General features: G+C 74.0%; 113 protein-coding genes (1 of these 113 running past the window's edge). 86 read left to right on the plus strand and 27 right to left on the minus strand.

The window, feature by feature from the left end:
- From rpsS to truA, 28 genes are all read left to right on the plus strand, one after another.
- Positions 1–81: the final stretch of a 30S ribosomal protein S19 gene (gene rpsS / locus ACI784_RS00860; protein ID WP_456922934.1), read on the plus strand. It extends 201 nt beyond the left edge of the window; only the last 81 of its 282 coding nucleotides appear in the window; its start codon lies beyond the left edge, outside the window; its stop codon occupies positions 79–81.
- 32 nt (positions 82–113) lie between these two features.
- Positions 114–569 carry a 50S ribosomal protein L22 gene (gene rplV, locus ACI784_RS00865; protein WP_457012259.1) on the plus strand — a complete coding sequence of 152 codons (456 nt, stop codon included), beginning with the start codon at positions 114–116 and terminating at the stop codon, positions 567–569.
- Positions 569–1,486, plus strand: a complete 918-nt coding sequence (gene rpsC / locus ACI784_RS00870; protein ID WP_456931572.1) for a 30S ribosomal protein S3 — start codon at positions 569–571, stop codon at positions 1,484–1,486. Before rplV ends, rpsC begins: the two co-directional genes overlap by 1 nt.
- Before the next feature lie 3 nt (positions 1,487–1,489).
- Positions 1,490–1,906 (plus strand): 50S ribosomal protein L16, encoded by a 417-nt coding sequence (rplP, locus tag ACI784_RS00875; protein WP_012950475.1) that lies wholly within the window; start codon positions 1,490–1,492, stop codon positions 1,904–1,906.
- A complete protein-coding gene (gene rpmC / locus ACI784_RS00880; RefSeq protein ID WP_014377985.1) occupies positions 1,906–2,139 on the plus strand; it encodes a 50S ribosomal protein L29 in 234 nt (77 codons plus the stop codon). The genes rplP and rpmC overlap by 1 nt, the downstream gene beginning before the upstream one ends.
- Positions 2,136–2,450 carry a 30S ribosomal protein S17 gene (gene rpsQ / locus ACI784_RS00885; RefSeq protein WP_456922937.1) on the plus strand — a complete coding sequence of 105 codons (315 nt, stop codon included), beginning with the start codon at positions 2,136–2,138 and terminating at the stop codon, positions 2,448–2,450. Before rpmC ends, rpsQ begins: the two co-directional genes overlap by 4 nt.
- A 225-nt stretch (positions 2,451–2,675) precedes the next feature.
- Complete coding sequence (gene rplN / locus ACI784_RS00890; protein WP_097205697.1) at positions 2,676–3,044, plus strand: 50S ribosomal protein L14; 369 nt, start codon at positions 2,676–2,678, stop codon at positions 3,042–3,044.
- A gap of 2 nt (positions 3,045–3,046) precedes the next feature.
- Positions 3,047–3,382 (plus strand): 50S ribosomal protein L24, encoded by a 336-nt coding sequence (gene rplX, locus ACI784_RS00895; RefSeq protein ID WP_456922938.1) that lies wholly within the window; start codon positions 3,047–3,049, stop codon positions 3,380–3,382.
- A 4-nt stretch (positions 3,383–3,386) separates the two neighbouring features.
- Positions 3,387–3,971, plus strand: coding sequence for a 50S ribosomal protein L5 (rplE, locus tag ACI784_RS00900; RefSeq protein WP_456922939.1), 585 nt, complete (start codon positions 3,387–3,389; stop codon positions 3,969–3,971).
- 22 nt (positions 3,972–3,993) lie between these two features.
- Positions 3,994–4,179: a type Z 30S ribosomal protein S14 gene (locus tag ACI784_RS00905; protein WP_012950469.1), complete on the plus strand. Its 186-nt coding sequence runs from the start codon at positions 3,994–3,996 to the stop codon at positions 4,177–4,179.
- Between the two features lie 154 nt (positions 4,180–4,333).
- The gene (gene rpsH, locus ACI784_RS00910) at positions 4,334–4,738 is read left to right on the plus strand and encodes a 30S ribosomal protein S8 (RefSeq protein ID WP_448617472.1); all 405 of its coding nucleotides are present in this window, start codon (positions 4,334–4,336) and stop codon (positions 4,736–4,738) included.
- A gap of 12 nt (positions 4,739–4,750) precedes the next feature.
- The gene (gene rplF, locus ACI784_RS00915) at positions 4,751–5,290 is read left to right on the plus strand and encodes a 50S ribosomal protein L6 (protein WP_456922940.1); all 540 of its coding nucleotides are present in this window, start codon (positions 4,751–4,753) and stop codon (positions 5,288–5,290) included.
- Complete coding sequence (gene rplR / locus ACI784_RS00920; protein WP_456847915.1) at positions 5,290–5,700, plus strand: 50S ribosomal protein L18; 411 nt, start codon at positions 5,290–5,292, stop codon at positions 5,698–5,700. The genes rplF and rplR overlap by 1 nt, the downstream gene beginning before the upstream one ends.
- A 40-nt stretch (positions 5,701–5,740) precedes the next feature.
- Positions 5,741–6,355, plus strand: coding sequence for a 30S ribosomal protein S5 (rpsE, locus tag ACI784_RS00925; protein ID WP_072919083.1), 615 nt, complete (start codon positions 5,741–5,743; stop codon positions 6,353–6,355).
- Position 6,356: 1 nt separating this feature from the next.
- Positions 6,357–6,539, plus strand: coding sequence for a 50S ribosomal protein L30 (rpmD, locus tag ACI784_RS00930; RefSeq protein ID WP_456922941.1), 183 nt, complete (start codon positions 6,357–6,359; stop codon positions 6,537–6,539).
- Between the two features lie 24 nt (positions 6,540–6,563).
- A complete protein-coding gene (gene rplO / locus ACI784_RS00935; protein WP_456922942.1) occupies positions 6,564–7,007 on the plus strand; it encodes a 50S ribosomal protein L15 in 444 nt (147 codons plus the stop codon).
- Between the two features lie 187 nt (positions 7,008–7,194).
- Positions 7,195–8,505, plus strand: a complete 1,311-nt coding sequence (gene secY / locus ACI784_RS00940; protein WP_456922943.1) for a preprotein translocase subunit SecY — start codon at positions 7,195–7,197, stop codon at positions 8,503–8,505.
- Positions 8,505–9,134 (plus strand): adenylate kinase, encoded by a 630-nt coding sequence (locus ACI784_RS00945; protein WP_457012260.1) that lies wholly within the window; start codon positions 8,505–8,507, stop codon positions 9,132–9,134. Before secY ends, ACI784_RS00945 begins: the two co-directional genes overlap by 1 nt.
- 14 nt (positions 9,135–9,148) lie before the next feature.
- Positions 9,149–10,009: a type I methionyl aminopeptidase gene (map, locus tag ACI784_RS00950; protein ID WP_456922945.1), complete on the plus strand. Its 861-nt coding sequence runs from the start codon at positions 9,149–9,151 to the stop codon at positions 10,007–10,009.
- Positions 10,010–10,262: 253 nt separating this feature from the next.
- Positions 10,263–10,484 (plus strand): translation initiation factor IF-1, encoded by a 222-nt coding sequence (infA, locus tag ACI784_RS00955; protein ID WP_012950459.1) that lies wholly within the window; start codon positions 10,263–10,265, stop codon positions 10,482–10,484.
- A gap of 73 nt (positions 10,485–10,557) precedes the next feature.
- On the plus strand, positions 10,558–10,671 hold the full coding sequence (gene rpmJ / locus ACI784_RS00960) for a 50S ribosomal protein L36 (RefSeq protein WP_012950458.1): 114 nt from the start codon (positions 10,558–10,560) through the stop codon (positions 10,669–10,671).
- A gap of 14 nt (positions 10,672–10,685) precedes the next feature.
- Complete coding sequence (rpsM, locus tag ACI784_RS00965) at positions 10,686–11,066, plus strand: 30S ribosomal protein S13 (protein WP_456922946.1); 381 nt, start codon at positions 10,686–10,688, stop codon at positions 11,064–11,066.
- A 97-nt stretch (positions 11,067–11,163) separates the two neighbouring features.
- Complete coding sequence (rpsK, locus tag ACI784_RS00970) at positions 11,164–11,571, plus strand: 30S ribosomal protein S11 (RefSeq protein ID WP_091380976.1); 408 nt, start codon at positions 11,164–11,166, stop codon at positions 11,569–11,571.
- Positions 11,572–11,603: 32 nt separating this feature from the next.
- The gene (gene rpsD, locus ACI784_RS00975) at positions 11,604–12,230 is read left to right on the plus strand and encodes a 30S ribosomal protein S4 (protein ID WP_091213385.1); all 627 of its coding nucleotides are present in this window, start codon (positions 11,604–11,606) and stop codon (positions 12,228–12,230) included.
- A gap of 147 nt (positions 12,231–12,377) precedes the next feature.
- Positions 12,378–13,442, plus strand: a complete 1,065-nt coding sequence (locus ACI784_RS00980; protein WP_456922948.1) for a DNA-directed RNA polymerase subunit alpha — start codon at positions 12,378–12,380, stop codon at positions 13,440–13,442.
- Between the two features lie 139 nt (positions 13,443–13,581).
- The gene (gene rplQ / locus ACI784_RS00985) at positions 13,582–14,232 is read left to right on the plus strand and encodes a 50S ribosomal protein L17 (RefSeq protein ID WP_457012261.1); all 651 of its coding nucleotides are present in this window, start codon (positions 13,582–13,584) and stop codon (positions 14,230–14,232) included.
- Positions 14,229–14,612 carry a hypothetical protein gene (locus ACI784_RS00990; protein WP_456922950.1) on the plus strand — a complete coding sequence of 128 codons (384 nt, stop codon included), beginning with the start codon at positions 14,229–14,231 and terminating at the stop codon, positions 14,610–14,612. Before rplQ ends, ACI784_RS00990 begins: the two co-directional genes overlap by 4 nt.
- Positions 14,613–14,652: 40 nt before the next feature.
- Positions 14,653–15,492 (plus strand): tRNA pseudouridine(38-40) synthase TruA, encoded by an 840-nt coding sequence (gene truA / locus ACI784_RS00995; RefSeq protein WP_457012262.1) that lies wholly within the window; start codon positions 14,653–14,655, stop codon positions 15,490–15,492.
- 2 nt (positions 15,493–15,494) lie between these two features.
- Here the strand turns inward: truA and ACI784_RS01000 are convergent, their stop codons facing one another.
- Positions 15,495–16,157 carry an NAD(P)-binding oxidoreductase gene (locus tag ACI784_RS01000; RefSeq protein ID WP_457012263.1) on the minus strand — a complete coding sequence of 221 codons (663 nt, stop codon included), beginning with the start codon at positions 16,155–16,157 and terminating at the stop codon, positions 15,495–15,497.
- A 9-nt stretch (positions 16,158–16,166) separates the two neighbouring features.
- Positions 16,167–16,778 carry a molybdenum cofactor guanylyltransferase gene (mobA, locus tag ACI784_RS01005; RefSeq protein ID WP_457012264.1) on the minus strand — a complete coding sequence of 204 codons (612 nt, stop codon included), beginning with the start codon at positions 16,776–16,778 and terminating at the stop codon, positions 16,167–16,169.
- A 42-nt stretch (positions 16,779–16,820) separates the two neighbouring features.
- Here mobA and fdhD point away from each other — a divergent pair, with 42 nt between their 5' ends.
- Positions 16,821–17,651 (plus strand): formate dehydrogenase accessory sulfurtransferase FdhD, encoded by an 831-nt coding sequence (gene fdhD / locus ACI784_RS01010; RefSeq protein ID WP_457012265.1) that lies wholly within the window; start codon positions 16,821–16,823, stop codon positions 17,649–17,651.
- Between the two features lie 143 nt (positions 17,652–17,794).
- On the opposite strand, the gene ACI784_RS01015 is transcribed toward fdhD, so the two are convergent.
- The 4 genes from ACI784_RS01015 to ACI784_RS01030 all read right to left on the minus strand — a co-directional run bounded on the left by ACI784_RS01015 (position 17,795) and on the right by ACI784_RS01030 (position 21,700).
- Complete coding sequence (locus tag ACI784_RS01015; RefSeq protein ID WP_456922955.1) at positions 17,795–18,286, minus strand: MogA/MoaB family molybdenum cofactor biosynthesis protein; 492 nt, start codon at positions 18,284–18,286, stop codon at positions 17,795–17,797.
- Positions 18,283–18,828 (minus strand): cyclic pyranopterin monophosphate synthase MoaC, encoded by a 546-nt coding sequence (gene moaC, locus ACI784_RS01020; protein WP_457012266.1) that lies wholly within the window; start codon positions 18,826–18,828, stop codon positions 18,283–18,285. The genes ACI784_RS01015 and moaC overlap by 4 nt, the downstream gene beginning before the upstream one ends.
- The gene (gene moeA, locus ACI784_RS01025) at positions 18,825–20,018 is read right to left on the minus strand and encodes a molybdopterin molybdotransferase MoeA (protein WP_457012267.1); all 1,194 of its coding nucleotides are present in this window, start codon (positions 20,016–20,018) and stop codon (positions 18,825–18,827) included. Before moeA ends, moaC begins: the two co-directional genes overlap by 4 nt.
- Before the next feature lie 230 nt (positions 20,019–20,248).
- Positions 20,249–21,700, minus strand: coding sequence for an FAD-binding oxidoreductase (locus ACI784_RS01030; protein ID WP_457012268.1), 1,452 nt, complete (start codon positions 21,698–21,700; stop codon positions 20,249–20,251).
- A gap of 247 nt (positions 21,701–21,947) precedes the next feature.
- On the opposite strand from ACI784_RS01030, the gene ACI784_RS01035 reads away from it, so the two are divergent.
- From ACI784_RS01035 to ACI784_RS01080, 10 genes are all read left to right on the plus strand, one after another.
- A complete protein-coding gene (locus ACI784_RS01035) occupies positions 21,948–22,412 on the plus strand; it encodes a hypothetical protein (RefSeq protein ID WP_457012269.1) in 465 nt (154 codons plus the stop codon).
- Between the two features lie 30 nt (positions 22,413–22,442).
- The gene (locus tag ACI784_RS01040) at positions 22,443–22,937 is read left to right on the plus strand and encodes a beta-class carbonic anhydrase (protein WP_456922960.1); all 495 of its coding nucleotides are present in this window, start codon (positions 22,443–22,445) and stop codon (positions 22,935–22,937) included.
- A 171-nt stretch (positions 22,938–23,108) separates the two neighbouring features.
- Positions 23,109–23,552, plus strand: coding sequence for a 50S ribosomal protein L13 (rplM, locus tag ACI784_RS01045; protein WP_457012270.1), 444 nt, complete (start codon positions 23,109–23,111; stop codon positions 23,550–23,552).
- Complete coding sequence (rpsI, locus tag ACI784_RS01050; protein ID WP_456922962.1) at positions 23,549–23,968, plus strand: 30S ribosomal protein S9; 420 nt, start codon at positions 23,549–23,551, stop codon at positions 23,966–23,968. Before rplM ends, rpsI begins: the two co-directional genes overlap by 4 nt.
- An 11-nt stretch (positions 23,969–23,979) precedes the next feature.
- Complete coding sequence (gene glmM, locus ACI784_RS01055) at positions 23,980–25,323, plus strand: phosphoglucosamine mutase (protein ID WP_457012271.1); 1,344 nt, start codon at positions 23,980–23,982, stop codon at positions 25,321–25,323.
- Positions 25,324–25,430: 107 nt separating this feature from the next.
- Complete coding sequence (glmS, locus tag ACI784_RS01060) at positions 25,431–27,293, plus strand: glutamine--fructose-6-phosphate transaminase (isomerizing) (protein ID WP_457012272.1); 1,863 nt, start codon at positions 25,431–25,433, stop codon at positions 27,291–27,293.
- Between the two features lie 97 nt (positions 27,294–27,390).
- Positions 27,391–27,786, plus strand: coding sequence for a holo-ACP synthase (locus ACI784_RS01065; protein WP_457012273.1), 396 nt, complete (start codon positions 27,391–27,393; stop codon positions 27,784–27,786).
- 76 nt (positions 27,787–27,862) lie between these two features.
- Complete coding sequence (locus ACI784_RS01070) at positions 27,863–29,326, plus strand: NAD(P)H-hydrate dehydratase (protein WP_457012274.1); 1,464 nt, start codon at positions 27,863–27,865, stop codon at positions 29,324–29,326.
- A complete protein-coding gene (gene alr / locus ACI784_RS01075) occupies positions 29,323–30,459 on the plus strand; it encodes an alanine racemase (protein ID WP_457012275.1) in 1,137 nt (378 codons plus the stop codon). The genes ACI784_RS01070 and alr overlap by 4 nt, the downstream gene beginning before the upstream one ends.
- Positions 30,459–31,682, plus strand: a complete 1,224-nt coding sequence (locus ACI784_RS01080; RefSeq protein WP_457012276.1) for an alpha/beta fold hydrolase — start codon at positions 30,459–30,461, stop codon at positions 31,680–31,682. The genes alr and ACI784_RS01080 overlap by 1 nt, the downstream gene beginning before the upstream one ends.
- A 15-nt stretch (positions 31,683–31,697) precedes the next feature.
- Here ACI784_RS01080 and ACI784_RS01085 read toward each other — a convergent pair whose 3' ends face one another.
- A complete protein-coding gene (locus tag ACI784_RS01085) occupies positions 31,698–33,059 on the minus strand; it encodes an alpha/beta fold hydrolase (protein WP_457012277.1) in 1,362 nt (453 codons plus the stop codon).
- Positions 33,060–33,100: 41 nt separating this feature from the next.
- On the opposite strand from ACI784_RS01085, the gene ACI784_RS01090 reads away from it, so the two are divergent.
- From ACI784_RS01090 to tsaD, 6 genes are read left to right on the plus strand one after another with little or no spacing between them, the layout of a single operon-like run.
- Complete coding sequence (locus ACI784_RS01090) at positions 33,101–33,727, plus strand: uracil-DNA glycosylase (protein WP_456922970.1); 627 nt, start codon at positions 33,101–33,103, stop codon at positions 33,725–33,727.
- Entirely contained in the window at positions 33,724–34,191 is a 468-nt protein-coding gene (gene tsaE, locus ACI784_RS01095; RefSeq protein ID WP_457012278.1) for a tRNA (adenosine(37)-N6)-threonylcarbamoyltransferase complex ATPase subunit type 1 TsaE, read from the plus strand. Before ACI784_RS01090 ends, tsaE begins: the two co-directional genes overlap by 4 nt.
- Positions 34,188–34,712 carry a GNAT family N-acetyltransferase gene (locus tag ACI784_RS01100; RefSeq protein ID WP_457012279.1) on the plus strand — a complete coding sequence of 175 codons (525 nt, stop codon included), beginning with the start codon at positions 34,188–34,190 and terminating at the stop codon, positions 34,710–34,712. Before tsaE ends, ACI784_RS01100 begins: the two co-directional genes overlap by 4 nt.
- Before the next feature lie 6 nt (positions 34,713–34,718).
- On the plus strand, positions 34,719–35,357 hold the full coding sequence (gene tsaB / locus ACI784_RS01105) for a tRNA (adenosine(37)-N6)-threonylcarbamoyltransferase complex dimerization subunit type 1 TsaB (protein ID WP_457012280.1): 639 nt from the start codon (positions 34,719–34,721) through the stop codon (positions 35,355–35,357).
- Positions 35,354–35,800 (plus strand): ribosomal protein S18-alanine N-acetyltransferase, encoded by a 447-nt coding sequence (gene rimI, locus ACI784_RS01110; protein WP_456922974.1) that lies wholly within the window; start codon positions 35,354–35,356, stop codon positions 35,798–35,800. The genes tsaB and rimI overlap by 4 nt, the downstream gene beginning before the upstream one ends.
- Before the next feature lie 43 nt (positions 35,801–35,843).
- Entirely contained in the window at positions 35,844–36,884 is a 1,041-nt protein-coding gene (tsaD, locus tag ACI784_RS01115; RefSeq protein WP_457012281.1) for a tRNA (adenosine(37)-N6)-threonylcarbamoyltransferase complex transferase subunit TsaD, read from the plus strand.
- A 24-nt stretch (positions 36,885–36,908) separates the two neighbouring features.
- On the opposite strand, the gene ACI784_RS01120 is transcribed toward tsaD, so the two are convergent.
- Complete coding sequence (locus ACI784_RS01120) at positions 36,909–38,132, minus strand: THUMP-like domain-containing protein (RefSeq protein WP_457012282.1); 1,224 nt, start codon at positions 38,130–38,132, stop codon at positions 36,909–36,911.
- Positions 38,133–38,319: 187 nt separating this feature from the next.
- On the opposite strand from ACI784_RS01120, the gene groES reads away from it, so the two are divergent.
- Entirely contained in the window at positions 38,320–38,628 is a 309-nt protein-coding gene (gene groES, locus ACI784_RS01125) for a co-chaperone GroES (protein WP_456922977.1), read from the plus strand.
- A gap of 174 nt (positions 38,629–38,802) precedes the next feature.
- Complete coding sequence (gene groL / locus ACI784_RS01130; protein WP_457012283.1) at positions 38,803–40,446, plus strand: chaperonin GroEL; 1,644 nt, start codon at positions 38,803–38,805, stop codon at positions 40,444–40,446.
- A gap of 159 nt (positions 40,447–40,605) precedes the next feature.
- Here the strand turns inward: groL and ACI784_RS01135 are convergent, their stop codons facing one another.
- On the minus strand, positions 40,606–40,905 hold the full coding sequence (locus ACI784_RS01135) for a WhiB family transcriptional regulator (RefSeq protein WP_456847850.1): 300 nt from the start codon (positions 40,903–40,905) through the stop codon (positions 40,606–40,608).
- Positions 40,906–41,244: 339 nt separating this feature from the next.
- Between ACI784_RS01135 and ACI784_RS01140 the strand changes: the two genes are divergently transcribed.
- The gene (locus ACI784_RS01140) at positions 41,245–41,994 is read left to right on the plus strand and encodes a response regulator transcription factor (RefSeq protein WP_456922979.1); all 750 of its coding nucleotides are present in this window, start codon (positions 41,245–41,247) and stop codon (positions 41,992–41,994) included.
- A 242-nt stretch (positions 41,995–42,236) separates the two neighbouring features.
- Here ACI784_RS01140 and ACI784_RS01145 read toward each other — a convergent pair whose 3' ends face one another.
- Positions 42,237–42,635 (minus strand): DUF5319 family protein, encoded by a 399-nt coding sequence (locus tag ACI784_RS01145; protein WP_456922980.1) that lies wholly within the window; start codon positions 42,633–42,635, stop codon positions 42,237–42,239.
- 121 nt (positions 42,636–42,756) lie between these two features.
- Between ACI784_RS01145 and guaB the strand changes: the two genes are divergently transcribed.
- The 4 genes from guaB (at position 42,757) to ACI784_RS01165 (ending at position 47,693) form a co-directional block, all read left to right on the plus strand.
- On the plus strand, positions 42,757–44,277 hold the full coding sequence (guaB, locus tag ACI784_RS01150; RefSeq protein ID WP_457012284.1) for an IMP dehydrogenase: 1,521 nt from the start codon (positions 42,757–42,759) through the stop codon (positions 44,275–44,277).
- Positions 44,278–44,283: 6 nt separating this feature from the next.
- On the plus strand, positions 44,284–45,435 hold the full coding sequence (locus ACI784_RS01155; RefSeq protein ID WP_457012285.1) for a GuaB3 family IMP dehydrogenase-related protein: 1,152 nt from the start codon (positions 44,284–44,286) through the stop codon (positions 45,433–45,435).
- Positions 45,435–46,997 carry a glutamine-hydrolyzing GMP synthase gene (gene guaA, locus ACI784_RS01160; RefSeq protein ID WP_456922983.1) on the plus strand — a complete coding sequence of 521 codons (1,563 nt, stop codon included), beginning with the start codon at positions 45,435–45,437 and terminating at the stop codon, positions 46,995–46,997. The genes ACI784_RS01155 and guaA overlap by 1 nt, the downstream gene beginning before the upstream one ends.
- 111 nt (positions 46,998–47,108) lie before the next feature.
- On the plus strand, positions 47,109–47,693 hold the full coding sequence (locus tag ACI784_RS01165; protein ID WP_457012286.1) for a dienelactone hydrolase family protein: 585 nt from the start codon (positions 47,109–47,111) through the stop codon (positions 47,691–47,693).
- A 68-nt stretch (positions 47,694–47,761) separates the two neighbouring features.
- Here the strand turns inward: ACI784_RS01165 and ACI784_RS01170 are convergent, their stop codons facing one another.
- Positions 47,762–48,061, minus strand: coding sequence for a hypothetical protein (locus ACI784_RS01170; protein WP_456922985.1), 300 nt, complete (start codon positions 48,059–48,061; stop codon positions 47,762–47,764).
- Positions 48,054–48,935 (minus strand): PspC domain-containing protein, encoded by an 882-nt coding sequence (locus ACI784_RS01175; RefSeq protein WP_457012287.1) that lies wholly within the window; start codon positions 48,933–48,935, stop codon positions 48,054–48,056. The genes ACI784_RS01170 and ACI784_RS01175 overlap by 8 nt, the downstream gene beginning before the upstream one ends.
- 183 nt (positions 48,936–49,118) lie before the next feature.
- Between ACI784_RS01175 and ACI784_RS01180 the strand changes: the two genes are divergently transcribed.
- A complete protein-coding gene (locus ACI784_RS01180) occupies positions 49,119–50,294 on the plus strand; it encodes an ATP-binding protein (protein ID WP_456922987.1) in 1,176 nt (391 codons plus the stop codon).
- Positions 50,291–50,962: a response regulator gene (locus ACI784_RS01185; protein WP_456922988.1), complete on the plus strand. Its 672-nt coding sequence runs from the start codon at positions 50,291–50,293 to the stop codon at positions 50,960–50,962. Before ACI784_RS01180 ends, ACI784_RS01185 begins: the two co-directional genes overlap by 4 nt.
- Positions 50,963–50,991: 29 nt before the next feature.
- Here ACI784_RS01185 and ACI784_RS01190 read toward each other — a convergent pair whose 3' ends face one another.
- Together ACI784_RS01190 and ACI784_RS01195 are read right to left on the minus strand one after the other, a co-directional pair.
- Positions 50,992–52,371, minus strand: a complete 1,380-nt coding sequence (locus tag ACI784_RS01190; RefSeq protein WP_457012288.1) for an acetamidase/formamidase family protein — start codon at positions 52,369–52,371, stop codon at positions 50,992–50,994.
- 111 nt (positions 52,372–52,482) lie between these two features.
- Entirely contained in the window at positions 52,483–53,217 is a 735-nt protein-coding gene (locus tag ACI784_RS01195) for a PIG-L deacetylase family protein (protein WP_457012289.1), read from the minus strand.
- A gap of 170 nt (positions 53,218–53,387) precedes the next feature.
- Here ACI784_RS01195 and ACI784_RS01200 point away from each other — a divergent pair, with 170 nt between their 5' ends.
- Positions 53,388–53,795: a YybH family protein gene (locus ACI784_RS01200; protein WP_456922991.1), complete on the plus strand. Its 408-nt coding sequence runs from the start codon at positions 53,388–53,390 to the stop codon at positions 53,793–53,795.
- 40 nt (positions 53,796–53,835) lie between these two features.
- Here the strand turns inward: ACI784_RS01200 and ACI784_RS01205 are convergent, their stop codons facing one another.
- Positions 53,836–54,108, minus strand: a complete 273-nt coding sequence (locus ACI784_RS01205) for a chorismate mutase (protein WP_456922992.1) — start codon at positions 54,106–54,108, stop codon at positions 53,836–53,838.
- Positions 54,109–54,439: 331 nt separating this feature from the next.
- On the opposite strand from ACI784_RS01205, the gene pcrA reads away from it, so the two are divergent.
- Complete coding sequence (gene pcrA / locus ACI784_RS01210; RefSeq protein WP_457012290.1) at positions 54,440–56,734, plus strand: DNA helicase PcrA; 2,295 nt, start codon at positions 54,440–54,442, stop codon at positions 56,732–56,734.
- A gap of 303 nt (positions 56,735–57,037) precedes the next feature.
- Here pcrA and ACI784_RS01215 read toward each other — a convergent pair whose 3' ends face one another.
- Positions 57,038–57,853: a M23 family metallopeptidase gene (locus tag ACI784_RS01215; RefSeq protein WP_457012291.1), complete on the minus strand. Its 816-nt coding sequence runs from the start codon at positions 57,851–57,853 to the stop codon at positions 57,038–57,040.
- 307 nt (positions 57,854–58,160) lie between these two features.
- Positions 58,161–59,060, minus strand: coding sequence for an esterase/lipase family protein (locus tag ACI784_RS01220; RefSeq protein WP_457012318.1), 900 nt, complete (start codon positions 59,058–59,060; stop codon positions 58,161–58,163).
- A 186-nt stretch (positions 59,061–59,246) separates the two neighbouring features.
- Here ACI784_RS01220 and ACI784_RS01225 point away from each other — a divergent pair, with 186 nt between their 5' ends.
- The 8 genes from ACI784_RS01225 (at position 59,247) to ACI784_RS01260 (ending at position 68,262) form a co-directional block, all read left to right on the plus strand.
- Positions 59,247–60,344 carry a hypothetical protein gene (locus ACI784_RS01225; RefSeq protein WP_457012292.1) on the plus strand — a complete coding sequence of 366 codons (1,098 nt, stop codon included), beginning with the start codon at positions 59,247–59,249 and terminating at the stop codon, positions 60,342–60,344.
- A 193-nt stretch (positions 60,345–60,537) separates the two neighbouring features.
- A complete protein-coding gene (gene sucC / locus ACI784_RS01230; RefSeq protein ID WP_456922997.1) occupies positions 60,538–61,701 on the plus strand; it encodes an ADP-forming succinate--CoA ligase subunit beta in 1,164 nt (387 codons plus the stop codon).
- A 29-nt stretch (positions 61,702–61,730) separates the two neighbouring features.
- Complete coding sequence (gene sucD / locus ACI784_RS01235) at positions 61,731–62,609, plus strand: succinate--CoA ligase subunit alpha (RefSeq protein ID WP_457012293.1); 879 nt, start codon at positions 61,731–61,733, stop codon at positions 62,607–62,609.
- 236 nt (positions 62,610–62,845) lie between these two features.
- The gene (locus ACI784_RS01240) at positions 62,846–64,096 is read left to right on the plus strand and encodes a hypothetical protein (RefSeq protein WP_457012294.1); all 1,251 of its coding nucleotides are present in this window, start codon (positions 62,846–62,848) and stop codon (positions 64,094–64,096) included.
- 125 nt (positions 64,097–64,221) lie between these two features.
- Positions 64,222–65,424: a cell division protein PerM gene (locus ACI784_RS01245; protein ID WP_457012295.1), complete on the plus strand. Its 1,203-nt coding sequence runs from the start codon at positions 64,222–64,224 to the stop codon at positions 65,422–65,424.
- Positions 65,425–65,480: 56 nt separating this feature from the next.
- On the plus strand, positions 65,481–66,083 hold the full coding sequence (gene purN, locus ACI784_RS01250; RefSeq protein ID WP_456923001.1) for a phosphoribosylglycinamide formyltransferase: 603 nt from the start codon (positions 65,481–65,483) through the stop codon (positions 66,081–66,083).
- Positions 66,080–67,630: a bifunctional phosphoribosylaminoimidazolecarboxamide formyltransferase/IMP cyclohydrolase gene (gene purH / locus ACI784_RS01255; RefSeq protein WP_457012296.1), complete on the plus strand. Its 1,551-nt coding sequence runs from the start codon at positions 66,080–66,082 to the stop codon at positions 67,628–67,630. Before purN ends, purH begins: the two co-directional genes overlap by 4 nt.
- Positions 67,630–68,262 carry a pentapeptide repeat-containing protein gene (locus ACI784_RS01260; RefSeq protein ID WP_457012297.1) on the plus strand — a complete coding sequence of 211 codons (633 nt, stop codon included), beginning with the start codon at positions 67,630–67,632 and terminating at the stop codon, positions 68,260–68,262. The genes purH and ACI784_RS01260 overlap by 1 nt, the downstream gene beginning before the upstream one ends.
- A 6-nt stretch (positions 68,263–68,268) precedes the next feature.
- Here the strand turns inward: ACI784_RS01260 and ACI784_RS01265 are convergent, their stop codons facing one another.
- A complete protein-coding gene (locus ACI784_RS01265) occupies positions 68,269–68,916 on the minus strand; it encodes a hypothetical protein (protein WP_456923004.1) in 648 nt (215 codons plus the stop codon).
- 98 nt (positions 68,917–69,014) lie between these two features.
- On the opposite strand from ACI784_RS01265, the gene ACI784_RS01270 reads away from it, so the two are divergent.
- The 5 genes from ACI784_RS01270 (at position 69,015) to ACI784_RS01290 (ending at position 72,911) form a co-directional block, all read left to right on the plus strand.
- Positions 69,015–69,884, plus strand: a complete 870-nt coding sequence (locus ACI784_RS01270) for a bifunctional methylenetetrahydrofolate dehydrogenase/methenyltetrahydrofolate cyclohydrolase (protein WP_456923005.1) — start codon at positions 69,015–69,017, stop codon at positions 69,882–69,884.
- Positions 69,884–70,183 (plus strand): DUF3017 domain-containing protein, encoded by a 300-nt coding sequence (locus ACI784_RS01275; RefSeq protein ID WP_456923006.1) that lies wholly within the window; start codon positions 69,884–69,886, stop codon positions 70,181–70,183. The genes ACI784_RS01270 and ACI784_RS01275 overlap by 1 nt, the downstream gene beginning before the upstream one ends.
- A gap of 56 nt (positions 70,184–70,239) precedes the next feature.
- The gene (mdh, locus tag ACI784_RS01280; protein WP_456923007.1) at positions 70,240–71,193 is read left to right on the plus strand and encodes a malate dehydrogenase; all 954 of its coding nucleotides are present in this window, start codon (positions 70,240–70,242) and stop codon (positions 71,191–71,193) included.
- Between the two features lie 36 nt (positions 71,194–71,229).
- Entirely contained in the window at positions 71,230–72,444 is a 1,215-nt protein-coding gene (locus ACI784_RS01285; protein WP_456923008.1) for an NADP-dependent isocitrate dehydrogenase, read from the plus strand.
- Between the two features lie 230 nt (positions 72,445–72,674).
- The gene (locus tag ACI784_RS01290) at positions 72,675–72,911 is read left to right on the plus strand and encodes a hypothetical protein (RefSeq protein ID WP_457012299.1); all 237 of its coding nucleotides are present in this window, start codon (positions 72,675–72,677) and stop codon (positions 72,909–72,911) included.
- A gap of 51 nt (positions 72,912–72,962) precedes the next feature.
- On the opposite strand, the gene ACI784_RS01295 is transcribed toward ACI784_RS01290, so the two are convergent.
- Positions 72,963–73,907, minus strand: coding sequence for a CAP domain-containing protein (locus ACI784_RS01295; protein WP_457012319.1), 945 nt, complete (start codon positions 73,905–73,907; stop codon positions 72,963–72,965).
- 202 nt (positions 73,908–74,109) lie between these two features.
- Between ACI784_RS01295 and ACI784_RS01300 the strand changes: the two genes are divergently transcribed.
- On the plus strand, positions 74,110–75,432 hold the full coding sequence (locus ACI784_RS01300) for a hemolysin family protein (protein ID WP_456923011.1): 1,323 nt from the start codon (positions 74,110–74,112) through the stop codon (positions 75,430–75,432).
- Here ACI784_RS01300 and galE read toward each other — a convergent pair.
- Positions 75,429–76,394, minus strand: a complete 966-nt coding sequence (galE, locus tag ACI784_RS01305; RefSeq protein ID WP_456923012.1) for a UDP-glucose 4-epimerase GalE — start codon at positions 76,392–76,394, stop codon at positions 75,429–75,431. The two genes, ACI784_RS01300 and galE, sit on opposite strands and share 4 nt — an antisense overlap.
- A gap of 51 nt (positions 76,395–76,445) precedes the next feature.
- Here galE and hisC point away from each other — a divergent pair, with 51 nt between their 5' ends.
- From hisC to ACI784_RS01325, 4 genes are all read left to right on the plus strand, one after another.
- A complete protein-coding gene (hisC, locus tag ACI784_RS01310) occupies positions 76,446–77,558 on the plus strand; it encodes a histidinol-phosphate transaminase (RefSeq protein WP_456923013.1) in 1,113 nt (370 codons plus the stop codon).
- Between the two features lie 72 nt (positions 77,559–77,630).
- Positions 77,631–78,644, plus strand: a complete 1,014-nt coding sequence (gene trpS / locus ACI784_RS01315) for a tryptophan--tRNA ligase (protein ID WP_457012300.1) — start codon at positions 77,631–77,633, stop codon at positions 78,642–78,644.
- Positions 78,641–79,207 (plus strand): 2'-5' RNA ligase family protein, encoded by a 567-nt coding sequence (locus tag ACI784_RS01320; RefSeq protein ID WP_457012301.1) that lies wholly within the window; start codon positions 78,641–78,643, stop codon positions 79,205–79,207. Before trpS ends, ACI784_RS01320 begins: the two co-directional genes overlap by 4 nt.
- A 233-nt stretch (positions 79,208–79,440) precedes the next feature.
- Entirely contained in the window at positions 79,441–80,259 is an 819-nt protein-coding gene (locus tag ACI784_RS01325) for a YihY/virulence factor BrkB family protein (RefSeq protein WP_457012302.1), read from the plus strand.
- Here the strand turns inward: ACI784_RS01325 and ACI784_RS01330 are convergent.
- Entirely contained in the window at positions 80,162–81,496 is a 1,335-nt protein-coding gene (locus ACI784_RS01330) for a D-alanyl-D-alanine carboxypeptidase family protein (protein WP_457012303.1), read from the minus strand. The two genes, ACI784_RS01325 and ACI784_RS01330, sit on opposite strands and share 98 nt — an antisense overlap.
- A gap of 257 nt (positions 81,497–81,753) precedes the next feature.
- Here ACI784_RS01330 and ACI784_RS01335 point away from each other — a divergent pair, with 257 nt between their 5' ends.
- The 10 genes from ACI784_RS01335 to ACI784_RS01380 all read left to right on the plus strand — a co-directional run bounded on the left by ACI784_RS01335 (position 81,754) and on the right by ACI784_RS01380 (position 93,623).
- On the plus strand, positions 81,754–82,821 hold the full coding sequence (locus ACI784_RS01335) for a BMP family lipoprotein (RefSeq protein ID WP_457012305.1): 1,068 nt from the start codon (positions 81,754–81,756) through the stop codon (positions 82,819–82,821).
- A gap of 238 nt (positions 82,822–83,059) precedes the next feature.
- Positions 83,060–84,655 carry an ABC transporter ATP-binding protein gene (locus ACI784_RS01340; protein WP_457012306.1) on the plus strand — a complete coding sequence of 532 codons (1,596 nt, stop codon included), beginning with the start codon at positions 83,060–83,062 and terminating at the stop codon, positions 84,653–84,655.
- Entirely contained in the window at positions 84,652–85,887 is a 1,236-nt protein-coding gene (locus ACI784_RS01345; RefSeq protein WP_457012307.1) for an ABC transporter permease, read from the plus strand. The genes ACI784_RS01340 and ACI784_RS01345 overlap by 4 nt, the downstream gene beginning before the upstream one ends.
- A complete protein-coding gene (locus ACI784_RS01350; protein WP_457012308.1) occupies positions 85,884–87,164 on the plus strand; it encodes an ABC transporter permease in 1,281 nt (426 codons plus the stop codon). Before ACI784_RS01345 ends, ACI784_RS01350 begins: the two co-directional genes overlap by 4 nt.
- Positions 87,164–87,574 (plus strand): cytidine deaminase, encoded by a 411-nt coding sequence (locus ACI784_RS01355; protein WP_456923022.1) that lies wholly within the window; start codon positions 87,164–87,166, stop codon positions 87,572–87,574. Before ACI784_RS01350 ends, ACI784_RS01355 begins: the two co-directional genes overlap by 1 nt.
- On the plus strand, positions 87,571–88,851 hold the full coding sequence (locus tag ACI784_RS01360) for a thymidine phosphorylase (RefSeq protein ID WP_456923023.1): 1,281 nt from the start codon (positions 87,571–87,573) through the stop codon (positions 88,849–88,851). The genes ACI784_RS01355 and ACI784_RS01360 overlap by 4 nt, the downstream gene beginning before the upstream one ends.
- Positions 88,852–89,035: 184 nt before the next feature.
- The gene (locus ACI784_RS01365) at positions 89,036–89,941 is read left to right on the plus strand and encodes an ABC transporter ATP-binding protein (protein WP_456923024.1); all 906 of its coding nucleotides are present in this window, start codon (positions 89,036–89,038) and stop codon (positions 89,939–89,941) included.
- Positions 89,938–90,756 carry an ABC transporter permease gene (locus ACI784_RS01370; protein WP_456923025.1) on the plus strand — a complete coding sequence of 273 codons (819 nt, stop codon included), beginning with the start codon at positions 89,938–89,940 and terminating at the stop codon, positions 90,754–90,756. The genes ACI784_RS01365 and ACI784_RS01370 overlap by 4 nt, the downstream gene beginning before the upstream one ends.
- A gap of 60 nt (positions 90,757–90,816) precedes the next feature.
- Positions 90,817–91,893: an adenosine deaminase gene (locus ACI784_RS01375; RefSeq protein ID WP_456923026.1), complete on the plus strand. Its 1,077-nt coding sequence runs from the start codon at positions 90,817–90,819 to the stop codon at positions 91,891–91,893.
- Between the two features lie 230 nt (positions 91,894–92,123).
- Positions 92,124–93,623, plus strand: a complete 1,500-nt coding sequence (locus ACI784_RS01380; RefSeq protein WP_457012311.1) for a DEAD/DEAH box helicase — start codon at positions 92,124–92,126, stop codon at positions 93,621–93,623.
- Between the two features lie 75 nt (positions 93,624–93,698).
- Here the strand turns inward: ACI784_RS01380 and ACI784_RS01385 are convergent, their stop codons facing one another.
- The 4 genes from ACI784_RS01385 to deoC all read right to left on the minus strand — a co-directional run bounded on the left by ACI784_RS01385 (position 93,699) and on the right by deoC (position 98,630).
- Positions 93,699–95,108, minus strand: a complete 1,410-nt coding sequence (locus ACI784_RS01385) for a hypothetical protein (protein ID WP_457012312.1) — start codon at positions 95,106–95,108, stop codon at positions 93,699–93,701.
- A gap of 128 nt (positions 95,109–95,236) precedes the next feature.
- Complete coding sequence (locus ACI784_RS01390; RefSeq protein WP_456923030.1) at positions 95,237–96,109, minus strand: aldehyde dehydrogenase family protein; 873 nt, start codon at positions 96,107–96,109, stop codon at positions 95,237–95,239.
- A 76-nt stretch (positions 96,110–96,185) separates the two neighbouring features.
- Complete coding sequence (locus ACI784_RS01395; protein ID WP_456923032.1) at positions 96,186–97,631, minus strand: aldehyde dehydrogenase family protein; 1,446 nt, start codon at positions 97,629–97,631, stop codon at positions 96,186–96,188.
- A 3-nt stretch (positions 97,632–97,634) separates the two neighbouring features.
- Positions 97,635–98,630 (minus strand): deoxyribose-phosphate aldolase, encoded by a 996-nt coding sequence (deoC, locus tag ACI784_RS01400; RefSeq protein ID WP_457012313.1) that lies wholly within the window; start codon positions 98,628–98,630, stop codon positions 97,635–97,637.
- A 74-nt stretch (positions 98,631–98,704) separates the two neighbouring features.
- Between deoC and upp the strand changes: the two genes are divergently transcribed.
- The gene (gene upp, locus ACI784_RS01405) at positions 98,705–99,328 is read left to right on the plus strand and encodes a uracil phosphoribosyltransferase (RefSeq protein WP_456923034.1); all 624 of its coding nucleotides are present in this window, start codon (positions 98,705–98,707) and stop codon (positions 99,326–99,328) included.
- 2 nt (positions 99,329–99,330) lie between these two features.
- Complete coding sequence (locus tag ACI784_RS01410; RefSeq protein WP_456923035.1) at positions 99,331–100,218, plus strand: Gfo/Idh/MocA family protein; 888 nt, start codon at positions 99,331–99,333, stop codon at positions 100,216–100,218.
- Positions 100,219–100,387: 169 nt separating this feature from the next.
- Here the strand turns inward: ACI784_RS01410 and ACI784_RS01415 are convergent, their stop codons facing one another.
- Positions 100,388–100,978 (minus strand): hypothetical protein, encoded by a 591-nt coding sequence (locus ACI784_RS01415; protein ID WP_457012314.1) that lies wholly within the window; start codon positions 100,976–100,978, stop codon positions 100,388–100,390.
- A gap of 305 nt (positions 100,979–101,283) precedes the next feature.
- Complete coding sequence (locus tag ACI784_RS01420; RefSeq protein WP_457012315.1) at positions 101,284–101,871, minus strand: DUF6318 family protein; 588 nt, start codon at positions 101,869–101,871, stop codon at positions 101,284–101,286.
- Between the last annotated feature and the right edge of the window lie 169 nt (positions 101,872–102,040).

Below are 102,040 nucleotides of genomic sequence, written 5' to 3' on the forward strand. Positions count from 1 at the left end.
GGGCACAAGCTCGGCGAGTTCGCTCCCACGCGCACGTTCCGTGGGCACGTCAAGGACGACCGCCGGTCCCGGCGCGGCTGACCAGGTAGAGAGAGATTCCAATGACTTCCCAGGTGGGACAGGAGACGCCGGTCGCCCGGGCCACGGCCCGGTTCGTCCGCGTCACCCCCATGAAGGCACGCCGGGTGGTGGACCTCATCCGCTACCTGCCGACCGACGAGGCGCTGGCGCTGCTGCGGTTCGCCCCGCAGGCCGCCAGTGAGCCGGTGCTCAAGGTGGTGGCCAGCGCCGTCGCGAACGCCGAGCACAACCTGCGGCTGGACCCGGCCGCCCTGGTCGTGAGCGCCGCGTACGTGGACGAGGGCCCGACGCTCAAGCGGATCCGTCCGCGTGCGCAGGGCCGCGCGTTCCGCATCAACAAGCGGACCTGCCACATCACCGTCGAGGTCGCGGAGGTGGGCGCCAGCGAGGAGCTCGCCGGCAAGTCCCGCACCGCGCGCCGCCGTACCGGCCAGTCCGGCCCGGCCACCCAGCAGCAGAAGAGCAACACGAGGGGAGGGACCCGCTAGTGGGTCAGAAGGTCAACCCGCACGGGTTCCGGCTCGGCATCACCACCGACTACAAGTCCCGGTGGTACGCCGACAAGCTCTACAAGGACTACGTCAAGGAAGACGTGGCCATCCGCAAGCTCATGAGCAAGGGGATGGAGCGGGCCGGGATCTCCAAGGTCGAGATCGAGCGCACCCGCGACCGCGTCCGCGTCGACATCCACACCGCCCGGCCGGGCATCGTCATCGGCCGTCGCGGCGCGGAGGCCGACCGCATCCGCGGCGAGCTGGAGAAGCTCACCGGCAAGCAGGTGCAGCTGAACATCCTCGAGGTCAAGAACCCCGAGTCCGACGCGCAGCTGGTCGCCCAGGGGGTCGCCGAGCAGCTCTCCAGCCGCGTGAGCTTCCGTCGCGCCATGCGCAAGGCCATGCAGTCGGCGCAGCGCAGCCCGCAGGTGAAGGGCATCCGGGTGCAGTGCTCCGGGCGCCTGGGCGGCACCGAGATGAGCCGGTCGGAGTTCTACCGCGAGGGGCGCGTGCCGCTGCACACCCTGCGCGCGAACATCGACTACGGCATCTACGAGGCCCGCACCACCTTCGGCCGCATCGGCGTGAAGGTCTGGATCTACAAGGGCGACGTGAGCGGCTCCCGGGCCGAGCGCGAGGCTCTCGAGGCCCTGGCCGCCCGTCAGCAGCGTCGCGAGCGGGCCCAGCGTCCGCAGCGCCGTTCCGGGTCCTCCGGCACCACCGCCGGTGGCACCGAGGCCGGCCGCGCCGCGGCCGAGTCCCCGACCGGCCCGGCCGTCGACACCACCGACAGCGCGGTGGCCGTGACCTCCGGCGAGGTGGCTCCCGAGCAGACCCTCGCCGAGGCCGCTGGTCCCGAGGCGACCGCTGCGGCCGAGACCACGGCCGCGCAGAACCCCACGGAGGGCTGACACGTGCTGATCCCACGGCGCGTCAAGCACCGCAAGCAGCACCACCCGAGCCGTTCGGGTCGTGCCAAGGGCGGCACCGAGATCAACTTCGGTGAGTACGCCATCCAGGCCCTCGAGCCGGCGTACGTGACCAACCGGCAGATCGAGTCCGCTCGTATCGCCATGACCCGGCACATCCGTCGTGGCGGGAAGGTCTGGATCTCGATCTACCCGGACCGTCCCCTCACCAAGAAGCCGGCCGAGACCCGCATGGGTTCCGGTAAGGGCTCGCCCGAGTGGTGGGTCGCCAACGTGAAGCCGGGCCGGATCATGTTCGAGCTGTCCGGCGTCGCCGAGCCCGTGGCCCGCGAGGCCATGCGCCGCGCGATCCACAAGCTGCCGATGAAGTGCCGCTTCATCACTCGTGAAGGAGAGGTGTGATGGCCGCCGGTCTGACCGCTCCCGAGCTGCGCGAGCTGTCTGCGGACGAGCTCGCCTCGCGGCTGCGCGAGTCGAAGGAAGAACTGTTCAACCTGCGGTTCCAGGTGGCCACCGGCCAGCTGGACAACAACCGGCGGCTGCAGACCGTCCGCCGCGACATCGCCCGGATCTACACGATCATGCGCGAGCGCGAGCTGGGCCTCTCGGTCGCCCCGAGTGAGGGTGTGGCATGAGCGAGCCCCAGTCGGCCACGACCGACAACACCGCCGCCGCGTCCGGGCCCGGCCTGGCCGGACGTGGCTACCGCAAGGTCCGCGAGGGCCTCGTGGTCAGCGACAAGATGGACAAGACGATCGTCGTCGAGGTCGAGGACCGCGTGAAGCACGGCCTCTACGGCAAGGTCATCCGTCGCACCAGCAAGCTGAAGGCGCACGACGAGCAGCAGGTCGCCGGCATCGGTGACCGCGTGCAGATCATGGAGACCCGGCCGACGTCGGCCACCAAGCGGTGGCGGCTGGTCGAGGTCCTCGAGAAGGCCAAGTAAGACCGCGGGGGCCTGCCGGCCTCCGTGTGCCAGGCGGCCCTCCGGGGCCGGTCCAGGAGCAGGTACTCTGGACGACTGGCGCGCCCCACGGGTGCGCGCCCATCCCGGTACTCGTGCTCGGACGCACCGGCGGCAGAAACGCTGCCGGTGCGTCCGCACGTGGGTGCCGGACAGCCGGTTCACCGTTCCGGCCCGGCTGTCACCACTGAGATTTGGGAGTAGGACGTGATCCAGCAGGAGTCGCGACTGCGGGTCGCCGACAACACCGGTGCAAAGGAGATCCTCTGCATCCGTGTGCTCGGCGGATCCGGGCGACGCTACGCGGGCATCGGCGACATCATCGTCGCCACCGTCAAGGACGCCCTGCCCGGCGCCGGCGTGAAGCGGGGTGACGTGGTCAAGGCCGTCGTCGTCCGCACCGTGAAGGAGCGTCGTCGTCCGGACGGCTCCTACATCCGCTTCGACGAGAACGCCGCGGTCATCATCCGCGACAGCGGCGACCCGCGCGGTACGCGCATCTTCGGCCCGGTGGGCCGTGAGCTCCGCGACAAGCGCTTCATGCGGATCATCTCGCTCGCTCCGGAGGTGCTGTGATCATGGCGGACAAGACGCCGTCGATGAAGGTCAAGAAGGGCGACACCGTCGTCGTGCTGTCCGGCAAGGACAAGGGCGCGAAGGGCCGGGTCATCGCCGCCTACCCGAAGGACCAGAAGGTCCTCGTGGAGGGCGTGGGCCGGGTCAAGAAGCACACCCGGATCAGCTCCAACCAGCGCGGTGCCCAGTCGGGCGGGATCGTCACGCAGGAGGCTCGCATCCACGTGAGCAACGTGATGGTGCTCGACTCCGAGGAGAAGCCGACCCGGGTCGGTTACCGCAAGGACGAGGAAGGCCGCAGCATCCGGGTCTCGCGGCGCACCGGTAAGGACCTCTGACCCCATGAGTGCACCCACCCGTGAGCTGCCCCGCATGCTCGCCCACTACCGCGAGCAGATCGCCCCGGCGCTGCAGTCGCAGTTCAACTTCGACAACGTCATGCAGATCCCGCGGCTGACGAAGATCGTGGTCAACATGGGCGTCGGCGAGGCGACCCGTGACGCGAAGCTGATGGACGGCGCGGTCCGCGACCTCACCGCCATCACCGGTCAGAAGCCGGCCGTCGTCCGCGCCCGCAAGTCCATCGCGCAGTTCAAGCTCCGCGAGGGCATGCCGATCGGCGCCAAGGTCACCCTCCGTGGCGACCGCATGTGGGAGTTCCTGGACCGGCTGCTGTCGCTGGCCCTGCCCCGCATCCGTGACTTCCGCGGGCTCAACGCCAAGCAGTTCGACGGTCACGGCAACTACACGTTCGGCCTGACCGAGCAGTCGATGTTCCGCGAGATCGACGTCGACAAGATCGACCGTCCGCGCGGCATGGACATCACGCTGGTCACCACCGCCACGAACGACGAGGAGGGTCGCGAGCTCCTCCGCCTGCTGGGCTTCCCGTTCGCCGGCCAGCCCGTCGTGACCACCACCCGCTGAGCCGGGGCGAGGAGACACTCAGATGGCCAAGAAGGCGCTGATCAACAAGGCGGCCCGCAAGCCCAAGTTCGCGGTCCGCGGGTACACCCGGTGCCAGCGGTGCGGTCGCCCGCACTCGGTGTTCCGCAAGTTCGGCCTGTGCCGGATCTGCCTCCGGGAGATGGCCCACGCCGGCGAGCTCCCGGGCGTCAGCAAGTCCAGCTGGTGAAGGCTCCCGCTGCCCCCACGCCTCGCAAGCTCGGCGCGGGACCCGGCAGCGGGGCCGTTCCAGCACCTCACCAACAGAGCACCACCGATCGCCGAGAGGCCCACGCGCGAGCGCGTGAGGAACCGCGGCGAGAGAGGCACCACACCCCATGACGATGACCGACCCGATCGCGGACATGCTCACGCGGATCCGGAACGCCAACCAGGCGTACCACGACTCCACGACCATGCCGTCGTCGAAGCTGAAGACGCACATCGCCGAGATCCTCCAGCAGGAGGGCTACATCGCCGGCTGGACCGTCAACGAGGTCGAGAAGGACGGCACCACCCGCAAGGAGCTGGTCGTCGACCTCAAGTACGGCCCCAACCGTGAGCGGAGCATCGCCGGCGTCCGGCGCGTCTCCAAGCCCGGTCTGCGGGTGTACGCCAAGTCCAACGCGCTGCCCAAGGTGCTCGGCGGCCTCGGGGTGGCCATCATCTCCACCTCGACCGGGCTGCTCACCGACCGGCAGGCGAACAAGAAGGGCGTGGGCGGGGAAGTCCTCGCCTACGTCTGGTAAGGGAGCGAGAAGATGTCACGGATCGGACGACTCCCGATTCCCGTGCCCGGTGGCGTGGACGTCTCCGTCGACGGTCAGACGGTCAGCGTGAAGGGCCCCAAGGGCTCGCTGACCCACACCGTCGCGGCGCCGATCACCGTCGAGCGCGGCGAGGACGGCACGCTCAGCGTGCAGCGCCCCAACGACGAGCGGGAGAGCCGGGCCCTGCACGGGCTGTCGCGCACCCTGATCGCCAACATGATCACCGGCGTCACCGAGGGGTACACCAAGACCCTCGAGATCGTCGGCGTCGGCTACCGCGTCGCGGCCAAGGGCTCGGACCTCGAGTTCGCCCTCGGCTACAGCCACCCGGTGCCGGTCAAGGCCCCGGAGGGCATCACCTTCACCGTCGAGTCGCCGACCCGCATCCGGGTCGCCGGCATCGACAAGCAGCAGGTGGGCCAGGTCGCGGCCAACATCCGCAAGCTGCGCCGCCCCGACCCGTACAAGGGCAAGGGCGTGCGCTACCAGGGCGAGGTCGTCAAGCGCAAGGTCGGGAAGACGGGTAAGTGATGGCACAGACCGAGAAGGCTGCCGCTCGGGTGCACAAGCCCGTCGGCACCGACATCAGCACCGCACGGCGGGTCTCCCGCCTGCGCCGGCACAACCGGCTGCGCAAGCGGGTCTCGGGCACGCCGGAGCGCCCGCGCCTGGTGGTCCACCGCAGCTCGCGGCACATCCACGTCCAGGTGGTCGACGACACCGTCGGCCGTACCCTGGTCAGCGCCTCGACCCTGGACCCGAGCCTGCGCGGCGCCGAGGGCGACAAGTCCTCGCTGGCCCGTCAGGTGGGGGCCCTGGTCGCCGAGCGCGCCAAGGCCGCCGGCATCGCGGCGGTCGTCTTCGACCGCGGCGGCAACCGCTACCACGGCCGCATCGCGGCGCTGGCGGACGGCGCCCGCGAGGGCGGTCTGGACTTCTGATGAGCTACACCGCGAACGAGCAGATCGAGAGGGACGTCTGATGCCAGGACCACAGCGACGCGGCGGCGGCGCCGGCGGCGGTAACGACCGCCGCGACCGTCGTGACGGCGGGCGGGGGCCCGGCGGCGCGCCTGCCGAGAAGAGCAACTTCATCGAGCGCGTGGTGGCCATCAACCGCGTGTCCAAGGTCGTCAAGGGCGGTCGGCGCTTCAGCTTCACCGCCCTGGTGATCGTGGGCGACGGCGATGGCACCGTGGGCGTCGGCTACGGCAAGGCCAAGGAGGTGCCCGCGGCGATCGCCAAGGGCGTCGAGGAGGCCAAGAAGCACTTCTACAAGGTGCCGCGCATCGCCAGCACCATCCCGCACCCCGTGCAGGGTGAGGCGGCTGCCGGTGTCGTGCTGCTCAAGCCGGCCAGCCCGGGTACCGGTGTCATCGCCGGTGGTCCGGTGCGCGCCGTCCTCGAGTGCGCCGGCATCCACGACGTGCTGTCCAAGAGCCTCGGGTCCTCCAACCCGATCAACATCGTGCACGCCACGATGCAGGCGCTGAAGGACCTCGTCCGTCCCGAGGAGATCGCGGCCCGCCGCGGTCTGCCCCTGGAGGACGTCGCTCCCGCGGCCATGCTGCGTGCCCGTGCGGGCCAGGGGGTCTGACATGGCGCAGCTGAAGGTCACCCAGATCCGGTCCGCGATCGGGACCAAGCCGAACCAGCGTCAGACGCTGCGTTCGCTGGGTCTGAAGAAGATCCACGACTCGGTCGTGCAGGAGGACCGTCCCGAGATCCGCGGGATGGTCGCGACGGTGCCGCACCTGGTCACCGTCGAAGAGATCAGCTGAACCGCGGCTGAGTAGGGACATCTCATGACTCTCAAGGTCCACCACCTGCGTCCGGCCCCGGGCGCCCACACCGCCAAGACCCGCGTGGGTCGCGGTGAGGGCTCGAAGGGCAAGACCGCCGGTCGCGGCACGAAGGGCACCGGCGCGCGGGGCAACACCTCCGCGCGGTTCGAGGGTGGGCAGACCCCGCTGCACATGCGGCTGCCTAAGCTCTCGGGCTTCAAGAACCCGAACAAGGTCGTGTTCCAGGTCGTCAACCTCGACCGGATCGCGGCGCTGTTCCCCCAGGGCGGCTCGGTCAACCCCGACACCCTCGCCGAGGCCGGCGCCGTGCGCCGTGGCCAGCCGGTGAAGGTGCTGGGCACCGGCGACCTGGGTGGCGTCGAGGTGCACGTGCACGCGCACGCGTTCTCGTCGTCCGCCGCCGAGAAGATCAGCGCGGCCGGGGGCAGCACCACCCGCATCTGACGGCCGATGACCCCCGGGGTGCGTCTCTCCGCGAGACGCCCCCGGGGGTCGTCTGCTGCCCGGCCACGGCGCCGCAGCGCCGGGCCACGACAGGGCGGGGCGGCGCACGGCGCCCCGCAGGGACGGGTCCTCGGCCGGTCCCGTTCCACTCGTTGCTAACCTCATCCGACCGAGTAGGGGAGGGCACGTGCTGCAGGCGTTCGCCGCGGCGTTCCGGACGCCAGACCTCCGGCGCAAGCTGCTGTTCTCCCTGGCGATCATCGCCGTCTACCGGCTGGGCGCCCAGGTGCCGGGGCCAGGGGTCTCCGTGGCGGCGATCAACAGCTGCCTCGAGCAGGCGCAGGCCTCCGACCAGCGGGACCTCTACTCGCTGGTCAACCTCTTCTCCGGCGGCGCGCTGCTGAGGCTGTCGATCTTCGCGCTCGGGATCATGCCGTACATCACGGCGAGCATCATCGTCCAGCTGCTGGTCGTGGTCATCCCGCGCTTCGAGCAGCTGAAGAAGGAAGGGCAGTCGGGTCAGGCCAAGCTGACCCAGTACACCCGCTACCTCACCATCGCCCTGGCGATCCTGCAGAGCACCGGCGTCATCGCCCTGGGCCGCAGCGGTCAGCTGTTCCCCAACTGCTCGCAGAACATCATCCCGTCGGACTCCATCTGGACGACGGTCGTGCTGGTCATCTCGATGACCGCCGGTACCGCCGTCATCATGTGGCTCGGCGAGCTGCTGACAGAGAAGGGGATCGGCAACGGCATGTCCGTGCTGATCTTCACCTCGATCGCGGCCCGCATCCCCGCCGAGGGCGGCGCGATCCTGCAGACCCGCGGCGGCTTCGTCTTCGCGCTGGTCTGCCTGCTGGCCGTCGTGATCATCACGTCGGTTGTCTACGTCGAGCAGGCACAGCGCCGGATCCCGGTCCAGTACGCCAAGCGCATGGTCGGTCGCCGCATGTACGGCGGGACGTCGACCTACCTGCCGCTGAAGGTGAACCAGGCCGGCGTCATCCCCGTCATCTTCGCGTCGTCGCTGCTCTACCTGCCCCAGCTGATCACCCAGCTGCAGGGCGACGAGACCGGTCCGGTGCGGCGGTTCTTCGAGAACTACGTCATCGACCAGAGCAGCCCCGTCCACATCGCCGTCTACTTCGGCCTCATCGTGTTCTTCACGTACTTCTACGTGTCGATCACGTTCAACCCGGAGGAGCGGGCCGAGGACATGAAGCGCTACGGCGGCTTCATCCCCGGCATCCGTCCGGGCCGGCCGACCGCGGAGTACCTGCAGTACGTGCTGTCCCGGATCACCCTGCCCGGGTCGATCTACCTGGGCCTGGTGGCGGTGTTGCCCAACCTGTTCCTCTCGCTGACGCAGGAGGGGCAGAACCAGAACTTCCCGTTCGGCGGGACCGCGGTGCTGATCATGGTGGGAGTGGGGTTGGAGACGGTGAAGCAGATCGAGACGCAACTCAACCAGCGCAACTACGAAGGGTTCCTGAAGTAGTGCGCGTCGTGCTGCTCGGCCCTCCGGGCGCGGGCAAGGGCACCCAGGCGCAGATCATCGCCGACCGTCTCGGCGTCCCGGCGATCTCGACCGGGGACATCTTCCGGGCCAACGTCAGCGGGCAGACCGAGCTGGGCCTGCAGGCGAAGGTGTTCATGGACGCCGGGGACCTGGTGCCCGACGAGGTGACCGTGGCCATGGTCCGGGACCGGCTGGCCGAGCCCGACGCCAAGGGCGGTTTCCTGCTCGACGGCTTCCCGCGCACCATCCCCCAGGCCGAGCAGCTGCGCTCCTCCCTCCAGGACCTCGGGCACGGGCTGGACCGCGTGCTGGAACTCGTCGTCGAGGAGGAGGAGCTGGTGCGCCGGCTCTCCGGCCGGCGGATGCTGGTCGACGGGGAGTGGGTGCAGCGCGAGGACGACAAGCCGGAGACAGTGCGGCACCGGCTGCAGGTGTACCGGGAACAGACCGAGCCGCTGTCGGGGTTCTACGAGGCCGAGGGGCTGCTCACGCGGATCGACGCCATCGGGGCGGTCGAGGAGGTCACCGAGCGGGCCATGCGCGCGCTCGGGCAGGCCGGCGGCGACGGGCAGCCGGACGTGCCGACCGGGCAGCCCACCGCGGGCTGAGGACGGCGGCGCAGATGACGGCCGCCGGACTCCTCGGCCGGCTCCCGCTGCTGGCGAAGTGGAGTGGACGGATGATCCAGATCAAGACCCCGCACGAGATCGAGCTGATGCGGGCCGCGGGCCTGGTCGTGGCCGGCGCGATCGCCGCGGTCAAGGCTGCGGTCCGGCCCGGTGTCACCACCGGTGAGCTGGACGCCATCGCCGAGGACCACATCCGCACGGCCGGCGCCATCCCGTCGTTCCTGGGCTACCACGGCTTCACGGGCAGCATCTGCGCGTCGATCAACGACGAGATCGTGCACGGCATCCCGAACGAGGACCGCGCGCTCGCCCTGGGCGACAACATCTCGATCGACTGCGGCGCGATCCTCCAGGGCTGGCACGGGGACTCCGCGGTCACCGTGACGGTGGGGGAGCCCTCCGCCGAGGACGCCGCGCTGATCGCCGTCACCGAGCGCTCGATGTGGGCCGGCCTCGCGCGGGCGCTGGCCGGCGGCCGGCTGACCGACATCAGCCACGCCGTCGAGGAGGCGATCACCAGCGAGCAGCACTCGTACGGGATCGTCGACCACTACGGCGGCCACGGCATCGGCACCGAGATGCACCAGGACCCGCACGTGCTCAACTACGGCCGTGCCGGGCGCGGGCCGAAGCTGGTGCCCGGGCTGGCGCTGGCGATCGAGCCCATGGTCACCGTGGGCGATCCGGCCACCGTCGAGCTCGAGGACGGCTGGACCGTGGTCACCAAGGACGGGTCGCGTGCGGCCCACTTCGAGCACACCGTCGCCATCACCCCCGAGGGGCCCTGGGTCCTGACGGCGGAGGACGGCGGCGTCGCGGGCCTGGCCCCCTTCGGGATCACGCCCCGCACCTGAGATCGCCGTCTGCGGCAGCGTTCCAGCCTCCCGGATCACACGGAGCCGGGTTGGAGAGGCGCGCCGGAGCGGGGTACAGTGAACGACGGCGTTCGCGCCGTCCTGTCGTCGTGCTGTGGCCGCATGACCCAGGGCGCCCTCGCGGGGACGTCTGCACCACCTGTTCTGCAAACAAGCCGAGTGTGACCGCCGGGCTCCGGCGTGGTCGCGCGAGGACCATCAGCACCACCGAGTACGGGAGGCCGTGTAGGGCATGGCGAAGAAGGACGGGGCCATCGAGGTCGAGGGTCGCGTCGTCGAGCCGCTGCCCAACGCGATGTTCCGGGTCGAGTTGCAGAACGGGCACCGGGTGCTCGCCCACATCAGCGGCAAGATGCGGCAGCACTACATCCGCATCCTGCCCGAGGACCGCGTGGTCGTGGAGCTCTCGCCCTACGACCTGACCCGCGGTCGCATCGTCTACCGGTACAAGTAACCGCCGCTGCGCGCCGCCCCATCGGGGGCCGGTGCGTCCGGCGCACGATCGACAGGAATGAGGGGCGGCACCGGTGAAGGTCCAGCCGTCGGTGAAGAAGATCTGCGACAAGTGCAAGGTGATCCGCCGGCACGGCCGGGTCATGGTCATCTGCGACAACGCCCGCCACAAGCAGCGGCAGGGCTGAGGGAGTACCTGGACATGGCACGACTGGCCGGCGTCGACCTCCCCCGCGAGAAGCGGATGGAGATCGCGCTCACCTACATCTACGGCATCGGCAAGGCCCACGCGAAGGAGACCCTGGCCGCGACGGGCGTCAGCCCCGACCTGCGCGCCAAGGACCTCACCGACGAGGACCTGCTGAAGCTGCGTGACTACATCGACGAGCACTTCCGCGTCGAGGGTGACCTGCGCCGCGAGGTGGCCGCCGACATCCGCCGCAAGGTGGAGATCGGCTGCTACCAGGGCCTGCGTCACCGCCGCGGACTGCCCGTCCACGGTCAGCGCACCCGCACCAACGCGCGCTCGAGCAAGGGCCCGCGCAAGACCATCGCCGGCAAGAAGAAGGCCGGCAAGAAGTAAGCCGCAGTGCGCGCCGTCGTGGCGACCCGTGAGGGCGGGAACGGCGGCGCGCACCGCGCGCGCATCTGGCCACTGAACTGAAGGAAACCGGAGAGACATGCCTCCCAGGGCTCGCACTGCGGCTGGTGCCAAGAAGGTCCGCCGCAAGGAGAAGAAGAACGTCGCCCACGGCGCCGCGCACATCAAGAGCACGTTCAACAACACGATCGTGTCGATCACGGACCCGACGGGCAACGTGATCAGCTGGGCCTCCGCCGGCCACGTCGGCTTCAAGGGGTCGCGCAAGTCCACCCCGTTCGCCGCGCAGATGGCGGCGGAGAACGCCGCGCGCAAGGCGCAGGAGCACGGCATGCGCAAGGTCGACGTCTTCGTCAAGGGCCCGGGTTCCGGCCGCGAGACCGCCATCCGGTCCCTGCAGGCCACCGGCCTCGAGGTGGGCCAGATCCAGGACGTGACGCCGCAGCCGCACAACGGCTGCCGCCCCAAGAAGCGCCGCCGGGTCTGACCGGCCACCGACGAGAGCGAAGGTAGAGAAACGTGGCCCGTTACACCGGAGCCGACTGCCGCATGTGCCGGCGCGAGAAGATGAAGCTGTTCCTCAAGGGCAGCAAGTGCGAGTCCCCGAAGTGCCCGATCGAGATCCGGCCCTACCCGCCGGGCGAGCACGGCCGGGGCCGCAGCAAGGACAGCGAGTACCTCCTGCAGCTGCGTGAGAAGCAGAAGGCCCGCCGCATCTACGGCGTGCTGGAGAAGCAGTTCCGCGGCTACTACGAAGAGGCGAACAAGAAGTCGGGCAAGACCGGTGAGGTCCTGCTGCAGATCCTCGAGTCGCGCCTGGACAACGTGGTCTACCGGGCCGGCTTCGCCGAGTCCCGCGACATGGCCCGCCAGCTGGTCCGCCACGGTCACATCCGGGTGAACGGCCGCAAGGTCGACATCCCGTCGTACCGCGTGAGCGCCAACGACATCATCGAGGTCGCCGAGAAGTCGCGGCGGATGCTGCCCTTCGAGGTCGCCCAGGCCCGTGCCGGCGAGCGCCCCGTGCCGCCGTGGCTGGAGGTCATCAGCAGCCAGCTGCGCGTGCTCGTGCACAGCGTCCCGGCCCGTCAGGTGATCGACACCCCGGTCCAGGAGCAGCTGATCGTGGAGCTCTACTCCAAGTAAGCAGGAGGACCCCCTGCCCCTCCGCTCGCGGAGGGACCCTGCAGGGGGCCGACGGCCCCGGCGGGCGGACCGATGTCCGCCGGGGCCTGCACCACCCCCCTCACGGCGTCATATGGCGGGCGCCGGAGGATCCAGAGGAGAACACCCATGCTCATCGCACAGCGCCCGACGCTGACCGAGGAGACCCTCTCCGAGCAGCGCTCGCGGTTCGTCATCGAGCCGCTCGAGCCCGGCTTCGGCTACACCCTCGGCAACTCCCTGCGCCGCACCCTCCTGTCCTCCATCCCCGGCGCTGCTGTCACCAGCATCCGGATCGAGGGCACCCTGCACGAGTTCACCACCGTGCCCGGGGTCAAGGAGGACGTCACCGAGATCATCCTCAACCTCAAGGGCCTGGTCGTCAGCTCCGACTCCGACGAGCCGGTGACCATGTACCTGCGCAAGCAGGGTCCCGGTGAGGTCACCGCCGGCGACATCGCGCCCCCGGCCGGTGTCGAGGTGCACAACCCCGAGCTGCACATCGCCACCCTCAACGGCAAGGGCCGGCTCGAGATCGAGCTCGTCGTCGAGCGTGGCCGCGGCTACGTGCCGGCGCCGCAGAACAAGCAGCCGGGTCAGGAGATCGGCCGGATCCCCGTCGACTCGATCTACTCGCCGGTCCTCAAGGTGACCTACGCGGTCGAGGCGACCCGTGTCGAGCAGCGGACCGACTTCGACCGCCTGGTCGTCGACGTGGAGACCAAGCCGTCGATCGCCCCGCGCGACGCGATCGCCAGCGCCGGCTCCACCCTCGTCGAGCTGTTCGGCCTGCTGCGCGAGCTGAACATCGACGCCGAGGGCATCGAGGTCGGCCCCAGCCCGGCCGAGGCCGCCGACATCGCGAACTTCTCGATGCCGATCGAGGACATGGACCTCACCGTCCGGTCCTACAACTGCCTCAAGCGCGAGGGCGTGCACACCGTCGGTGAGCTCGTCACCCGTTCCGAGGCGGACCTGCTCGACATCCGCAACTTCGGGGCCAAGTCGATCGACGAGGTCAAGATGAAGCTGGCGGCCATGGGCCTGGCGCTCAAGGACAGCCCGCCCGGGTTCATCCCCACCTCGGTCGAGAGCTACGACGAGGGCTACGAGACCGACGCGTACCAGCAGCACGGCGAGTACGCCGAGGTCGAGTACAGCGACGGGTCCTACCAGGAGACCGAGCAGCTCTGAGCTGCGCAGCTGTCCGGGCCGGACGGCGGGGCGACCCGCCGTCCGGCGCCGTCGTCCGGGCAGCCACACTGAAGCGACGACAGCACCACGGATGATGCAGCCCGGCACCGACCGCCCGGCCGCCTGAGGAAGGACCGACATGCCCACCCCCACCAAGGGCCCCCGTCTCGGCGGGTCCCCCTCGCACGAGCGGCTGATGCTGGCCAACCTGGCCACGTCGCTGTTCGAGCACGGGCGGATCACCACCACCGAGACCAAGGCCAAGCGGCTGCGCCCGCTGGCCGAGAAGCTGGTCACCTTCGCCAAGCGCGGTGACCTGCACGCCCGTCGTCAGGTCATGACGACCATCCGGGACAAGGACGTCGTCCACACCCTGTTCGCGGAGATCGGGCCTCGCTTCGCGAACCGTCCCGGCGGCTACACCCGCATCACCAAGGTCGGTCCGCGCAAGGGCGACAACGCCCCCATGGCCGTCATCGAGCTGGTCGAGGGCCTGACCGTGGCCCAGGAGGCCGTCGGCGAGGCCGAGCGCGCCCGCGGCACCCGCTTCGCCTCCGGCGCCGGCGCGGCCGCCGCCTCCGGTGAGGTCACCGCCGACGCCCTCGAGGACGCCGACACCACCGCCGCCGAGACGACCGACGCCGGCACCACCGAGGCGACGGCGACCGACGCCGAGGCTCCCGCGGCCGACGGCGAGACCGCGGCGGACGGCGCGACCGTGGCCGACGAGGCCGTGGCCGAGGACGCCGAGTCCCCGGCCGACGCCGAGGGCACGGACGGCCCGAGGTGAGCGACCGGGCCGAGCCGGGCGAGGGCGGCAGCGCCGGCGCCTCCGGAGTGCCCGCCAGCGGCGGTGACCAGGGTGCGACGTTCGTGGGCGAGACCACCGGGCCCGGCGGGGACACCTCCCCGGCCGTGACCGGCGGCCAGGTCGACGACGAGGCGCAGCAGATCGTCAGCGACGTCTTCAGCCCCGACGGCGAGCGCCAGGACGACGGCGACGTCACCCGCGAGCCGACCGCCGAGAACGGCGTGGTCGTCGAGGGCGACAACGTGTCGCCCGACGTGGCCGACGCCGCGGCCGCCGAGGTCAACGCCGCCGAGCTCGGTGACGCCGCGACCGCGAGCCTGCAGGCGCCCGGCGGCGAGACCGCTCGCGACCCCGAGTGATCCGCTGAGCACTCCGTCCCGGGGTGCACAGACCCGCACCGTGCACGACACCGACGAGCCCGCCACCGTCCCCGGTGGCGGGCTCGTCCGTCTCCGGCTCCGGATCGCCTACGACGGCACCGCCCTCCACGGCTGGGCCCGTCAGCCGGCTCAGCGGACCGTCCAGGGCGACCTGGAGGCCGGGCTGACGACGGTGCTGCGCTGCCCCGTCGAGCTGACCGTCGCGGGGCGCACCGACGCCGGTGTGCACGCCACCGGGCAGGTGGCCCACGTCGACGTACCGCGATCGGCCTGGGCGCAGCAGCGGGAGCGGCTGGTCCGCCGGCTGAGGGGCGTCCTCCCGCCGGACATCGCCGTGCACGGGGTGGACGAGGCGCCGGCGGACTTCGACGCGCGCTTCGGTGCGCTTCGCCGGCACTACGTCTACCGGCTGACCGACGCCGACGCCGGTCCTCCGCCGCTGCGTCGGGCGGACACCGTGGGGTGGCCGCGCCGACTGGATGCCGACGCCATGCACCTGGCTGCCGGGCTGCTGCTCGGCGAGCACGACTTCGCCGCCTACTGCCGGCGCCGCGAGGGGGCGACGACCATCCGCACCCTGCTCGGGCTGTCGGTCGAGCGCGACGGCGACCTGGTCCTCGTGCGGGCGTCGGCCGACGCCTTCTGCCACTCGATGGTGCGCAGCCTCGTGGGCGCCCTGCTGGCGGTCGGGGAGGGGCGGCGCCCGCCGGAGTGGCCGGCCGGGCTGCTGACCCGGACGGAGCGGGCCAGCGAGGTCCCCGTGGCCCCGGCCGGCGGGCTCACCCTGGTCGCGGTGGACTACCCGCCCGACGCCGAGCTCGCCGCCCGCGCGCAGGTCACCCGCGCCCGCCGCGACTGAGGTCAGGGGATGCCGGCGACCGCCTCGGCGACCGGCGTCGTCCCGCTGACCAGCTCGACCACCGCGCCGTCCCGCGGGTCGTCCAGGAAGGCGAGCAGCACCGCGGCGACGTCGTCCCGTGGGACCTCGCCGTACTCGACGCCGTGGGCGAGGGTGACGTGGCCGGTGCCGGGGTCGTCGGTCAGCCGTCCCGGCCGGAGGACCACCGTCTCGAGGGCCGGGCGCGGCAGGATGGCGTCCTCCGCGGCCAGCTTGGCCTGCAGGTAGGTCGCGAAGACCGGGTCCATGCCCGGCGGCGTGCCCCGGCGGGCCTGCTCCACGCCCATCGAGGAGACGAGCAGGTAGCGGCGGACGCCGGCCCGCTCGGCGGCGTCCGCCAGGAGCAGCGCGGCGCCCTTGTCCACGGTGTGCTTGCGGGCAGCGCCGCTGCCCGGCCCGGCGCCCGCGGCGAAGACGACCGCGTCGGCCCCCTCGAGCACGCCGGCCACGTCGTCGACGGCAGCCTGCTCGAGGTCGAGGACCACCGGCTGCACGCCGTCCTGGCGCAGGTCGTCCTGGTGGCCGGGGTCGCGGACGATGCCGACCACGGTGTCGCCGCGGGCGGACAGCAGGCGGCCGAGGCGGCGGGCGACCTGCCCGTGGGCTCCGGCGATGGCGATGCGCATGGCGCGGGCCTACCCCCGGTGGCCTCGGCGCACCCGGGCCAGCCGGACGGCCGCGGCCCTGGCCTTCGCCAGGTCGGCGGGGGTGTCGCAGTCGGTCCACGGTGGCGGCTGCCCCGGCTGCACCGGTGGGTGCAGGCGGCGCACCGCCAGTGGGGCGAGGACCTTCCGCACCGACGTGGGGCCGGAGACGTCCGCGACCGCGGCGCGCAGCGCGTCGGTGCGCCACACGCCGAGCAGCAGCTGGTCGCGGTCGGTGTCGTCGACCACGAGGACCCCGTCGCCGGTCAGCCGCTCCCGCAGGGCCCGGATCAGCCCGGGCGTGAGGAAGGGCAGGTCGCCGGCGAGCAGGGCGACGACGCCGGTGGACACGGCGGCGAGCCCGGCGCGCATGGCCGCGACCGGGCCGCCACGGGGTGGCTCCTCCCGGACGACGACGACGCCGGGCGGCACCGGCTGCGGCGGGCCGACCACCACCCGCGGGTCGGCGTCGGCGACCGCGGCCAGCACCGCGGCGAGCATCGGGCGGCCGCCGACGTCCAGTTGCGGCTTGGCCTGGCCGCCCATCCGCGCCGCGCGGCCGCCGGCGAGGACGACGGCGGCGTACGGCGGCAGCGAGGACACACCGCGAACCGTAGGGGCCGCACGTGGGTACCGTCGCCCTCCGTGGGACGAGTCACGAGCCGGACGCCGGTGCTGCGGATCCGCGGCGCGGCGCGCACCACCCGCCCGGACACCGTGGCGGCCGAGGAGCCGCTGGAGATCCGGCTGTCGGGGACGCCGCTCGCGGTGACCATGCGCACGCCCGGGCACGACTTCGACCTGGTGCACGGCTTCCTGCTCACCGAGGGCGTCATCGGCAGCAGCGACGACGTGCTGGGCCTGCGCTACTGCGACTCGGTGGACGCCGAGGGCCGCAACACCTACAACATCGTCGACGTCGACCTGGCCCCCGGTGTGGCGGCGCCCGACACCGCGCTGGACCGCAACTTCTACACGTCCAGCTCCTGCGGGGTGTGCGGCAAGGCCAGCATCGACGCGATCCGCACGAGGACCCGGTACGACGTCGCCGGCGACGGCACGCGGCTGGCGCTGGAGACGCTGCTCGCGCTGCCCGACCGGTTGCGCGCGGCCCAGCAGGTGTTCGACAAGACCGGGGGGCTGCACGCCGCCGGCCTCTTCACCTCCGACGGCGAGCTGGTGGCCCTGCGCGAGGACGTCGGCCGGCACAACGCGGTCGACAAGGTCGTCGGGGACGCGGTGCGCTCGGGCGGCCTGCCGCTGGCCGGGCACGTGCTGATGGTCAGCGGCCGGGCCAGCTTCGAGCTGACCCAGAAGGCGGCGATGGCCGGCATCCCGGTGCTGGCCGCGGTCTCGGCGCCGTCGTCCCTGGCGGTGGAGCTGGCGGCCGACGTCGGGATCACCCTGGTCGGCTTCCTCCGCGGCGACGGCTGCAACGTCTACACCTGCACCGACCGGCTGGTCCTCCCGGAGTAGGAGAGCCGTCCGGCACGAGGCGGATGCCGCCCTGCGAGGCGGTGGACCGACGGCGGGCCCGGAGGCTTTCCGGCGGGTCGCCGGAGTGGGCTCAGCGCCGGTCGGGGACGGCACGTGGCCGCGGTGTCGTCCGGAGGAGGACGTCAGACGTGGTCGCCGCCGCGGAGCTGGCTGACCACGTGCGGAAGCAGCGGGCCGAGCACGGCGAGCCCGTCGCGCACCCCGCCGGTGGAGCCGGGGAGGTTGACGATGAGGGTCCGCCCGGCCGTGCCGGCCACACCGCGGGAGAGCACCGCCGTGGGCACCGCCGGCTCGCCGTACCGGCGCACGGCCTCGGCCAGGCCGGGTGCCTCGCGCTCCAGGACGGCGCGGGTCGCCTCCGGGGTGACGTCGGTGGGGGAGAGCCCCGTGCCGCCGGTGGTGAGGACGACGTCGGCGCCGGACGCGACCGCCTGGCGCAGCACCACCTCGAGCTCGGCGACGTCGTCGGGGCGCACGTGCGGGCCCTCCACGGCGAACCCCAGCGCGCGCAGTCCCTCGGCCAGCGCCTGCCCGCTGCGGTCCTCGTAGACCCCGGCGGCGGCCCGGTTGGACGCGGTGACGACGACGGCGCGGGCGCCCTCGGGGAGGGTCACCGCCGCCACTCGCCGCTCTTGCCGCCGGACTTCGCCAGCAGCCGGACGTCGGTGATCGACGCCCGCGGGTCGACGGCCTTGACCATGTCGATCACGGTGAGCCCGGCGACGGCGACCGAGGTGAGGGCCTCCATCTCGACGCCGGTGCGGTCGGCGGTGCGGGCGGTGGCGGTGATCTCCACGGCGTCGTCGGCGACGGTCACGTCGACGGTGACGCCGTGCAGGGCGATGGGGTGACACAGCGGCACGAGGTCCGGGGTGCGCTTGGCCCCGGCGATGCCGGCGATCCGCGCGACGGCGACGGCGTCACCCTTGGGCACACCGTCCCCGCGCAGCAGCGCGACCACCTCGGGGCTGACCAGGACCCGGCCGGCGGCGGTCGCCTCGCGGGCGGTGACCGGCTTCGCCGAGACGTCCACCATGCGGGCGGCCCCGGCGGCGTCCACGTGGGTCAGCCGCGCCTCGGCGAGGGGCGAGTGCACGCCGTCCTCGCGGGTCGGGTTGTCCGCCGTCGGGTCGATGCTGGCCGGGTCACCGGTCACTGGAGCGCTCCTTCGATCAGCACGACGTCCACCTGGGCGCCGGCGGGCAGTTCGGTGACGTCCTCGGGGACGACCACCAGGCAGTTGGCGCGGGCCAGGTGTGCCACCAGGTGCGACCCGGGCCCACCGACCTGGGAGACCCGGCCGGCGTCGTAGCGGCCGCGCAGGAACTGGCGGCGGCCGGCGGGGGAGCGCAGCGGCGCGGTGAGGGTGGCCGGTGCCCGCAGCCGGCCCGGGCTCACGTGGCCCAGCGCCCGGCGCAGCGCCGGCCGGACGAACACCTCGAAGGAGACGAAGGAGCTGACCGGGTTGCCGGGCAGGGTGACCACGGGGACGCCGTCGACGGTGCCGGCGCCTTGGGGCCCGCCGGGCTGCATGGCGACCTTGACGAACTCGACGGTGCCCAGGGCGCGGAAGGCGTCCTTGACCACCTCGTAGGCGCCGGCGCTGACCCCGCCGCTGGTGACGAGCAGGTCGGCGGTTGCCAGCTCGGCGCGGACGGTGGCGAGGAACTGGTCGACGTCGTCGGGGACGAAGTGCAGGCGCCGAGCTGTGCCGCCGGCGTCCTCCACCGCGGCGACCAGCAGCGCGGAGTTCGACTCGTAGATCTGGCCGGGCAGCAGCGGCGCCCCGGGTTCGACCAGCTCGCTGCCGGTGGAGAGCACCAGCACCCGCGGACGGCGGCGGACCCACACGGTGCGCGCCCCGACGGCGGCGGCCAGGCCCAGCTGGGCGGCGCCGAGCGCGGTCCCGGCGGTGAGCGCGACCGCGCCGGCGGCGATGTCCTCGCCCGCGGCGCGCAGGTGGGTGCCGGCCGCGGGCGCGTCCCGGATCTCCACGACGTCGATGCCGCCGTCGGTGAGCTCGACCGGGACGACGACGTCGGCACCCGCGGGCAGGGGCGCGCCGGTCATGATCCGCTGGACCGTGCCCACGGCGAGTGGGCGGACGTCCGTGCGCCCGGCGGGGATGTCGTCGGCCACCGGCAGCCGGACGGGGAGGACCGACACCTCCGACCAGCGCGCGGCGTAGCCGTCCATGGCGGAGTTGTCGAACCCCGGCAGCGCCACCCGGGCCGTCACGTCGCGGGCCAGCACGCGGTTGTGCGCGGCGGCGAGCTCGACCTCCTCCTCGGGCAGGGCGGGCAGCAGCGCCGCGACGACCGCCTGGTGTTCCTCGACCGTGCGCACGGGGCACATCCTGACCGATCCCCGCCGTACGTACCCGGGAGGGCGCCGCACGGGGTCCTCGAGGCCCTACGAGCGCTTCCCGGAGAACGGGTGGGGAGATCCCGCAGACCGACGACGTGGGGCCCGGTCAGTTGACCGGGGCCCACGTGCCCTGGCGTCGAGCCCGACGTCGACCCCAGCCGGTCGCAACCGGCTCAGTCGGTGGAACCAGGCTGCGCCAACCGGCGGGGTCAGCGCGCGGGCTCCTCGGCCGTGGTCGCCGCTCGGCGCGGAGCCGGGACACCGGGCGCGGCCGGTCGGACGTTCGGGTTGTGCTGGAACACGTTCTCCGGGTCCCATGCGGCCTTGAGCGCAGCCAGTCGGCGGTATTTCCGCTCCCCGTAGGAGGCGCGCACCCGTCGCTCCTCGGTGTCGCTCTCGAAGTTGAGGTAGGCGCTCTCATCAGCGGCGTACGGCCGCAGCGCCTGCCACAGATCCCGGACCCAGGCGCGGTCGGCCGCATGGCTCTCCTCGTCCCAGGCGAGGCCAAGCAGGGCCGCCGCCCAACGCGCGTTGCGAGGGCTGCCCCAGGCCGTGGCGTCGTCGGGGATCTCGGAGTATCGGCCCCGCAGGGTGAACATCGGCACGTAGGACATGGGGGAGCGTCTGCGCGGCAGCCGCTCGAGCAGGATCTCGATCGCCTCGTCCGGCAGGTCGTCGAAGTTCAGGCTCTTGGCGTAGGCGCGGATGCCCCACGGTTCGCCGTTGTCGAGCACCTGCTGCAACGCCACGTGCGGCAGAGGCGTGACCATGTCGAACAGCGGTCTGCGCTCCCGCAGCGGCGCCACCGCGGCGGCGTGTTGCTCCGCACTGCCCCAGTTGGCGACGAGCACGGCGATGCCGGGTGTGCCGCGGTGGTGCTCCGGGACGAACGGCTCCGGCGGTGCGGACAGCGCCGCGACCACCGCGCCCATGTCCTCCGGCAGCTCGAACAGGTACTCCCGGGCGAAGGCCAGTGGTGCGGCGGCGTCGGCAACGGACCAGAAGAACAGCCCCAGGTTCGCCATCGGGTCCACCTCGTGCAGGGCGAACACCAGCTCGGTCACGACGCCGAAGTTGGTGCCGGCTCCACGCAGAGCCCACATGAGGTCGGGCTCGGCCTGGTCGGAGGCGACCACGGTACGGCCGTCGGCGGTGACCAGCGTGGCTGCGACCAGGTTGTCGCAGGCGAGGCCCTGCTGGGACATCAACCAACCCATGCCGCCGCTGAGTGTCAGCCCGGCGACGCCGGTGTGGCTGACCGTGCCACCGACGACTGCGAGGCGGTGCTGGGCGGTCGCGGCGTCCACGGCGGCCCAGGACGCGCCCCCGCCGACGTATGCGCGACGCGTCTCCGGGTCCACCCGTACGTGGTTCATCCGGGACAGGTCGATCATCACCGCGCGCTCTTCGACGCAGCTGCCCGCTGCGCTGTGCCCGCCGCCGCGCACGGTCACATCCGTCCCGGTCTCCCGGGCGAGGGCGATCGTCGCGGCTACGTCCTCGGCCGAGCCGGGACGCACGATCAGCGCCGGCTGGCGCGTGATCGCCCCGTTCCAGACCGCCTCAGCTCGTGCGCTGACGAACCCGTCGTCGGCTGGCCGCAGCACCTCCGCCCGGACGGTCCGGAGGAAGCGGGTGATAGAGGAGTCGTCGAGAGGCATCTGTGCCCCCTCTGGTGGGACATCGCTCCCACGGTGAGTGCGCGCTGGGAGCGACCAACTCTGGCACCCGCGGCCGCCGTGGGGCTGCCCATGTGTCCGCCCGTCCAGGCTCGCCGCTGCGCCTCCCGCGCGTGGTGACGCAGGGCACGCGGCAGGTGTGGCACGTCCACCGGCGGGTCAGTCCGGTGGACGGGATCAGATCTCGATGGGACGGCCGGCCGGCGAAGGAGAGCGGGGGCGTCGTGACGTGGTGGAGGACGGCGGCCGGCGGCGGCTGCTCGAGCGCGTGCCGGACGGCGTCCTGCTCACCCCCGCGGGCGTCGCCGCCGCCGCGGACCGGCTCGCGACCGCGCGGGTCGTGAGCCTGCAGCTGCAGCGGCCCGGGCCGGCCGTGCGGGCGGCCCTGGAGCGGGTGTCTCCCGGGGCGGTGGTGGTCACCGACGGGGCGCCCGAGGACGACGCCTCCCGCACGGCCGTGCTCGCCCGGGCCGACGTCGTCCGCGCCGACGCCGCCGAGGCCGAGCTGCTCACCGGCCGGCCGCTGGACGGGGTCGCACCGGAGGACGCCGCGTGGGCGGCAGCGGCGGCCGCCGCCCTCACCGTGGTCCACGCCGGCGGCTGGACCTGTGCCCGGACGCGCTGGAGGACCTCGTGCGCCGGTCCCGGCCGGCCTGAGCCGTCCCGGGATGAGCCCCGGTGCCGCCGCGGCTAGGGTCGCCGGAGGCGAGTGGGAGGCGGAGACGTGGCCGAGTTCGAGAAGATGCTGGCGGCGAACGAGCAGTGGGCGCGGGACTTCCCCGGCGAGCTCCCGGTGCGGCCGGCGCGCAAGGTCGCCGTCGTCGCCTGCATGGACTCCCGGATGCCGCTGTTCCCCCTGCTGGGCCTGGCGGTCGGCGACGCGCACGTCATCCGCAACGCCGGCGGGGTGATCACCGAGGACACGATCCGCTCCCTCACCATCTCCCAGCACCTGCTGGACACCCGCGAGATCGTGCTCGTGCACCACACCAACTGCGGCCTGCAGGCCACCGACGACACCTCGTTCGCCGACCTGGTGGAGCGGGCGACCGGGCGCCGCCCGCCGTGGGCCGCCCGCGCCTTCACCGACCCGGAGAGCGACGTCCGCGAGTCGATGCGGCTGCTGCGCGACTCTCCCTACCTGGTGTCCCGGGAGGTCTGGGGCAGCGTCTACGACGTCGCCACGGGCCGGTTGCACCCGGTCGCGCTGGAGGACTGAGTCCCGCGTCACCCGCCCGGTCGTCTCCGCCCCGGGGACGGCGGTCGGCCGACTGGTATCGTGATCGGCTGGCGCGCGGGCCGGCTGGTGTCCGCGCGCGCTGCACCGTCTCCCGTGTTCGGTGAGGCGATCCCACCAGCCGATCCGACGACGACGGAGGACACGAGCGCCGTGCGCACGTACACCCCCAAGCCCGGCGAGGTCAGCCGGGCCTGGCACGTCATCGACGCCACTGACGTGGTGCTCGGTCGACTCGCCAGCCAGACCGCGATCCTGCTCCGCGGCAAGCACAAGCCCCAGTACGCCCCGCACGTGGACGTCGGCGACTTCGTCGTCATCGTCAACGCCGGCAAGGTGGCGCTGACGGGCACCAAGCGCGACGACAAGATGGCCTACCGCCACTCCGGCTACCCGGGCGGTCTCAAGACCATCCCGGTCGGCGACCAGCTGCGCACCCACCCCGACCGCGTCATCGAGCGCGCGATCAAGGGCATGCTGCCGCACAACAGCCTGGGCCGTCAGATGCTCAAGAAGCTGAAGGTGTACGCCGGGCCGGAGCACCCGCACGCCGCGCAGCAGCCCCAGACCTACGAGATCAAGCAGGTGGCCCAGTGACCAGCGCACTGACCGTGACCGACGCCGAGGGGCGTCCGGTGCAGACCGTCGGCCGGCGCAAGGAGGCCGTGGTCCGCGTGCGGCTGCTGCCGGGCACCGGCCAGTTCCGCCTCAACGGCCGCACCATCGAGGAGTACTTCCCGAACAAGGTGCACCAGCAGCTCATCCGTGAGCCGTTCGTGATCCTCGAGAAGGCCGAGCAGTACGACGTCGTCGGCATCCTCCGGGGTGGCGGCGTCAGCGGGCAGGCCGGCGCGCTGCGCCTGGCGATCGCCCGCGCGCTGGTCGAGGTCGAGGCCGAGGACCGTCCGGCCCTCAAGAAGGCCGGCTTCCTGACTCGTGACGCCCGCGTCACCGAGCGCAAGAAGTACGGCCTCAAGAAGGCCCGCAAGGCGCCTCAGTACTCGAAGCGCTGACCGGTACGTCCGTGGGTCGCCTGTTCGGGACCGACGGCGTCCGGGGTCGGGCCAACGCCGACCTCACGCCGGAGTTGGCCCTCGCGGTGGCACGTGCCGCCGCCGGCGTGCTCGCCGACCGCGACGGGACCTCGCGTCCCGTCGCGGTCGTCGGCCGCGACCCCCGCGCCAGCGGGGAGATGCTCGAGGCCGCCGTCGTGGCGGGCCTCGCCAGCGCCGGTGCGGAGGTGCTGCGGGCCGGGGTGCTGCCCACCCCGGCGATCGCGCACCTGACCGCCTCCACCGGCGCGGACCTCGGCGTGATGATCTCCGCCAGTCACAACCCGATGCCGGACAACGGCATCAAGCTGTTCAGCCGCGGCGGCCACAAGCTGCCCGACGCCGTCGAGGCGGCGATCGAGCAGGTCGTCGCCACCGGCGACACGACCGGCCATCGCCCGACCGGGGGTGAGATCGGTCGCGTCCGCGACCTCGCGGGTGCAGGCGCCATCTACGTCGGGCACCTGCTGTCGACCGTGACGCAGCCCCTGACCGGCCTGACGCTCGTCGTCGACTGCGCCCACGGCGCCGCGGCGACCGTCGCCCCCGAGGTCTACCGCCGGGCCGGCGCCGCCGTCCACGTCATCGGCGGCGAGCCCGACGGCTGGAACATCAACGACGGCATCGGCTCCACGCACCTCGGCCCGCTGACCGAGGCCGTCCGTGCCCACGGCGCCGACCTCGGCATCGCCCACGACGGCGACGCCGACCGCTGCCTCGCGGTCACCGCCGACGGCGAGGTCGTCGACGGCGACGCGATCCTCGCCGTGTGCGCGCTCGCGCTCAAGGAGCGCGGTGAGCTGGCCGGCGACACGGTCGTGGCCACGGTGATGAGCAACCTGGGCTTCCACCACACGATGCGCGCCGCCGGGATCTCGGTGCACACCACCGCCGTCGGCGACCGCTACGTCCTCGAGGCGCTGCGCGACCGCCGGCTCAGCCTCGGCGGGGAGCAGAGCGGGCACCTGGTGTTCCTCGACCACGCCACCACCGGCGACGGCCTGCTCACCGGCCTGTCCCTGCTGTCCCGCATGGCGGCGACCGGGTCGTCGCTGGCCGAGCTGGCGTCGGTGGTGCACCGGCTGCCGCAGACGCTGGTCAACGTCCCGGTCAAGGACCGCCTGGCGGTCGTGGAGAGCAGCGAGGTGGCCGAGGCGGTCAACGCCTGCGAGGCCGAGCTCGGCGACGACGGCCGGGTGCTGCTGCGCCCGTCCGGCACCGAGCAGCTGGTGCGCGTGATGGTCGAGGCGCCCACCCAGGAGCAGGCCGACAGCATCGCGGCCCGGCTGGCCGAGGTCGTCTCCGCCGTCGACTGAGAGGGTCGACCGGTCGTCCCGGAGTGAGGCGAGCGTCTCGTCACCGGTACGGGTGAGCGGGCCCGCGCGCGACGGATCGGTCCCGTTCCGCCGGTACTCTCGGGACAATGTGCGGAATCGTGGGATACGTCGGCCCGCAGAACGCCCTGGACGTCGTCCTGGAGGGTCTGCGCCGTCTCGAGTACCGGGGGTACGACTCGGCCGGGGTCGCCGTCGTCGCTGACGGGACGATGGCGACGGCGAAGAAGGCCGGCAAGCTGGCGAACCTGGAGAAGGTGCTCGTCGACACGCCGCTGCCCGCCGCGACGATCGGCATCGGGCACACCCGGTGGGCGACCCACGGTGGCCCCACCGACCGCAACGCGCACCCCCACCTGTCGGCCGACGGCACGGTGGCGGTGATCCACAACGGCATCATCGAGAACTTCGCCGCCCTGCGCGCCGAGTGCGAGGCCGCCGGCGTCGAGTTCAGCTCCGAGACCGACACCGAGGTCGCCGCCCACCTGCTCGCCACGGCGTACGCGCAGACCCCGGAGGGGCCCGGGCGGCTGGCCGAGGCGATGCGGGCGGTGAGCAACCGCCTGGAGGGCGCCTTCACGCTGGTCGCCTCGCACGTCGACGAGCCCGACACCCTGGTCGCCTCCCGCCGCAACAGCCCGCTCGTGGTCGGCGTCGGCGACGGCGAGTACTTCCTCGGGTCCGACGTCGCCGCGTTCATCTCCCACACCCGCGAGGCCCGGGAGCTCGGGCAGGACCAGGTCGTCGAGATCGACCGGACCCGCGGGCTCACCGTGACCGACTTCGCCGGCACCGTCGTCGAGCCGACCGCCTACACCGTCGACTGGGACGCCGACGCCGCCGAGAAGGGCGGCCACGACTGGTTCATGCTCAAGGAGATCGCCGAGCAGCCGCAGGCGGTCGCCGACACCCTGCTGGGCCGGCTGGGCGACACCGGTGAGCTCGTGCTCGACGAGGTGCGCCTGTCCGACCAGGAGCTGCGCGAGATCGACAAGGTGTTCGTCGTCTCCTGCGGCACCTCGTACCACGCGGGGCTGATCGCGAAGTACGCGATCGAGCACTGGACCCGCATCCCGGTCGAGGTCGAGGTGGCCAGCGAGTTCCGCTACCGCGACCCGGTCCTCGACCGCTCCACGCTCGTGGTGGTCATCAGCCAGTCCGGCGAGACCATGGACACGCTGATGGCGCTGCGCCACGCCCGCGAGCAGAAGGCGCGCACCCTGGCCATCTGCAACGTCAACGGCTCGACCATCCCGCGGGAGTCCGACGCCGTCCTGTACACGCACGCCGGGCCGGAGATCGCCGTCGCCTCGACGAAGAGCTTCCTGGCGCAGATCGTCGCCTGCTACCTCGTGGGGCTCTTCCTCGCGCAGGTGCGCGGGGTCAAGTACGCCGACGAGGTCGCCTCGATCGTCGCCGACCTGCGCCGCATGCCGGAGGCGGTCCGCGAGGTGCTCAGCCAGATGGAGCCGGTCCGCGAGCTGGGCCGCTCCCTGGCCGACGCCGACACGATCCTCTTCCTCGGCCGGCACGTGGCCTTCCCGGTGGCCCTGGAGGGCGCGCTCAAGCTCAAGGAGCTCGCCTACATCCACGCCGAGGGCTTCGCCGCGGGCGAGCTCAAGCACGGCCCGATCGCGCTGATCGACCAGGGCACGCCGGTGGTCGTCGTCGTCCCGTCGCCGCGGGCCCGCGAGTCGGTGCACGGCAAGGTCGTCTCCAACATCCAGGAGGTCCGCGCCCGCGGCGCCCGCACGATCGTGATCGCCGAGGAGGGCGACGAGGACGTCGTCCCCTACGCCGACCACGTCATCCGCGTGCCCCGGACGCCGACGCTGATGGCGCCGATCGTCACCACGGTCCCGCTGCAGGTGCTGGCCTGCGAGATCGCCGACACCCGCGGGTACGACGTCGACCAGCCGCGCAACCTGGCCAAGTCCGTCACCGTCGAGTAGAAGGCCCCGGCTGCTCCCCGCGATCGAAGGACACCGTCCCTCCCACCCCTCGCGCGCTCGGGATGAGCCCCCGGACGGGGCCGGGCAGACTGGCGCCGTGATCATCGGGGTCGGGATCGACGTCGTGCCCGTGGACCGCTTCGCCGAGTCGCTGACCCGTACGCCGGGGCTGCGCAACCGGCTGTTCACCGCGGCGGAGCAGAGCACCCCGTCGGGGACGCCGCGCACCGGGGAGTCGCTGGCCGCCCGCTTCGCCGCCAAGGAGGCCCTCGCCAAGGCCCTCGGTGCGCCGGGTGACCTGCACTGGCACGACGCCGAGGTCACCGTCGGCGAGAACGGCCGGCCGCACCTCGCGGTCAGCGGCACCGTGGCCGGGCGCGCCGCGCAGCTGGGCGTGAGCTCGTGGCACGTGTCGCTGAGCCACGACGGCGGCATCGCCTCGGCCGTGGTGGTCGCGGAGGGCTTCCCCCGCGTGGAGGACGGGCAACCGTGACCGAGCTCGCGGGGCCACGCGGGGACAGGGCATCGGGCCCGAGCGCGAGGCTGACGAGCGTCAGCGAGGAGGCCTCGTGATCGGTCTGTACACGGCCGACGAGGTGCGGGCGGCGGAGGCGCCGCTGCTGGCCGCCACCCGCGAGGGCGTGCTGATGCAGCGGGCCGCGACGGGCCTCGCGACTGTGTGCCTGCGGCTGCTGGACCGGACGCACGGCGCCCGCGTCACCGCGCTCGTGGGCGCCGGCAACAACGGCGGGGACGCGCTGTACGCCGGGGCGCAGCTGGCCCGGCGCGGGGCGCGGGTGACCGCCGTCCTCCTGGACGCCGACCGCGCGCACCCCGGTGGCCTGGCGGCGCTGCGGGCCGCCGGCGGCCGGGTCACCGGGCCCGACGGGGACACAGGGCTGGAGCGGGCCGAGCTCGTCCTCGACGGGATCGTCGGCATCGGCGGCACCGGCGGACTGCGCCCGGCCGCGGCCGCGCTGGTCGAGCGCGCGGTGGCCGGCCCCGGGCTGCTGGTGGCGGTCGACGTCCCCAGCGGGGTGGACGCGAGCACCGGCGCCGTCCCCGGGGTGGCGGTCCCGGCGCAGCACACGGTCACCTTCGGCGCGGTGAAGGCCGGGCTGGTGGTGGGGGAGGGCCGCGGCCACGCCGGCGTCGTCCACCTGGTCGACATCGGCCTGGACGCCACGCTGCCGGCGCCCACGGTCCGGCGGCTGACCGACGCCGACGCCGCCGCCCGCATCCGCCCGCCGGAGGCGGGGGACGACAAGTACTCCCAGGGCGTGGTCGGCATCGTCGCGGGCTCCTCGACCTACCCGGGCGCCGGCGTGCTGTGTACGGGCGCGGCGCTGCGCACCCGGCCGGGGCTGGTCCGCTACGCCGGGACGGCGGCCGAGGGGGTGCGGGCCGCCTGGCCCGAGGCGATCGTCACCTCCGGCCGGCCCGCGGACGCCGGGCGCGTGCAGGCGTGGGTGGTCGGGCCCGGCATGGGCACCGACGACGACGCCCGCAGCGTGCTGGCCGAGGTGCTCGCGACCGACCTGCCGGTGCTGGTGGACGCCGACGCCCTCACGATGGCCGCGCAGCAGCCGGAGTTGGTGCGCGGCCGCGGCGCGCCCACGGTGCTCACCCCGCACGACCGGGAGTTCGCCCGGTTCGGGGCGGAGGTGGGTCCCGACCGGATCGGGGCGGCCCGCCGGCTGGCCGCCGACCTGAACGCCGTCGTCCTGCTCAAGGGCGAGGCCACCGTCGTCGCCGCCCCCGACGGCACCGCGTTCGTCAACGGCACCGGCACCCCGTGGCTGGCCACGGCGGGCACCGGCGACGTGCTGTCGGGCATCGGCGGTGCCCTGCTGGCCACCGGCCTGCCCGCGGTCGAGGCAGTCGCGGTCGCGGCGCACGTGCACGGGCGGGCGGGGCAGGTGGCCGCCGAGGAGGGACCGCTGGTCGCCGGTGACCTGGTCCGCCGGCTGCCCGCGACGCTGGCCCGCCTGCACCGGTCGCCCAGGGGAGGCCTGGGAGACTCGGAGGCGTGACGAGCGGAGCCCGAGCGGAAGTCGTCGTCGACCTGGACGCCATCGCGGCCAACACCGCGGTGCTGCGGGAGCGGGTCGGCCGGCCGCTGATGGCGGTGGTCAAGGCCGACGGCTACGGGCACGGCATGGTGCCCGCCGCGCGGGCGGCCCTGGCCGGCGGCGCCGACGCGCTGGGCGTGGCGGTGGTGGAGGAGGCGCTCGCGCTGCGGGCCGCCGGGGTCACGGCGCCCGTGCTGGCCTGGCTGAACGGGCCCGGGGAGGACTTCGCGGCCGCCCTCTCCGCCGACGTCGAGGTCTCGGTCAACGCCGTCTGGGGGCTGGCCGAGGTGGTCGCCGCGGCCCGGGCCACCGGCCGCCCCGCACGCCTGCACCTGAAGATCGACACCGGGCTCTCCCGGGGCGGGGCGACGTTGGAGCAGTGGCCCGACCTGGTCACCGCCGCCGCCCGCGCGCAGGCCGACGGCGACGTCGAGGTCGTCGGGCTGTGGAGCCACCTCGCCTACGCCGACGCACCGACCCACCCGACGATCGGCCTGCAGGTGGGGGTCTTCGAGCAGGCCGTGGCCGTCGCCCGCGACGCCGGCCTCACCGGCGCCCGCCGGCACCTGGCCAACTCCGCGGCGACCGTCGCCCTGCCCGACACCTGGTTCGACATGGTCCGCCCCGGGATCGCCGTCTACGGGCTGGACCCGCTCGGCGGCGACCCGGCGGCCCACGGGCTGCGCCCGGCGATGACCGTGCAGGCGCGGGTGATGCTCACCAAGCGGGTGCCCGCCGGTGTCGGCGTCTCCTACGGGCACACGTACTCGCCGGAGGCCGAGACCACGCTGGCCGTCGTGCCGGTGGGCTACGCCGACGGCGTGCCGCGGGCGGGGGGCAACCGGGCGCCGGTGCTGGCCGGTGGCCGGCAGCGGACGATCGCCGGTCGCGTGTGCATGGACCAGTTCGTGCTGGACGTCGGCGACGACGCGGTGGCCCCCGGCGACCCCGTCGTCCTCTGGGGTCCGGGGACCGGCGGCGAGCCGACCGCGCAGCAGTGGGCCGATGCGGTCGAGACCATCCACTACGAGCTGGTCGCCCGCATCGGCGGCCGCTTCGTGCGCCGCCACGTCGGCTCGGCGGGCGCCGTCTGATGGCGGCGGCGAGGAAGGCCCCCGCGAGGAGGTCCCCGGCGAAGGGCTCGACGGCGAAGGGGCTGGCCGGCCACCGCGCCGGCATCGTCGGCGCGGTGCTCGGGCTGGCCGCGGCCGGCACCGCCGTCGGGGTCGCGGTCAGCCGGGCCGCGGCGCGCCGGGTCGGCGCCGAGCGGCTGGGGTCGGCGGCCGGACTGCCGCCGGGCCGCACGGACGCCGAGCTGCGCGAGGACGACCCGCTGGGTGCCGCCTCCCGGCCGGCCGACCGCACCGCGCTGGTGCAGGCCGACGACGGCGTGCTCCTGCACGTCGAGGAGATCGGCCCGGCCGACGCGCCGCTGACCGTGGTCTTCGTGCACGGCTACACGCTGTCGATGGCGTCGTGGACGTTCCAGCGGCGGACGCTGGCCGCCGAGCTCGCCACCGCCAACGGCTCCCGCCCCCGGGCCCGGCTGGTCTTCTACGACCAGCGGGGCCACGGCGCCTCCGGCCGCGGCACGGCCGCGCACGCCACCGTGGCGCAGCTGGGCCGCGACCTGGAGGCGGTCCTGCGGGCGCGGGTGCCCTCCGGCCCGGTCGTCCTCGTCGGTCACTCCATGGGCGGGATGACCGTCATGTCGCTGGCGAAGCTGCGACCGGAGCTGTTCGGGACCCGGGTCGTGGGCGCGGCTCTGCTGAGCACGTCGAGCGGCAACCTCGCCGACCTCGACTTCGGCATGCCGGAGTTCCTCACCCGGGTGCGGGCGGCCGTCCTGCCGGTCGCGGCGTTCACGATGCGCCGCCGTCCGGCCCTCGCGGAGCGGACCCGCCGGCTCGCCGCCGACCTGATCTCGTACGTGACGTGGTCGCTGTCGTTCGCCTCGGCGGACGTCGACCCGGCGCTGGGCCGCTACGTCGACTCGATGATCGCCGGCACCCCGGTCGAGGTGATCGCGGAGTTCTACCCGGCGCTGGCCGGTCTCGACGAGAGCGGGTCGCTCGAGCCGCTGCGCGCCGTCCCGACCCTCGTGCTGACCGGTGCCAAGGACACGCTGATCCCCAGCGCGCACAGCGACGCGATCGTCGAACTGCTCGGCGGGGCGGGCACGCCGGGGGTGGAGTACGTCGTCGTCCCGGACGCCGGCCACATGGTGCTGCTGGAGAAGTCCGACGAGGTGACCGGCGCCCTGTCGGCGCTGCTGCGCCGGGTGGTGGCCGAGCGCCCGGCGGTCGCCGGCGGGTAGGCGGTCGGAGGCGGCTCAGCGCGACGGCACGGGCGTGCCCGTGCGCGCGGCCCGGACGACGTCGTCGACGGCGCGGGCGGCCACCGCGGCGCCGCGTTCCTCGTCCAGCAGGCCGACGTGGCTGACGTCCGCCTCGCGCCGGCCGCTGTTGGTGGACAGTGCCGCCATCCGGCCGTGGGCCTCGGAGAAGCCGGGCGCGTGGGGCGACCCCGTGGTGGTGACCACGACCAGCGGCGCGCTGCCGAGGGTGGTCAGGCGCTGAGCCTGGCCGAACACGGCCGGCATGGCGGCGTACTCGTCGCGCTGGTTGCGCCAGCCGCGCGGACCGGCCGCGAACGCCCGGAGCTGACCGGCGGCCGGCTCGGGCAGGGCGGACCAGGCGGCGGACGGGGCGAGGCGGCCGAGGCCCAGCCGCGCCAGGCCGGGCACGATCGCGACCAGGGCCGGGGCGCCGGCGTCGGGAGAGACGGAGCCGGCCGTGGACCGGTAGGGGTCGGACGGGTCGAGCAGCGCCATCCCGGCCACCTGCCCGGGGTACTGCGCGGCGTAGACCATCGCGTAGCTGCCCCCGGTCGAGTGCCCGGCGAGGACGAACGGACCGTCCTCCCCGGCGCGGTCGAGCAGGGCGTGCAGGTCGGCCGCGACCTCGATGCCGTCCTGCACGTGGGGCAGGTCGTCACTCCAGCCCTGCCCCGCGCGGTCGTAGGCGCACACCCGGGTGGTGCGACCGACGACCGGTGCGATGCGGGCCCAGCTCGACGACATCGACCCGAGCCCGCCCAGCAGGACGACGGTGGGGCTGCCGGTGCCGGTGCAGTCCAGGTGCAGCCGGCGGCCGCCGACGTCGTAGCCCCGTCCTGGCATCGCGTCGTCGCCCTGAGAGGCGCGCACGAGGGTCTCCGCCATGCCGCCCACGGCCGCCAGCACCATGAGCGCCACGACCGGGTGGAGCAGCCGGCGGCCGCGGCGCGGGGCGAGCGAGCGGCGCACGCGCCGGCCCGACCACAGGGCCAGCACGAGCAGGGCCGGGGGCCACACCCACCCGGCGGCGGTCAGGCCGGCGTCGCCGGGCGCGACCGCCAGCAGCGCGAGCCCCGTCGCGGCCATCGCGGTCGCCGGGACCAGCGCCCAGCGCTGCGGCTGGTCGGTCCACCGGGACGACGCCACCGCGAGCACCGCCCACCCGAGCGCGAGACCGAGCAGGGCAGACCCGGTGACCACGTGCTCGCGGGCTCCGGCGACGACGACCAGGGTCAGGACGCCGGCCGCCACCAGGCCCGTGAGCAGCGAGCCCGCGACGACCCACCGGGTGCGCCCGGCCCGCGCTGCCGTGCCGGCCCGCGACGGCGGGAAGCGGTCCCTGGTGGTCGTCGGCACAGCGGGGATGGTGGCACCGGGCGGCCCCGTAGGGTGCTGTCGTGGCCGCACCCCGTCCGCCCCGGTTCGACGCCGCCGCGGAGGAGGTGGCCCGCGTCGCCGCCGCCGCGCCGGACTGGGAGACGCTGGCCGCCGCGGCCCGGCCCTGCGTCGCCTGCCCCGAGCTGGCCGCCACCCGGCAGCACGTCGTGGTCGGCGACGTCCCGGCCGGCCGGCCGCGCCTGGCCCTGGTCGGCGAGGCGCCCGGCGCGCAGGAGGACGAGACCGGCCGCCCGTTCGTCGGCAGGTCCGGCGCGCTGCTCGACCAACTGCTCGCCGAGGCGGGGCTCGACCGCGGGCAGGCCGCCGTCCTCAACGTGGTGAAGTGCCGCCCGCCGGGCAACCGGACGCCGAAGGCGCCCGAGGTGGCCCGCTGCAGCGGCTGGCTGCGGCGCCAGCTGGAGCTGCTCGACCCGCCGGTGGTCGTGGCCTTGGGGCTGTCCTCGGCCAAGTGGTTCCTCGGGCCCCGCACGGTGCTGGCCGAGGCCCGCGGGCGGCCGCACGACGTCGAGGGGCGGGCGGTGTGGGCCACCTACCACCCGTCGGCGGCGATCCGGTTCGGGCCGAAGGGCGCGCCGCGGGCCGGGCTGCTGGCCGACCTGACCGCCGTCGCGGGGAGCCTGGCGTGAGGCGCGAGCACGTGCTGCCCACCCCGGAGGACACCCGGGCCCTTGGTGCGGCCCTGGCGGACCTCACGCGCCCCGGTGACCTGGTGGTGCTGGTCGGTCCGCTGGGCGCGGGCAAGACCGCGCTCACCCAGGGGATCGGGCAGGCCCTCGGCGTCCGGGAGCCGGTCACCTCGCCGACGTTCGTCATCGCCCGCGTGCACCGCGGCGGCCGGCTGCCGCTGGTGCACGTCGACGCCTACCGGCTCGGCAGCGTCGCCGACGTCGACGACCTGGACCTCGACGCCTCGACCGAGGAGTCCGTGACCGTGGTCGAGTGGGGCCAGGGCCTGGTCGAGCGGCTGGCCGACGAGCACCTCGAGGTACGGCTGGACCGGCGGGACGACGACGTCCGGACCGCGCAGCTGGTGCCGCACGGCCCCGGCTGGGAGCAGCGCCTCGACGGCGGGCCGACCGCGGGGGCGTGAGCGTGCGGGTGGAGCTGGTGCAGCTGAGCCCCGCGGCGTTGCGCGCCCTCGCCGGCGGCGACCTGACCGCGGCCGAGGCGAGCGCGCCGGTGCCGCTCAGCCGGTACCTCGCCGGGCCCGAGTGCCGCCCGGTGTGGGCGATGCGGGCGGCCCAGGTGGTCGCCGACCCGTCCAGCGCCGACTGGGTCACGCGGGTGGTCTGGGACCCCGACCGCCGCCTGGCCGTCGGGCGGGCCGGCTTCCACGGGCCGCCCGACGCCGCCGGCGTGGTCGAGGTCGGCTACTCGATCGACCCCGGGCACCGGCGGCGGGGGTACGCGCGGGCGGCGCTGCGGGCCCTGCTCGACCGGGCGGCCGCGGACCCGCGCGTCACCACCGTGCGGGCCTCCGTCGCGCCGGGCAACGTGGCCTCGCGGGACCTCGTGCTGGGCTCCGGCTTCGTCGCCGTGGGGGAGCAGGTGGACGAGGTGGACGGCCCGGAGGTCGTCTACGAGGTGGCCGCCGGCGCTCACCTAGGCTGAGCGGTCGTGCTGGTCCTCGCCCTCGACACCGCCACGCCGACGCTCGTCGCCGGCCTCGCCCGGTGGTCCCCGGACGGCGCGACGCAGGTGCTGGCCGAGCGCGCGGTGCCCTCGGGCAACCGGCACGCCGAGCTGCTCACCGTCGCGGTCACCGAGGTCCTCGCCGAGGCCGGGCACACGGTGGCCGACCTCGACGCGGTCGTGACCGGGCTCGGGCCCGGGCCGTTCACCGGCCTGCGGGTCGGCGTGGTGACCGCCGCCGCGCTCGCCGACGCGCGCGGGGTGCCCGTCGTCGGCGTCTGCTCGCTCGACGCCGTCGGCTCGGGCGCCCGCACCGTGGTGACCGACGCCCGCCGCAAGGAGGTCTACTGGGCCGCCTACGGCGCCGACGGCGCCCGTACCGGCGGGCCCGGCGTGGTGCGTCCCGAGGAGCTCGCCGCGTCCGGCCCGCTGGTGGGCGACACCCGGTTCGCCGAGCGACTGGGCGCGCCGGTCACCCCGGCCGACGTGACGACGGCGGGGCTGTTGCGGGCCGCGGCCGCCCAGCTCGCCGACCCGTCGTCCGCCGCGCCGCTGGCGCCGCTGTACCTGCGCCGCCCGGACGCCGTCCCGCCGACGACGTTCAAGCCGGTGACGACCACGTGAGTGCCCGGCTGCGGCCGATGCGGCTGGCCGACCTCGGCGCCGTCCTGGAGTTGGAGGAGGAGCTGTTCGCCCCCGACACCTGGACCGCGGCGATGTACCGCGACGAGCTCGCCCGCACCGACACCCGGTACTACCTGGTGGCCGAGGACGGTGACCGCGTCGTCGGCTACGCGGGCCTGATCGCCTACGACGACGAGGCGCACGTGGCCACCATCGGGGTGGCCGTCGAGCGGCAGGGCGAGGGCATCGGGGCCGCGCTGCTGGACGCGCTGCTGGCCGAGGCCGACCGGCGCAGCCCGGTGGTGCTGCTGGAGGTGCGGGCGGACAACGAGCTGGCCCAGGGTCTGTACCGGCGGCGGGGGTTCACCGAGATCGGCCGGCGCCGGGGCTACTACCAACCGAGCGGCACCGACGCCGTCGTGATGAAGCGGGAGAAGGCGTGAGCGACTCTGTGATCGATCCGGCTCCGCCGGGCGGGAGCGAACGGTGACGTCGAGTCAGCCGCTCGTCCTGGGCTTCGAGACCTCGTGCGACGAGACCGGCGTGGGCCTGGTGCGCGGGCAGACGCTGCTGTCGGACGCCCTGGCCACCTCCGTGGCCGAGCACGAGCGCTTCGGCGGGGTGGTGCCCGAGATCGCGTCGCGGGCGCACCTGGAGGCGATGGTGCCCACCGTGCACCGCGCCCTGACCGAGGCGGGGGTGCAGGCCTCCGACGTCGACGCCGTCGCGGTGACCGCCGGACCCGGCCTCACCGGCGCGCTGCTGGTCGGGCTGGCCGCGGCGAAGGCCTACGCCCTGGCCCTGGGCAAGCCGCTGTACGGCGTCAACCACCTGGCCGCGCACGTCGCCGTCGACGAGCTGCAGCACGGCCGGCTGGCCGAGCCGTCGCTGGCGTTGCTGGTCTCCGGCGGGCACAGCTCGCTCCTGCTGGTGCCCGACCTCGCCCGCGAGGTGCAGTCCCTGGGCCGGACCATCGACGACGCGGCGGGGGAGGCCTTCGACAAGGTGGCCCGGGTGCTCGGCCTGCCGTTCCCCGGTGGCCCGCCGATCGACAGGGCCGCGCGCGAGGGGGACCCCGCGGCGATCGACTTCCCGCGCGGGCTCACCGGCCCCCGCGACGCGCCCTACGACTTCTCGTTCTCCGGCCTGAAGACCGCTGTCGCCCGGTGGGTCGAGGCCCGGCAGCGGGCGGGGGAGCCGGTGCCGGTGGCCGACGTCGCGGCGTCCTTCCAGGAGGCGGTGGCCGACGTCCTGACGCGGAAGGCGGTCCGCGCCTGCAAGGACCACGGCGTCGACCACCTGGTGCTCGGTGGCGGGGTCGCGGCCAACTCCCGGCTGCGCGCGCTGGCCGAGGAGCGCTGCGCGGAGGCCGGCATCGTGCTGCGGGCGCCCAGCCCGCGGCTGTGCACGGACAACGGCGCGATGGTGGCCGCGCTGGGCTCGCGGCTCGTCGAGGCCGGCGTGGCCCCGTCGGCACCGGACGTCGGCGCGGACAGCTCCCTGCCGATCGACGTCGTCACCCGCTGAGGGCCATTGTGGCCACAATGGCCCTCAGCTGACTCCGCAGACGAGGGCGGTGGGGGCGCCGGCGACGCGGGTGACGACGACGGTCGCCGACCCTGCGCCCGCTCCGCGCAGCTGCCGGGCCAGCGTCTCCGGCTCGATGGCCGACCCGCGCTTCTTCACCACGACCCTTCCCACGCCGCGGGCCCGCAGCAGCGCCCTGAGCTTCTTGAGGTTGAACGGCAGCACCTCGTCGACCCGGTACGAGGCGACCCAGGGGGAGCCGGCCGGGGAGTCCGAGGTCAGGTAGGCGATGGTCGGGTCGACGAGGGTCGCGCCCAGGTCGGCGGCGACCAGCGACACCAGCCCCGACCGGATCACCGCCGGGTCCGGCTCGTGCAGCCAGCCGCGCACCGGGCCCACCGGCGCCGGGCCGGGGTCGGCGTCCGCGGTCAGCTCGAGGACCTCGCCGTCGCGCACCAGCGCGGCCCGCCGCCACGTCGTCGACAGCGCGCGCCCCCACAGCAGCGCCTCGACGATCGAGCTCCCGGCCGAGACCCACTCCGCCTCGACGCCGGCCGGGACGCGGTCGTGGTCCAGCCCCGGCGCCACCTTCACCACCGCACGGGGCACGCGGTCCAGCAGCGCGACGACCGTCGACCAGGGCGGCGACCACCGGTCGGGGTCCAGCTGCCGCCGTCCGCCGGCCCGCCGGGCGGGGTCCAGGACGGCGGCGGCGCACCCGGCCACCGCGCCGTCGGCGGCCGCGGCCACCAGGTCCACGACGTCGGCGTCGCGCACGGTGACCCGGTCGGCGAGGTCCAGCGCGGCGGCGTTGGCCGCGGTCAGCTCACGGGCCAGCGGGTCACGGTCGACGGCGACCACGGAGGCGCCGGCCCGGGCGAGGGCCACGGTGTCGGTGCCGGACGCGCAGCCCAGGTCGGCGGCCGTGCCGGCGTCCGCGGCCAGCAGCCGGGCCGCCCGGCGGGTCGCCAGCGCGGGACGGCCGGCCTGCTCCAGCGTGTCGGCGGTGAGGAACAGGACGTCGGCGTCGGCACCGAACACCGGCCGGGCCCGTGCCCGGAGCCGGGCCAGCTCCCACGCCGGCCCGGCGTGCTCCGCGCCGACCTCGGCGCGCAACCGGCCGAGGCCGGTCAGCAGGTCGGTGCCCCCGGCGAGCAGCTCCGCCGCCCGGCCGGCCGCCGCCGTGCCCTCCGGGGTGCGCAACCACCTGAGCTGCGCCAGCGCGTCGATGGCAGGCTCAGGGGGCACCGGCACAGCGTGACGCACCGGTCCGTGCCCCGGTCCGGTGACCCGGTTGAGCGGCTGGCACTCTCATGGGTAGAGTGCCAATCGACACGGGCAGGCGCCTGACCCCCGCGACGGCAGGCCCCGCCCCCGTGCCACAGCATCAGCACCAACCCACCAGCCGTCCGACACCGAAGGGGGCGTCGCCGACGTGACGACCGCTACCAAGGTCAGCATCAAGCCGCTGGAGGACCGTGTCGTGGTCCAGGCCAACGAGGCCGAGACCACCACCGCCTCCGGTCTGGTCATCCCGGACACCGCCAAGGAGAAGCCCCAGGAGGGCACCGTCGTCGCCGTGGGCCCCGGCCGCGTCGACGACAACGGCAACCGCGTGCCGCTCGACGTCAAGGTCGGCGACGTGGTCATCTACTCCAAGTACGGCGGCACCGAGGTCAAGTACGCCGGCGAGGAGTACCTGGTGCTCTCCGCCCGCGACCTGCTCGCCGTCGTGGAGAAGTAGAAGGACCCCGTCCTCCTCATCCCTCGCGAGCTCGGGACGAGCCTCGGGACGGGGCCGGCATCCGGTCCCGCCCCGAGGGTGACCCACCTCCGCACCGACCGCCCCGGCGACCCGAACACCGGGTCCCGGGGCGGTCGTCGTCCGACCCCCTGAACTCCGTATCGGAAGGGCCCCATGGCCAAGATCATCAAGTTCAACGAGGACGCCCGCCGCGCGCTCGAGCGCGGTGTCGACAAGCTCGCCGACGCCGTCAAGGTGACCCTCGGCCCGCGCGGCCGCAACGTCGTCCTCGACAAGAAGTTCGGCGCGCCCACCATCACCAACGACGGCGTCACGATCGCCCGCGAGGTGGAGCTCGAGGACCCCTACGAGAACCTCGGCGCCCAGCTGGCCAAGAACGTCGCCACCAAGACCAACGACGTCGCCGGTGACGGCACCACCACCGCGACCGTGCTGGCCCAGGCCCTGGTCCACGAGGGCATGCGCAACGTCGCCGCCGGCGCGGGCCCGATGGCGCTGGGCGCCGGCATGCGCGCCGCCGCCGACGCCGTCGCCACGGCCCTCGACGAGGTCGCCATCCCCGTCTCCGACCAGGCCTCCATCGCCGGCGTCGCGACGATCTCCGCGCAGGACGCCGAGGTCGGCCGGCTCATCGGCGAGGCCATGGAGAAGGTCGGCAAGGACGGCGTCATCACCGTCGAGGAGAGCAACACCCTCTCCACCGAGCTCGACGTCACCGAGGGCGTGCAGTTCGACAAGGGCTACCTCTCGCCCTACTTTGTCACCGACCAGGAGGCGATGGAGGCCGTCCTCGACGACGCCCTCGTCCTGCTGGTCAGCGGCAAGATCAGTGCCCTGGCCGACCTGCTCCCGCTGCTGGAGAAGGTGCTGTCCACCGGCGCCCGGCCGCTGCTGATCGTCGCCGAGGACGTCGAGGGTGAGGCGCTGTCCACCCTCGTCGTCAACTCCATCCGGAAGACGATCAAGGTCGTCGCCGTCAAGTCGCCGTACTTCGGTGACCGGCGCAAGGCGTTCATGACCGACCTCGCCGTCGTCACCGGCGGTCAGGTGGTCAGCGAGGACGTCGGCCTCAAGCTCGACCAGGTCGGCCTGGAGGTGCTCGGCACCGCCCGCCGGATCACCGTCGACAAGGACAACACCACGATCGTCGACGGCGGCGGCACGACCCAGGCCATCGGCGACCGCGTGGCCCAGATCCGGCGCGAGATCGAGGCGACCGACTCCGACTGGGACCGCGAGAAGCTGCAGGAGCGGCTGGCCAAGCTCGCCGGCGGCATCGGCGTCATCCGCGTCGGTGCGGCGACCGAGGTCGAGATGAAGGAGAAGAAGCACCGCATCGAGGACGCCATCGCCGCCACCCGCGCCGCGGTGGAGGAGGGCGTCGTCCCCGGCGGTGGCTCGGCGCTCGTGCACGCGGCGGCCGCGATCGACTCCCTCGGCCTCTCCGGTGACGAGCTCACCGGCGCCCGCGCCGTCCGTGCCGCCCTCGACGCCCCGCTGGTGCGGATCGCCGAGAACGCCGGGTTCGAGGGCCGGGTCGTCGTCGCCAAGGTCCGCGAGGCGGGCACGGGCACGGGCTTCAACGCCGCGACCGGCGAGTTCGGCGACCTGGTCGCCCAGGGCGTCATCGACCCGGTCAAGGTCACCAAGGCCGCGCTGGGCAACGCCGTCTCGATCGCCGCGATGGTGCTGACCACCGACTCCGCCGTCGTCGAGGCGCCGCAGGAGGAGCACGAGCACGCGGGTGCCGGGCACCACACCCACGGCCACTCGCACGGCCACGGGCACAGCCACTGAGGTGAGCCCCGGCTCCTGACGAGATCGGCGATCTCGCACGCTTCCCGCCGTCGGGACGTGCGAGATCGCCGATCTCGTCGCACAAGGGAGCGCCAGAACGCACAGAGGGCCGGTCCAGCAGCTGCTGGACCGGCCCTCTGCCGCGTCTGTGGAGGAGGCTCAGACCCCCGCGGCGACGGCGGCGGGCTCCGCGGCGATCAGCCGGGCCCGCTCCTCCTCGCTCATGCCGCCCCACACGCCGTACGGCTCGCGGACGGACAGTGCGTGCTTCAGGCACGCGTCGATGACGGGGCAGCGGGCGCAGACGGCCTTGGCGGCCGCCTGGCGCCGGGCCCGGGCCGGGCCGCGCTCGCCGTCGGGGTGGAAGAACAGGGCCGTGCTTTCGCCACGGCAGGCTCCGTGCAGCTGCCAGTCCCAGACCTCGGCAACGGGGGTGGGGAGTCGGCGGATGTCGGCCATGAAGGTCCTCCTCGGCTCGGTGCGGGCCGGAGAAGGCGGTCCGGCTGCAAGGGGCCCGGTGCCCGAGGCCTCCACGGGTCAAACACACCGTGACCCTGCATTTTCACGGCTCTCGTCTCCCCCCGCTGGGTGAGAGGCGCTGTCGTCACCCCCCGCACTCGATCAAGGTGACTGCAGGTCGTGTCGAACTCCGGCGTGGGACACCCCACGGAGCGTCGGCACTGCCGGTGGCGACGGCGGTGCCCCGGGTGGGGACTCCCGCCCGAGCGACACCCGGCCGGGGGATCCGGGCGGTGGGACCCGGACGGTACCGAGCGGCCGGGAGAGCGAGGAGCAGGCGTGATCGACGACAGGATGCGCGGCCCGGGCCAGGGCACGACGACCGTGTGGGTCTACGACGAGCGCCGGCGGGTCCGCGACGACATCGCGGGCCGGCTGGTGGCGCTGCCGTTCGTGGGCCGGGTGGAGGTCGTCGGTGACGCCGCCGCCCTCATGTCCCGGCTGGCGACCCGGCTGCCCGACGTGCTGCTGGTCGGCACCCAGCGGGCGCTGGACTCCGGGCTGACCGTCGCCACCCAGGCACTGCGGGCGCACCCCCGGCTGCCGGTGCTCGTGCTCGGCGCGCCCGACGACGCCGAGAGCGTGCGGGCCGCCGTCGCGGTGGGTGCGCGCGGGTACCTGCGCTGGGACGCCACGGCCCTGGAGATGGGCCTGGGCCTGTCCCGGGTCGGGCTGCGGGTCGACGGCCGGGGTCCCGCCCCTTCCATCCCGCACCAGCCGGTGCCGCTGGCGTCGGTCGGCGCCGCCACCGCGAGCCCCGCGTGGAGTGGTGCCACCCCGCTGGCCGGGTCCGCCCCGACGACGGTGCGCTCCACCGTGCGCGAGCCGGCGGCGGTCAGCCTGTCGATGCGCGAGATGCAGGTGCTGACCGGCATGAGCCAGGGCAAGAGCAACGCCCAGATCGGCCGGGAGCTCTACCTGTCCGAGGACACCATCAAGACCCACGCCCGCCGGCTGTTCCGCAAGCTGGGCGCCAAGGACCGCGCCGAGGCGGTGGCCACCGGCTTCCGCCGCGGCATGATGCAGTGACGATGCGGTCCTGACCGACCGCGATGACGAGAGCCCCCGGCGTGCGCGCCGGGGGCTCTCGGCGTGTCAGCGGGCCGGGACAGCGATCGGGACCGACGGGAGGGCAGCGCAGGTCGGGCACGGCACGCGTCCGGGTGGACCGGTCGAGGGGTCCGGAGGGTCCCCGACCGGGACACGGGCAGCGGCTCCACGCAGCCGGGGACGGCACGCGGCCGCGGTGCCGTCCGGAGGACCGCAGTGACTCAGTCGTCGCGGGCGTGCTTGCCGGCGCGGCCGCTGCCGGGCTCCTCGCGCTCGGCCATCGCGGCGATCCCGTCGGCGTAGCCGCTGGCGTAGTCCCAGCTCACGTAGTCGTCGGGGTCGGGGTCGAACGGCGGCTCGTGGCGGCCGGTCTGCCCCTCCTCGAGCAGCTGGCGCAGGTTGGCCTGCATGAGGGCCCAGTCGACGTGGTGCTCCTCGTCGCAGTCGGGGCAGTCCACGACGATGCCCTTGATGCCGGTGGGCTCCAGGAGGGTGCGGAACACCTCCAGCTCGGCGAGGTCGTCCAGGACGCCGGCCCGCTCCTCCATGGTCAGCGGCGGCGGACCTGGCTGGTCGGCGGGCCCGAAGTCGGGCCCGGATGCGTCGTCCCACGTACTCACGGCTCCCACGGTAGTGGCCTGACGGGCATCACATCGAGCGCGCGGTGTCGCCGCCTACGATCGACGGAGACTCCCGCGCGCCCATCAGGGCGCCGGCCGATCCGGAGGGGTGGCGGCTTCGATGCAGCCCGACGAGTTCGTTCCCGAGCTGCCGGCGAAGTTCGCGCCGCTCGGGCTCACCTACGACGACGTCCTGCTGATCCCCGGTGCGTCCGACGTCGTGCCGGCCGAGGTGGACACCAGCAGCCAGCTCACGCGGGGCATCCGGCTGGCCGTGCCGCTGGTCTCCAGCGCGATGGACACCGTCACCGAGGCCCGGATGGCGATCGCGATGGCCCGCGTCGGCGGCATCGGCGTCCTGCACCGCAACCTCGCCGCCGAGGAGCAGGCCGGCCAGGTGGACCTGGTCAAGCGCTCCGAGGCCGGCATGGTCACCAATCCGGTCACCTGCTCCCCGGAGAACACCCTCGCCGAGGTCGACGCGCTGTCGGCGCGCTACCGGATCTCCGGTGCGCCCGTCGTCGACGCCGACGGCGTCCTCGTGGGCATCGTGACCAACCGCGACATGCGGTTCGAGACCGACCAGTCGGTGCTGGTCCGCGACGTGATGACGCCGATGCCGCTGATCACCGCCCCGGTCGGTGTCGACGCCGACACCGCGCTGCGCCTGCTCTCCAAGCACAAGGTGGAGAAGCTGCCGCTGGTCGACGACGCCGGCCGGCTGCGCGGGCTGATCACCGTCAAGGACTTCGTCAAGCGCGACCAGTACCCCAACGCCACCAAGGACGTCGACGGCCGGCTGATGGTGGGCGCGGCGCTCGGCGTGGGCGAGGACGCCTACAAGCGGGCCGGCCTGCTGGTCGACGCCGGCGTCGACGTGCTGGTCGTCGACACCGCGCACGGCCACCAGCGCGCGGTGCTGGACATGGTCGCCCGCGTGAAGAAGGACTTCGCGACCGTCGGCCACGGCGTCCAGGTGGTCGGCGGCAACGTCGCCACCCGCGCGGGTGCGCAGGCGCTGGTCGACGCGGGCGTGGACGCGGTGAAGGTCGGCGTCGGGCCCGGCTCCATCTGCACCACCCGGGTGGTCGCCGGCGTCGGCGTCCCCCAGGTCACCGCCATCTACGAGGCCGCGCTGGCGGCCCGGGCGGCCGGCGTCCCGGTGATCGCCGACGGCGGTCTGCAGTACTCCGGCGACATCGCCAAGGCGCTCGTCGCCGGCGCGTCCACGGTGATGATCGGCGGCCTGTTCGCCGGCGTCGAGGAGGCGCCGGGCGAGCTGGTGTTCGTCAACGGCAAGCAGTACAAGACCTACCGCGGCATGGGGTCGCTGGGCGCGATGCAGAAGCGCGGCAACCAGTCCTACAGCCGGGACCGCTACTTCGCCGACGACGTCCTCTCCGACGACAAGCTCGTCCCCGAGGGCATCGAGGGCCAGGTGCCCTACCGCGGCCCGCTGGCCGGCGTGGCGCACCAGCTCGTCGGCGGCCTGCGCGCCTCCATGGGCTACGCGGGGGCGGAGACCGTCGAGGACCTGCAGGAGCGCGGCCGGCTGACCCGCATCACCTCCGCGGGTCTGGTGGAGAGCCACCCCCACGACATCCAGATGACCGTCGAAGCTCCCAACTACCGGGGTCGGTGACCGGAGATGCCCACGCGTGACACCGTCGAGATCGGGCTGAACCGCTTCGCCCGCCGCGGGTACGACCTCGACGAGGTCTCGATCGTGCCCTCGCGGCGCACCCGGGACGTCGACGACGTCTCCACCGCCTGGCAGATCGACGCCTTCCGGTTCGACATCCCGCTGGTGACCAGCCCCTCGGACGCCGTGATGAGCCCCGCGACGGCGATCGCCGTCGGGCAGGCCGGTGGGCTCGGCGTGCTCAACGCCGAGGGCCTGTGGACCCGGTACGACGACCCCGCATCGGTCTACCGCCGGATCCGCGAGGCCGCGGCCGAGGGCGCCCCGCCGGTGTCGGTGCTGCAGGACGTCTACTGCGAGCCGGTGAAGCCCGACCTGATCACCTCGCGGATCAAGGAGATGCGCGACGCCGGGGTGACCACCGCCGTCCGGGTCTCCCCGCAGCACACCCAGCAGCTGGCGCCCGCGGTGCTGGCGGCCGGCGTGGACCTGCTGGTCATCCAGGGCACGATCGTCTCCGCCGAGCACGTCACCACGCAGGGCGGTGCGCTGAACCTCAAGGAGTTCATCGCCGACCTGGACGTCCCGGTGATCGTGGGCGGCGCGGCGAACTACCAGACCGCGCTGCACCTCATGCGCACCGGAGCGGCCGGGGTCATCGTCGGCGTGGGCGCCGACAGCTTCTCCACCGGGGACGCCGTCATGGGCGTCCGGGTGCCGCTGGCCAGCGCGATCGTCGACGCCGCCGCGGCCCGCCGCGACTACCTCGACGAGACCGGCGGCCGGTACGTGCACGTCATCGCCAACGGGCGCATCGAGACCAGCGGCGCCATCGCCCGCGCCCTGGCCTGCGGTGCCGACGCCGTCCAGGTCGGCGAGCCGCTGCGCGCGGCGGCCGAGGCGCCCGGCGGCGGCATCTGGTGGGACTCGGTGGCGGCGCACCCGCGGCTGCCGCGCGGCGGTGTGTCGACGCCGATCCCGCCGGCCGGGTCGCTGCAGGACGTGCTGCTCGGCGCCGCGCAGACCGCCGACGGCCGGACCAACCTGTTCGGGGCGCTGCGCCGGACCATGGCCAAGACCGGCTACCGCGACCTCAAGGAGTTCCAGCGGGTCGACCTGGTCATCGGCGGTTACCAGCCCGCCACGCAGGACCACTGATGGACTTCCCGACCGTCCTGGTCGTCGACTTCGGCGCCCAGTACGCGCAGCTGATCGCCCGGCGGATCCGCGAGGCCGGCGTCTACTCCGAGATCGTGCCCTCCGACGTCCCGGCGGAGGAGATCGTCGCCCGCAAGCCGGCCGCGATCGTGCTCTCCGGCGGGCCGTCGAGCGTGTACGCCGAGGGCGCTCCGCAGGTGGACCCGACGCTGTTCGAGGCCGGCGTCCCGGCGTTCGGCATCTGCTACGGCTTCCAGGCGATGGCGCAGAGCCTCGGCGGCACCGTCGCGCACACCGGCGACCGCGAGTACGGCGGCACCCCGCTGACGGTGACCACGCAGGCGCGGCTGTTCGGGTCGCTGCCGGTCGAGCAGTCGGTGTGGATGAGCCACGGCGACGCCGTCAGCGCCGCGCCGCCCGGGTTCACCGTCACCGCGACCTCGACCGGCGCTCCCGTCGCCGCGTTCGAGGACGTCGACCGCAAGCTCGCCGGCGTGCAGTTCCACCCCGAGGTGCGGCACACCGCGCACGGGCAGACGGTGCTCGAGCACTTCCTGTTCGACATCGCCGGTCTGGAGCCGACCTGGACGATGGCCAACGTCGTCGAGGAGCAGGTCGAGCGGATCCGCGCGGAGGTCGGCGACCGGCGGGCGCTGTGCGCGCTGTCGGGCGGGGTCGACTCCGCGGTCGCCGCCGCGCTCGTCCAGCGCGCCATCGGCGACCGGCTGACCTGCGTGTACGTCGACCACGGGCTGATGCGGGAAGGCGAGACCGAGCAGATCGAGCGGGACTTCGTCGCCGTCACCGGCGCCGACCTGCGGGTGGTCGACGCCCGCGCCCAGTTCCTCGACGCGCTGGCCGGGGTGAGCGACCCCGAGCAGAAGCGGAAGATCATCGGCCGGGAGTTCATCCGCGTCTTCGAGCAGGCCGCGCTCGACGTCGTCTCCGACGCGAAGGCGCACGGCGAGACCGTCGACTTCCTCGTGCAGGGCACGCTCTACCCCGACGTCGTCGAGTCCGGCGGCGGCACCGGGACGGCGAACATCAAGAGCCACCACAACGTCGGCGGCCTGCCCGAGGACCTCACGTTCACCCTCGTCGAGCCGCTGCGCACCCTGTTCAAGGACGAGGTGCGCGAGGTCGGGCTGCAGCTGGGCCTGCCGGAGTCGCTGGTGTGGCGCCAGCCGTTCCCCGGGCCGGGGCTGGGCATCCGCATCGTCGGCGAGGTCACCCAGGAGCGGCTGGACGTGCTGCGGAAGGCCGACGCGATCGCCCGCGCGGAGCTCACCGCGGCGAACCTGGACCGGGAGATCTGGCAGTGCCCGGTGGTGCTGCTGGCCGACGTCCGCTCGGTCGGCGTCCAGGGGGACGGGCGCACGTACGGCCACCCGGTCGTGCTGCGGCCGGTGTCCAGCGAGGACGCGATGACCGCCGACTGGACCCGCCTGCCCTACGACGTCCTGGCGCGGATCTCGACCCGGATCACCAACGAGGTGCCCGAGGTCAACCGCGTCGTCCTCGACGTGACCAGCAAGCCGCCGGGCACCATCGAGTGGGAGTAGAAGGGCCCCGTCGCCCCCCACGCCCTCGCTCGCGCTCGGCCGCGGGTCCCTGCGACGGGGCCGGTCCAGCACGTCACCTGCCCTGTCAGCACCCTGGGCCACGCTGACGGCATGGCCTCGATCGCGCTGTTCCACTCCGTCCTCGGCGTCCGCCCCGGCATCACCGACGCCGCCGACCGGTTCCGGGCCGCCGGGCACGAGGTGCTCGTCGTCGACCAGTACGAGGGGCGGGTCTTCGACGACTACGCCGACGCCGGTGCGCACGTCGAGGAGGTCGGCTTCCCGGCGCTGATGCAGGCCGCTGTCGACGCCGTCCGGGAGCTGCCCGACGGCTTCGTCGCGGCGGGGTTCTCCAACGGCGCGGGCATGGCCGAGTACGTGGCCACGCAGCGGCGCTGCTCCGGCGTCCTGTTGTTCTCCGGCGCGCTGCCGCTGGCGGTGCTCGGGGTGGCGGCGTGGCCGGCGGGCGTGCCGGTGCAGGTGCACTACGGGGAGCGGGACCCGTTCCGCGCCCAGGAGTGGGTCGACGGCTTCCTGGCCGACGTGCGCCGCAGCGGCAGCCTCGTCGAGTTCGTCGAGCACCCGGTCGGCGGGCACCTGTTCACCGACCCGAGCCTGCCCGCGGAGTACGACGCGGCGGCCACCGAGGTGCTGTGGGAGCGGGCGCTGGCCTTCTGCGCCCGCGTCGCCGGCTGACGAACGGCGGAGGGCCCGGGGAGCCACCGCTCCCCGGGCCCTCCGCCCGATCCACCCCTCCCGGTGCGTCAGCGCCGCCGGCGGCGGACCTTGCGCACCTCGCTGACCAGCAGGGCCACGCCGGCGCCGATCAGCACCAGCCACAGCAGGCCCCCGTCGTCGAACAGGTCGAAGGGGAACACCGCGCCGGCCATGAGCGAGACGGCCAGGACGACGAACACCAGGCCGGGGACCAGCGCGGTGAGGTCGATGCCCCGGCGCGGTGCCGGCGGGGGCGGCGGGTCCTCGACCGGCAGCGGTGTGATGTCACCGAACGCGTGCTCCTGCCAGGCGGTGGGCGTCGTCGGGAACTCGCTGTAGTCAGGCACGGTCCACCTCCACGTCGCCGATGCCGGCGTTGATGGTCAGCACGATCTCGGGGTCCCCGTCGCCGGTCCAGGGGCTGGACCCGGTGCCGGCGTGGTAGCCGTCGACCACGCCGTCGCCGAAGACGTCGACGTCACCGATGCCGCTGGACACCTGCACCCGGACGTCGGCGGAGCGGGGGATGAGCACGTCCACGTCGCCGACCCCGGCGTCCACGCGGGTGGTGATCGGGCCGTCGAGGTCCGAGAGGTCGACGTCGGTGAGGTCGAGCACCGCGTCACCGACGCCGAGGTGGTACTCGGGACGGACGTCGGCGGCGGTCAGCGGCCGGTAGGTGCGGTCGCCGACGCCGTCGTCGAGGTCCCGCCACGGCTCGGCGGACACGACCATGAGCGCCACCGAGAGCAGGGCGCCCAGCGCGATCAGGCCGCCCTTGGCCCGCCGTCCGCCGGTGAACGCCGCCGCGACCAGCCCCAGGCCGACCACCAGGAGCGCCGGCCCGAGGATGAACCGCGGGTCGATCGACCAGTCGGTGAACCGGCTGACCAGCACGAGCGTGCCGACGACGATGAGCAGGCCGGCCAGCGTGATGCCCGGGACCGGCGAGCGCGGACCGCGGTCGGCCCGCTCCCAGCGGCGGCCGTACCCCGCGGGGCCGCCCGGCCCGGCCGGCATGAAGAGCCACAGCAGGAGGTAGACGGGGATGCCCGGGCCGGCGATGGCCAGGGCGACGAAGCCGACCCGCCACAGCAGCGCGTCGATGCCGGAGTACTCGGCCAGGCCGCCGGAGACGCCACCGATGACCTTGTCGGTGCGGCTGCGCCGCAGCGGCGGGCGGACCGGCGGACCCGACGGGGGCGGCGGGTACTCCGCCATCGGCGGGTCGGACGGCGGGGGAGCGGGGGGTGCCGGGGGAGGAGGTGGTGCCGATGTCATGCGACGAGCCTGCGCCGCGGCGCCGCCCGGGGACATCAGGGAAGGCCCCCAATCGACCCTGGTCCGGTACTCCAGGGTGATCACCGGTGTGACGCGACGACCTGCGGTGCGACGATCGACAGCGTGACGACGACTGCCCTCGTGCCGCAGCGCCCGCCGCTGGCACGCCCGCGGTCGGGCCGGCTGCTGGCCGGTGTCGCCGCGGGCACGGCGGTGCACCTGCGGCTGGACCCGCTCGCCGTCCGCATCGGCTTCGTGGTCCTCGCGGTCACGGGCGTCGGCGTCATCGCCTACGCGCTGCTGTGGTTCTTCATGCCCGTCGCGGACGTCGACGTCGTCCCCGAGGAGCGCGACCCGGCCACCGAGCCCAGTCGCCGGCAGACCCTCGGCCTCACCCTGCTCGGGTTCGGCGGGCTGGTGCTGGTCACCAACCTGGCCACCTGGGGCAACAACGACCTCGTCGTCCCCCTGGTCCTGGTGGGTGCCGGGCTGGCGGTCATCTGGCGGCAGCTGGACACCGACCGCACCCTGTCCCGGCCCGGCGTCCCGTGGGTGCTCGCCGGTGGCATCGCCCTGGGCGCCGCCGGGCTGGTGCTGCTGCTGGCCACGACCGGGCAGCTGGCCAACGCCCGCAACGGCTTCGCCGCCACCCTGGTGATCCTCGTGGGCGTCGCGCTGGCCACCGCCCCGCTGTGGCGCCGGCTGCTCGCCTCCCGCGAGGCGGAGCGCACCGCGCGGGTGCGCTCGGAGGAGCGGGCCGCGGTCGCCGCCCACCTGCACGACTCGGTGCTGCAGACCCTCGCGCTGATCCAGCGCCACGCCGAGGACCCGAAGGCCGTGGCCCGGCTGGCCCGCAGCCAGGAGCGCGAGCTGCGCACCTGGCTCTACGAGCCGGAGAAGGCCGCCGGGGGCACCTGGGCGGCGCTGGTCGAGGGCATGGTCGCCGAGGTGGAGGCCGACCATGCGCTGACCGTCGAGTCGGTCGTCGTCGGGGACGCGCCGGTCGACGACGCGCTCGCCGCCCTCGGCGCGGCCACCAAGGAGGCCCTGGTCAACGCGGCCAAGCACTCCGGTGCGACGTCGGCGGACCTCTACACCGAGGTGACGCCGCAGCGCGTCGAGGTGTTCGTCCGCGACCGGGGCGCCGGGTTCGACCCGGGTGAGGTGCCCGCCGACCGGCGCGGGCTGCGGGACTCCGTCACCGGGCGCCTGGCCCGCGTGGGCGGGACGGCGACGGTGCGCTCCGCGCCGGGGGAGGGGACCGAGGTCGAGATGTACCTGCCGAGGGAGGCCGCGTGAGCGAGGTGCGGGGGCCGCGCGTCTTCCTGGTCGACGACCACGCGATGGTGCGGTCGGGCGTGCGCACCGAGCTGGGCGACGCCGTGACGGTCGTCGGGGAGGCCGCCGACGTCGCGGGCGCGGTCGAGGGCATCCGGGCCACGACGCCCGACGTCGTGCTGCTCGACGTCCACCTGCCCGGCGGCGGCGGCCACGCGGTGCTCGAGACGCTGCGGGCGGAGCTGCCGGCGGTGCGCTGGCTGGCGCTGTCGGTCTCCGATGCCGCCGAGGACGTCATCGCCGTCATCCGGGCCGGCGCCCGGGGTTACGTCACCAAGACCATCTCCGGGCCCGACCTGCGCGACGCCGTGCACCGGGTCGCCGACGGGGACGTGGTGTTCAGCCCGCGGCTGGCCGGCTTCGTGCTCGACGCCTTCGCCGCGACCTCGGCGTCCGCTCCCGCGCCGTCGGAGGACCCGGCCACCGACCCCGGGCTGGACCTGCTCAGCGCCCGCGAGCGGGAGGTGATGCAGCTGCTGGCCCGCGGCTACACCTACCGCGAGATCGGCTCACGGCTGTTCATCTCGGTGAAGACCGTGGAGTCCCACGCGTCCAACGTGCTGCGCAAGCTGCAGTTGTCCAACCGCAACGAGCTCACCCGCTGGGCGGCGACCAACCGCTTGTTGTGACGTGGCGCTGCAGGCGCAACAGCCGTGGCTCATGCGAAGTGGCTCTTGTAGATGACGCCGTGGACGCCGACGGTCCGGTCGACCACCTGCGAGACCTCGAAGTCGGCCGCCGCCGAGAGGTAGGCGTAGGCGACCGTCCGATCCATGCCGAGGTCGGTCTCCAGGAAGTCGAGGGCGTTGACCACGGCGCGCCGCGCGGCGACGTCGAGGTCGACGAACTGCCCGTCGCGGTACCCGTCGGGGTCGGACAGCCCGATCGGCAGCCAGGCGTCCGGTGACTCGCCGAACGGGTACCGGAAGGCCACCGACGGGGCGGTCCCGTCGCCCGGCTTGCAGACCGTCAGCCGGAACGTGAGCCGCAGGGACCCCTCCAGGGCGGTCAGCGCCACCTCGCCGTGCCCCATCGACATGTGCGGGTCGCCCACGGAGAACAGGGCTCCCTCGGCGACCACCGGCACGTAGAACGCCGAGCCGACGTTCAGGCGGCGGATGTCGATGTTGCCGCCGCCGACGGTCGGCGGGATGGAGTTCACCAGCGGGTCGTTCAGAGCCGGCGCGTCGGACACGGTGGCCACGGCCATGAGCCCGGCGAAGCAGTCGACCGGCCAGGAGACCCGGCGACCGGCCGCGCCGACCGGCATCCACGCGCGGGTCTCCCCACTCCGGGCCCGCTCCAGCGGCGTGAACACCGAGACGTTGCCGTACCGCGCCGGGTCACCGGTGGCGCGCCCGTCGGTCTCGACCGGCGGCATGACCTCGGCCTCGGTGATCCCGCCCTCCGGGCCCACCAGCTGGCGGGCCAGCGCGCCCTTGCCGTGCCGGCTGGAGACCACGCCGTAGGGCACCCGGGGCAGCGCGGTGAGCGGCTCGATCTTCAGCACGTCGCCGGGCTGTGCGCCGTCCACGAAGACCGGACCGGTGACGACGTGCGGCCCGTCGGCGTCGAAGTCGCGCACGTGCTTGGCGTACCCGGACGCGATGGCGACCGCGTCGTCCAGCACCTGCTCGCGGGGGACGCCGTTGCCGCCGAACCAGGCCACGGGGTCGCGGCCCTGGTCCTCGAGGATGCCCTCGTGGCTCACCGTGTCGACGGTGACCGTGCTGCCCGAGCGGACGCGGGCCACGGGCGCGTCACCGACGCGGGGCAGGTAGCCCCAGAGCACCTCGTCCGGCAGGGAGGAGACGTACACCTCGCCGTCGACGGGTCCCTGACCGGGCTGCAGGACCTCGCCGGGCAGGCGGGTGCGCGGCGTCGCGGCCGCGGGCGACGCCGTGACCAGACCCGTCCCCAGCGCGGCGCCGGCGGCCAGCGCGGCCTGGACGAACGTGCGCCGGCCGATGCCGCGCTCGACGACCTCCGCGGCGGTGGCGGGGTCGGGCCGGCCTGTTTGCGGCGTGGTCTGCGTCATGTGGTTCTCCCGTCCGTGGGGTGCTGGCCGGACGAGTCGAACGAACCGCTGGTTACGCCTGTGGAACTCGTGTTCCGTCGGGGTTTCCGGACGCGCGGCGGTTGCTCAGCGTCAGGCCGTGTGGACGACGTGGAAGGCCTCGGCGAGCCGGCCCCCGGGGAGGCCGAATCGGGCCGCGGTCTGCCGCATCCAGCCGCCGACGAACTCCTCGAGGTCGTCGCGGTGGCTGACCTGGGTGACGTGGCTCTTGAGCGCCGCGAACTTCAGCTCCACCACGTCGGTGACGTCGACGACGTGGTCGGCGCGCGGGCTGGCGGTCAGCCACACCTCGTCGACCGTCCAGGCCTCGAGCCCCTCCTCGGCGAGCAGCTCGGGGAAGGCGAAGGGGTTGCGGGCGTCGGGGTAGACCGCCCGCATCGTCGACTCCCCGACGGTCATGTGGTCCGGGTGGCTGGCCCCGACCCGCTCCCAGAACCGTTCCGGGGAGCTGGTGAGCACCCGCTGCGGCCGGACCTCCCGGATGACCCGGCTGATGTCGCGGCGCAGGTCGAGGGTGAGCTCCAGCCGCCCGTCGGGGTAGCCGAGGAAGCGGACGTCCTTGACCCCGCACACCGCCGCGGCGGCCTCCTGCTCGGCCCGCCGCAGCGGACCCATCTGCTCCCGCGGCGTCTCGTCGAAGCCGCCGGCGTCGCCGTCGGTGACGATGAGGTAGGTGACCTCGGTGCCGGCCGCCGTCCAGGTCGCGACGGTCCCGGAGCTGCCGAAGTCGACGTCGTCGGGGTGGGCGAGCACACACAGGACGCGGTCGACGTGCTCGGCGGGACGGAAGGGCTGCGCGGAGGTCACCCGCCGGAGCCTAGGTGGCGTCCCGTCAGCCCGCGGAACGCGTCCGGCAGCGGGGACGGGACACGCCGCCGCGGGGGTTCCGTCCGGATCCGGTCCGGAGCACCCTGACGGGCCGCGGGGGACGGTTCGCGGCGGCCCGCGCCGGCGGGTCGGCCGGGGGAGGAGCGGACATGGACCCGGACTTCGAGAAGGCCCTGCAGCGGACGGCGGACGCGCTGGCGGCGATCGGTGCCGGCGACCCGGCCCCGTACGCGGCGCTGTGGCTGCGGTCGGACGACGTCACCCTGTTCGGCGCCTGGGGGCCGATCGAGAAGGGCCACGCCGACGTGACCAGCACGTTCGAGTGGGTGGGCAGCCGGTTCAGCGACGGGGCGCTCACCCCCACCAACGACGTCGTCCACGTGGACGGCGACCTCGCCTGCACGGTCGGTTCCGAGCACGGCCTGGTCCGGGTCGACGGCGGGGAGCGGCGGCCGATGACGCTGCGGGTCACCCACTTCTACCGGCGGGTGGACGGCGAGTGGTGGCTGACCCACCGCCACGCGGACTTCCCGCCCATGGACCCGCGCCGCGGGTGACGCCTGGAGCCCAGAGGCGGCCGCGGGTGGCGCGTGGAGCTCAGAGGCGGCCGCGGCCCTGGCGCAGGAGCATCATGCCGAGGGTCGCGCCGTCGCGGCCGAGCGCCTCCTGGAACCGGGCGAGCACCTGCTGCTCGCGCGACAGCGACAGGCGGGTGCCGCCCGCGGCCCGGCGCAGCTCACCGATCTGCTGAGACACGGCCAGCCGGCGCTGCACCAGCGCGATGATCTCCGCGTCGCAGGAGTCGATCTCCTCGCGCAGGTCGGCGATGCGCGCGTCGGCGTCGGCGGCGGTGGGGAGCGTGGCGGTCATGGGGTGTTCCTCCGGGGCGGGCGGGAGGCCGTCGGACCCCTGGAACGAGAAACGCCCCGGGCTCCTCGGGCCCGGGGCGTCTGTTGCGGCGTGTGCTCAGCCAGCGGTGACGGACACCGGATCCCGGTGGCCGTAGTAAAAGCTGAGCGCGGTGAGCACGTCGAGGAGTGTGCCACGACGGCGTCGGTGATCGCCAGCCGGTCCCCGGCCGGTGCGCCGCCCGTTCCTGGGGACCGGGGACCGTCACCCGACCGAACTACAGTGGTGTCGTCATGAACCCACCCCACGAAAACGCTCCGCTGGCGCTCCTCGTTTCCGCGGGGTCCCCGGGATGAGCGTCCAGCAGGCCCTCCCCGGTACCGCCGCCCTCCAGCGCTCCGCCTCCGGCTCGGTGGGCCGGGAACTGGACCGCATGCTCGCCGGGCTCAACGGCCCGCAGCGGCAGGCCGTCGTCCACGAGGGCGGTCCGCTGCTCATCGTCGCCGGCGCCGGGTCGGGCAAGACGCGCGTGCTCACCCACCGGGTGGCCTACCTGCTCGGCGCCCGCGGGGCGCAGCCGGGCGAGGTCCTCGCGATCACCTTCACCAACAAGGCCGCCGGCGAGATGAAGGAGCGCGTGGCCGCGCTCGTCGGCCCGCGGGCCCGGGCCATGTGGGTGTCGACGTTCCACTCGATGTGCGTGCGCATCCTGCGCGCCGAGGCCGGCAAGCTCGGTATGAAGTCGTCGTTCACGATCTACGACCAGGGCGACTCGGTCCGGCTGATGACGATGGTCGCCCGCGACCTCGACCTCGACGCCAAGCGCTACCCGGGCCGCAGCCTCGCCGCCCAGGTGTCGAACCTCAAGAACGAGCTCATCGACGAGGAGAGCTACGTCCCGGGGACGGCGCCGGAGAAGGTGCTCGCCGAGGCCTACCGGCTCTACCAGCGGCGGCTGCGCGAGGCCCACGCCATGGACTTCGACGACCTGATCATGACGACGGTCCACCTGCTGCAGGCCTTCCCGGACGTCGCCGAGCACTACCGCCGCCGGTTCCGCCACGTGCTGGTCGACGAGTACCAGGACACCAACCACGCCCAGTACGTGCTGGTCCGCGAGCTGGTGGGGCCGGAGGGCGGCGCCGTCCCGCCGGCCGAGCTGTGCGTCGTCGGTGACGCCGACCAGTCGATCTACGCCTTCCGTGGCGCCACGATCCGCAACATCGACGAGTTCGAGCGCGACTACCCCCAGGCCACGACGATCCTGTTGGAGCAGAACTACCGCTCCACGCAGCGCATCCTCAAGGCGGCCAACCAGGTCATCGCGAAGAACACCGGCCGGCGTCCGAAGAACCTCTGGACCGACGCCGGCGACGGCGAGCTGATCGAGGGCTACGTCGCCGAGAACGAGCACGACGAGGCCGCCTGGGTCGCCGAGCAGATCGACGCGCTGGTCGACGAGGGCAAGGCCAAGCCCAAGGACATCGCCGTCTTCTACCGGACCAACAACGCCTCCCGTGTGTTCGAGGAGGTGTTCATCCGCGTCGGCATGCCCTACAAGGTCGTCGGCGGGGTGCGCTTCTACGAGCGCAAGGAGGTCCGCGACGCGCTGGCCTACCTCAAGGTGGTCGCCAACCCCGCCGACGTGGTGAGCCTGCGGCGGGTCATCAACGTGCCCAAGCGGGGCATCGGCGAGAAGGCCGAGTCCTGCATCGAGACCTTCGCCGACCGCGAGCGCATCGCCTTCGCCAGCGCCCTGCGCCGCTGCTCGGAGGTCCACACCCTCGCGCCGCGGTCGCTCAAGGCGATCCAGGAGTTCGTCGCGCTGCTGGAGGAGTTCGAGAACCTCGTCGAGACCGGCTCCGGCCCCGCCGCGCTGCTGGAGAGCATCCTCGACCGCACCGGCTACCTCGCCGAGCTGCAGGCCAGCACCGACCCCCAGGACGAGGGCCGCGTCGACAACCTCAACGAGCTCATCTCCGTGGCCGCCGAGTTCGAGGCGGCCAACCCGGGCGGCTCGGTCACCGACTTCCTCGAGCAGGTGTCGCTGGTGGCCGACGCCGACCAGATCCCCGTCGCCGGGGACGAGGCGGGCGTCGTCACGATGATGACCCTGCACACCGCCAAGGGCCTGGAGTTCCCCGTCGTCTTCCTCACCGGCATGGAGGACGGCGTCTTCCCGCACCTGCGGGCGCTGGGCGACCCGCGGGAGCTGGAGGAGGAGCGGCGGCTGGCCTACGTCGGCATCACCCGCGCGCAGCAGCGGCTGTTCATCTCCCGCGCCACGGTGCGCACCAGCTGGGGGCAGCCGGCCTACAACCCGCCTTCCCGGTTCCTCGACGAGATGCCGTCGGACACCGTGCAGTGGGCGGGCAAGGAGCCGGCTCCCGCGCCGAGCACCGGGTACCGCTCCGCGCAGACGCGGGTGGCCGCCACCGGGCTGTCCACCGGCGGGCTGCGGGGCGGCGCGGGCAACCGGCCGGTCATCGCCGTCGAGGTGGGCGACCGGGTCAGCCACGACGCGTTCGGGCTGGGCACGGTCGTGGAGGTCACCGGCGCCGGCGACAAGGCCCAGGCGACCGTGGACTTCGGCTCGGGCGGCACCAAGCGCCTCGTCCTGCGCTACGCCCCGCTCGTCAAGCTCTGACACCGCGGTCGTCCGGGCCGCACCGGGCGGTGCTCTGCGGGCGTTCTCCCCGCACTGCGGGTCCTGTGGCGCCCGCAGAGCGCGAGGAACACCCGTAGAGCGCCCGGGCGGGCACCGGGCGCCGACGATTGGTCAGATCTGGTCGGGCGTCGTCGACCCGCCGCTCTTGCGGTGTCCTGCACGCTCATGCGGCGCTGCAACACCGCAAGGGCGAGGGCGACACCGCAGGAGCCGGGGCATGGGCCGCGGAGCGGTGATCGATCGGGCCACGTGGCCGCGGTCGTCGTCCGGGAGGACGACGGATCAGAGGGAGACGCCGCGCTCGGCGAGGAAGTCCTGCGGGTCGATGGGGCGGCCGCTCATGCCGCCGCGGTGGATCTCGTAGTGCAGGTGCGGCCCGGTGGACTGGCCCTCGTTGCCGACCTTGGCGATCTGGTCGCCGGCGTGCACGAGGTCCCCGGCCGACACCGAGTAGTAGCGCATGTGCCCGTAGATGTGGACGTTGCCGTCGGCGTCCTGGATGTAGACCGCGTTGCCGTACCCGGAGGCGCGGCCGGCGCGGATGACGACGCCGTCGGTGGCGGCCACGATCGGCGTGCCGAGGGGCCCGGCCAGGTCGATGCCGTAGTGCATGGTGCCCCAGCGCTGGCAGAAGCAGGTGGTGAGCCGGCCCTGCGTCGGCAGCACGGTGCGCGGGGTGCGCGCGGCGCGGGAGGCGGCGAGCTCGCCCAGGCGGGCCTGGGCTTCGGCCTCGGTGATGCCGCGGCGCACGCCGGCGTCCTCCATGTCGCCGGTGAGCCCGATGTCGGAGGCGGTGCCGAGGCCGTACTCGGCCGCGCTGACCGCGACGTCGGTGGCCGAGTCGCCCATCGTGGTGGGGAGGGCCGCGACGACGGCGCCCACGACCAGCGCGGCCAGCCACAGGGGGCCGCGCTTGCCGGGCGGCCGGGGCAGGCTGCGGCGGCGGGCCGGCGGGGTGTCGTCGGTGGGCTGAGACGGCGCGGTCGCGGGGGCGGCGGGCGGCTGCGGGACGACGGCGGCGCGCGGTGCCGGGATGACGGGAGCGGCCGGCTCGTGGTCGGTCCCCGGTCGCTCGAGCAGTGCGGGCTGCGGAGTCACGGAGCACCTCCTTGGGGGAGCGACCCTCCCGAGCGGTCGCCGCGAGGGCGGTCCGTCGGGGGAGCGACGGTGGCTCGGGAGTCCGGGTGGACCCCCACCGGTGGGTACCGGCGCCGTGATCGGACCGTAACGATGCGTCAGGTCGCCACGGGTCAGCGACACCCCTGTGTCGCCTTGTCTGCAACCGCTGGGGCGGATGTGACGGACGGGACCGCCGGTGCCCACGCGTCGGGCGGGGTGCCGACCGGCCGGACGACGGCGCGCGGCAGCGCGACGGGCGGTGCGGGTGGGGGAGGTGGTGCCGGCCTCAGGCGACGGCGGCCGGCGCGGAGGCGGGGATCGTGCCGGGACGTCGCACCCCGGCGAGCGTGGCCGCGACCTCGTCGACCACGCCGCGGTGGAACGGCAGGGACATGTGGCCGATCCCGCGGACGAGCACGTTGCGGGCCATCAGGTCCGGGTGGTCGCACCGGCCGGCCTGGGTCGGCAGCACCACCTGGTCGAGGTCGCTGTAGATCGCGGTGACCGGCGTGCGGACGCCCGGCGCCGGCTCGGCCAGCTCCTGCAGCACCGGTGACCCCGGGCGGAGCTGGCGTACCAGCGGGGTGGGCACCAGGTGCGCGAGCAGCGACCCCTGGTGCGGCGTCCCCAGGGTCACGAGCGACTCGACCCGCCGGTCACCGCCCTGGCGCTGCACGTGGTAGCGGGCGATCAGCCCGCCGAGGCTGTGCCCGACGACGTGTACTCGCTCGTGGCCGGTCTGCTCGCAGAGGTGGTCGAGGTGGTTCCCGAGGGCCCGCGCACCGCGGGCGACGTCGGTGAGCAGGGGGCTGTAGTTCCACGAGCAGACGTGGGCGAAGCCGCGGCGGCGCAGGCTGCGGCGCATCACGGCGAAGATCGAGTGGTTGTCCACGAGGCCGTGGACGAGGACGACCGGCGTGCGCGCGGCGAGCGGGTCGGCGGCGAACAGTGCCCGGACGCCGGGGGGCTGCTCACCGGGCCGGCATCGCGGATCCAGCCGCAGCGGCTCGGTGCGCGTGCCCAGCGGGTACATGAGGACGTGGGCCCCGACGAGCGCGAGCTCGGTGATCCCCCCGGTGAGGGCCGCGCGGGTGACGAGGCTGCGCAACGGGTTCAGTGGCGTCCGCGAGCCGGGGCCGCGGGTGTGCGAGTCTGGTTCGGACTCCGGGTCGCCGAGTGGGTGCATCTCCACGTCCCTCCCCGTTCGTGACCGCCGGCGGAGCCCGGGTCCGACGTTCGCCGGCGGTGCAGTCGACTCCAGACATGCCCGGTTAACCGGACGGTAAAGCTGATGTGTGGCATTCGTCACACGTACGTGCCGGGGCGACGGAGATCGACACCGGTTCGTGACCGACTCGACGAAGGGGGAACGGTGGCCGCCCGAGATGGCTCCACCCGCGACCGCGACACCGGCGGGCGGGGTGCACCCTCCCGTGACCGGAGCGCCGGCCGGGGGAGCGACTCCGCCCGCCGTGCCGCGTCCGCGCGACGCACGGGACCGCGCCGTCCGTCGGACCGGCCCGTCTCGGCCACCGGCGCGGCCGACGGGCTCGTCGTCGGTGCCACGCCGCCCGGGGCGCGGCTGGCCGGCGCCCTGCTGGTGCTGGCCGGGCTGGCCGGTGTGGTGGCGCTGTTCCCGACCTACCTGGTGGTGGGCGGGCAGGAGGTCTCCCAGGCCGGCGGGCTCGGCAGCGTGCTGCTCGGACTGGTCGTGCCGCTGACCTCGGCCGCGACGGGGGCCGGCCTCGCGGCGGGCCGGGTGCCCCGGTTCGGGCTGGCCTACGCCGGCGTGGCCGGCGCCCTCGCCGTCGGCCTCCTGCTCATCGAGCTGTACCGCGGCCAGGCGTCGACCGTGCGTCCCGGCATGGAGGTGATCGCCGGCCGGTGGGTGCTGACCAGCTCGGTCGAGATCGGCGCCGGCTGGGTCCTCGGCGTCGTCGCCCTCGGGCTCACCGTGCTCGCGGGTGCGGTGGCCGCCGCGGCGTGGGGGCGCACGGTCATGGAGGACGCCGGCTCGCTGGACCCGGCCCGTCCGGGACTGGCCGCTCTCGCGGTGCTGCTCGGGGTCGGCACGGTGCTCTGCCTGGTGCTGCCGGCGGCCGACGTCCCCGACCGCCTGGTCACCGATCCCACGACGGGGTTGCAGACCGTGGTCGAGCAGGACGGGCCGCAGGGGCTGCTCGAGCGGCCCGGGCTGGCGCTGCTCGGCGGGCTCCTGCTGGCCGGCGCCGTCGTCCTCGGCTCGGTGCTGGCGCCCTCGCTGCGGCCGCGCCTGGCCGCCGTCGGCGGGCTGCTGGCCATCGCCGCCGTCGTCCTGACCGCCGGGCTCTCCGGACTGCGCGACGCGGCGGTCTCCGACGAGCTGGAGTGGACGCTGCCGGGCGCGGGGCTGCTGGTCGTCGGCCTCGGGTACGGGGTCCTCACCGTCCTGGCGTGGCGGCTGCGCCGCACCACCCCGCGGGCCGCCTGACCCGGCTGCCACCCCGCCGGGTGAGGCGGCCGGACGCCGCCCGCCGGTCGGCTGCCACGGAGCTGACCAGCGCGGTCGTCCCGGCGGGGGTCACGGGGGGTTCCCGGCCTTCCGTCCAGGGGTGTGTGAGACCGACCACGCCCTCCGCCGTGGAGGCGACGGCGGCATTCCGCGGGGGTTACGGTGCCTGTTCGTGGATCTCTTCGAGTACCAGGCCCGTGACCTGTTGGCCTCTCACGGCGTGCCCGTGCTGCCCGGCGGTGTCGCCGAGACCCCCGAGCAGGCGGAGGCGATCGCGCGGGAGATCGCCGCTCCCGTCGTCGTCAAGGCGCAGGTCAAGGTGGGGGGCCGCGGCAAGGCCGGCGGCGTCAAGCTCGCCGACGACCCCGAGACCGCCAAGGCGCGCGCCCAGGACATCCTCGGCCTGGACATCAAGGGCCACATCACCCACCGCGTGATGGTGGCGCAGGCCAGCGACATCGCCGAGGAGTACTACTTCTCCTACCTCCTCGACCGCGCCAACCGCACCTTCCTGGCCATGGCCAGCGTCGAGGGCGGCATGGAGATCGAGCAGCTCGCCGTCGAGCGCCCCGAGGCCCTCGCCCGCATCCCCGTGGACGCCACGGTCGGCGTCGACACCGCCAAGGCCACCGAGATCGTCGACGCGGCCGGGTTCCCCGCCGAGGTCCGCGACCAGGTCATCGCGATCGCCGTCCAGCTGTGGGACGTGTTCTCCAAGGAGGACGCCACCCTGGTCGAGGTCAACCCGTTGGCCAAGGCGCCCGACGGCACCGTGCTCGCCCTCGACGCGAAGGTGACCCTCGACGACAACGCCGGCTTCCGGCACACCGAGCACGCCGCGCTCGAGGACGCCGCCTCCGCCGACCCGCTGGAGGCCGCGGCCAAGGAGAAGGACCTCAACTACGTCAAGCTCGACGGCGAGGTCGGCATCATCGGCAACGGCGCCGGGCTCGTGATGAGCACCCTGGACGTCGTCGCCTACGCCGGTGAGGAGTTCGGTGGCGTCAAGCCCGCCAACTTCCTCGACATCGGCGGTGGCGCGTCCGCGGAGGTCATGGCCAACGGCCTGCACATCATCCTGTCCGACCCCGCCGTGAAGAGCGTGTTCGTCAACGTCTTCGGCGGCATCACCGCCTGCGACGCCGTCGCCAACGGCATCGTGAGCGCCCTCGGCCTGCTGGGCGACGAGGCGACCAAGCCGCTGGTCGTCCGGCTCGACGGCAACAACGTGGAGGAGGGCCGGCGGATCCTCGCCGAGGCCGACCACCCGCTGGTGACCCTGGTGGACACGATGGACGGCGCCGCGCGCCGGGCCGCCGAGCTCGCCGCCGCCTGAACCACCGACCGGACAGGACAGCTACAGAGATGTCGATCTTCCTCAACGAGAACAGCAAGGTCATCGTCCAGGGCATGACCGGCTCCGAGGGGCGCAAGCACACCCAGCGCATGCTGGCCTCGGGGACGGCGATCGTCGGTGGCGTGAACCCGAAGAAGGCCGGCCAGAGCGTCGACTTCGACGGCACCGGCGTCCCGGTGTTCGGCTCCGTCGCCGAGGCGATGAAGGAGACCGGCGCCGACGTCAGCGTCATCTTCGTGCCCCCGGCCGGCGCCAAGAACGCCGTCATCGAGGCCGTCGACGCCCAGATCGGGCTCGCCGTCGTCATCACCGAGGGCATCCCGGTGCACGACTCGACCTACTTCTGGGCCCACGCGCAGGGTGGCTCGACCCGGATCGTCGGTCCGAACTGCCCCGGCCTGATCAGCCCCGGCCGCTCGAACGCCGGCATCATCCCGGCCAACATCACCAAGCAGGGCAAGATCGGGCTGGTCAGCAAGTCCGGCACGCTGACCTACCAGATGATGTACGAGCTCCGGGACATCGGCTTCTCCACCTGCGTCGGCATCGGTGGCGACCCGGTCATCGGCACCACGCACATCGACTGCCTCCAGGCCTTCCAGGAGGACCCGGAGACCGAGGCCATCGTGATGATCGGTGAGATCGGTGGGGACGCCGAGGAGCGGGCCGCCGACTTCATCAAGGCCAACGTCACCAAGCCGGTCGTCGGCTACGTCGCCGGGTTCACCGCCCCCGAGGGCAAGACCATGGGCCACGCCGGCGCCATCGTCTCGGGCTCGGCCGGCACCGCGCAGGCCAAGCAGGAGGCCCTCGAGGCCGCCGGCGTCCGCGTGGGCAAGACGCCGTCGGAGACCGCCCGCCTCATGCGGGAGATCGTCGGCGCCTGAAGGAGGACCACCCTTCCCCCCACGCCTCGCAGGCCCGGCGTGGGTCCCTGAAGGGTGGCCGTTCCAGCACGTCACCTGCTGCCCGGCGATCTCGTACGAGGTCGCCGGGCAGCGGCGTCCCCGGGGCTCGGTAGCGTTCACCACGGGTGAGGCGAGGCGCGCCACGGTTGCACCGGCGCCTCCCGCGCGCCGACGATGCGGGAAGTGATCGAGCCACTACTGAGGAGCGCCCCGCGATGACCAGTCAGCCTCCGCCCCCGGGCGAGCAGGGACAGCCGGGGTACGGCTCCCAGCCGGGGCAGGAGCCGCGGCACGGGGAGCAGTCCGGCTCCGGGCACGACCCCCGCCCCGGTCAGCAGCCCCCGCCCTCCGGGTACGGGCAACAGCAGCCGGGCGGCCAGCCGCCCTACGGTCAGCAGCCGCAGTTCGGGCAGCCCCAGTACGGGCAGCCCCAGTACGGGCAGCCCCAGTACGGGCAGCCCCAGTACGGGCAGCCCCAGTACGGGCAGCAGCCCCAGTACGGGCAGCCGCCCTACGGCCAGCAGCCCTACCCGCCGCAGGCCGGCTACGGCCAGCAGCCCCACGGCCAGCCGTCCTACGTCCAGCCGTACGGGCAGCCGCCCTACGGCGGGCAGCCGGGCCATGCGCCGAACCCCTACGCGCAGCAGCCCGGCTACGGCCGGCCGCCGTACGGGCAGGATCCCTACGGCCGGCCGGGCGGGCCCGGCGCCTCCGTGGGCTTCGACCTCGGGAGGCTCCGGCTGGCCGACTACGTCATCGCCGGGGGCACGCTGCTGTTCCTCGTGCTGGCGTTCCTCCCCTGGTACCAGATCGACGACGCCTTCTTCGGGTCCGACATCAGCTTCAGCGGCTGGCAGTCCGGCCAGGTCACGACGGCGGTCTTCCTCTTCCTGCTCGCCACGGTGTGGGCGCTGCTGCCGGCGTTCGTCGACCTCCGGCTCGGCTTCCCGCGCTCGGCCATCACGGTCGGCCTCGCGGCGCTGGGCTTCCTGTTCGCGCTGCTGGGGTGGCTGGACTCCTTCAGCGAGGGCTTCTCGTTCTCCGTCTGGGCACTGCTGGGCTTCCTCGCCGCGGCCGCGGTCCTCGTGTTCGCCGTCCTCCGGCTGCTGCCGGAGCTGCGCCACCGCCCGGCCTCCGGCGGGGGGCCGGCCGACGCCACGCGGTGGACCGACCAGCAGGCACCGCAGTTCGGGGGCCAGCAGTTCGGCGGGCAGCAGGGCGCGCCCGGCCGGCCGTCGTACGGGTACCCGGCCCAGCAGCAGCCGTACGGCCAGCAGCCGCCCTACGGCCAGCCGCCGCAGAGCCCGGGTGCAGGCCAGCCGCCCGCCGGCCAGGCCCAGGAGCGCCGCGTGCCCCCGCCGCCGCCCCCGCCGTCCGCGCAGCCCGGGTCTGGTGCAGGCCCGGGTGGGCCCGGCGGGTCCACCGCCTCCGGCAGCGAGTCCGGTCCGAACCCGGGCCACGGCTGACCGAGACGCACCTCTCACCCCGGCGAGGGCCGGTGACCTGCGGGTCGCCGGCCCTCGCCGCCTTTGTGGGGCCGGGTTGGGCGCGGATCGCGGCGATCGTGGTCCGGCCTTGCGAGAGTGGAGCCGTGGTCTCCCTGCTCGCACGCCTGACGCTGCCCGGGCAGCGGGAGTCGGGCGCCGGCCTCCTGCGGCACCCCGCCGTGCTCGCCGCCGTGGCCGCCGTGGCGGTCTCCCTGCTCGGCCTGCTCGGGCTCGGCCTCGCCGTGGTCGTCGTGCAGACGCTCGACCCCGCCGGCGGTCTGCCGGTCGCGGGCTCGGCGCGACTGGCCGGCCGGCTGTGGCTGCTCGCCCAGGGCGGCGGGCTCGTGCTCGGCTCCGGGCCGCTGGTGCTCGCCCCGCTGCTGCTCACCCTCGCCATTGCGTGGGGCCTGTCCAGCGCCGGCCGGGGGGTGGTCCGCTCCTGCGACGTCGGCGAGGTGCGGGGCGCGGCCGCCGTCGTCGCCGGTCTCGCCGTCCCGCACGCCGTCGTCGCGCTCCTCCTGGCCCTCGCGGTGGACGACGCCGGCGCCCGGGTGGACCTGCTCCGCTGCCTCGTCGGTGCCGCGGTCCTCGCGGTCGTCGCCGCGGGGTGGGGGACGGCGCGGGAGTCCGGCGTCCTGGACCTCGTGCTCGACCGGCTGCCACCGCCCGTGCGACCCCTCCTGCGCGCGGTGCTCGCCGGGTTCCTCACCGCGCTCGCCCTCGGGCTGGCCGTGGTCGCCGTGGCGCTCGCCGCGGACGCCCGGGGCTACGCAACGCTCTCCGGCTCCCTCGGCGGCTCGGCGGCCGGCGCGGTCGGGCTGATCGCCCTGGGCGTCCTCCTGCTGCCCAACGCCGCGGCCGCCGCGATCGGGCTGGCCGCCGGCCCGGGCTTCGCGGTGGGCAGCGGCACCCTGGTGTCGGTGCACGGCGTCACCCTCGGGGCGGTGCCCGCGCTGCCCCTGCTGGCCGCCCTGCCCGACACGCAGGCGGTGCCGCTGGTGGCGTTCCTGTCGCAGGCGGTGCCGGCGCTGGCCGGCCTCGTCGCGGGGATCGCCCTCGGCCGGCGGTTCGGCGACAGCGGAGACGAGGGCGGCTCGGTCGTCGCCGGGCTGTGGGGCGTGCTCGCCGGCGTCCTCCTCGGGGTGGCGTGCGGTGTGCTCGCCTCGATCGGCGGCGGCTCGCTCGGCGACGCGGCACTGGCCGAGGTCGGGGCACCCGCGGTGGCCACCGCACTGGCCTTCGCCGTCCAGGCCGGCATGTCCGCAGCCGTCGGGGCGGCTGTCAGCCGCTGGCGGGCGCTGGCCTGAGCGGTCCGCCCGGAGGCGCGCGCCGGACCCGCGCCGGGTCCTCATAGGATCGCGAGGTGCCCGCCCACGTACCGTCCCCGCGGGCGCGGGTCGTGGTCCTCATCTCCGGTACCGGGTCGCTGTGCGCGGCGCTGCTGGAGGCCGCCGACGACCCCGGTTACCCGGCGACGGTGGTCGCCGTGGGCAGCGACCGCGACGCCGACGGTCTCGAGCACGCCCGCCGCCGCGGCATCGCGACCTTCACCTGCCGCCTGCGCGACCACGCCGACCGCGGCGCCTGGGACGCCGCGCTGGCCGCCGCGATCGCCGGGCACCGGCCGGACCTGGTCGTCTCCGCGGGGTTCATGAAGATCGTCGGCCCCGCCGTGCTGGACGCCTTCGGTGGGCGGCTCGTCAACACCCACCCCGCGCTGCTGCCCGCCTTCCCGGGCGCACACGCCGTCCGCGACGCGCTCGCCGCCGGCGTCGACGTCACCGGCAGCACGGTGCACCTGGTCGACGCCGGGGTGGACACCGGTCCGGTGCTCGCCCAGCGGGAGGTGCCCGTCCTCCCGGGAGACGACGAGGCCCGGCTGCACGAACGGATCAAGACCGTGGAGCGCGAGCTCCTGGTGGACACGGTGGCGCGACTCGTCACCGGCGAGGAGGAGCCCCGATGAGCGACCGCACCCCCATCCGCCGCGCGCTGCTGGGCGTGTACGACAAGACCGGCATCGAGGAGCTCGCCCGCGGGCTCGCCGAGGCCGGCGTCGAGCTGGTCAGCACCGGCGCCACTGCCCGCCGCATCGCGGACGCCGGTGTGCCGGTCACCCCGGTCGAGCAGGTCACCGGGTTCCCGGAGTGCCTGGACGGGCGGGTCAAGACCCTGCACCCGTCGGTGCACGCCGGCATCCTGGCCGACCGCCGCAAGCCCGAGCACGTGCAGCAGCTCGAGGAACTCGGCGTCGCGCCCTTCGACCTCGTGGTGGTCAACCTCTACCCGTTCACCGAGACGGTCGCCTCGGGGGCGAGTCCCGACGAGTGCGTGGAGCAGATCGACATCGGTGGCCCGGCGATGGTGCGCGCCGCGGCCAAGAACCACCCGTCGGTCGCCGTCGTCGTCGACCCCGCCCGCTACGGCGACGTCCTCGCGGCGGTGTCCGCCGGCGGGTTCACCCTGCAGGAGCGGCAGCGCCTGGCGGTGGCGGCGTTCCGGCACACGGCGAGCTACGACATCGCCGTCGCCTCGTGGATGGGCAGCGTGCTCGCCCCCGAGGAGGAGACCGTGTTCCCCGCCTGGGTCGCGGCCAGCTGGGAGCGGGCCGACGTCCTGCGCTACGGGGAGAACCCGCACCAGCAGGCGGCGCTGTACCGCGGCGGTCAGCCGGGGCTGGCCCACGCCGAGCAGCTGCACGGCAAGCAGATGTCGTACAACAACTACGTCGACACCGACGCCGCCTGGCGGGCCGCGCACGACCACACCGACCCGTGCGTGGCGATCATCAAGCACGCCAACCCCTGCGGGATCGCCGTCGGCCCCGACATCGCTGCCGCGCACCGCAAGGCGCACGCCTGTGACCCGGTGTCGGCCTTCGGTGGCGTGATCGCCGCCAACCGGGAGGTCGACCTCGCCATGGCCGAGCAGGTCGCCGCCGTCTTCACCGAGGTCGTCGTGGCCCCGTCGTTCACCGACGACGCGGTCGAGGTGCTCACCGCCAAGAAGAACATCCGGCTGCTGCGGCTCCCGGAGGCCGGCCGGCCGGCCACCGAGCTGCGGCCGGTCAGCGGCGGGCTGCTGCTGCAGGTCGCCGACCGCGTGGACGCCCCCGGCGACGACCCGACCACCTGGACGCTGGCCACCGGCCAGCCCCTGGATGCCGCCGGCCTGGACGACCTCGTCTTCGCCTGGCGCAGTGTCCGTGCCGTCCGCAGCAACGCGATCCTGCTGGCGCACGAGAAGGCGACCGTCGGCGTCGGCATGGGTCAGGTGAACCGGGTGGACGCCGCCCGGCTCGCCGTCGCCCGGGCGGGGGACCGCGCCGCCGGCGCCGTGGCCGCCTCCGACGCCTTCTTCCCCTTCGCCGACGGGCTGCAGGTGCTGCTCGACGCGGGGGTGCGCGCGGTGGTGCAGCCCGGCGGGTCGGTGCGCGACGAGGAGGTCATCGCCGCCGCGGCCGCCGCGGGCGTGCCGCTGTACCTCACCGGGACGCGGCACTTCGCCCACTGATGCCGTCGACCCGCCCGCACGTCCGCCCGCCCGAGGCGGGAGCCGAGATCGAGGGGCAGGACTTCGCCCGGGTGGACTGGTGGGGCGCCGAGCTCGACGGGGTCACCTTCACCCGGTGCCGGTTCGACGACGCCGGGCTGGAGGAGCTGGTCACCCGGCGGTGCGTGTTCGAGTCCTGCGTGCTGACCGGGGTGCGGATGGGCGGCTCCCGGCACCTGGGCTCGGCGTTCCTCTCCTGCCGGTTCGACCGGGCGCGGCTGTTCGACGTCACCTGGGACGGCTGCAAGCTGACCGGCTCGCAGTTCCCCGGCGCGCAGCTGCGGCCCATGACGTCGACCGACAGCGACTGGAGCTGGACCTCGCTGCGCGGCGCGGACCTCTCGGGGCTGGACCTGTCCGGGCACCGGTTCCGCGAGGCCGACCTGACCGACGCCGACCTGCGCGAGTGCGACCTCACCGGCGCCGACCTCGACCGCGCCCGGCTGCAGGGGGTCAGGCTGCGCGGCGCCGACCTGCGCGGGGCGTCGACCGACGCGGTGAACTGGCTGGCGTTCGAGCTGACCGGGGTCCGCGTGGACCTCGTGCAGGCGGTCCAGTTCGCCCGCGCCCACGGCGCCCTGGTCGCCGACTGACGCCGGTCACCTCCGCGGGCTGGTCATCATCAGCTTGACCGCGCCGAGGATGCCCAGCACCGGGACGGCGACGGCGAACCAGAAGCCGGTGCCGAAGGTGTCGGCGTCCCACCGGGCGTCGGAGAGCGGGACGAGCACCCCGGCGAAGCCGACCAGGCTCACCAGCAGCGCCAGCACGCCGAGCAGGCGGTGCGAGCGGGCCGGCAGCAGCGCCAGCACGCCCAGCACGAGCAGCACCGCGCCCGCGGCGACCACGGCCACGGGCTGCCACATCCCGTCGGAGAAGACCTCGGCCGCGTCGCGGCCCAGGCCCTCGACGCCCCGCCGGACCAGGTCCAGCCCGCTCAGGTCGCTGCCGGCGATCCAGCGCAGCAGCACGCTGACCCCGGCCGCCACACCGGCCAGCACCAGCAGCAGCCCGGCCAGGGCGTCGGGACGGCGGACCCGCACCGGCCGGGTGGAGTACGGCGGCGCGGTGGCGGCGGGGGGCGGTACCGGCGGGGGACCGGCGGGCGGCATGCCCGCCGTGTAGCCGCCGCCGTAGCCGGTGTCGGTGCGCGAGCTGCCCACCGGCTGGAGCCCCGGCGTCGTCTGCTCCCGCCAGTCGCCGGCGCCGCCGTGCGTGCCGGCCGGGGACTGGTCGCGCTCGGTCATCTGCTCTCCTCGCGGGTCGGCAGGCGGGGACGCCCCGCTGCCCCCGAGCCTAGGGCGGGGTCGCAGGCAGCGGGCGGCTCTCGGGCACACTGTCGGGCGTGCCCGCGACGATCCTGGACGGCAAGGCCACCGCAGCAGCGATCCGGGCGGAGCTGACCGAACGGGTCGCCGCACTCACCGCCGCCGGTCACCAGCCGGGGCTGGGCACCCTCCTCGTCGGCGACGACCCGGGCAGCCGGTGGTACGTCAACGCCAAGCACTCCGACTGCGCGCAGGTGGGCATCGCCAGCATCCAGCGCGAACTGCCGGCCACCGCCACGCCCTCCGACGTCCTCGAGGTCGTCGACGAGCTCAACGCCGACCCGGCCTGCACCGGCTACATCGTGCAGCTGCCGCTGCCGGAGGGGATCGAGGAGAGCACCGTCCTCGAGCGCATGGACCCGGCGAAGGACGCCGACGGGCTGCATCCGGTCAACCTCGGCCGGCTGGTGCTCAACGTCCCGGGCCCGCTGCCGTGCACGCCGGTCGGGATCGTCGAGCTGCTGCGCCGCCACGGCGTGCCGATCGCCGGCGCCGAGGTGGTCGTCGTCGGCCGCGGCATCACCGTCGGGCGGCCGCTCGGCCTGCTGCTCACCCGCCGCAGCGAGAACGCCACGGTGACCCTCTGCCACACCGGCACCCGCGACCTCGCCGGGCACCTGCGCTCGGCCGACATCGTGGTGGCGGCCGCCGGCGTGCCGGGCCTGGTGACGAAGGACCTGGTCAAGCCGGGTGCCGCCGTCCTCGACGTCGGGGTCAGCCGGGTCGAGGGCAAGATCGCCGGTGACGTCGCCAAGGACGTCGTCGACGTGGCCGGGTTCGTGGCGCCCAACCCCGGCGGGGTGGGCCCGATGACCCGCGCGATGCTGCTGCAGAACGTCGTCCTGGCCGCCGAGCAGGCCGCCGCGGCGGACGTCCTCACGGCCTGATGTCCCGCCCGCCGCTCTACACCCGCCGGCCGTTCCTGGCCGGCCTGCTGCGGCAGCTGCCGCTGCTGGTGGTGCTGGTCGTGGTGGGGGTCGGGCTGCTCATGGTCACCTTCGAGCACTGGCGCCGGGGGCTGGTCGTCGTCGGGGTGGCGCTGGTCGGCGGCGGACTGCTGCGGCTGCTGCTCCCGGTCCGGCGGGTTGGGTTCCTCGCCGTCCGCAGCCGGCCCGTGGACGTCGTCCTGCTGGCCGGCGTGGGGGTCACGCTCGCCGCCTTCGCCCTGGCGATACCAGGTGAGTGAACGAGGCCCGGCACCCGACCGGGCGCTGTGGCCGCCCCAGCGATAGGTTGGCCGCCATGGCAGAGCAGCCCAGGAACGGCAAGGTCACCGTCGTCGGTGCCGGCTTCTACGGCTCGACCACCGCCCTCCGCCTCGCGGAGTACGACATCTTCGAGACCGTCGTGCTCACCGACATCGTGGAGGGCAAGCCCGAGGGCCTCGCCCTCGACATGAACCAGTCCCGGCCCATCGAGGGCTTCGAGACCAGGGTCGTCGGCGTCGGCGGCGGGTCGTACGAGGGCACCGAGGGGTCCGACGTCGTCGTGATCACCGCGGGTCTGCCACGCAAGCCCGGCATGAGCCGGATGGACCTCATCGAGACCAACGCCAAGATCGTCCGCCAGGTCGCCGAGAACATCGCGCAGACCTCGCCGGACGCCGTGGTCATCGTGGTGTCCAACCCCCTGGACGAGATGACCGCCCTGGCCCAGCTGGCCACCCAGTTCCCGAAGAACCGGGTCATGGGGCAGGCGGGCATGCTCGACACCGCCCGGTTCTCCAACAACGTCGCCGAGGAGCTCGGCGTCCCGGTCGCCTCGGTGCGCACCCTGACGCTCGGCTCGCACGGCGACACGATGGTGCCCGTGCCCTCGCGCTGCACCGTGGACGGCAAGCCGCTGGCCGACGTGCTCGCCGCCGACCGCATCGAGCACCTGGTCGACCGGACCCGCAACGGCGGCGCCGAGGTGGTGGCGCTGCTCAAGACCGGCTCGGCGTACTACGCGCCCTCGGCCGCCGCGGCCCGCATGGCCCGCGCGGTCATGGAGGACTCCGGCGCGGTCATGCCGGTGTGCGCCTGGGTGGACGGGGAGTACGGCATCTCCGGGGTGTACCTGGGGGTCGAGGCCGAGATCGGGCGCGAGGGCGTCCGGCGAGTGGTCGAGGGCGACCTGTCCGACAGCGAACTGGCCGGGCTGCGCGAGGCGGCCGAGGCCGTGCGCGCCAAGCAGGCTGACGTAGCCGACCTCTGACCGACCGGTCAGAGCTGCAGAGAGGGAAACACAGACGTGAGCAAGATCAAGGTCGAGGGGACGATCGTCGAGCTCGACGGCGACGAGATGACCCGGATCATCTGGCAGTTCATCAAGGACCAGCTGATCCTCCCGTACCTCGACGTCGACCTCGAGTACTACGACCTCGGCATCGAGAAGCGCGACGAGACCGACGACCAGATCACGGTGGACGCCGCCAACGCGATCCAGCGGCACGGCGTCGGCGTCAAGTGCGCGACGATCACCCCGGACGAGGCGCGGGTCGAGGAGTTCGGCCTCAAGCGCATGTACCGCTCGCCCAACGGGACGATCCGCAACATCCTGGGCGGCGTCATCTTCCGCGAGCCGATCATCATGTCCAACGTGCCGCGGCTGGTGCCGGGCTGGACCAAGCCGATCGTCGTCGGCCGTCACGCCTTCGGTGACCAGTACCGCGCCACGGACTTCAGGTTCCCCGGCGAGGGGACGCTGACGCTGACCTTCACCCCGAAGGACGGCTCCGCGCCGATCGAGCACGAGGTGTTCCAGTCCCCGGGCGCCGGCGTCACGATGGCGATGTACAACCTCGACGAGTCGATCCGCGACTTCGCCCGTGCCTCGATGAACTACTCGCTGGGGCGCGGCTACCCGCTGTACCTCTCGACGAAGAACACGATCCTCAAGGCCTACGACGGCCGGTTCAAGGACCTCTTCCAGGAGGTCTTCGAGACCGAGTTCAAGGACCAGTTCGAGGCCGCCGGCATCACCTACGAGCACCGGCTGATCGACGACATGGTCGCCGCGTCCCTCAAGTGGGAGGGCGGCTACGTCTGGGCCTGCAAGAACTACGACGGTGACGTGCAGTCCGACACCGTGGCCCAGGGCTTCGGCTCGCTGGGCCTGATGACGTCGGTGCTGATGAGCCCCGACGGCCGCACCGTCGAGGCCGAGGCCGCCCACGGCACGGTGACCCGCCACTTCCGGGCGCACCAGCGCGGCGAGGCGACCTCCACCAACCCGATCGCCTCGATCTTCGCCTGGACCCGGGGCCTGGCCCACCGCGGCAAGCTGGACAACACCCCGGAGGTGACCCGCTTCGCCGAGACCCTGGAGAAGGTCTGCATCGACACCGTCGAGGGCGGCCAGATGACCAAGGACCTCGCGCTGCTGATCAGCCGGGACACGCCGTGGCTGACCACCCAGGACTTCCTGGCGGCCATCGACAGCAACCTGCAGAAGGCCATGGCCTGACGTAGTCGCTCGTCTCGCAGCGGCCCCCTCGCCCCCAGGTGAGGGGGCCGCTGCCGCTTGTGCGACCCCCGCGCGGCGCGCAACTCCGAGGAAGTCGCGGCTGCACGGGGCACGGCGCCAGCACGTTCCCCGGAGTTGTGCCCTGTGGACGACGCCGGCGCGCGGAGGCCGTCTCCCGGCACCCTCATCCGGTGCCCCGACCTCACCGTCTCGCGGCTCTCCGAGGCCGTGTGTTCCGCACGTCGGACGTCGTTGCGGCGGGGCTGCTCACGGCGGCCCAGCTGCGCAGCTCGGCCTGGCGACGCCTCTTCCGCGGCGTCTACGCCGACGCCGACCTCCCGGACTCCTTCGACGTGCGCATCGCCGGAGCCGGGCTGCTCGTCCCGGCGCGGGCCGTCTTCAGCGGCCGGACGGCGGCCCACCGGGCACTGCTCGCGGCCCGCAATTCCGGGGGAGTCGCGCTCTGATGCGGCCCAGAGGCAGCAACTCCCCCGGAGATGCGGAGCGGGGCTGCGGCGTCAGGCGCCGAACAGCTGGGTCCACCAGGGGCCGCCGGACCCCTCGGCGACGCCGACGCCGAGCTTGGTCAGCTCGCAGTCGAGGATGTTGTCCCGGTGGCCGGGGCTGGTCATCCAGTCGTCCATCACCTCGGTGGCGTTCGCCTGGCCGTAGGCGATGTTCTCCGCGCGGGCGTAGGAGATCCCGGCCTGCCGAGCGCGGTCGAACGGGTCCAGGCCCTCCGGGGTGTCGTGCGAGAAGTAGTCGCGGTCGCGCATGTCGGCGCTGTGCGCGCGGGCGACGGCGGCCAGGGCGCTGTCGGCCACGACCGGCGCGCAGCCGGCGGCGGCGCGGGCCTGGTTGACCAGCGTCAGCACCTGGCCCTCGACGCCCGGGGCGGCGGGCGCGGCCGGCGCGGCGGGAGCGGCGCGAGGCGCGGGGGCGGGCGCCGGCGCGGGGGCGGCGCGAGGCGCGGGGGCGGCGCGGGGCGCGGGGGCGGGCGTGCCGGCCGCGACGGGAGCCGGCTCGTCGCGGGCCTCCTCGGCCGCCGGCTCCCCGGCGGGGGCGGGCGCCGGCGTCGACTCCTCGGCCGGGGCGGCCGGCGCGGTCTCCGGCTGCTCGGCGGCCGGCGTCTCGGGGGTCGCGCCGGCGGGGGTCTCGGCCGGGGTCTGGCCGGCCGGGACGCCGTCCACGCCCATCTGCACCGTGCCGCCCCCCGAGGTCGTACGGGCCGACGACGACCCGCCGGACCGGCCGGCGCGGGACGAGGTCTGGCTCGACGCCGACGAGGCCTCCAGCGCGGCCTGCTCGGAGGAGCTGGTCACCACGTTCGACACGACGGGCACGGCGAAGGCGATGCCCGCGACCGCGAGGACGACGGCGAAGACGGGGAGGACACGACGCAGGCCGAAGGCGCGGGAGAGCGCTACGGTGATCCGCGAGGGGGGCCGGTGGCCCGAAGGCATGTGGTGCACGAGGTAACCCTCACGAGTTGCTAGATCACGGATCGTTACTTTGGGCAGAGTAGCCGGATGCGGACCGTGATCGGCATGGGACTGTGAGCAACGTCACACCCGATTCGACTCAACCGCCCCCGGTGGGGCCGTCGGCGGAGGGCGGGCAGCATGGACCCCGTCCCTGCTGTCTCGACCGAGGAGCGCGCCGCCGGTGAGCGACGTCTGGCTCAACATCGTCATGGTCGTCGTCTTCGTCCTCGTCGGAGGCGCCTTCTCCGGCGCGGAGATCGCGCTGGTCAGCCTGCGCGAGTCCCAGGTCCGCACGATGGCCGACAACGCGGGACGGCGGGGCAAGGCGGTGGCCCGCCTGCTCAGCGACCCCAACCGCTTCCTGGCCGCCGTCCAGGTCGGCGTCACGCTGGCCGGGTTCTTCTCCGCGGCCTTCGGCGCCAGCACCCTGTCCGCACCGCTCGCCGACCGGCTGGAGGCGCTGGGGATCGGGGAGGGGCTGGCGGCGACGCTGGCGCTGGTGCTCGTCACCATCGCGATCAGCTACCTGTCGCTGGTGGTCGGGGAGTTGACCCCCAAGCGCCTGGCGCTGCAGCGGGCGGAGGGCTTCTCCCTGATCGTCGCCGCACCGCTCAACGGCATCGCGACGCTGTTCCGCCCGGTCATCTGGCTGCTGTCGGTCTCGACCAACCTGCTGGTCCGCCTGCTCGGCGGTGACCCGAAGGCCAGCGGGGAGGCGATCAGCCAGGAGGAGCTGCGCGACCTCGTCGCCGCCCACGAGTCCCTGAGCACCGACGAGCGCCGGCTGATCGGGGAGGTGTTTCGCGCCGGCGACCGGGAGGTGCGCGAGGTGATGACGCCCCGCACCGAGGTCGACTTCCTGGAGGCGTCGATGACCGCCAGCCGGGCGGCCAAGCAGGTGCACGACTCCAGCCACTCGCGCTACCCCGTGGCCGGTCGGGACGAGGACGACGTCATCGGCTTCGTGCACGTCCGCGACCTGTTCCTGCCCGCCCACCCCGCCGGGCGGGCGGCCACCGTGGGGGACCTCGTCCGCGAGGTGAAGCGGCTGCCCGGCACCGCCGGCGTCCTCACCGCGTTGTCGGAGATGCGGCGGGAGAACCACCACCTGGCCATCGTCGTCGACGAGTACGGCGGCACCGACGGCATCGTCACCCTCGAGGACCTCATCGAGGAGGTCATCGGCGAGATCTACGACGAGTACGACGAGGACGTCGGGGACGACGCCGAGGAGGTGCCCGGCGGCCCGCAGGAGGTCGACGGGCTGCTCAACCTCGACGACTTCCGCGAGGCCACCGGGGTGCAGCTGCCCGAGGGCCCGTACGAGACGGTCGCCGGGTACGTGCTGGCCGAGCTGGGCCGGCTCCCGGACGTCGGGGACGCCGTGACGGTCGAGGAGCGCACGCTGACCGTCCTCGAGCTGGACGGACGCCGCATCGCGCGGCTGTCGGTCAGCCCGGCGCCCGACCCCGAGCCCGCGACCGGCGGACCGACTGCCGGCTAGCTCTCTCGGCCGCGGGCGCGGGTGGTCTCCCAGGCGTCGCGGACGATGCCGGCCAGGTCGGTGTGCTGCGGCGTCCAGCCCAGGTCGGCGCGGATCCGGTCGCTGGAGGCGACCAGCTGCGCGGGGTCGCCGGCGCGGCGCTCCCCGACGACCACGGGCACCGGGTGGCCGGTGACCTCGCGGACGGCGTCGACGACCTCCTGCACGGAGAAGCCGGTGCCGTTGCCCAGGTTGTAGATGCGGTGCTCGCCCGGGGCGGGGGCGGTCAGCGCGAGCAGGTGTGCGTCGGCGAGGTCGGAGACGTGGATGTAGTCGCGGATGCAGGTGCCGTCGGGCGTCGGGTAGTCCTCGCCGTAGACCGTCATCGCCTCGCGGGTGCCCGCGACCACCTGCAGCGCGATCGGGATGAGGTGGGTCTCGGTGGTGTGCCGCTCGCCCAGGCCGTGGGCGGCGCCGGCGACGTTGAAGTAGCGCAGGCTGACCGCCGCGAAGTCGTACGCGGTGGCGTAGGAGGTGAGCATCGCGTCGACGGCGAGCTTGGTGGCGCCGTAGGTGTTGGTCGGCCGGGTGGGGGCGTCCTCGCGGATGGGCACCTGCTCGGGCTCGCCGTAGGTGGCCGCGGTGGAGGAGAACACGATCCGGCGGCAGTCGACCGCCCGCATGGCCTCCAGCAGGGCCAGGGTGCCGGCGACGTTGGTGTCCCAGTAGATCTCCGGCTTGACCTGCGACTCGCCGACGAGGCTCTTGGCCGCGAAGTGCAGCACCGCCTCGGGCCGGACGTCGGCCAGCACCGGGGCCGAGTCGTGCAGCGAGGCCTGCACGAACGCCGCACCCTCCGGGACGGCGTCGGCGTGCCCGGTGGAGAGGTCGTCCAGCACGGTGACCTCGTGGCCCCCCTGCAGGAGGGCGGCCGTGACTACGCTGCCGATGTAGCCGGCCCCACCGGCGACGAGAACGCGCATGCGCCCACCCTAGAGACGGTTCTCGGGCGGCGCGGTCAGGAGGAGGGACCCGTGGTCAGCGCACGCCCGGCGGTGCAGCAGTTGCCCGCCTACAAGCCGGGGCGCAACCCCGCCGACCTCGCCCGCGAGATCGGCGTCGCCCAGGCGGTCAAGCTGGCCAGCAACGAGGTCGCCTTCCCGCCGCTGCCGGCCGTCGTCGAGGCGCTGGCCACCGCGGCCGCCGAGACCAACCGCTACCCGGACAACGGCGCCGTCGTCCTCACCCGGGCGCTGGCCGAGCGGTACGACGTCGACCCCTCGCAGGTGGTCACCGGCTGCGGTGCGGTCATGCTGTGCCAGCAGCTGGCCCAGTCGTTCAACGACCCCGGCACGAGCATCGCCTTCGCCTGGCGCTCCTTCGAGATGTACCCGCTGCTGGCCCAGGTCGCCGGCGCGCGGTCGATCCAGGTGCCGCTCGTGCCCGGCCGCCCCGGCGGGCCGGCCGACACCCACGACCTCGAGGCCCTCGCCGCGGCCCTCGACGACACGACCCGGGTCGTGTTGGTCTGCAACCCCAACAACCCCACCGGGACGGCGGTCCGCCGCGCGGAGCTGGAGCGGTTCCTCGACGCCGTCCCGGCCCAGACGCTCGTCGTCCTCGACGAGGCCTACCGCGAGTTCGTCACCGACCCCGACGTCCCCGACGGCGTGGAGCTGATGCGCGGGCGGCCCAACGTGGCCGTGCTGCGGACGTTCTCCAAGGCGTGGGGGCTGGCCGGCCTGCGGGTCGGCTACCTGCTCGCGGAGGACCCGGCGGTGGCCGAGGCGGTCCGGAAGACCCACGTGCCGTTCAGCGTGAACATGCTCGCCCAGGCCGCGGCCGTCGCCGCGCTGGCCAGCGAGGACGAGGTCCGCCGCCGGTGCGCGGCGGTCACCGCCGAGCGGGAGCGGCTGACCGCCGCCCTCCGCGAGCGGGGCCTGGACGTCTCCGACAGCCAGGCCAACTTCGTCTGGCTGCCGGTGGGGGAGGAGACCGCCGACCTCGCCGCCGCGCTCGAGGCGCGGGCGGTCATCACCCGTCCGTTCGCGGGCCAGGGCATCCGGGTCACCGTGGGCACCCCCGAGGAGGACGACCTCTTCCTCGAGGCCCTCGACCGGGTGCGCTCCGCCACGCCGGTCGCCTGACGAGCCGCAGGTGACGACGGCGTCCGGCACGCGCGGAGCGGCATCCCCCCGGCGGCTGGTTTGATTGCCGACGTGCCTCTTCCCCGTGTGCTCTCCGGCATCCAGCCGACGGCGGGTTCCTTCCACCTCGGGAACCACCTGGGTGCCCTGCGCCAGTGGGTGGACCTGCAGGAGACGGCGGAGGCCTTCTACTGCGTCGTGGACCTGCACGCGATCACCGTCGCGCAGGACCCGGGGGAGCTGCGGCGCAACACCCTGGTCTCGGCCGCGCAGCTGCTCGCGCTCGGCGTCGACCCCGCGCGCAGCGCGCTGTTCGTGCAGAGCCACGTGCCGGAGCACCTGCAGCTGTCGTGGGTGCTGGAGTGCCTCACCGGCTTCGGCGAGGCCAGCCGGATGACCCAGTTCAAGGACAAGAGCCAGCGCGAGGGGACGGCGGGCACGACCGTCGGTCTGTTCACCTACCCGGTGCTCATGGCCGCCGACATCCTCGTCTACCAGGCGCAGCAGGTGCCCGTCGGTGACGACCAGCGCCAGCACCTCGAGCTGACCCGTGACCTCGCGATCCGGTTCAACGGCCGCTTCGGCGACACCTTCCCGGTGCCGGAGGGCTTCATCCCCGAGGGGGCGGCGCGCGTCATGGACCTGCAGTCCCCGGACAAGAAGATGAGCAAGAGCCTGCCGCCGGCCGGGTGCGTCTTCCTGCTCGACGACCCCAAGGTGACGGCGAAGAAGATCCGCTCGGCGGTCACCGACACCGGCCGCGAGATCGTCGCCGACCCGGTCGCCAAGCCGGGCATCACCAACCTGCTGACCATCCACAGCGCGCTGTCGGGGGAGACCGTCGCCGCTCTGGAGGAGCGCTTCGCCGGTCGCGGGTACGGCGACCTGAAGAAGGAGCTCGCCGAGGTCGTCGTCGACTTCGTCACCCCGGTGCGGGACCGCACCCAGGAGCTGCTCGACGACCAGGCCGAGCTCGAGCGGGTGCTCGCCGCCGGTGCCGCCCGCGCCCGCGAGGTCGCCGCCGGCACCGTCGCCGCCGTCTACGACCGGGTCGGTTTCCTCCCACCGGCCGGAGCGGGCGCATGAACGACGACACCTTCGTGCCGCGCAGCCGCCCGCTGCCGGAGACCGCCGTCCTCGGCGTGGTCGTGCCCATCCCCGAGCCCTGGTCGCAGCTGTTCGTCGACTGGCGGACCAAGGTCGGCGACGCGCAGGCGAGCCTGGTGCCCCCGCACGTCACGCTGCTGCCACCCACCGAGGTGGTCGCCGCCGACCGGGGGGTCATCAGCGCGCACCTGGCGTCCGTGGCGGCCAGCCACCCGCCGTTCGACATGCACCTGTCGGGCACCGGCACCTTCGCGCCGGTCTCCGACGTCGTGTTCGTGGCCGTCGCCCGGGGCATCGGCAACTGCGAGCTCATCGCCAACGACGTCCGCTGCGGGCCGCTGGCCCGGCCGCTGACCTACCCGTACCACCCGCACGTGACCGTCGCCCACGACGTCCCGGGCGACATGCTCGACCTCGCCTACAACGGCCTGGCCGACCTCTCGGCACAGTTCCGGGTCCGCCACTTCACCGAGTTCGAGCAGAACGCCGACGGCTCGTGGGTCGTCGCCCGGGAGTACCCGCTCACCGGTCCCGAGCGCTGAGAGAGGACCCCCCTTCCCGGCACGCCCCGCGCGCTCGGCGCGGGGCCCTGGCGGGCGGCCGCTCCAGCACGCCACCGGGCACCGGCGAGCCGGCCACCGGTGGCCGCTGGTCCCGGGTCACCCGGCTGACCGATCGCTGGGACTCGCTGGTCACCCGCCTGCGCCGCCGCCTGCCGTGGCTCGACCACCTCGCCCGCGCGGGCGGCCGCTACCAGCGCACCCAGGGCGATCTGATGGCCGCGGGCGTCACCTACTTCGTCTTCCTGGGGCTGGTCCCCGTGCTGCTCCTCGTGGCGTCGGCCATCGGTCTGGTGCTGGCAGGGGACCAGCTGCTGCAGGACGAGCTCTACGACGCCATCCGCGACGCCTTCCCGGGGTCGACCGGCGAGCAGATCGTCCGTGAGCTGCGCGCGGCGGTGGGCTCGGCCGGCGTCGTCGGCGTCATCGGGCTCGCCGGCTTCCTCTACGCCGGGATGCGCGCCATGGACAAGCTGCGCGTGGGCATGGAACGCATCTGGAAGGGACGGGCCGACGAGCCGGAGTTCCTCCGCGACAACGTGCAGGACCTGCTCGCGCTGCTCGCGCTCGGCGTCACCGGGCTGCTCAGCCTCGGCTTCACCGGGGTGGTCACCCAGGCCACCGGGTGGCTGCTGGACCTGCTCGGGCTCGCCGACGCCCCGGGCCTGGGGGTGCTCACCACCCTGCTGGGGCTCGCGCTGGCGGTCGGCACCGACGTCGTGGTCTTCCTGTGGCTGCTCAAGGTGGTGCCCTCGACGTCCCACCCGCTGCGGCGGCTGCTGCCCGGCGCGCTGTTCGGCGCGGCCGGCTTCGAGGTGATGAAGCTGCTGGGCAGCCTCTACCTGGCGCTGATCTCCGGCAGCGTCACGGCCTCGGCCTTCGGCGGGGCCGTCGGCATCCTCGTGTGGATCAACCTCGTCTGCCGGTTCGCCCTCTTCACCGCGGCGTGGACGGCGACCCTGCCCCGGGTCCAGGAGGCGGCCCCGGCGGTCCCTGCGCGCCCGGAGCCGGTGGTGCCGCCGGCCGACCACTGACCGGCTGCTCCGTGCCGCGGGGCACCCGGCGGACCGCCCGGCGGCGGCCCGCCACGGTGGCGAGCACGACCGCGACCGCCGCGGCGCCGAGCCCGACCGCGAGCAGCGGCGCCCCCCCGGCCGGCTCGCCGGCGGCCGCGGTCACCGGGGCGGGCGCGGGCCGCACGGCCGGAGGTGACGACGTCCGCGGGGTGGTGGTCGCCGGGGCGGGGACGTCGGCCGCGGAGTCGACCAGCACGCCCACTCCGGGCGCCCCGGCGGGGACGGCGAAGCCCCAGTCGAGCAGCAGCGCGGCCTGGTCGGAGGCGCGCAGCGGCACGTTCTCGGTGTTCATGACGCTGACCACCAGGCGGCGGCCGTCGCGCTCGGCGGCGGTCACGTAGGTGTGCCGGGCGGCGTCGGTGAAGCCGGTCTTGCCGCCCAGATCGCCCGGGTAGCGCGTGAGCAGCGGGTTCTCGTTCTGGATCTGGTAGCCCTCGGAGCGCCCCTCCACCGGCGGCATCTGTGCGACCTGGGTCTGCAGGATGGCGGCGGTGCGCGGGTCGGCGACCAGCCGGCGGAACACCAGCGCCAGGTCGTAGGGGGACGAGGTCTGGCCGGCCACGTCCAGCCCGGACGGTGACCCGGCGACGGTGTCGAACGCGCCGATCTCCGCCGCGGTCTCGTTCATCGCCCGCACGGTGACGTCGAGGCCACCGGCGGCCCGGGCCAGGGCGTTGGCCGCGTCGTTGCCCGACTGCATCACCAGCGCCTCGAACAGCAGCGAGACCGGGTAGTGCCCACCGGCCACCATCCCGACCCGGCTGCCCTCCATGTTCTCGTCCTCGACGGTGCCCTCCACGACCATGGTCGGGTCCAGCACCGGCACGAGGGTGAGCAGCGTCAGCGTCTTGAGCGTGCTCGCCGGGTAATAGCGGCCGTGCGGGTCACGGGCGGCCAGGACCACACCGCTGCCGGCGTCGGCGACCAGCCACCCCGCCGCGGTCAGTCCGTCGGGCAGCGGGCCGGCGCCGTCAGTGACGACGACGCCGCGGGTGTCCAGCCCCTCGCCGCCGACGGTGACCCCGCCCGGGCCGGTGCCCTGCGGCGGGCCGCCCGGCATGGGCGCGGTGGGCGAGGGCGCTGCCGGATCGGCGGTCGGTCGGGGGTCCTCGGCCAGCGCCGGCGCGGCTCCGGCCAGCAGCATCCCGGCGGTGAGGACTGCGGCGACCCCCGCCCTCAGCCGCCGTCGTCCCATGGCGTCGACGCTAGCGGCGCGGCCGCCCGAACCGGCGCGGAGCCGTCCTGGTGGCCCACGCCACTGCCGGAACGCCCCTTCGCAACGATCGCGTCTCGGTCTCCCGGGGAGGGGGCGGCGGTGCCGCCGCCCGCGGTTAGCGTGCGCTGGTCGCGCGTGTGGTGGGCCGGCTGTGCCGGTCACCGGCGCGTGGCCCCGGATGACACCGGGGCGGGCCCGGTTCCCCTCGGACCCGTCCCCCCAGAGAGGAGACCGTCTTGCGCCGAGCGCGGAAGATGAAGGCCGCGGCGTTGCTGCTGGCCGGCAGCATGGCCCTGGCGGCCTGTGCCAGCGACGAGGAGGGCGGCGGCGGCAGCTCCGGCGGCGGTGGCGGTGGCGGTGAGAGCAGCGAGCTGCAGATCGGCCTGGCCTTCGACACCGGCGGCCGCGGCGACCGCTCGTTCAACGACTCGGCCGTGGCCGGGGTCGAGGCCGCGATCGAGGAGCACGGTGGCGAGGTCACCGAGCTCTCCCCGAACGCCGACGCCTCCAACCGCGCCGACCTGCTGACCCAGCTGGCCGACCAGGGCTTCAACCCGATCATCGCCGTGGGCTTCGCCTACAGCGACGTGATCGGCGAGGTGGCCCAGCAGTACCCCGACGTGACCTTCGCCCAGGTCGACGGCGCGGTGGAGGACGCCGGCAGCCCCGAGAACCTCACCGGCCTGCTGTTCGCCGAGGAGCAGGGCTCCTTCCTCGCCGGCGTCGCCGCCGCGCTGAAGAGCGAGACCGGCCACGTCGGGTTCGTCGGCGGCGTCGAGACCCCGCTGATCCAGAAGTTCGAGGCCGGCTTCGTGGCCGGCGCCCAGGCGGCCAACCCGCAGATCATCATCGACCGGCAGTACATCTCGCCGGCCGGTGACTTCTCCGGCTTCAACGACCCGGCCCGCGGCCAGATCGTGGCGCAGGGCATGTACGACGCCGGCGCCGACATCGTCTACCACGCCGCCGGCGGCTCCGGCATCGGCGTGTTCCAGGCCGCCGCCGCCTCCGGTGGCCGTGCCATCGGCGTCGACTCCGACCAGTACCAGACGGTCGACGACCCGGCTCAGCAGGCGGTCATCATGACCTCGATGCTCAAGCGCGTCGACGTCGCCGTCGAGACCTTCATCGGTGAGTTCGTCGAAGGCAACGTGACCGGCGGCGAGAACGAGGTCTACGACCTCGAGGTCGACGGCGTCGGCCTGGCCACCACCGGTGGCTTCATCGACGACATCCAGAGCGACATCGACGGCTACCGCCAGCAGATCATCGACGGCACGATCACGGTCCCCACGACCCCGTGACGCCGATCGGCTGACCACGCACGACCGACAGCGGGTCCGGGGGCGCACACGCCCCCGGACCCGCTGTCGTGAGCGGGGACCCTGCCCGTCGGCCCGCGCGCCCCGGTGCGCGATCATGCGGCGGCCGGTGGAACCCGGCGGGAGAGCGGTGGCGAGCGGTCGATCCCGCGCCACCGATGCAGCAGAGTGGACGTGCCCGGCACACCCGCGGGGCGCGCAGCGAGGGAGAGGGCGCACGATGCCGCCAGAAGACGGGGCCACGACCGGCGTGCCGTCGGGGGAGCCACCGGGCACACCCGCGGACGGCGGCGTGCCGCTGGCGGTGGAGCTGCGTGGCATCACCAAGCGGTTCCCGGGCGTCGTGGCCAACAAGGACATCGAGCTGCGGGTCCGCCGGGGCGAGGTGCACGCCATCGTGGGGGAGAACGGCGCCGGCAAGTCGACGCTGATGAAGACCCTCTACGGCGAGCACCGCCCGGACGAGGGACACATCGCGATCGACGGCCGGCAGGTGAACTTCCGCAGCCCGTCGGATGCCATCGCCGCCGGCATCGGCATGGTCCACCAGCACTTCATGCTGGCCGACTACTTCACCGTGCTGGAGAACATCGTCCTGGGCAGCGAGCCCACGCGAGGGGGCCGGCTGGACGTCGCGGAGGCCCGCCGCCGCATCCAGGACATCTCCGACCGCTACAACCTCGGGCTGCGGCCCGACGCGCTCGTCGAGGACCTCGGCGTCGGCGACCGGCAGCGGGTCGAGATCGCGAAGGTGCTCTACCGCGACGCCCGCACCCTGATCCTCGACGAGCCGACCGCCGTCCTCGTGCCGCAGGAGGTCGACGAGCTGTTCGGCAACCTGGCCGAGCTCAAGCGCGAGGGCCTCACGATCATCTTCATCTCGCACAAGCTCGACGAGGTGCGCAAGGTCGCCGACTCGATCACCGTGATCCGGCGCGGCACGACCGTCGGCACCGCCGACCCGAAGACCACCTCGAGCCGGGAGCTGGCCGAGATGATGGTCGGCGCCGAGCTGCCCTCGCCGGAGACCCGCACCTCCACCGTCCGCGACACCCCCGTCCTGGAGCTGCGCGGGGTCACGGTGGCCGGCGTCGGAGGGCGGCCGCTGGTCGACGCGGTCGACCTCACCGTCCGCGAGGGCGAGGTCGTCGGCATCGCCGGCGTCGAGGGCAACGGCCAGTCCGAGCTGATCGACGCCGTCATGGGTCTGCGCGACGTCGCCACCGGCACCGTGGTGCTCGGCGGGGAGGACATCAGCGCCTGGAGCACCCGCGCCCGCCGGGAGGCCGGGCTCGGCTTCATCCCCGAGGACCGGCACCGCCAGGGCATGCTGCTGGACGCCTCGCTCTGGGAGAACCGGATCCTCGGCCACCAGACCCGCCCGCCGGCGGTGAAGGGCCCCTTCATCGACCGCAAGGGCGCCCGCGCGGACACCGAGCGGATCATGCGCGAGTACGACGTCCGCGCCCCCGGGCCGGACACCCTCGCCGTCGCCCTCTCCGGTGGCAACCAGCAGAAGCTGATCGTCGGCCGCGAGATGAGCGCGTCGCCGCGGCTGCTCCTGGCCGCCCACCCGACCCGCGGGGTCGACGTCGGCGCCCAGGCGGTCATCTGGGAGCTGCTGAAGGCAGCTCGGGCCGAGGGGATGGGCATCCTGCTGGTCTCCGCCGACCTCGACGAGCTCATCGGCCTGTCCGACACCCTGCACGTGATGCTCCGCGGCCGGCTGGTCGCGACCCTGGACCCGGCGCAGGTCACCCCGGAGGAGCTCGGCGGCCACATGACCGGCGCGCGGACGACGGCGGGTGCGGCATGAGCGTGCTCCGCCGGATCGGCACGGCCCTGGTCGCGCCGCTGCTCGCCATCGTGGCGGCGATCGTCATCTCCGGCATCGTGATGGCCGTCCTGGGGGTCAACGCCCTCGACGTCTTCGGCGTGATGGTGGACTTCGGGGACACCCCGACGCAGCAGGTCACCGCCATCGTGGTGATCCTCAACCGGGCCATCCCGCTGTTCATCTCCGGGCTGGCGGTCGCGATCGCGTTCCGCATGGGGCTGTTCAACATCGGCGTCGAGGGCCAGTACCGGCTGGCGACGGTCATGGCCGCCGCGGTCGGTGCCGCCGTCGCCCTGCCGGGGCCCCTGCACGTGCTGCTGATCGTCGTCGTGGCGATGGCGGTCGCCGCGATCTGGGCGGGCATCGTCGCCGTCCTCAAGGTGACCCGCGGCGTCAGCGAGGTCATCAGCTCGATCATGCTCAACTTCATCGCGCTGGGCATCGCGTCGTTCCTGCTCACCGGGCCGTTCCGGGGCAGCGCGGAGGGCGCGTCGATCATCAGCACCGCGGAGATCCCCGAGTCCGGGTGGATGCCCAGCCTGAACGTCGTCCTCGACCTGTTCGGCCTGGCCAACCCGCCCCGGCAGCTCTACGGCTTCCTCGTGGTCGCCGCGCTCCTCGGCGTCGCGGTGGCGGTCCTGCTGAACCGGACCCGCTTCGGTTTCGACCTGCGGGCCACGGGGCTGTCGCCGTCGGCGGCGCGGGCCAGCGGGGTCGACGCCCGCGGCATGGTCGTGAAGACCATGCTGCTGTCGGGCGCGGTGGCCGGGCTGATCGGCATGCCCGACCTCCTCGGCACGACGCACAGCTACACCACCGACTTCACCGCCGGCCTGGGATTCCTCGGCATCGCCGTGGCGCTGCTCGGCCGCAACAACCCGATCGGCATCGCGTTCGCCGCGCTGCTGTTCGCCTTCCTCGACCGGTCGCTGGTGCCGCTGCAGATCGCGGACTACCCGTCGTCGGTGGTCACGATCATCCAGGGCACGATCGTGCTGGCCGTCGTCGTCTCCAACGAGGTGGCGCGGCGGATCGGCCTGCGCGCCGCGGAGCGCGGCTCGGCGCAGGCCGGCCCGGCTCCCGTCGCAGGTGACGGCAGCACCGGCCCGCAGCAGACCACGGGCGGCGGAGGCACCGGGACAGGCGCGGGTGTCAGCCCGACCACCGGCGCCGGCCGGCAGACCGACGAGCGGCAGGGGACCGGGGCATGAGCGCCGTCATGAGCTCGCAGGACACCCGGCCCGCGCGCGGCCCGGTCGGGGAGCTGTTCCTCGGCGGCGGGCGGGCCCGCCGGATCACCTGGCTGGCGGTGGGCGCGGTCGTGCTCCTCTCCGCAGTCCGCGTGATCAGCGGCGAGCAGGCGCTCACGTCGTCGTCCACCATCTCCGCGGCGCTGCTGCTCGCCGTGCCGATCGGGCTGGCCGCCCTCGGCGGGCTGTACTCCGAGCGGGCCGGTGTGGTCAACATCGGCCTGGACGGGATGATGACCCTCGGCACCTGGGGCGCCGGCTTCGCCGGCTACCAGTGGGGCTGGGGTGCGGCGCTGGTCGGCGGGCTGCTGTTCGGCGCGCTCGGCGGCCTGCTGCACGCGGTCGTGACCGTCACCTTCGGCGTCGACCACGTGGTCTCCGGCGTGGCGATCAACATCCTCGCCGCGGGCGTCGTCCGCTTCCTCTCCGAGCTGTACTACACCGACAACCCCGCCGGGGGCGGCGTCACGCAGTCCCCGGCGATCACGGGCAACCAGCCGGAGTTCTCGGTGCCGGTGCTGTCCTCGGGCCCCGACCTGCTCGGCGACCTCGAGCGCCAGCAGTGGTTCCTCGTCAGCGACGTGGCCGGCGTCCTCCGCGGGCTCACCAGCGGCGTGGGCCTGCTCACCGTCCTGGCGGTGCTCCTGGTGCCGGCGTCCTACCTGCTGCTGTGGCGCACCGCCTTCGGGCTGCGGCTGCGCTCGTGCGGCGAGAACCCGGCGGCCGCGGACTCCCTCGGCGTGCCGGTCTACCGGCTGAAGTACATCGCCGTGGTCGTCTCCGGCGCGCTGGCCGGCATGGGTGGCGTGTTCCTGGTCTTCATCGCCGGCATCTACCGGGAGGGGCAGACCAACGGTCGCGGCTTCATCGGCCTGGCCGCCCTGATCTTCGGCAACTGGCGTCCGGGCGGCCTGGCGGCCGGCGCGGGCCTGTTCGGCTTCGCCGACGCGCTGCAGCTGCGCAGCCGGTCGGCGGTGGTGGCGCTGCTCCTGCTCGTGGCTGTGCTGCTGGCCGGCGTCGCCGTCTGGCAGGCGGTGCACCGGCGCGCCGTGCGGGCGGTGCTGGCCGCCGTCGTCGCCGCCGGCGCCCTGATCGGCTTCCTGACCATCGACCAGCTGGCCCCCGGCCTGGTGTCGTTCACCCCGCACCTGACCACGCTGCTGGTGCTGTCGCTGGCGTCCCAACGCCTGCGGATGCCCAAGGCCGACGGGCTCGTGTACCGACGAGGAGAGAACTAGTGAGCGTGGACTGGGACGCGCTGCGCGCGGCCGCGCGGGAGGCGATGACCCACGCCTACGCCCCCTACTCGCGGTTCCCCGTGGGGGTCGCCGGCCTGGTGGACGACGGCCGGGTGGTCACCGGCTGCAACGTCGAGAACGCCTCCTACGGGCTGGGCCTGTGTGCCGAGTGCGGCCTGGTCAGCGACCTGGTGCGCAGCGGCGGTGGCCGGCTGGTCGCGGTCGCCTGCGTGGGCGGGGACGGCCGGCCGCTCATGCCCTGCGGGCGGTGCCGGCAGCTGCTGTGGGAGCACGGCGGCGCGGAGATGCTCATCGAGACGGTGTCCCTGGGCATCGTGCCGATGCGGGAGGTGCTGCCGGACGCCTTCGGCCCCGAGGACCTGGCGAAGGCGGGGGTGGCGCCGGCATGAGCACGTTCGACGCGATCGACGTCATCCGGGCCAAGCGGGACGGCGTCGAGCTCACCCCGGAGCAGATCCGCTGGGTGATCCGGTCCTACACCGACGGGACGGTCCCCGACGAGCAGGTCAGCGCGCTGCTCATGGCGGTGTTCTTCCGCGGGATGTCGGCCGGCGAGCTGGCCGTCTGGACGCAGGCGATGATCGACTCCGGCGAGCGCAAGGACCTCTCGCCGCTGGGCCGCCCGACCGCCGACAAGCACTCCACCGGCGGGGTCGGCGACAAGATCACGCTGCCGCTGGCGCCGCTGGTCGCCGCGTGCGGGGTGGCGGTGCCGCAGCTGTCCGGCCGGGGCCTGGGCCACACCGGCGGCACGCTGGACAAGCTGGAGTCGATCCCCGGCTGGCGCGCCGACGTGCACGAGGAGGCCTACCTGGCGCAGCTGCGCGAGGTGGGCGCGGTCATCTGCGCGGCGGGCAACGACCTCGCCCCCGCGGACAAGAAGCTCTACGCGCTGCGCGACGTCACCGGCACGGTGGAGTCCATCCCGCTGATCGCCAGCTCGATCATGAGCAAGAAGATCGCCGAGGGTGCCGACGCGCTGGTGCTCGACGTCAAGACCGGCTCGGGCGCCTTCATGAAGGACCCCGACGCCTCCCGCGAGCTGGCCCGCACCATGGTCGGGCTGGGGGAGGCCGCCGGGGTGCGCACCGTGGCGCTGGTGACCGCGATGGACCGGCCGCTGGGCCGCGCGGCGGGCAACGCCGTCGAGGTGGCCGAGTCGGTGGAGGTGCTCGCCGGTGGCGGGCCGGCCGACGTCGTCGAGCTGACCCTCGCCCTGGCCCGGGAGATGCTCGCCGGGGCCGGGCGGTCCGACGTCGACCCCGCCGACGCGCTGCGCGACGGCCGGGCGATGGACGTCTGGCGCCGGATGGTCGCCGCCCAGGGCGGGGACCCGGACGCGCCGCTGCCGCAGCCGGCCGAGAAGCACGTCGTGACCGCCCCGGCCACCGGCACGCTGACCCGCCTGGACGCCTACGCCCTCGGGGTGGCGGCCTGGCGGCTGGGCGCCGGCCGGGCACGCAAGGAGGACCCGGTGTCGGCCGCGGCCGGCGTCGTCTGGACCGCCGGGGTGGGAGAGCAGGTCACCGAGGGGCAGCCGCTGCTCGAGCTGCACACCGACGACCCCGCCCGGATCGAGCGGGCGCTGGCGGCGCTGGACGGCGCGATCGGGGTCGACACCGACGACGTCCCGCTGCCGCTGGTCCTGGACCGGATCACGGCGTGACGAGCGGGGGCCCGGAGGGTCCCCCGAGGAACGCCCGGAGGCGCCGCCCTGCGAGGCGGCGCGAGGAGCTGGGGCCGGAGGCTCCCCGACGAGGGCCGGGGTGGGCTCAGCGCGGCCGGGGGACGGTACTCGGCCGCGGTGCGGCCCGGAGGACCGCGATGTCATGGTGGGAGACTGTCTCCTCGTGACGAGTACGTCCGTGCCCCTGGTGGCCGACAGCCGGCCGCGGCCCGGCGATCCGCTCGACCCCGATGCCGCCATCTCCATCCGCGGCCTCGTGAAGCGCTACGGGGACCGCACCGCCGTCGACGGCCTGGACCTCGACATCCGGCGCGGCGAGATCTTCGCGCTGCTCGGGCCGAACGGCGCCGGCAAGACCAGCACGGTCGAGGTGCTGGAGGGCTACCGGAAGCGGGACGGCGGCGACGTCCGCGTGCTCGGCGTCGACCCGGCCAAGGGCGGACGCCGGTGGAAGGCCCAGCTGGGCATCGTGCTGCAGTCGGGCGCGGGGGACAGCCAGCTCTCGGTCCGAGAGCTCCTCACGGCACGGGCGTCGTACTACGCGCAGCCCCGGGACCCCGACGAGGTGCTGGAGCTGGTCGGCCTCACCGACAAGGCGGCGGCCCGGGGCCGCGCCCTCTCCGGTGGCCAGCGCCGGCGGCTGGACGTCGCGCTGGGCATCGTCGGCCGACCGCGCCTGCTCTTCCTCGACGAGCCGACCACGGGCTTCGACCCCGAGGCGCGGCGGCAGTTCTGGGCATTGATCCGCTCGCTGCGCGACCTGGGCACCACGATGCTGCTCACCACCCACTACCTCGACGAGGCCGAGACGCTCGCCGACCGGGTCGGCGTCCTCGCCCGCGGTGAGCTCGCGGAGGTCGCCGTCCCGACGGCGCTGGGTGGGCGCGGCACGGCACCCGCCGTCGTCAGCTGGACCGAGGACGGCGTCCGGCGCACCGCCGAGACCACGACGCCCACCGCGTTCGTGCGGGAGCTGGCCGCCCGCTTCCCCGGCGAGGTGCCCGACCTGTCGGTCAACCGGCCCACGCTCGAGGACGTCTACCTGAAGATGATCGGGGACCACTCGTGACCACCGCCGCCCCCGAGCGGACCGCGCTGCCCTCGTTCGGCCGGGTCTACCTGACCCGCGCCGGTGTCGAGCTCAAGGAGTTCTTCCGCCAGCGCGAGTCGGTGGTCTTCACCCTCGCCTTCCCGGTGATCCTGCTGCTGGGCCTGGGCGCGGTCCTCGACTACGACCTCGGTGCCGGCGTCGACTTCCCGCAGTACTTCATGGCCGGGGTCATCACCGCCGGCATCGTCGGCGCCAGCCTGCAGAACATGGCGATCCACATCGCCGCGGAGCGCTCGGACGGCACGCTCAAGAGCCTCGCCGGGACGCCGATGCCCGCGAGTGCGTACTTCGTCGGCAAGGTCGTGCAGGTGCTGGCGGTGGCGGTCGCGACGATCGCGCTGCTCCTGCTGGTCGGCGTCCTCGTGTTCGGCATCGACCTGCCCTCGGGCACCGACTGGCTGACCTTCGCCTGGGTGTCGGTGCTGGGCGCCGCGGCGTGCACCCTGCTGGGCATCGTCGTGTCGACGCTGGCCCGCAACGGCCGGTCGGCGTCGGCGACGGTCACCCCGATCGCGCTGGTGCTCGAGTTCATCTCGGGCGTGTTCATGCCCTTCGACCAGGTGCCGGGCTGGCTGCAGGACGTCGCCGCGGTCTTCCCGGTGAAGTGGCTCGCGCAGGGGCTGCGGTCGGTGTTCCTCCCGGAGGAGCTGGCCGCCCGCGAGCCGGCGGGGTCGTGGGAGCTCGGCACCGTCGCGCTGGTGCTCGGCCTCTGGTGCGTCGCCGGCCTGGTCCTCTGCGCCCTCACCTTCCGCTGGCAGGACCGCGAGGGCTGAGGGACACCGCGGCCAGGTCCCCGGATCGAGTCCGCGCGGAGACCGAACGACAATGTCACCGTGAGTGCACCGCTGACCGCCGAGATCCTCCGCCGCGCCCCGAAGGTCCTGCTGCACGACCACCTGGACGGCGGGCTGCGGCCGCAGACGGTGCTCGAGCTCGCCGACGCGTGCGGCTACCGCGGACTGCCGGCGGACGACGCCGACGAGCTGGGCCGCTGGTTCCGGCAGGCCGCCGACTCCGGCTCGCTGGTGCGGTACCTGGAGACGTTCGCCCACACCGTCGCGGTCATGCAGCGCCCCGAGGGCGTGGCCCGGGTCGCCCGCGAGTGCGCCCTCGACCTGGCCGCGGACGGCGTCGTGTACGCCGAGGTGCGCATGGCGCCGGAGCTGCTCACGGCGGAGGGGACGCCGATCGAGGAGGCCGTGGAGGCGATCCTCGACGGCTTCGCGACGGGCAGCGCGGAGGCGGCCGCCGCGGGCACGCCCATCACCGTCGGCACGCTGCTGTGCGCCATGCGGCAGAACGACCGGTGGGACGAGGTGGCGGGCCTCGTCGTCCGCCACCGGGACGCCGGGGTCGCCGGGTTCGACCTGGCCGGCCCCGAGATCGGCTTCCCCCCCGACCGCCACCCCTCGGCGATCGCGCTGCTCGACCGGGCCGGCGCGCACCGCACCGTCCACGCCGGTGAGGCGGCCGGCATCGACAGCATCGTGGCCGCCCTCGACGGCGCCCGCGCGGAGCGGCTGGGGCACGGCGTGCGCATCGCCGACGAGGTGGCCGCCGACGGCTCGCTCGGCGCGGTGGCCAAGCGGGTGCGCGAGGAGCAGGTGACCCTCGAGGTCGCGCCGTCGTCCAACGTGCAGACCGGTGCCTACCCGTCGCTGGCCGAGCACCCGGTGGACCGCCTGCACCGGCTCGGCTTCGCCGTCACCGTCAACACCGACAACCGGCTGATGAGCGGGGTCTCGGCGACCAGCGAGCTGGCCGGCGTGGCCGCCACGTTCGGCTGGGGCTGGGACGACGTGCAGACGGTCACCGAGCGTGCGCTGCGGGCGGCGTTCGTCGACGAGACGGAGCGGGCGCGGCTGCTGGCCGACGTCGTCCGGCCCGGGTTCGCCGCCCTCCGCGGGTGAGGGTGGCGCGGGCCACCCCGCGCTCGGGAATCGCCGGACCACCTGCGCTGCTACCTTGAGTGCACCGGCACTCGCCGGTCATCCTCCGGACGGTCCGTCCGGGTAAGAGCGCATCCGTGCAGATCCGGGCGTCACAGCTGACGTGAGCGATCGCCAGTGAGGACGCCGGTCGACGGCGTTCACGCATGACCACGGGACGCGCCCGAGAAGCATCGGAGTCCCACACCCGTATGACCACGTTCGACGCTGTCGACGTCCAGACCACCCCCGAGCACGCCCCCGAGGCCGAGGCCCCCGCCGGCCCCACCTTCGGTCAGCTGGGCCTGCCCCAGCAGCTGGTGACCGCCCTCGAGCGGCGCGGCATCCGCCACCCCTTCGCCATCCAGACCTCGGCCCTGCCCGACGCCCTGGCCGGCCGTGACGTCCTCGGCAAGGCCGCCACCGGCTCGGGCAAGACCCTGGCCTTCGGCCTGCCCCTGCTGGCCCGCATCGGGGCCGACGTCCAGACCGGCCGGCGCGCCCCGCGCGGCCTGGTCCTCGTCCCGACCCGCGAGCTCGCCCAGCAGGTGCACGACAACCTGGCGCCCCTCGGCCAGGCCATCGGCGTCCAGCTCGCCACCGTCTACGGCGGCGCGCCCATGTACCGCCAGATCCAGCAGCTGCGCCGCGGCGTCGACGTCGTCATCGCCACCCCCGGCCGGCTGCAGGACCTCATCGGCCAGGGCGAGGCGACCCTCGACGAGGTCGTCGTCACCGTGCTCGACGAGGCCGACTTCATGGCCGACCTGGGCTTCCTCCCGGTCGTCAAGGAGCTGCTCGACCAGACCGTCCCCGACGCCCAGCGGCTGTTGTTCTCGGCCACGCTGGACGGCGAGGTCGACGCCCTGGTCCGCCGCTACCTGAAGGACCCCGCCCGGCACGAGGTCAAGCGCGCCGGGGACGACGCCCCGCCGGCCGAGCACCTCGCGTTCAGCCTCGCCTTCCGCGACAAGCTGCAGGTGGCCACCGAGCTGGCCTCCCGCCCGGGCCGCACGATCGTCTTCGCGCGGACCCAGCTCGGCGTGGACCGGCTGACCGAGAACCTGCAGGCTGCCGGGATCAAGGCCCAGGCCATCCACGGCGGGCTGCCGCAGTCGGCCCGCAAGCGCGCGCTGGAGGCGTTCACCGACGCCCGCAGCCCGGTGCTGGTCGCCACCGACGTCGCCGCCCGCGGCATCCACGTCGACGACGTCTCGCTGGTCCTGCACTACGACCCGCCGACGGACGCCAAGACCTACCTGCACCGGTCGGGACGCACCGCCCGCGCGGGTGCCGCCGGCGTCGTCGTCTCGCTGCTGCTTCCCGACCAGGTGGGCCAGGCCAAGCGCCGGTTCCGCTCGGCCAAGGTGGACCCGGCCGTCGACCGGATCCGCCCGGGTGACGCCCCGATCGCCGAGCTCGTCGCCAGCGGCGTGCACGTCGAGCCGATCGAGCGCCCGGTGCGCGAGTCCCGCCGCCCGGCCGGCTCCGGTCCGCGGCGCCCGCGCCGCGAGGGCGACCGTCCGCGTCGTGACGGCGACCGGCCGCGCCGTCCCTACGGTGACCGTCCCCGCCGGGACGGCGACCGTCCGGTGGGCGAGCGCCCCGAGCGTCCGCGCCGCGACGGCGAGCGCTCCTACGGCGACCGCCGGCCCAGCGGCTACCGCGGCCAGGGTGGCCGCCCCGGCCGCTCGGCGGACTTCTCCGGCTGAGCGCAGTCACGACACGGCAGCGGCCGGTCCCGGTTCCCCGGGGCCGGCCGCTGCCGTTCTGTGGTGGGACTCCGCTCAGTCGCGGAAGACGAGGGCCCCGCTGACCTCGGTGACGACCTCGTCCCACGCCGACCGCAGCACCGCGGCGTCCTCGGCGCGCAGCGCGGCGTCGGGCTCCCGCTCGGCGCGGGCGACGGCCCGGCCCAGCGGCTCGGTCGGCAGCAGCAGCGCCTCGACGCGGGTCAGCCCGGCGTACTCGGCGACGTCCTGCACCCCCTCGACCGGCTGGGTGAGGGCGCGGTGCGGGACCAGCCCGGCAGCACCGTCGGCGACCTCCGCCACGACCTCGGTCAGCTCGGTGAGGTCGTAGCGGTCCTGCTCGGCCGGCAGCGGCGGGACGTCGGTGCCGGCCACCTCGGGCCAGGACGCGATCTCGGTGAGGTCGTGCTCCTCGTCGCCGGCGCAGAAGCGGGCGAGGTCGTCGGGCGAGGCGAACAGGAAGACCTCGCCGTCGCGGCCGAGGAACCGCGCCCGGTCGTCGACGTAGCAGCGCAGGGTCAGGCCGGCGCCGGCGGGCACCACGAGCTCCACCGGCAGGATGCCGACGCCCTCCCAGAACTCCGCGGCCTTGGCGACCTCGGTGGCGGGGACGTCGATCCGGCCCGGTCGGGCGATGGCGCTCACCGGCGTCACCGCGGGTGCGGCCTCGGCGGCGGGAGCCTCCTCGACGTCGGCCAGGTCGTCCTCGTCGTCGCCCTGCTCGGCCGCCGACGGGTAGTCGGAGAGCGCGACGGTGCCTCCGCCGGTCCAGTCCAGGTGGGCCGACAACTCCTCCAGGACGTCCTCCCAGAGGTCGTCGAGGGCGCTGCCGACGCCGAGCCACGCGTCCTCGCCGGCGCGGCCGACGAAGGCGTCCACGCCCAGCCCCAGCGAGCCGATCTCGGGGCGGGCCACCAGCTCGGCGAGCGCGCTGAACTCCCCGCCGCGCTCGACGTCGGCGGCCGGACGGCGGTCGAGGTCGACGTCGGCATCGACGTCCCGGTCCTCGTCCTCGTCGGTCAGGTCCTCGTCGAGGTCGTCGTCCTCCTCGTCACCGAGGTCCAGGCACTCGGCGAGCCGGCTGACGATGTCGATGGTCGCGGCCAGCTCCTCGACCGCCCAGCGGTCGGCGTTCTCCGCGGCGGTGTCGTAGACCCCGTCGAGGTCGTAGCGGTGGTCGTCGTCCGGGGTGAGGTCCGCGGCGCCGAGCCCGACGACGACCGGCCACACCGGGTGGTCGGCGAGGTCGTGGTCGGTGCGGGTCCGGCAGAACACCGCCAGGGCCGCCGGGGTCGGGAAGAGGTGGACCGTCGCGGTGTCACCCTCGGACGTGCCGAGGAACGCCTGCCACTCCTCGCCGTCCTCCTCCCACGGCGGCGCCCACAGGGTGTAGCCGGTGCGGTCGTCGACGGTGAGGGAGATGGGGACGATGCTCGGCCTGGCCACGGCGACCATCCTGCCCGCTCCGCCTGGAAGCGCACCTCCGGGTTGCTACACGCCCATCGGGTGCCAGAGAGAGGACCCCGTCCTCCCCACCCTTCGCGAGCTCAGGGTGGGACCCGGGACGGGGCCTCTCAGACGCCCATCGGATGCCAGACCGTCTTCGTCTCCAGGAACGGGGTCAGCCGCGTCAGGCCGGGGTCGGCGGTCCAGTCCGGCTCCTCCGCCGGCGGCCGCAGCACCCGCTTGATGCTGCCCGCCGCCAGCCGCTCCAGCTCCATCGCACGGCCGGCGGGAGCACCGGTCAGGTCGACGGCGTCGACGTCGTCGTGCTCGGCCAGCCAGGGCCCGATCTCGCCGGCGTCCCCGGTGAGCAGGTTCACCACGCCCGCCGGGACGTCGCTGGTCGCGAGCACCTCGCCGAGGGTGACCGCGGGCAGCGGCCGCTCCTTCGACGTCACCACGACCGCGGTGTTGCCGCCGGCCAGCACCGGGGCGAGCACGCTGACCAGGCCCAGCAGCGAGGAGCGCTGCGGCGCGAGGACGGCGACCACGCCGGTGGGCTCGGGCAGCGAGAAGTCGAAGTACGGGCCGGCGACCGGGTTGGCCCCGCCGAGGACGGCACCGAGCTTGTCGGTCCACCCGGCGTACCAGACCCAGCGGTCGATCGCGGCGTCGACGGCGGCGCGGGCCTTGGACCCGGACAGGCCCTCGCCCGCGGCGACCTCCTCGCAGAACTGGGTGTGCCGGCCCTCCATCACCTCGGCGACCCGGTAGAGCACCTGGCCGCGGTTGTAGGCGGTGGCGCGGGACCACTTCCCGAACGCGGCGCGGGCGGCGACGACGGCGTCCCGGGCGTCCTTGCGGGAGGCCCAGGCGGCGTTGGCGAGGAAGTGGCCCTTGGCGTCGGTGACCTCGTAGGTGCGGCCCGACTCCGAGCGCGGGAACGCGCCGTTGACGTAGAGCTTGTAGGTCTTGCGGACGGCGAGACGCTCGCTGCCGATCACTGCGCGGTCACACTCCCTCGCTCCGCGAGGCCGTTCGCTCCGCTCCTCGCTCGCTGGCGCTCGCTGCGATGCTCACTCACTGGTCGGACCCCTTCAGGTAGGCGGCCAGCCCGTGGCGACCGCCCTCACGGCCGTACCCGGACTGCTTGTAGCCGCCGAACGGCGACGTCGGGTCGAACTTGTTGAACGTGTTGGCCCAGACGACGCCGGCCCGGAGCCGGTCGGCGATCGCCAGGATGCGGGACCCCTTCTCCGTCCAGATCCCGGCCGACAGCCCGTAGGTGGTGTTGTTGGCCTTGGCGACCGCCTCGTCCGGCGTCCGGAAGGTGAGCACCGACAGGACCGGCCCGAACACCTCGTCGCGGGCGATGCGGTGGGCGGGGGAGACGTCGGTGAACACCGTCGGCGGGAACCAGAAGCCCCGGTCGGGCAGCGCGCAGGCCGGCTGCCACCGATGCGCGCCCTCGGCCTCGCCGATGTCGGACAGCTCGCGGATCCGCGCCAGCTGCTCGGCGGAGTTGATGGCGCCGATGTCGGTGTTCTTGTCCAGCGGGTCGCCGAGGCGGAGGGTGCCGATCCGCCGCTGCAGGGAGGCGATGACCTCGTCGTGGACGGACTCCTGCACCAGCAGCCGGGAGCCGGCGCAGCACACGTGCCCCTGGTTGAAGAAGATGCCCTGCACGATGCCCTCGACGGCCTGGTCGATCGGCGCGTCGTCGAAGACGATGTTGGCCGCCTTGCCGCCGAGCTCGAGGGTGAGCTTCTTGCGGGTGCCGGCGACCGCGCGGGCGATGGCGCGGCCCACCTCGGTGGAGCCGGTGAACGCGACCTTGTCGACGTCGTCGTGCTCGACCACGGCCCGGCCGGTGTCGCCGGCGCCGGTCACGATGTTGACCACGCCCGGCGGCAGGTCGGCCTGGCGGCAGACCTCGGCGAACAGCAGTGCGGTCAGCGGGGTGGTCTCGGCCGGCTTCAGGACGACGGTGTTGCCGGTGGCCAGCGCCGGGGCGACCTTCCACGCCAGCATCAGCAGCGGGAAGTTCCACGGGATGACCTGCCCGGCCACGCCCAGCGGCCGCGGGCCCGGGCCCAGGCCGGCCCAGTCCAGCTTGTCGGCCCAGCCCGCGTGGTAGAAGAAGTGCGCCGCGGCCAGGGGGACGTCGACGTCGCGGGACTCCCGGATCGGCTTGCCGTTGTCCAGCGACTCCAGGACGGCGAACTCCCGCGCCCGCTCCTGCAGCAGCCGCGCGATGCGGAACAGGTACTTGCCGCGGTCGGCCGGGCGCATCGGACCCCAGACGCGGGTGAACGCGCGGCGGGCGGCGCGGACGGCGCGGTCGACGTCGGCCTCGGTGCCGGAGGCGACCTCGGAGAGGACCTCCTCGGTGGCCGGGTTGACCGTCTTGAACGTCTCCCCCGTGCCGTCGACGAACTCGCCGTCGACGAACAGGCCGTAGGACGGCGCGATGTCGACGATCGACCGCGACTCGGGTGCGGGGGCGTACTCGAAGGTGCTGGTCATCGTTCAGTCCACCGTCACGTGGTCCGGGCCGCTGTAGTGGCCGGTGCGGAGCTTCTGCCGCTGCAGGAGCAGGTCGTTGAGCAGGCTGGAGGCGCCGAAGCGGAACCAGTCGGGGGAGAGCCAGTCGGGACCGGCGACCTCGTTGACGAGGACGAGGTGCTTGACGGCGTCCTTGGTGGTGCGGATGCCGCCGGCGGGCTTGACCCCGATCTGGCGGCCGGTGGCGGCGCGGAAGTCACGGACCGCCCCGAGCATCACCAGGCAGACCGGCAGCGTGGCGGCGGGGGAGACCTTGCCGGTGGAGGTCTTGATGAAGTCGCCGCCGGCGAGCATGGCCAGCCAGGAGGCGCGGCGGACGGCGTCGAGCGTGACCAGCTCGCCGGTCTCGAGGATGACCTTGAGGTGCGCGTCCCCGCAGGCCTCCTTGACCGCGACGATCTCGTCGTAGACGTCGAGGTAGCGGCCGGCCAGGAACGCCCCGCGGTCGATGACCATGTCGATCTCGTCCGCTCCGTTGGACACGGCGTCCCGGACGTCGGCGAGCTTGACCGCCCGGCTGGCCCGGCCGCTGGGGAACGCGGTGGCGACGGCGGCGGTGTGGATGCCCGAGCCCTGCAGCGCCTCGGTCGCGATGCCGGCGAGGTCGCCGTAGACGCAGACCGCCGCGACATGCGGGCAGGAGGCGTCGGTGGGGTCGGGACGGCGGGCCTTGGCGGCCAGCGAGCGCACCTTGCCGGGGGTGTCGGCGCCCTCGAGGGTGGTCAGGTCGACCATCGAGATCGCGGTGTCGATCGCCCACGCCTTGGCGGTGGTCTTGATCGACCGGGTGCCCAGCACGGCGACGCGGGCCTCGGCGCCGACCTGGTCGACGCCGGGGAGGCCGTGCAGGAAGGCCCGGAAGGCGGCGTCCGAGCGGGTCACGTCACGGAACGGCGCCAGGGGCTCGCGCCGCGGCGGGGTCTCCGCCGTCAGGGCGTCGGGGTCGAGCACGTGGGTCATGCGGGCATTCTCCCCCGAGCTGGATCTGCCCTGGCCGGTACGGTGGCTCGCCCCCGGCCGATACGGTGGCGCGCGTGCAGCTGACCGTCGTGGACCACCCGCTCGCCCGTGCCCGCCTGACCCGCATGCGGGACGAGCGGACCGACAACGCGGCCTTCCGTGCGGCGCTGCGCGAGCTCACCCAGATGCTGGTCTACGAGGCCACCCGCGACCTCGCCGTCGCGGAGGACCCCATCACCACCCCGGTCACCGCGACCACCGGTTTCCGGCTGGCCGCCCCGCCGCTGATCGTGCCGGTGCTGCGGGCGGGGCTGGGCATGGCCGACACCGCGCACGGCATGCTGCCCGAGTCCCAGATGGGCTTCGTGGGGCTGGCCCGCAACGAGGAGACCTTCCAACCGGAGGCGTACATGGCCTCGCTGCCGGCGTCCCTGGTCGACCGCGAGGTCTTCGTGCTCGACCCGATGCTGGCCACCGGCGGCTCGCTGGTGCACTGCTGCGGGCTGCTCACCGCCCGGGGCGCCACCTCGATCACCGTGCTGTGCGCGCTCGCCGCGCCGGAGGGCATCGCGCGGCTGGAGGAGAGCGGGCTGCCGCTGCGGGTCTTCACCGCCTCGGTCGACGAGGGGCTCAACGACAAGGCCTACATCGTTCCGGGCCTCGGTGACGCCGGGGACCGCCAGTTCGGGGCGGTCTGACCGTGCGCTTCGGGGTGCTCGGCACCGGGCACTGGGCGCAGACCGTGCACGCCGCAGCGCTCGCCGAGCACCCGACGGCGGCGCTGGTGGGTGTGTGGGGCCGCGACCTCGCCAAGGCCAAGGCCGTCGGGGCGGAGTTCGACGTCCCCGGCTACGCCGACCTCGACGCGCTGCTGGCCGAGGTGGACGCGGTGGCGATCGCCGTCCCGCCGTCGGTGCAGGTCGGGCTGGTCGAGCGGGCCGCGGCGGCCGGCAAGCACCTGCTCCTGGAGAAGCCGATCGGGCTGTCGCTGGCCGAGGCCGACCGGGTCGTGACCGCGGTGCGCTCCTCCGGGGTCGCCTCGGTCGTGTTCTTCACGTTCCGCTTCCAGGCCGGGACGTCGAGTTGGCTGGCCCAGGCCGGGCGGACGATGCTCGCCGGCGGCGCGGGCACGTGGCTCAGCGCCCTGGCCGGCAGTCCCTTCGACTCCGCCTGGCGACGGCGGCACGGGGCACTGTGGGACATCGGCCCGCACGCGCTGTCGCTGTTGTTGCCGGCGCTCGGGCCAGTCACGTCGGTCCAGGCCGGCGGCGGGTCGGGCGACACCGTGCACCTGGTGCTGCAGCACTCCGCCGGGGTGTCGTCGACCGTGACGCTGTCCCACACGGTGGCGCCGATGTCGACGGGCATCGAGTTCTACGTGCACGGGGACGCCGGCCGCGTCGTCCTGCTGCCCGACACCGAGCACCCCGTCGAGGCGCTGTCGGTGGCGGTCGACGAGCTGGGCCAGGCGGCGATGACCGGGGGCACGCACCCCTGCGACGTCGGCTTCGCCCGGGACGTGGTGGCGGTGCTCGCGACGGCGGAGCGCGCGCTGGCGTCGGGGTGCCGGGAGCCGGTGTCGGACTGACCGCCGTTTGCGGCTCTGCGGGCGTTCCTCGTGCCGTGCGGGCGCTACAGCGCCCGCACGGCACGAGGAGCACCGGCAATGCGGGTGTGGCTCGGCGGCTGTTGCGGTGTTCTGCCCGCTCCTGCGGTGGTGCAGGGCCGCAGAGGCACGCGCAACACCGCAGGAGCGGTCAGTCGTACGGGTTGGTGAGGACGGCGTTCGCCTGCAGGACGGCGAACGTGACCGGTGGGCCGTCGGTGGTCGTCGTGCCCGGGACGTCGGCGCTCGCACCGCCGTCGACGCTGAACGTGCCGCTCCAGGTGGTGGTGAGCGCGGCGGTGTAGGTGCCGCTGCGGTACTCGTGGCTGACCGTGTGGTGCGGGTAGGGCGCGCCGGGGTCGGTGCTGGTGAGCTCGGTGCCGTCGCCGGTGTGCCAGGTGAACCCGGTGGCCGTGGCGACGATGTCGACGTCGAACCCGCGGATGTCCACGGCGAAGGTCTGTGTGGTCGGACCGTCGGTGTAGAAGACGACGGGCAGGCCGACCAGACCGTTGCCCGGCGGCTGCTGCTGCGTGGGCAGTTGTGGCAGCGGGAGGGTCTGGAAGTAGCGGAACACCTCACCCGGGGACGGCGGCGGGTTGAGCGCCGTGATGTCCACGCAGGTTTGCGCGAGCGCGATCCACCCACCTACCGGGGTGCCGGGTGCTGCGCCGAAGGAATCAAATCCGTCCACCGTCGTACCGTCGGGGAGGACGAGGCGCTGTTGCTCGATGACGAGCATTTGGACGACGCGGTCCGGAGGTGCAGGGCAGAACGCGTCGTCTTCGGCGCGACACACGCTGCCCAACGCCCTGTCGACGGCACACGGCTGGCTGAGCCGGTACCGGTATGGCGATGCTGGGATCGCCTCGTTGCTTGCGCCCCAGCCTTTACCGGGATCTTGATTGACGTACGCAGCCGTGAGTGCGCCAGGGACGGTACTTACATCTGGGCAGATGGCCCGCCCGCAATCGGCTGCATCGGCAGGAGCGATGCCGATCAGGATCCATGCGAGGGTGAGGACCCAGGCGGCTCTTAAGACGTTGGTCATCCGAATGTGAGGTCGGTCATTAGCCAAGTCTCTTGGCTGGCGTTCCACCTCAACGCTGCGCCACCAAGGATGTTCGAGTACGGCTCCGAGCCGCCCTCAACCGCAGCGCCGTCCGCAGCGCGGACCACAAATGTCGCTTGGTTGACGCGCAAGGGCAGTTCGGCGACGGTCTCCTTCACTAGCGGGCGGCCAACCTCCACAACTGTCATCTCTCCGCCCTCGTAGCGTTGACCCGCTGCTGCGGCATTTTCAGTGCTCGTGGCTATACGAGCGCAATCGATGCAGCCGTCGCTGAACTCGCGGAGGGGAGCGGCGTCCATGACGATGGACGTCCGGTTGATGAGGTCGATGTAGTACCGCACGAACGCCTCCGCACCCGCGGCGTCCTGGGTGCGGGCCTCGTCCGGCATCGGCATGTCCGCCGGGCCGAGGGGTGGGAGCTCGGCCTCCGACGGCTGGGTCGCGTCCGCGCTCGGCAGCGTGTCGCTGGCCTCCTGCTTCTCCGAGCACCCGCCCAGCAGGGCCACGCCCGCCGCCAGGCCGGCCACCAGTCGCAGCGTCGTGCGCCGTGCCACGTCGTCCACCCCCGAGTCGTTCGCCCAACCGCCGGGACACTACGGAGCCTGGCGAACCCGGGCACGCAGCCCTGTGGACAACCACCCGATCGCATTGCCGGTGTTCCTCGGGCTCTGGCCCGGGGGGCCCGGCGGCACACCGCGACGAACACCCGCACAGCCAGGCGCCCCCGCCCAC

Source organism: Geodermatophilus sp. SYSU D01186 (assembly GCF_054050215.1).

Bases quoted from the DNA above. Each gene is read 5' to 3' on its own strand.
- rpmC (WP_014377985.1), top strand. From the start codon at position 1,906: ATGGCCGCCGGTCTGACCGCTCCCGAGCTGCGCGAGCTGTCTGCGGAC.
- groL (WP_457012283.1), top strand. From the start codon at position 38,803: ATGGCCAAGATCATCAAGTTCAACGAGGACGCCCGCCGCGCGCTCGAG.
- ACI784_RS01320 (WP_457012301.1), top strand. From the start codon at position 78,641: ATGAACGACGACACCTTCGTGCCGCGCAGCCGCCCGCTGCCGGAGACC.
- ACI784_RS01395 (WP_456923032.1), bottom strand. From the start codon at position 97,631: ATGACCAGCACCTTCGAGTACGCCCCCGCACCCGAGTCGCGGTCGATC.
- ACI784_RS01030 (WP_457012268.1), bottom strand. From the start codon at position 21,700: ATGCCTCTCGACGACTCCTCTATCACCCGCTTCCTCCGGACCGTCCGG.
- ACI784_RS00905 (WP_012950469.1), top strand. From the start codon at position 3,994: ATGGCCAAGAAGGCGCTGATCAACAAGGCGGCCCGCAAGCCCAAGTTC.
- rplE (WP_456922939.1), top strand. From the start codon at position 3,387: ATGAGTGCACCCACCCGTGAGCTGCCCCGCATGCTCGCCCACTACCGC.
- mdh (WP_456923007.1), top strand. From the start codon at position 70,240: ATGGCAGAGCAGCCCAGGAACGGCAAGGTCACCGTCGTCGGTGCCGGC.
- rpmD (WP_456922941.1), top strand. From the start codon at position 6,357: ATGGCGCAGCTGAAGGTCACCCAGATCCGGTCCGCGATCGGGACCAAG.
- sucD (WP_457012293.1), top strand. From the start codon at position 61,731: ATGTCGATCTTCCTCAACGAGAACAGCAAGGTCATCGTCCAGGGCATG.
- ACI784_RS01265 (WP_456923004.1), bottom strand. From the start codon at position 68,916: ATGACCGAGCGCGACCAGTCCCCGGCCGGCACGCACGGCGGCGCCGGC.
- ACI784_RS01200 (WP_456922991.1), top strand. From the start codon at position 53,388: ATGGACCCGGACTTCGAGAAGGCCCTGCAGCGGACGGCGGACGCGCTG.
- ACI784_RS01080 (WP_457012276.1), top strand. From the start codon at position 30,459: ATGGCGGCGGCGAGGAAGGCCCCCGCGAGGAGGTCCCCGGCGAAGGGC.
- ACI784_RS01295 (WP_457012319.1), bottom strand. From the start codon at position 73,907: ATGCCTTCGGGCCACCGGCCCCCCTCGCGGATCACCGTAGCGCTCTCC.
- ACI784_RS00980 (WP_456922948.1), top strand. From the start codon at position 12,378: ATGCTCATCGCACAGCGCCCGACGCTGACCGAGGAGACCCTCTCCGAG.
- rpsH (WP_448617472.1), top strand. From the start codon at position 4,334: ATGACCGACCCGATCGCGGACATGCTCACGCGGATCCGGAACGCCAAC.
- galE (WP_456923012.1), bottom strand. From the start codon at position 76,394: ATGCGCGTTCTCGTCGCCGGTGGGGCCGGCTACATCGGCAGCGTAGTC.
- ACI784_RS01135 (WP_456847850.1), bottom strand. From the start codon at position 40,905: ATGGCCGACATCCGCCGACTCCCCACCCCCGTTGCCGAGGTCTGGGAC.
- ACI784_RS01175 (WP_457012287.1), bottom strand. From the start codon at position 48,935: ATGGCGGAGTACCCGCCGCCCCCGTCGGGTCCGCCGGTCCGCCCGCCG.
- rpsQ (WP_456922937.1), top strand. From the start codon at position 2,136: ATGAGCGAGCCCCAGTCGGCCACGACCGACAACACCGCCGCCGCGTCC.
- ACI784_RS01260 (WP_457012297.1), top strand. From the start codon at position 67,630: ATGCCGTCGACCCGCCCGCACGTCCGCCCGCCCGAGGCGGGAGCCGAG.
- ACI784_RS01325 (WP_457012302.1), top strand. From the start codon at position 79,441: ATGGCCGCGGGCGTCACCTACTTCGTCTTCCTGGGGCTGGTCCCCGTG.
- guaA (WP_456922983.1), top strand. From the start codon at position 45,435: ATGGACTTCCCGACCGTCCTGGTCGTCGACTTCGGCGCCCAGTACGCG.
- rplR (WP_456847915.1), top strand. From the start codon at position 5,290: ATGGCACAGACCGAGAAGGCTGCCGCTCGGGTGCACAAGCCCGTCGGC.
- ACI784_RS01205 (WP_456922992.1), bottom strand. From the start codon at position 54,108: ATGACCGCCACGCTCCCCACCGCCGCCGACGCCGACGCGCGCATCGCC.
- guaB (WP_457012284.1), top strand. From the start codon at position 42,757: ATGCAGCCCGACGAGTTCGTTCCCGAGCTGCCGGCGAAGTTCGCGCCG.
- rplQ (WP_457012261.1), top strand. From the start codon at position 13,582: ATGCCCACCCCCACCAAGGGCCCCCGTCTCGGCGGGTCCCCCTCGCAC.
- pcrA (WP_457012290.1), top strand. From the start codon at position 54,440: ATGAGCGTCCAGCAGGCCCTCCCCGGTACCGCCGCCCTCCAGCGCTCC.
- ACI784_RS01345 (WP_457012307.1), top strand. From the start codon at position 84,652: ATGAGCGTGCTCCGCCGGATCGGCACGGCCCTGGTCGCGCCGCTGCTC.
- ACI784_RS01165 (WP_457012286.1), top strand. From the start codon at position 47,109: ATGGCCTCGATCGCGCTGTTCCACTCCGTCCTCGGCGTCCGCCCCGGC.
- map (WP_456922945.1), top strand. From the start codon at position 9,149: ATGACGGCCGCCGGACTCCTCGGCCGGCTCCCGCTGCTGGCGAAGTGG.
- infA (WP_012950459.1), top strand. From the start codon at position 10,263: ATGGCGAAGAAGGACGGGGCCATCGAGGTCGAGGGTCGCGTCGTCGAG.
- ACI784_RS01000 (WP_457012263.1), bottom strand. From the start codon at position 16,157: ATGCGCATCGCCATCGCCGGAGCCCACGGGCAGGTCGCCCGCCGCCTC.
- rpsK (WP_091380976.1), top strand. From the start codon at position 11,164: ATGCCTCCCAGGGCTCGCACTGCGGCTGGTGCCAAGAAGGTCCGCCGC.
- ACI784_RS01190 (WP_457012288.1), bottom strand. From the start codon at position 52,371: ATGACGCAGACCACGCCGCAAACAGGCCGGCCCGACCCCGCCACCGCC.
- glmS (WP_457012272.1), top strand. From the start codon at position 25,431: ATGTGCGGAATCGTGGGATACGTCGGCCCGCAGAACGCCCTGGACGTC.
- ACI784_RS01275 (WP_456923006.1), top strand. From the start codon at position 69,884: ATGTCCCGCCCGCCGCTCTACACCCGCCGGCCGTTCCTGGCCGGCCTG.
- ACI784_RS01340 (WP_457012306.1), top strand. From the start codon at position 83,060: ATGCCGCCAGAAGACGGGGCCACGACCGGCGTGCCGTCGGGGGAGCCA.
- ACI784_RS01330 (WP_457012303.1), bottom strand. From the start codon at position 81,496: ATGGGACGACGGCGGCTGAGGGCGGGGGTCGCCGCAGTCCTCACCGCC.
- rplX (WP_456922938.1), top strand. From the start codon at position 3,047: ATGGCGGACAAGACGCCGTCGATGAAGGTCAAGAAGGGCGACACCGTC.
- rplF (WP_456922940.1), top strand. From the start codon at position 4,751: ATGTCACGGATCGGACGACTCCCGATTCCCGTGCCCGGTGGCGTGGAC.
- ACI784_RS01155 (WP_457012285.1), top strand. From the start codon at position 44,284: ATGCCCACGCGTGACACCGTCGAGATCGGGCTGAACCGCTTCGCCCGC.
- rplO (WP_456922942.1), top strand. From the start codon at position 6,564: ATGACTCTCAAGGTCCACCACCTGCGTCCGGCCCCGGGCGCCCACACC.
- ACI784_RS01220 (WP_457012318.1), bottom strand. From the start codon at position 59,060: ATGCACCCACTCGGCGACCCGGAGTCCGAACCAGACTCGCACACCCGC.
- rpsE (WP_072919083.1), top strand. From the start codon at position 5,741: ATGCCAGGACCACAGCGACGCGGCGGCGGCGCCGGCGGCGGTAACGAC.
- rpsM (WP_456922946.1), top strand. From the start codon at position 10,686: ATGGCACGACTGGCCGGCGTCGACCTCCCCCGCGAGAAGCGGATGGAG.
- purH (WP_457012296.1), top strand. From the start codon at position 66,080: ATGAGCGACCGCACCCCCATCCGCCGCGCGCTGCTGGGCGTGTACGAC.
- ACI784_RS01360 (WP_456923023.1), top strand. From the start codon at position 87,571: ATGAGCACGTTCGACGCGATCGACGTCATCCGGGCCAAGCGGGACGGC.
- ACI784_RS01380 (WP_457012311.1), top strand. From the start codon at position 92,124: ATGACCACGTTCGACGCTGTCGACGTCCAGACCACCCCCGAGCACGCC.
- ACI784_RS01415 (WP_457012314.1), bottom strand. From the start codon at position 100,978: ATGCTCGTCATCGAGCAACAGCGCCTCGTCCTCCCCGACGGTACGACG.
- ACI784_RS01240 (WP_457012294.1), top strand. From the start codon at position 62,846: ATGACCAGTCAGCCTCCGCCCCCGGGCGAGCAGGGACAGCCGGGGTAC.
- deoC (WP_457012313.1), bottom strand. From the start codon at position 98,630: ATGACCCACGTGCTCGACCCCGACGCCCTGACGGCGGAGACCCCGCCG.
- ACI784_RS01350 (WP_457012308.1), top strand. From the start codon at position 85,884: ATGAGCGCCGTCATGAGCTCGCAGGACACCCGGCCCGCGCGCGGCCCG.